The sequence below is a fragment of the Stutzerimonas sp. R40042 genome, from assembly GCF_026642215.1.
GTDB lineage: Bacteria > Pseudomonadota > Gammaproteobacteria > Pseudomonadales > Pseudomonadaceae > Stutzerimonas > Stutzerimonas frequens.
Genome location: NZ_CP113258.1, coordinates 2,555,178 through 2,660,000, shown reverse-complemented (window position 1 = coordinate 2,660,000; position 104,823 = coordinate 2,555,178). Strand labels below are relative to the sequence as shown.

The window sequence follows — 104,823 nt, the reverse complement described above, 5'->3', positions numbered from 1 at the left end:
ACCTGCGGCTGGATCACCTCCTTAATCGAAGACACCGGCTTCGTCATAAGCTCCCACACGAATTGCTTGATTCACTTGCGAAAGGCGATTGGGTTTAGACCCGAGAGTAACGATTGGGTCTGTAGCTCAGTTGGTTAGAGCGCACCCCTGATAAGGGTGAGGTCGGCAGTTCGAATCTGCCCAGACCCACCAATCGAAGGGGCCATAGCTCAGCTGGGAGAGCGCCTGCTTTGCACGCAGGAGGTCAGCGGTTCGATCCCGCTTGGCTCCACCATTAACTCTAGTCGCCGAAAGCTCAGAAATGAGTGTTTACCAGGACGGTTGTTGATCGCCTGGGTTGAGCATTGATTTCTGGACTTTGCGCCAGAACTGTTCTTTAAAAATTTGGGTATGTGATAGAAGTAGACCGATGTGTTGCTTTCACTGGCAGCATGTCGCGTCAAGGTAAAATTTGCGTGTTCTCTATGCAAATTTTCGGCGAATGTCGTCTTCACGTTATAGACAGTAACCAGATTGCTTGGGGTTATATGGTCAAGTGAAGAAGCGCATACGGTGGATGCCTTGGCAGTCAGAGGCGATGAAAGACGTGGTAGCCTGCGAAAAGCTTCGGGGAGTCGGCAAACAGACTTTGATCCGGAGATCTCTGAATGGGGGAACCCAGCCATCATAAGATGGTTATCACACACTGAATACATAGGTGTGTGAGGCGAACCAGGGGAACTGAAACATCTAAGTACCCTGAGGAAAAGAAATCAACCGAGATTCCCTTAGTAGTGGCGAGCGAACGGGGACTAGCCCTTAAGCTTCTTTGATTTTAGCGGAACGCTCTGGAAAGTGCGGCCATAGTGGGTGATAGCCCTGTACGCGAAAGGATCTTAGAAGTGAAATCGAGTAGGACGGAGCACGAGAAACTTTGTCTGAACATGGGGGGACCATCCTCCAAGGCTAAATACTACTGACTGACCGATAGTGAACCAGTACCGTGAGGGAAAGGCGAAAAGAACCCCGGAGAGGGGAGTGAAATAGAACCTGAAACCGTATGCGTACAAGCAGTGGGAGCCTACTTTGTTAGGTGACTGCGTACCTTTTGTATAATGGGTCAGCGACTTATTTTCAGTGGCGAGCTTAACCGAATAGGGGAGGCGTAGCGAAAGCGAGTCTTAATAGGGCGTCTAGTCGCTGGGAATAGACCCGAAACCGGGCGATCTATCCATGGGCAGGTTGAAGGTTAGGTAACACTGACTGGAGGACCGAACCGACTACCGTTGAAAAGTTAGCGGATGACCTGTGGATCGGAGTGAAAGGCTAATCAAGCTCGGAGATAGCTGGTTCTCCTCGAAAGCTATTTAGGTAGCGCCTCGTGTATCACTGCTGGGGGTAGAGCACTGTTTCGGCTAGGGGGTCATCCCGACTTACCAAACCGATGCAAACTCCGAATACCAGCAAGTGTCAGCACGGGAGACACACGGCGGGTGCTAACGTCCGTCGTGAAAAGGGAAACAACCCAGACCGTCAGCTAAGGTCCCAAAATCCTGGTTAAGTGGGAAACGATGTGGGAAGGCTTAGACAGCTAGGAGGTTGGCTTAGAAGCAGCCATCCTTTAAAGAAAGCGTAATAGCTCACTAGTCGAGTCGGCCTGCGCGGAAGATGTAACGGGGCTCAAACCAGGTACCGAAGCTACGGGTTCATCGCAAGATGAGCGGTAGAGGAGCGTTCTGTAAGCCTGTGAAGGTGAGTTGAGAAGCTCGCTGGAGGTATCAGAAGTGCGAATGCTGACATGAGTAACGACAATGCGAGTGAAAAACTCGCACGCCGAAAGACCAAGGGTTCCTGCGCAACGTTAATCGACGCAGGGTGAGTCGGTCCCTAAGGCGAGGCTGAAGAGCGTAGTCGATGGGAAACGGGTTAATATTCCCGTACTTCTAGTTACTGCGATGGGGGGACGGAGAAGGCTAGGCCAGCAAGGCGTTGGTTGTCCTTGTTTAAGGTGGTAGGCAGAGATCTTAGGTAAATCCGGGATCTTAATGCCGAGAGCTGATGACGAGCTTTCTTTTAGAAAGCGAAGTGGTTGATGCCATGCTTCCAGGAAAAGCCTCTAAGCTTCAGGTAACTAGGAACCGTACCCCAAACCGACACAGGTGGTTGGGTAGAGAATACCAAGGCGCTTGAGAGAACTCGGGTGAAGGAACTAGGCAAAATGGCACCGTAACTTCGGGAGAAGGTGCGCCGGTGAGGGTGAATGACTTGCTCAGTAAGCCCATGCCGGTCGAAGATACCAGGCCGCTGCGACTGTTTATTAAAAACACAGCACTCTGCAAACACGAAAGTGGACGTATAGGGTGTGACGCCTGCCCGGTGCCGGAAGGTTAATTGATGGGGTTAGCGCAAGCGAAGCTCTTGATCGAAGCCCCGGTAAACGGCGGCCGTAACTATAACGGTCCTAAGGTAGCGAAATTCCTTGTCGGGTAAGTTCCGACCTGCACGAATGGCGTAACGATGGCGGCGCTGTCTCCACCCGAGACTCAGTGAAATTGAAATCGCTGTGAAGATGCAGTGTATCCGCGGCTAGACGGAAAGACCCCGTGAACCTTTACTATAGCTTTGCACTGGACTTTGAGCTTGCTTGTGTAGGATAGGTGGGAGGCTTTGAAGCGTGGACGCCAGTTCGCGTGGAGCCATCCTTGAAATACCACCCTGGCAACCTTGAGGTTCTAACTCTGGTCCGTTATCCGGATCGAGGACAGTGTATGGTGGGTAGTTTGACTGGGGCGGTCTCCTCCTAAAGAGTAACGGAGGAGTACGAAGGTGCGCTCAGACCGGTCGGAAATCGGTCGCAGAGTATAAAGGCAAAAGCGCGCTTGACTGCGAGACAGACACGTCGAGCAGGTACGAAAGTAGGTCTTAGTGATCCGGTGGTTCTGTATGGAAGGGCCATCGCTCAACGGATAAAAGGTACTCCGGGGATAACAGGCTGATACCGCCCAAGAGTTCATATCGACGGCGGTGTTTGGCACCTCGATGTCGGCTCATCACATCCTGGGGCTGAAGCCGGTCCCAAGGGTATGGCTGTTCGCCATTTAAAGTGGTACGCGAGCTGGGTTTAGAACGTCGTGAGACAGTTCGGTCCCTATCTGCCGTGGACGTTTGAGATTTGAGAGGGGCTGCTCCTAGTACGAGAGGACCGGAGTGGACGAACCTCTGGTGTTCCGGTTGTCACGCCAGTGGCATTGCCGGGTAGCTATGTTCGGAAGAGATAACCGCTGAAAGCATCTAAGCGGGAAACTTGCCTCAAGATGAGATCTCACTGGAGCCTTGAGCTCCCTGAAGGGCCGTCGAAGACTACGACGTTGATAGGTTGGGTGTGTAAGCGCTGTGAGGCGTTGAGCTAACCAATACTAATTGCCCGTGAGGCTTGACCATATAACACCCAAACAATTTGGCTGTTAGACGGTAAGTCGACATATAGACCGAAAATCTGCACGAACACGCAATACCGATTCGATCACATACCCAATTCGCTGCAGCGGCTCAACCCCGAGGCAGCAACCGAATTGCTTGACGACCATAGAGCGTTGGAACCACCTGATCCCATCCCGAACTCAGCAGTGAAACGACGCATCGCCGATGGTAGTGTGGGGTCTCCCCATGTGAGAGTAGGTCATCGTCAAGCTCCTATCCCAAACCCCCGACCCGCATACGCGGGCCGGGGGTTTGCTTTTGCGCCTGGGAAAAATGCGCGCGGGGCCACTGGTTTGTTGAGGCCGATAAGTTACTGCAGCTACTCCTTTGGCTGTGATTGCCCTGCGTAGCAACCTCTGTGCATGAATCACGCGGGCAAAACGCGTAAAATTGCGCGCTTCGTCGCGATCAGATCACGAGTGCATACAGTGGAAATATTCAAAGAATTCACATTCGAGTCGGCGCACCGTTTGCCGCACGTACCGCAAGGACACAAATGCGGGCGGCTGCATGGCCACTCCTTCCGTGTTGCCTTGTATATAAGTGGGCCAGTGGATCCACATACTGGTTGGATTCGGGATTTCGGTGAGCTGAAATCCATCTTCAAACCGCTTTACGAGCGTTTGGATCACAACTATCTGAACGACATTCCCGGTCTGGAAAACCCCACCAGCGAGAACCTGGCGAAATGGATCTGGAACGAGCTGAAGCCGCTGCTTCCAGAGCTTTCCCGCGTCCGCATTCACGAGACCTGCACAAGCGGTTGTGAATACCGTGGTGAGTGATCATCGCGTTGGGTTTTATCTGCTCAGTAAAAAGCTGGTACCGCTAACGCCGAGCCAGTGATAGGGAACGGCTACTGACAACTCAGATTACGCTCATTCGTCTTGAATGTGCCGTTCCGATTTTGACAGTTCCGCGCAGTTGCTGCAGAGTGCGGCGCTTTTCTACGCGACTTGGTCGTTTATACGGAGATTTGAAATGAACGCAGTTGTTGCGGCGGTCGGCATCATGCTGGTCTTGAGCCTTTGCCGCGTGCACGTGGTCGTTGCTCTTATTGCCGGGGCCATGGCCGGTGGGTTGATTGGCGGGTTGGGTATCGAAGGCAGCCTCGCCGCTTTCAACAAGGGCCTGGGTGGTGGAGCGACAGTGGCGTTGTCATATGCTCTGCTTGGTGCGTTCGCCGTAGCCATCGGCAAGAGCGGTCTGGCCCACGCGCTTGCCGACAAGGCTCTGGCTTTGGTCGGAAAGCAAGGCGGCCAGGGCACCGGTGCGGTGAAGTGGATGATGATCGCACTTCTGCTGGCGGTAGCTATTTCGTCCCAGAACATCCTGCCGATTCATATTGCGTTTATTCCTTTGCTGGTTCCGCCGCTACTTTACGTACTGTCGAAGATGAAGATCGACCGGCGCCTGATTGCCTGTGTGCTCGCGTTCGGGCTGATCACTCCTTACATGTTTCTTCCGGTTGGGTTCGGCAACATCTTCCTCAATGAGATTCTGCTGGCCAACGTTGCCAAAAGCGGTGTGGATGTAACCGGAATCAAGGTCACCCAGGCGATGCTAATCCCAGCTTTGGGCATGTTGTCGGGGCTGGCGATCGCCTTCTATAGCTACCGCAAGCCGCGTGAGTATGACCTTGCTCGCATCGAGCAGGTGGAGCCCAGTTCGGTACGTTACAGCCCTCTGACCTTGGTGGTGGCAGGCATTGCCGTTGCTGCGGCGTTCGTTATTCAGCTGTGGCTGGACTCGATGATTCTCGGCGCACTCGCAGGGTTCGTGATCTTTTCGGTTTCCGGTGTGGTGCGCTGGCGGGAAGCGGATGACCTGTTTACCGACGGCATGAAAATGATGGCCATGATCGGCTTCATCATGATTGCTGCTGCCGGTTTCGCTGAAGTCATGCGTGAAACGGGGGAGGTGAAGCTGCTGGTGGATGCATCCACTCAGTGGATCGGCGATAGCAAGGCCATTGGCGCTTTGTTGATGCTGCTGGTCGGCTTGCTGGTGACGATCGGTATCGGTTCGTCGTTTTCTACCGTGCCGATCATTGCTGCCATCTTCGTGCCGCTTGGTGTCGAGCTGGGATTCAGTCCACTGGCGATCGTGAGTCTCGTTGGCACAGCAGGCGCGTTGGGTGATGGCGGTTCTCCGGCATCCGACTCCACACTAGGGCCCACGGCCGGGTTGAATGCCGACGGCCAGCACAACCACATCTGGGACACCGTCGTACCGACATTCCTGCATTACAACCTGCCGCTGCTCGCATTCGGCTGGCTGGCTGCGATGACACTGTAGCGATAAAGCAAGTGGGCCGCCGTCAGGACAACGACGGCCCTATCCCTGATCATCTGTCCGGCCCGCACTCGCGCGCTCGCTCGTTGACTAAACAGTACGAAACGCAGCGACAGGGTCAATAATGGTCAACTCGACGCTCGAGCATAAAGTCTTCCTCGTCCTGCTGGTGGTGGTTTCCCTTGCATTCGGCTGGATCCTACTGCCGTTCTACGGGGCAGTCTTCTGGGCGGTCATTCTCGCCATCCTCTTCGCGCCTCTGCAGCGCTACCTTTACCGGCGATTCAGGCAGCGCCGTAACCTGGCGGCGCTGTTTACCTTGCTGGTTTGTCTGCTGGTTGCCGTACTGCCGGTCATCTTGATTACGGGCATGCTGGTCCAGGAGGGCGCGACGCTCTACAAGCAGATCGAGAGCGGCGAGTTGGACATCGGCCGTCTGGTATCGGGCCTGAGAGAGCTGTTACCACCATCGGTGCAAATGCAGCTGCAGCGTTTTGGTTTCGGTGACCTAGACTCCATGCGCGAGCGGCTGGCGTCGGGCGCACTCGAGGGCAGTCAGTTTCTCGCAACCAAGGCATTCAGCTTCGGCCAGGGAACATTCCAGTTCCTAGTGAGCTTTTTCGTCATGTTATATCTGCTGTTCTTTTTTATCCGGGACGGCAGAGAACTGGTTGCGCGGATCAGGCAGGCCATTCCGCTCAGCGAGGCGCACAAGCGACGGCTTTTCAACAAGTTCACTCGGGTGGTGCGGGCAACGGTCAAGGGCAATATCGTCGTGGCCGTAACTCAAGGTGCTCTGGGCGGCATCATATTCGCCGTGCTCGGCATCTCCGGCGCGTTGCTCTGGGGCGTACTAATGGCGTTTCTATCTTTGCTGCCTGCAGTAGGCGCTGCGTTGATCTGGACGCCCGTAGCGATCTATTTCCTGATGAGCGGTGCCATCCTGCAAGGAGTGATACTCACCCTCTACGGTGTTCTGGTGATTGGCTTGGTAGACAACATCCTTCGTCCTATCCTGGTTGGCAAGGATACGAAGATGCCAGATTATGTCGTGCTGATTTCAACCCTTGGAGGCTTGGCGTTGTTTGGCCTGAACGGCTTCGTTATCGGCCCGCTTGTCGCCGCGCTGTTCATATCGACCTGGGGATTGTTCACTGCGCCGGATGAAACTAGCGCCGAGCGGGCGTGAAAGCGAAGGGGCGGGCTCGCAGCCCACCCCTCCATTGCTACATCAGGCGTTTCCCATCTTCGCGACTGATGATGACCGTGGCTGACCTTGGCCTGCGGCCCGTTCCATCCGGCCAGCTGCTGGTGAAATTTGTCGATGTGGAGCCTTCACCAGGATGTTGTATGTTCACGAATAGTGTTCTGAAGTCCGGCGTTGCCGTTATTCCTGTCACTTCAGCGCCCAAGGGGCCGACGAGAAAGCGTCTTGTCTCACCATTCCTTGGATCCGAAACCAACATCTGATTATTGCCAAAAGGCCCTGTGCGCAGCTGACTGCCGCTCATATCGGTCTGGATCCACAAGCGGCCCTCATCATCGAACCACAGGCCATCCGGGCTGGCCATGATGTTGCTGCCGTCGAGGGCGCGGCCTGTAGGGGAACGGCTATCGCTTTCCGGACCGGCGAGCAGATAGAGGTCCCAGTTGAATCGAGTGCCGGCGAAATCCCGACTGGCTTCGCGCCAACGGATGATATGGCCGTAAGCATTAGGCGTCCGTGGGTTGGACGGAATGGCCTGCTCGCGACTGCTGTTGTTGGTCAGGGTGAAATAGACATCGCCGGTATCTGGGTGGACCGCGCCCCATTCTGGCCGGTCCATCTTGGTCGCGCCGACAATGTCGGCAGCCAGCCGCGTATTGACCAGTACTTCTCCCTGGTCGGCGAATCGGATTCCGGCCGCTTCGCAAGCGCGTTGGAAGTCCGGGTTGTCATAGTCCAGTGCCAGCCAGTCGCCGCTGCCATCGGGGTTGAAGCGCGCAACATAAAGAGTGCCGTCGTCCAGCAGGCGACCATCGCTACGCTGCGGCCGATAACGATCTCGGCTGACGTACTTGTAGATGTACTCGTTCTGCGAGTCATCTCCGGAATAGCAGACAACGGGACGGCCAGGCTTTACTGGGGCGAACACCAGGCCTTCGTGAGCGAAGCGGCCTAAGGCGGTGTGCTTGACGGGAGTAGAGGTAGGATCGAATGGGTCGATTTCCACAATCCAGCCGAAGGTGTTCGGCTCGTTTCGATAATCACCACTGGCGTCTGCTGCGGTCCGCGTTGCGTTGAAGCGCTCGAACTCGTCGCCCGCGACCGTCTCCCATCCGTAGCGGCCACTACCACGCACGCCGTAGCGGCTGAGCTCACGTGGAAGCTCGGAATCAGCACTGGCGAAGTAACCGGCCCAGTTTTCTTCGCAGGTCAGATAGGTGCCCCAAGGTGTGTGGCCATTGGAGCAGTTGTTGAGCGTGCCACGGGTTGAAGTCCCACTCGGGCTGTAGCGGGTTCGCATCAAGGCATGGCCTCGTGCGGGTCCTTCGATGCGCATCGGCGTCGCACCGGTAATACGTCGATTGCGTGAGCTGGGCAGCACGGACCACTCGCCCCGGGGGCCACGACGAATCTCGACTACCGAGACGCCGTGAGCGTTGATCTCCTTGCGAACCTCGTCGACATTGGCGCGCTTGTCATCCACGACGGTCGGACCGTTAGGGTGGAGCAGGGGCGCATCGATGTACTCGTGATTGAGGACCAGCAAGCCGTGGTCGCTCTGCCGACCGCCCAGCCTCGCATTCATGGGGAAGAAGTGCATTCCGTCGTGGTGCATGCCGACCTGTTGGGCCTGATCTTCCGCACTGTTGCTGGCGTCTTCCAGCCAGGCTGGGTAGCGCCCGGTAATCGGGGTACCCCAGGGAATGAAGGTGGTCGCGGTATAGCCAGCGGGTACAGTGATGGTGTCGGCTCGGGTAACAGCGACTGGTGCAAAGGGCAGGCGGGTACGACGTCTGAACGGAACATCCTTGATGCCACGGGCCATCGGCTCTGCCGCTTGCGCGAGGCCGGGAAGGGATGCGCCGAGAAAGGCCAGGGCACCCATGGCTGCGCCGCCCGCGAGGACTTTGCGTCGGCCGAGGGAAATCACATCCTGGATATGCGGATTCGTCGAATGGTTACTGGGCAACTCGTCCCCGTTGCCGAACAGAATGTCGTTGTTCTCAGTAATCACGGCGCAGCTCCATAACGATTGTTGTCGGAGCCATGACGCTAAGGTTCGTATGCGACAAGAGAATGACAGTGGGGCGCGGGACGACGAAGCGTAACCGTACACCACTCAACCAGTCGCAAAAAAAAGCCCCGGCGAATGCCAGGGCTTCTTCACACCTGCAGCCCGTGAAGCTGCGAACCGGTTCTTAGTGGAACTGGTTCATGGTGTTGTCTTTACCGCTCGCCTTCAGAGCAGCTTCGCCAGCGAAGTACTCCTTGTGGTTGTCGCCGATGTCGGAGCCAGCCATGTTCTGGTGCTTGACGCAGGCGATACCCTGACGCAGTTCCTGACGCTGCACGCCCTTCACGTAGGCCAGCATGCCTTCTTCGGCGAAGTAGCCCTTGGCCAGGTTGTCGGTCGACAGAGCAGCAGTGTGGTAGGTCGGCAGGGTGATCAGGTGGTGGAAGATGCCGGCGTGAGCGGAACCGTCCTTCTGGAAGGTACGGATCTTCTCATCAGCGATCTGAGCCAGTTCGGTCTCGTCGTACTCGACGCTCATCAGCTTGGTGCGATCATAGGCGGACACGTCCTTGCCTTCGGCAACCATGGCATCGAATACCTGCTGACGGAAGTTCAGGGTCCAGTTGAACGACGGGCTGTTGTTGTAAACCAGCTTGGCGTTCGGGATGACTTCGCGGATGCGGTCAACCATGGCCTTGATCTGGCCAACGTGCGGCTTCTCGGTTTCGATCCACAGCAGGTCAGCGCCGTTCTGCAGGGAGGTGATGCAGTCCAGGACGCAACGGTCTTCGCCAGTGCCCTTGCGGAACTGGAACAGGTTGGACGGCAGACGCTTCGGACGCAGCAGCTTGCCTTCACGCTTGATGACGACGTCGCCGTTGCCCAGTTCGGCTTCGGAGATCTCTTCGCAATCCAGGAAGGAGTTGTACAGGTCGCCCAGGTCGCCCGGCTCTTTGGTCACGGCGATCTGCTTGGTCAGACCGGCGCCCAGGGAGTCGGTACGAGCAACGATCACGCCGTTGTCGATGCCCAGCTCGAGGAAGGCGTAACGAACGGCAGCGATCTTGGCGAGGAAGTCGGCGTGCGGAACGGTCACTTTACCGTCCTGGTGGCCGCACTGCTTCTCGTCAGAAACCTGGTTCTCGATCTGGATGCAGCAAGCGCCTGCTTCGATCATGCGCTTGGCCAGCAGATAGGTGGCTTCCGGGTTACCGAAGCCAGCGTCGATGTCTGCGATGATCGGGACGATGTGAGTTTCGTAGTTGTCGATCTGGCTCTGGATCTCGGCAGCCTTGGCGGAATCGCCGGCCTCACGAGCAGCATCCAGAGCGGTGAACAGCAGGTCCAGCTCACGGCTGTCAGCCTGACGCAGGAAGGTGTACAGCTCTTCGATCAGGTCGGAAACGGCAGTCTTCTCGTGCATCGACTGGTCCGGCAGCGGGCCGAACTCGGAGCGCAGAGCAGCGACCATCCAGCCGGACAGGTAGAGGTAGCGCTTGTTGGTGGTCTTCAGGTGCTTCTTGATGGAGATCAGCTTCTGCTGACCGATGAAGCCGTGCCAGCAGCCGAGGGATTGCGTGTAAACGGACGAGTCGGCGTCGTACTCGGCCATGTCCTTGCGCATGATGTCGGCGGTGTACTGAGCGATTTCCAGACCGGTCTTGAAGCGGTTCTGGGCGCGCATGCGAGCGACGGACTCAGGGTTGATGGCGGCCCAGCTGCTGCCGTATTGCTCTTTCAGGGCGGCAACTGCCTTGATGTCGTCTTGATATGCGGACATGTTCAATCCTTCAAAAATAAGTGTGGTTGAGCACCGACTTTTTCCCACCGAACCTACGTGCTATCGCTGATCAGTGCGGGCAACACGCGGCAGAGCGTCGAAATATCGACCGGGACGAGGATTGAACCAAGGAGAAGGGGGGATACGACCGCCGGGCTGGCTGGTTCCGGTTGCTGCGCCCACAGCCGGCGTGGCTGCCGTGTGCGCTACAACAACGAGAAGCTGGTCAGACTGGCTGATGCGTCAATCGCTACCCCGTCCCTCGGGACGACTCGTTCCAGTCGCAACCTCGTCAGTCCGCCTTGTGGGCAGTACAGTCACGGAACGGCTCGGCTGGTTGGCTGGAGCACGCCCCGGAGACCCTTGCCAGGGCCCCTGGTTAGCGGGAGCGGGCCAATAATGCGCCGCTGTTTTTTCATCGTCAATGGTTTTGTAGTGTTTTTTTTAGACCACTACATCTTTCTGCGCGTCAGCAGTGGTTCAGTCGAGAACATCTACTTTCAGGCGCATCGAAAGGTTCTGGCTGCCCTGGGTGGAATAGCGACGCAGCGTGCCGCGCTGATCAGAACTTGCGCTTTCATCGACACCGCCCACGGTGATCCATTCGCCGACACGCCCACTGACGCGGGTATCGGCATTCTGCACTTCGACGACGCCACTGCGGCCCTGAGCGAGTCGGTCGCGGCTGCTGCTGATACTGATCTGCACGCGATCGCCATGCACCGTGGCGGTGGCGTAGAAGCCACGCAGAACGTCACGATACTGGGTTTGCTGATAGATCTGGCCATAGCCATCGGTGCCCTGAGTCGTCAACGGAACACTCTGGCCAACCTGAATGAGCGCGGGATAGCCCTCGCTGGCCTGGATCTGCTGAATGCCACCGTCCCGGCTGTTGGTACTGCGACGAATGATGCGAACCTGGTCCCTGCCTCCGATCTCGCCGCGGCCCGTTTCGAACTCCACGTCGCCGGCGCGTACCGAGCCGTCTACCCGATATCCTCCCGTCGCGCTGCTAGCCGAGTCTTGGGTATCGACGCTGATCAACAGGCGTTTGGGGGCTACATCCAGCTGATCGACCACTTGCCGCAGCTCGCGAATCAGCGCGTCCGGTGCGTTGACGATCAGCTGGTTGCCATATGCCGTGACACGGCCCTGGCCGCCCAGTACCGATTCGGCTACCGGGAGCACTTCCTCGCCCATGCGGTTGTTGAGCTGGATGACTTCGGTTGCCGCCTGTAGCGGTAGGCAGATGCTGAGCGCGACGGCCAGCAGCGTGATACGAGGACTCATAACAGGAAGCTCCGCAAGTTTGCGTCCGATTGCCCATGATCCCATGCCTTGTCGAACTCTGCCTGGCGTATGCGCACGCGAGCAGGGTCACGATACAGGGCGTAGCCAGCATACTGGTCGGCCTTGGGGCGCTCCAGCAGCCCGCAGTCGTCGGCGAGGAGATAGGTGCCGTTCGGCTCGGGGTAGTCCGGATGCAGCTTGCGAATATGGACATTGCTGGTCAACCGGCGCGCGAGTTGAAGAAGGCGATGCCCTTCCTTCACGGCGCGAGTTGGGTCGGCGACCAGGATACGCAGCTGGTTGCGAGGGTGTGCGAGCAGAAGGCGAGTGCAGGCCTGCTGAATGCTGCTGTGATGATAGAGCCAGGGCTCCAGGTCAGTGCTGTAGATGCACAGGGCGCGGGTCGCCTGCTGCAGCATGGCCAAGGCGTGCTGGCGTACTTCAGTCGGCTTGTCGAATCGTTGCAGCTCGACATCCCGTCCAAGGCGGAAGGGAGCCGCGACCCAGGCTTCGGGCTCGGGCAGATCAGGAGGCGGATTGTGTACGGCGAAGCGCCCCGGGGAGTGAAAGTCGATAGCCGGCAGTTCGGCCTGTTCGGTTCGCTCCTTGGGGGCATCGTCGTTCATTTCGTCTCACTGGCTCCGGCGGAGCATCTCAACATGAGGGATGCCGGCTTCAAGAAATTCGTCGCTGACAACCTTGAAGCCAAGCCGCTCGTAAAACGCGGTGGCATGGACCTGAGCGGTCAGAGTCTGTTCGGTCAGGCCACGGCGCTCGGCTTCGGCAATGACCGCTCGCATCAGCGCGTCGCCGACGTTCATGCCGCGCCAGTCGCGCAACACCGCCACGCGGCCAATCTGCCCGTCGGCCAGGAGCCGAGCGGTGCCGATCGGATAGTCGCCCTCGAGTGCAAGGAAGTGCACCGCTTCGGCATCATCGGCGTCCCACTCCTGCTCGGGCGGTACGGCCTGCTCGGCAATGAATACGGCTTCGCGGATGCGCCGCAGTTCGGCGTTGTCCTGTTGCCAGTCGGCGATCCGTACCTGAACGCTATTCATCAGCAAACTCCAGACTTCCTTGTTTCACCAGTTCGCACAGCAGCGCCCGGCCATCCTCGTCGCTCAGCCATCGACCGACGTTTTCGACATGCAGCGCGTCGGCCGAGCAGATCAGTTTCAACAGTTCGTTCAGCTTAGAGGGAAGCAGGCGGCTCTGGCCACTGGCGAACAGTAGCAGGCCGATATCAACCTCGCTCCAGGCCAGCCGGGCCGCGGGGTTGCGAACCAGTATCGCGCCGTCCTCCAGCGCCGACAGCAATTCGTCCTCGCTCAGTTCCGGGCCCTCGACACGCTCCGGATAACGCGGCTCGGTCATGAATTGGCCGAACCAGGTAAGCAGGAGGCGTTCGTCGCTCATGTGCTCGGCAAGCAATGCCTTCAAACGGTCCAGTGCATCGCTCTGGATCTGGAAGGGGTCATCGCTGGGTTGTAGATCGGCATCACTGTAGCGTTCTTCGTCTGGCAGGAATTGCGCGAGAAAGTCGGTGAAATGGGTCAGGACTTCCGCGGCGCTGGGTGCGCGAAAACCGACCGAGTACGTCATGCAGGCATCCTCGGCGGTGCCAAAGTGAGCGAGGCGAGGCGGCAGGTAGAGCATGTCGCCCGGCTCCAGCACCCATTCTTCGGTGCCCTGGAAGTCGGCGAGAATGCGCAGGTCGCCGTGGGCCAGCATCGGGCTTTCGCTGTCGCACATCTGCCCGATGCGCCAGCGGCGCTGTCCATGGGCCTGCAGCAGGAACACATCGTAGTTGTCGAAGTGCGGTCCGACGCCGCCACCCGGAGCGGCATAGCTGATCATCACATCGTCGATGCGCCAGTTGGGCAGAAAGCGGAAATGCTCGATCAGCTCGGCGACGTCCGGCACGAGCTGGTCGACCGCCTGCACCAACAAGGTCCAGTCACGCTCCGGCAGTTGCTGGTAAGTGTCCTCGCTGAACGGACCGCGGCGCAGCTCCCAGGGGCTTTCGCCGTGCTCGATGACCAGGCGGGACTCGACGTCTTCCTCGAGCGAGAGACCAGCCAGTTCGTCGGGCGAGATGGGGCTCTGAAAACCCGGGATGGCCTGGCGGATCAGCAGCGGCTTCTTCTGCCAGTAATCGCGCAGGAATTCCCGGGCACTGATGCCGCCCAGAATTTGAAGTGGAATATCAGAAGTCATGCGTAACACCTTGCTCTATATGGCAGAGCTGAAAATAAAAACGCCCGGCACAGCCGGGCGTGCAGGCATAGGGTCGATCAGATGCGCTTGGCCTGAGCGGCAGCGTTGCCGATGTAGCTTGCGGGCGTCAGCTTACGCAGCTCCGCCTTGGCTTCGGCCGGAATGTCGAGGCCGTCAATGAAGGCCTGCAGCGCGTCGGGCGTAATGCCTTTGCCGCGGGTCAGATCCTTCAGCTTTTCGTAGGCATTCTCCACGGCATAACGACGCATGACGGTCTGTACCGGCTCGGCCAGCACTTCCCAGCAGGCATCGAGGTCTTCGGCGATGCGGGCAGCGTTGAGCTCCAGCTTGCCGATGCCTTTGAGGCTCGCCTCGTAGGCGATGACGCTGTGGGCGAAGCCGACGCCCAGATTGCGCAGGACGGTGGAGTCGGTCAGATCGCGCTGCCAGCGGGAAATCGGCAGCTTGTTGGCCAGGTGCTGGAACAGTGCGTTGGCGATGCCGAGGTTGCCTTCGGAGTTCTCGAAGTCGATCGGGTTGACCTTGTGCGGCATGGTCGAGGAGCCGATTTCGCCAGCGACGGTTTTCTGCTTGAAGTAACCGAGGGAGATGTAGCCCCAGATGTCGCGATCGAAGTCGATGAGGATGGTGTTGAAGCGTGCGATGGCGTCGAACAACTCGGCGATGTAGTCGTGCGGCTCGATCTGCGTGGTGTAGGGGTTCCACGACAGGCCCAGATCACCCTCGATGAATTCACGGGCATTGGCTTCCCAGTCGACGTCTGGGTAGGCGGACAGGTGGGCGTTGTAGTTGCCCACGGCGCCGTTGATCTTGCCGAGCAGCGGCACGGCGGCGACCTGAGCGATCTGGCGCTCCAGGCGATAGACCACGTTGGCCAGTTCCTTGCCAAGGGTGGTAGGGGAGGCCGGCTGACCGTGGGTGCGCGACAGCATCGGCACTTCGGCGAACTGGACGGCCAGGCCGCGGATGGCGTCGGCGAGCTGGCGCATCAGCGGCAGCAGAACGGTGTCACGGCCTTCGCGCAGCATCAGCGCGTGGGACAGGTTGTTGATGTCTTCGCTGGTGCAGGCGAAGTGGATGAATTCGTTGACCTTGGCCAGTTCAGGCAGCTGCTTGGCCTGCTCCTTGAGCAGGTACTCCACGGCTTTGACGTCATGGTTGGTGGTGCGCTCGAATTCCTTGACGCGCTCGGCATGCTCCAGCTGGAAGTCCTCGGCAAGCTGATTCAACAGCGCATTGGCTTCGGCGGAGAAGGGCGCGACTTCCGGAATGCCCGGGTGGGCTGCCAGGCGCTGTAGCCAGCGGACTTCGACCTGGACACGGCAACGAATCAGGCCGAATTCGCTGAAGATCGGGCGCAGGGCGCTGGTTTTGCCGGCGTAGCGGCCATCGACGGGGGAAACCGCCGTGAGCGAGGAAAGCTGCATAGAGGGCATTCTCGGACAGTCGGGCAACGAAAAGAGGGCGCAGATTATACACGAATGTACCGGCCGGACCCGGTACATTCGCTGCGCTATCGGTCTTCGGTCTGGGTCGGGCGCAGTTTTGGATAGAGCGTGGCGAGCAACTTGCGTCGGCTGAAGATCAGCTGCCAGCGGTGCCCGCCAAGCTGGCGCCAGAGGCGGGCGGAGCGAATGCCGGCGAGCAGCAGCGCGCGAATCTTGGCGGCATTGTCGGTCTGCTGGAGGTGGCGCATGTCGCCTTGGACCTGGATGCGCTGACGGAAGGTGCTCAGCGTGTCCTGATAGAGTCCGCCGAACGAGGCAACGACATTCTCGTGGGTGATGCCGAAGTGCTCGACCTGCTGTTGAATCTGATCCAGCCGGCTTCCGATGACCTGCAGCATGTCGTCGCGCTTGTCCAGCTGCCGCTCAAGGCCGATCATCGCCAGGGCATAGCGCAACGGCTCGCGCTGCAGGCTGCTGCTGTCGCGCTCCAGCGCGCCGACCAGTGCGCGGTAGCCGTCACGCAGGTTAAGGTCGTCGCCGCCATAGATTTCCAGCGTGGACTGCGGGTTGCGCGCCAGCAGACTGCCGAGCATGCAGCCGAGCGCGGCATTCGGCACCTGGCCGGTTCGGGCAATGCGGTCGACCAGCGTGGCGGCTTCGAATACCGCCCCAAGCGCGATCAGCTGTTCATCCAGATTACTCATGGGCGGCCCTCGAACCAGGGTTCTGCCCTTTCGATGACGCCGCCGCCGAGACAGACTTCGCCATCGTAGAACACCACCGACTGGCCAGGCGTGACGGCGCGTTGCGGCGCTTCGAACACTGCGCGATAGCCATCGGGCGTCCGTTCCAGCGTGCAAGCCTGGTCGCTCTGGCGATAACGAACCTTGGCGGTCAGCTTGAGCGGGGCGCTGAGGTCCACGGGATTCACCCAGTAGATATCGGAAGCCAGCAGCGCGCGGGAGAACAGCCACGGGTGGTCATTTCCCTGGCCGACGATCAGCACGTTGCGCTGCAGATCCTTGCTCAGCACATACCAAGGCTCGTCGGAGGCATCTTTGAGGCCGCCGATGCCGAGCCCCTGGCGCTGGCCGATGGTGTGATACATCAGGCCGTGGTGACGGCCGATCACCTCGCCGTCGACCGTTTCGATGTTTCCCGGTTGGGCCGGCAGGTACTGCTTGAGGAAATCACTGAATCGCCGTTCGCCAATGAAGCAGATGCCGGTGGAATCCTTCTTCTTTGCCGTGGCCAGGCCATGCTTCTCTGCAATCGCGCGGACCTCGGGCTTCTCCAGCTCGCCGACGGGAAACAGCGTCTTGGCCAGTTGCTCGCCTCCGACGGCGTGCAGGAAGTAGCTTTGGTCCTTGTTGGGGTCGAGGCCCTTGAGCAGTTCGCTGCGGCCATCGCGGTCGCGACGCCGCACGTAATGGCCAGTGGCGATGAGGTCGGCACCGAGCATCAGGGCGTAATCGAGGAACGCCTTGAACTTGATTTCCCGGTTGCAGAGGATGTCCGGGTTCGGCGTGCGCCCGGCCTTGTATTCGGCGAGGAAGTGCTCGAACACGTTGTCCCAGTACTCGGCAGCAAAGTTGGCGGTGTGCAGCTTGATGCCGATGCGGTCGCACACGGCCTGGGCATCGGCCAGGTCTTCCTTGGCGGTGCAGTACTCCGTGCCGTCGTCCTCTTCCCAGTTCTTCATGAACAGGCCTTCGACCTGATAGCCCTGTTCGAGCAGCAGGAGAGCGGAAACGGACGAGTCGACGCCGCCGGACATGCCAACGATAACGCGGGTGTTTTCCGGGGCGGAGAGGGTCGCAACAGACATAGAAGTACGCCAGGGTTTTGCAAAGGGGCGAATTCTATCAGCTGACGCTGGCGTGACGAAGGTGTGATCAGTTGCGAATGACGTCAAGCGGGTGCAGCGGTCCGGCCAGATAGTCATCGATGCAGCGCGGAACCAGCTCGCTGCGCCAGCGCTCGGGCTGCTGGGCCAGCTCCTCGCGGCTCAACCAGCGGGCTGCGACGATGCCATCGTCGAGTGATCGTTGCGCATCGTGACGCAGGGCCTTGGCGGCAAAGCACACGCGCTGATAGGTGACGCCGTTGCTCGGAGCGGTATACAGGTAGATGCCGATCAGGCCGGTGAGCTCGACCTCCCAGCCCGTTTCCTCCAGCGTTTCCCGAATAGCGGCCTCGCGCAGATTCTCGTTGGCCTCCAGGTGGCCGGCGGGTTGGTTGAGCACCAGGCGGCCTGCCTTGAGCTCCTCCACCAAGAGGAAACGGCCCTGGTCTTCGATTACGGTCGCGACGGTGATGTGGGGTTGCCAATCCATGGAGATGCCTTGTGCAAATGAAGCGATCATAGCAGCAGCTAGACCGCTGAAAGCACGAACCCCGGCGCAAGGCCGGGGTTCGTATTGACGCTCAGGTGTCGACTCAGGCGTTCAGCGCGGCCAGGGCAGCGTTGAAGGTGGCGCTGGGGCGCATCACCTTGCTGGTCAGCTCCGGATTGGAGCGATAGTAGCCGCCGATGTCGACCGGCTTGCCCTGTACGGCTGCCAGTTCGGCGACGATGGCCGCTTCCTGCTCGGTCAGGGTCTTGGCCAGCGGAGTGAAGTGAGCCTTCAGTTCGGCATCTTCGTCCTGCGCGGCCAGGGCCTGCGCCCAGTACAGTGCCAGGTAGAAGTGGCTGCCGCGGTTGTCGATCTGGCCGACCTTGCGTGCCGGAGACTTGTTGTTGTCCAGTAGCTTGCCGGTCGCCTGGTCTAGGGTCTTACCGAGGATTTTCGCCTTGCTGTTGCCGGTCTTGATGCCGGTCTCCTCCAGCGAAACCGCCAGAGCGAGGAATTCACCCAGCGAATCCCAGCGCAGATAGTTTTCTTCCACCAGCTGCTGGACGTGTTTCGGTGCGGAGCCACCAGCGCCGGTCTCGTACATGCCGCCGCCGGCCATCAGCGGAACGATGGACAGCATCTTGGCCGAGGTGCCCAGTTCCATGATCGGGAACAGGTCGGTCAGGTAGTCGCGCAGCACGTTGCCGGTGACGGAAATGGTGTCCTTGCCGCGGATCATGCGCTCCATGCTCAGGCGAATGGCCTCGTTGTAGCCCATGATGCGAATGTCCAGGCCGCTCAGGTCGTGCTCCTGCAGATAGGTCTCGACCTTTTTCTGCAGCTGCATGTCGTGGGCACGCTCCGGGTCCAGCCAGAACACGGCCGGGGTGTTGGACTGGCGGGCGCGGGTAACGGCCAGCTTGACCCAGTCACGGATCGGCGCGTCCTTGGTCTGGCAGGCGCGCCAGATGTCGCCTTTCTCGACTTCGTGCTGCATCAGCACGGTGCCATCGGCCAGTACGACGCGCATGGTGCCGTCGGCGTGCATTTCGAAGGTCTTGTCGTGCGAGCCGTATTCTTCAGCCTTCTGCGCCATCAGACCGACGTTCGGCACGCTACCCATGGTGACCGGGTCGAAGGCGCCGTTGGTTTTGCAGAAGTTGATCATTTCCTGGTAGATGCGGGCGTAGGTGCTCTCCGGCATCACCGCCTTGGTGTCCTTCTGCTTGCCGTCCTTGCCCCACATCTGGCCGGAGTTGCGAATCATCGCCGGCATGGAGGCGTCGACGATGACGTCGCTCGGGATGTGCAGGTTGGTGATGCCCTTGACCGAGTCGACCATCGCCATTTCCGGCCGGTGGCTGTAGACCTCATGGATGTCGTGCAGGATTTCTTCCTGCTGCGAAGCCGGCAGGGACTTGATCTTGTCGTAGACGCTGCTGATGCCGTTGTTCGGGTTGACGCCCAGTTCCTTGAACAGGTCGCCGTACTTGTCGAACACATCCTTGTAGTAGACGCTCACGGCATGGCCGAAGACGATCGGGTGAGAGATCTTCATCATGGTCGCCTTGACGTGCAGCGACCACATCACGCCGGTTTCCTTGCAGTCCTGCAGGGTGTCTTCGAAGAAGGCGCGCAGCTTGTTGCAGCTCATGAACATGCCGTCGAGCACTTCGCCTGCCTGCAGGGCGAGCTGCTTCTTGACCTCGACCTTGCCGTCCTTGCCGACGAACTCGATGCGCACGTCACCGGCTTTTTCCATGGTGATCGACTGTTCGCTGGAGAAGAAGTCGCCGCCGCGCATGTAGTCGGCGTGCGACTGCGACGCCTTGCTCCACTTGCCCATCGAATGCGGGTGCTTGCGGGCATAGGCTTTGACGGCGGCCGGAGCGCGGCGGTCGGAGTTGCCTTCGCGCAGCACCGGGTTCACGGCGCTACCGAGCACCTTGCTGTAACGTGCGCGTGCATCTTTCTCGGCGTCGGTTTGCGGGTCTTCAGGGAAGTTGGGAATGTTGTAACCCAGGGCCTGCAGTTCGGCGATGGCTGCCTTGAGCTGCGGAACGGAGGCGCTGATGTTGGGAAGCTTGATGATGTTGGCGTCGGGCTGATTGGTCAGCTCGGCAAGCTTGGCCAGATCGTCTTCGACTTTCTTGTCGGCATCCAGCTGATCGGCAAAGCCCGCAAGGATGCGCCCTGCAAGAGAGATGTCGCGTGTTTCGACGGAGATGTCAGCGGAGGCTGCGAAGGCTTCTACAATGGGAAGAAGCGAATAGGTGGCCAGGGCTGGAGCTTCGTCGGTGAAGGTATAGATGATCTTCGAAGGGGTGGACATTTAGCGTTAACTCTCTTCTTGCTGGGCGTGCACAGAATCCCGAGTGCGCCGGGTAGGCGCCCTAGCTCTCCATCTAGTCGAGCCAGAAGGGGATTCGCCGCGGTGATGATGGATGCACCAATAGAGTGTCGAGCATTTGAACCGCCGAGCCGCGGTGGCAGCGTCAGGGTTCAAGGGGCGGGTCTGGTACAGGCTCGTCCCTTATGACTTGTGAGTCATCGCGGCAGTATACCATCGAGCCCCCCTCTGGCAGAACGGCATTGCACATACGACGAACGAACATGTAGTTTCAGGCAATTCGAGTGGGGTACCCTCGAACGACGATCGATGTCTAACCACGAAGACGGAGTCCAGCATGGGATACCAAAAGATCCAGGTGCCAGCCAGCGGTGACAAAATCACCGTCAACGCCGATAACACCCTGAGCGTTCCTGACAATCCGATCATTCCTTATATAGAAGGGGACGGTATCGGCGTCGACATCAGTCCGGTGATGATCAAGGTCGTGGACGCAGCCGTGCAAAAGGCTTACGGCGGCAAGCGCAAGATCGCCTGGATGGAAATCTATGCTGGCGAGAAAGCCACTCAGGTCTATGACCAGGACACCTGGCTGCCAAAAGAGACCCTGGAGGTGGTGCGCGATTACGTGGTTTCCATCAAAGGGCCGCTGACCACTCCGGTCGGAGGTGGCATCCGCTCGCTGAACGTTGCGCTGCGCCAGGAACTCGACCTTTATGTCTGTCAGCGTCCGGTTCGCTGGTTCACTGGCGTGCCGAGTCCTGTGAAGAATCCCGGCGACGTGGACATGGTGATTTTCCGCGAGAACTCCGAAGACATCTATGCGGGTGTTGAATGGAAAGCCGGCTCCCCCGAGGCGGAGAAGGTCATCAAGTTTCTTACCGAAGAAATGGGCGTCAAGAAGATCCGCTTCACCGAGAACTGCGGCATCGGCATCAAGCCCGTCTCGCTGGAAGGTACCAAGCGTCTGGTTCGCAAGGCGCTGCAGTATGCCGTGGACAATGACCGTAGCTCGGTCACTTTCGTCCACAAGGGCAACATCATGAAATTCACCGAGGGTGCGTTCAAGGAGTGGGGCTACGAGGTCGCTCGCGACGAGTTCGGCGCCGAACTGCTCGATGGCGGGCCCTGGATGCAGTTCAAGAACCCCAACACCGGCAAGAACATTGTGGTCAAGGACGCCATCGCCGACGCCATGCTGCAGCAGATCCTGCTGCGTCCTGCGGAGTACGACGTCATCGCCACGCTCAACCTGAACGGTGACTATCTGTCCGACGCCCTGGCTGCGGAGGTTGGTGGTATCGGCATCGCTCCGGGCGCCAACCTGTCCGACACGGTGGCAATGTTCGAGGCAACCCATGGCACGGCGCCCAAGTATGCCGGTCAGGACAAGGTCAATCCTGGTTCGTTGATCCTTTCAGCGGAAATGATGCTGCGCCACATGGGATGGGTTGAAGCTGCCGACTTGATCATCAAGGGCACTGAAGGTGCCATTGCTGCCAAGACCGTCACTTATGACTTCGAGCGGCTGATGGATGGCGCGCAGCTGATGTCCTGCTCGCAGTTCGGCGATGCAATGATCAGCCACATGTAAGCGAGTGCAGGCAAAAAAGGCCGATCGACTGATCGGCCTTTTCATTTGCCCCGGAAGACGTCAGGCGTCGACCGTGGAGGCACCCTGGGCAGCAGCAGGAGTCGTCGCTTCGGACATGGCCTGCTGGGGCCGAATGTCGGTTGCGTGGAGGCCTTTCGGACCCTGCAGGATATTGAACATGACCGCTTGCCCAGCTTTCAGCGTTCTGTAGCCGTCCATCTGGATGGCCGAGTAGTGGGCGAACAGGTCCTCATCGCCGCCGTCTGCTACGATGAAGCCGTAGCCTTTGGCGTTGTTGAACCACTTGACCTTACCGCTTAGCATGCTGTTATCCCTCTGCAAAGGAGTCCATTACTGGAGTAACATCCATTTCATTCCGCGCTTATGCAGCCCGAGGCCTCATGTTGCGCAACCCGTTTGCCGTTGTAGGCACTTACTGTTTGTATCACCGTTTTGCCGATAGTCAAGGCGACTCGTCAGCTGGCTGCGAAGCTGTCCATATTTATCTGGCCCCCGCGCCACGACCTAGAACCGTTATGCGCATGCATGCATTTGCTCAGATTCGACTAACATTCAATCAGGATCGCCCCTTGGGGGACGAAGACGACGCCTCTGGCCTGGCGGTTCAAGAGGCCAAGCCGGAACTCAAGGCACCACCGATGTATAAAGTTGTCATGTTCAATGACGACTACACACCGATGGATTTCGTCGTCGAGGTACTGGAAGGCATTTTCAATCACGGCAGGGAGCAGGCGACCAAGATCATGCTCGCCGTTCATACCGAGGGGCAGGCTGTCTGTGGGATATATACCCGCGACGTGGCCGAAACCAAAGCGATGCAAGTGAATCAATATGCAAGGGAATGCCAGCACCCGCTGCTTTGTGAGATCGAGAAGGACGGTTAACTCCGACTGCTGGGGATGAGGTGAAAGCTATGTTGAACCGTGAACTCGAAGTCACTCTGAATCTGGCTTTCAAAGAGGCACGTACCAAGCGTCATGAGTTCATGACGGTTGAACACCTCCTGTTGGCCCTACTGGACAATGAAGCGGCTGCTACCGTACTGCGCGCCTGTGGTGCGAGCCTGGATAAGCTCCGGCACGACCTGCAGGAATTCATTGACTCCACCACACCACTCATTCCACAGCACGATGAAGAGCGCGAAACCCAGCCAACCTTGGGTTTTCAGCGCGTTCTGCAGCGTGCCGTATTCCATGTTCAGAGCTCCGGCAAGCGTGAAGTGACCGGTGCCAATGTCCTGGTCGCCATCTTCAGCGAACAGGAAAGCCAGGCGGTCTTTCTGCTCAAGCAGCAGAACGTGGCGCGTATCGATGTCGTCAATTACATCGCCCACGGCATTTCCAAGGTTCCGGGAAATTCCGGTAGCCCCGAGAACGATGCCGACATGCAAGACGAGGATGGTGGCGAGACGGGTACTTCCAGCAATCCGCTGGATGCCTACGCCAGCAACCTGAACGAGCTGGCACGCCAGGGACGGATCGATCCGCTGGTCGGGCGCGAGCATGAGGTCGAGCGGGTCGCCCAGATCCTGGCGCGTCGGCGCAAGAACAATCCTTTGCTGGTCGGCGAGGCTGGCGTCGGCAAGACGGCCATTGCCGAGGGGCTGGCGAAGCGGATCGTAGATAACCAGGTACCCGATCTGCTGGGTGACAGCGTCGTGTATTCGCTGGATCTTGGTGCACTGCTGGCTGGCACCAAATACCGCGGCGATTTCGAGAAGCGCTTCAAGGCGCTGCTCGGGGAGCTGCGCAAGCGGCCTCATGCCATCCTGTTCATCGATGAGATCCACACGATCATCGGCGCCGGTGCGGCATCTGGTGGTGTGATGGATGCGTCCAATCTACTCAAGCCGCTGCTGTCTTCCGGCGAGATCCGCTGCATCGGTTCCACTACGTTCCAAGAGTTTCGCGGCATCTTCGAGAAGGATCGCGCCTTGGCGCGCCGTTTCCAGAAGGTCGACGTCACCGAGCCTTCGGTCGAAGATACCATCGGTATCCTGCGTGGGCTCAAAGGGCGTTTCGAGCAGCATCACAAGATCGAATACAGTGACGAGGCGTTGCGTGCGGCGGCGGAGCTGGCTTCGCGCTATATCAACGATCGCCATATGCCGGACAAGGCCATCGATGTAATCGACGAAGCTGGTGCCTATCAGCGTCTGCAGCCGGAAGGGCAACGAGTCAAATGCATCGACGTCGAGCAGGTTGAAGACATCGTAGCGAAGATCGCGCGGATTCCCCCGAAGCACGTCAGCAGCTCCGACAAAGAATTGCTGCGTAATCTTGAGCGCGACCTGAAGCTCACGGTGTTCGGGCAGGACGATGCGATCGACTCGCTGGCGACTGCCATCAAGCTGTCTCGTGCTGGACTGAAGGCACCGGACAAGCCGGTGGGTTCCTTCCTCTTCGCCGGCCCGACCGGGGTGGGCAAGACCGAAGCGGCACGCCAGTTGGCTCGTGCCTTGGGGGTCGAGCTGATTCGCTTCGACATGTCCGAGTACATGGAGCGCCATACGGTATCGCGCCTGATCGGTGCACCTCCGGGATATGTCGGATTTGATCAGGGCGGTCTGTTGACCGAGGCGATCACCAAGCAGCCACATTGCGTGCTGCTGCTGGATGAGATCGAGAAAGCCCATCCGGAAGTCTTCAATTTGCTGCTGCAGGTGATGGACCACGGCACGCTCACCGACAACAACGGGCGCAAAGCCGATTTCCGTAACGTGATCATCATCATGACCACCAATGCTGGGGCGGAAACCGCGGCGCGGGCGTCCATTGGCTTCACCCTGCAGGATCACGCGTCCGATGCCATGGAAGTCATCAAGAAGAGCTTCACGCCAGAGTTCCGCAACCGTCTGGACACCATCATCCAGTTCGGTCGCCTGAGCCATGACGTCATCAAGAGCATCGTCGACAAGTTCCTGATCGAACTGCAGGCGCAGCTTGAGGATAAGCACGTGACGCTGGAGGTGTCGGATGCCGCCCGTGGCTGGCTGGCGGAGCACGGCTATGATGCACAGATGGGCGCCCGGCCGATGGCCAGGCTGATTCAGGACAAGATCAAGCGGCCGCTGGCCGAAGAAATCCTGTTCGGAGAGCTGGCCGAACACGGCGGTGTGGTGCATATCGATATTCGTGACGGCGAGCCGTTCTTCGAATTCGAAACCACTGCAGAGCTGGCCTGACGGCCATTGAGACGAACGCCCGGCCGCTGTCGGGCGTTTTCGTTTGTGCGGATTGCTGGCGGTGCGCAATGGCTGGCACAAACAAAAAAGCCCGGTAAGACCGGGCGTTTTTTCTCGCGGCTCGCTTAGCGGGCGCGGTAAGTGATGCGACCCTTGCTCAGATCGTAAGGGGTCAGCTCCACGCGAACCTTGTCACCGGTAAGAATCCGGATGTAGTTCTTGCGCATCTTTCCGGAGATGTGCGCAGTAACGACGTGCCCGTTTTCCAACTCCACGCGAAACATGGTGTTGGGCAGGGTGTCGACGACAGTACCTTCCATTTCGAAGCTGTCTTCTTTCGACATTCAGTAAAGTCCTCGGTATTCAGGTAATTGGCCCGTAGATGCACGGGCAAAAGCGGCAAGCATTGTGCCCGAAATGGGTCGATGAGCCAAGGACTTCAGCTGAGCGTTACCCAGCGCTGGTTGACCAAGAGTTCGATGGGCCGATATTCGGTCTTGTAGTTCATCTTCCGGCAGTTCTTGATCCAATAACCGAGATAGACGGCCTTCAGGCCAAGGCGCGCGGCTTCGCCCATCTGCCAAAGAATCGCGTAGCGCCCTAGGCTGCGGCGCTCTTCGTCCGGATCGTAGAAGGTGTAAACAGCAGACAAGCCATTGGGCAGGACGTCGGTAACGGCGACGGCCAGCAGCCTGCCGTCGAGCCGGAATTCATAGAAGCGCGAGAATGGCAGGTCGCGCACGAGGAAGGTGTTGAACTGCTCACGGCTGGGTGGATACATGTCGCCATCGGCGTGGCGTTTCTCGATGTAGTTGGCGTAGAGCGCGTACAGTTCTTCGCTGAATGCCGGGCGTACGCCGCGGACCTGCAGGTCGGCGTTGCGCTTGAGGATTCGCTTCTGTTGGCGACTGAGTTCCGGTGCGCTTACCGGGATGCGTGCCGGAATACAGGCCGAGCAGCGCTGGCAGTGGGGGCGATAGAGATGATCCCCGCTGCGGCGAAAGCCCATCTCTGAAAGCTCCGCATACACCTGCACGTCCATCGGTTGGCTTGGATCGAGGAACAAGGTGGTGGCCTGTTCATCGGGCAGGTAGCTGCAAGCGTGAGGCTGGGTGGCGTAGAACTTGAGGCGAGCCAGTGAAGTCATGGTCAACTCTCAGAAATCATGAACCCAGTGTAGGCCAGCTTGCCGAGGTCGACTAGGCGCGCCAGTCGGCTGCGCTGGGGCGATCCAGATGCGCGGCGAGTGCCTCGGCGAATGCCGCGCGTGGGATGCTGCGAGCGCCAAAGCTCTCCAGATGACGGGTCGGCATCTGGCAGTCGATCAGCGCAAAGCCCCATTCGCGCAGCCGTTCCACCAAGGTGACGAAGCCGACCTTGGAGGCATCGGTGGCGCGGCTGAACATCGACTCGCCGAAAAATAGCTCACCCATCGCCAGGCCGTAGAGTCCGCCGACGAGTTGCCCTTGCTGCCAGACTTCCACCGAGTGCGCGACGCCCATCTCGTGCAGCCTGATATAGGCGTCTTGCATCGGTGTCGTGATCCAGGTGCCGTCGGCGTAGCTGCGCGGGCCGGCGCATCCCTGGATGACCTCGGTAAAGGCCTTGTCGAAGGTCACCTGATAGTCGCCGTGGCGCATGCGCTTGCGCAGGCTGCGCGAAACATGCAGCTCGTCAGGAAAGAGCACCGTGCGCGGATCGGGCGACCACCACAGCAGCGGTTGGCCTTCCTGATACCAAGGGAAACAGCCGTGGCGGTAGGCAGCCAGGAGTCGCTCGGGCTGTAAGTCGCCGCCAGCAGCAAGCAGGCCGTTGGGTTCGCGCAGAGCCGTTTCGAGGGGAGGAAAGCTGAAGTCGTCGCGCTTTAGCCAGGTCAGCATGTCGGCACGCAGGGCAGGGGAGGGCGGGCCGAAGCCCGCTTGGGATCAGTTGTCCAGGTACTTCTCGGCATCCAGTGCCGCCATGCAGCCGGCGCCTGCCGAGGTGATGGCCTGGCGATAGACGTGGTCGGCCACATCGCCTGCGGCGAACACTCCGGGAATGCTGGTGCAGGTGGCATCGCCTTCACCGCCGCCGCGGATCTTCAGGTAGCCATCTTTCATCTCCAGCTGGCCCTGGAACAGGTCGGTGTTCGGCTTGTGACCGATGGCGATGAATACGCCGGCCAGGTCCAGCGTGTTCTCTTCACCGGTAAGGGTGCTCTTCAGGCGAACGCCGGTCACGCCACTGGCGTCGCCGAGGACTTCCTCGAGGGTGTGGTTCCAGTGCAGGCGAATGTTGCCGTTGGTCGCCTTGTCCATGATCTTGTCCTGCAGGATCTTCTCCGAACGGAGCTTGTCGCGGCGGTGGATCAGGTGGACTTCCTTGGCGATGTTGGACAGGTAAAGTGCCTCCTCGACCGCGGTATTGCCGCCACCGATCACCGCGACCACCTGGTTGCGGTAGAAGAAGCCGTCACAGGTGGCGCAGGCGGATACGCCGCGACCGGCGAACGCTTCTTCGGAGGGCAGGCCGAGATACTGCGCCGAAGCGCCCGTGGCGATGATCAGCGCATCGCAGGTATAGACTCCGCTGTCGCCGCGCAGGGTGAACGGTCGCTGCTGCAACTCGGCGGTATGGATGTGATCGAAGACGATCTCGGTGTCGAAGCGCTCGGCGTGTTTCTGCATGCGCACCATCAGATCCGGGCCGGTCAGGCCTTCGACGTCGCCAGGCCAGTTGTCGACCTCGGTGGTGGTGGTCAGCTGGCCGCCGGGCTGGATGCCGGTGATCATCAGCGGCTTCAGGTTGGCGCGGGCAGCGTATACCGCAGCGGTATAACCGGCCGGGCCGGAGCCGAGGATGATCAGACGCGAATGCTTGACTTCACTCATAAAAAGCCCTCATAAGCCTTTGTTGCAAATAGAGAAGCGTGCTCCAGTCGAGCCGCGCCGGGAAATCGGGCGTTTATGCTACACCGAAGCATCGGCAAAAGCCCAAGCCGCCGCGGAACCCGCATGCCATCGAATCGACAAACCCGTACAATGCCGGGGTTCTGGCTGACTACGGTTCATCGCGCCGCAGGCGCAGGAAAGAAAGCGTTTTGAAGAATTCCTCATCTACCGCGCCGGCAACCGTCTGGCGACAACAATTGCACTATCGCCTCAAGGAAGGCGCGTTGATAGCGCTCGGTGCGCTCTGCGTCTACCTGTGGATGGCGTTATTGACCTACGATCCGGGCGATCCGGGCTGGACCCACACGAGCAACGTCGATCAGGTGCGCAACGCCGCGGGGCGCGCGGGCGCCTGGTTCGCCGATGTGCTGTTCATGGCGCTGGGTTACTTCGCATACCTCTTCCCGCTGCTGCTGGGCGTCAAGACCTGGCAGGTATTCCGTGCGCGTCACCAGCCCTGGGTGTGGAATGGCTGGCTGTTCTCCTGGCGGCTGATCGGCCTGGTGTTCCTGGTGCTGTCCGGTTCGGCGCTGGCCTATATCCATTTCCAGGGCGGCGAAGCCTTGCCGGCATCCGCGGGCGGTGCGCTGGGCGAGAGCCTTGGCCAGCTGGCGGTGCAGACGCTCAACGTGCAGGGCAGCACCCTCGCGTTGCTGGCGTTCTTTCTGTTCGGGCTGACGGTCTTTACCGACCTGTCCTGGTTCAAGGTGATGGATATCACCGGCAAGATCACGCTCGACCTGCTGGAACTGATCCAGAGCTTTTTCAGCCGCTGGTGGAATGCCCGCGCCGAACGCAAGCAGCTGGTTGCGCAGCTGCGCGAGGCGGACGATGTGGTAAGCGAGGTGGCCGCGCCAATGGTGCGCGATCGCCGCGAGCAGGCCAAGGTCAAGGAGCGCATCATCGAGCGCGACGAGGCACTGGCCAAGCACATGAGCGAGCTGGGGAAGCGCCAGGCTCCTGTGATCACCCCGCCCGCACCGGCAAAGCCGGCAGAGCCGAGCAAGCGCGTGCTCAAGGAGAAGCAGGCGCCGTTGTTCGTCGATACCGCGGTCGAAGGCAGCCTGCCGCCGATTTCCATCCTCGACGTCGCGGAAAAGCAGCAGAAGCAGTATTCGCCCGAGTCCCTCGAGGCCATGTCGCGGCTGCTGGAGATCAAGCTCAAGGAGTTCGGCGTCGAGGTGGTGGTCGAGTCGGTTCACCCAGGCCCGGTGATCACCCGTTTCGAGATTCAGCCTGCGGCCGGCGTCAAGGTCAGCCGCATCTCCAATCTGGCCAAGGACCTGGCGCGTTCGATGGCCATGGTCAGCGTGCGCGTGGTCGAGGTCATTCCGGGCAAGACCACCGTGGGTATCGAGATTCCCAACGAGGATCGGCAGATCGTCCGTTTCTCCGAGGTGCTGTCGTCGGCGCCTTATGACGACGCCAAGTCGCCGGTCACCCTGGCGCTCGGCCACGATATCGGCGGCAAACCGGTCATCGCCGACCTGGCGAAGATGCCGCACCTGCTGGTGGCCGGTACCACCGGTTCCGGTAAGTCGGTGGGGGTCAACGCGATGATCCTGTCGATCCTGTTCAAGTCGACGCCGGAAGAGGCGCGGCTGATCATGATCGACCCGAAGATGCTCGAACTGTCGATCTACGAAGGCATTCCGCACCTGCTCTGCCCGGTGGTCACCGACATGAAGGAGGCGGCCAATGCACTGCGCTGGAGCGTCGCCGAGATGGAACGGCGCTACAAGCTGATGGCGGCCATGGGCGTGCGCAACCTGGCGGGCTTCAACCGCAAGATCAAGGAGGCGGAAGAGGCCGGCACGCCGCTGCACGACCCGCTGTACAAGCGCGAGTCGATGGACGACGAGCCGCCGTATCTGAAGAGCCTGCCGACCATCGTGGTGGTCGTCGACGAATTCGCCGACATGATGATGATCGTCGGCAAGAAGGTCGAAGAACTGATCGCCCGTATCGCGCAGAAGGCACGTGCGGCGGGCATCCATCTGATCCTTGCCACCCAGCGACCGTCGGTGGACGTGATCACCGGTCTGATCAAGGCCAACATTCCGACCCGCATGGCGTTCCAGGTGTCGAGCAAGATCGACTCGCGCACCATCCTCGACCAGGGCGGCGCCGAGCAGCTGCTCGGTCACGGTGACATGCTCTACCTGCCGCCGGGCACCGGCCTGCCGATCCGCGTGCATGGTGCGTTCGTCTCCGATGACGAGGTGCATCGTGTGGTCGAAGCCTGGAAGGCTCGCGGAGCGCCCGACTACATCGAGGACATCCTCGCCGGCGTGGAAGAGGCTGGTAGCGGCTTCGAGGGCGGTGGTGGCGAAGGCAGCGGCGAAGGTAGCGAAGAAGACCCCTTGTACGACGAGGCCGTTCGCTTCGTTACCGAAAGCCGCCGCGCGTCGATCTCCGCCGTGCAGCGCAAGCTGAAGATCGGCTACAACCGCGCCGCACGCATGATCGAGGCCATGGAAATGGCCGGCGTGGTGACATCCATGAATACCAACGGCTCGCGCGAGGTCATCGCGCCGGCACCCATGCGCGATTGAATCGCTTCGAGGGCTACATGCAATTGATCCGTTTGCTGTGTGCATCTGTCCTGATGGTCGCTCTGGTACCGGCCCACGCCGACCAGGCGGCTTCTACCAAACGCCTGACCGGCCTGCTCAACCAGGCCGAAACCCTGACTGGCCGCTTCTCGCAGCTCTCGCTCGACGGCAGCGGCACCCAGCTGCAGGAGACCTCCGGGGAGCTGGCGCTCAAGCGTCCCGGCCAGTTCCGCTGGCACACCGATGCGCCGATGGAGCAGTTGTTGGTGTCCAACGGCAAGAAGGTGTGGCTGTATGACCCGGATCTCGAGCAGGTCACCATCCAGGAGCTCGACCAGCGCCTGACACACACACCGGCTTTGCTGCTGTCCGGCGACGTCTCCACCATCAGCGAGAACTTCGAGGTCTCGCACAAGGAGGCCGGGGACGTGGTGGACTTCACCCTCAAGCCCAAGGCCAAGGACACCCTGTTCGACAACCTGCGGCTGTCCTTCCGCGGTGGCGTGATCAATGACATGCAGCTGATCGACAGTGTCGGTCAGCGCACCAATATCCTCTTCATGGGGGTGAAGATGAATCAGCCGCTCAAGGCCGACCTGTTCACCTTCGAGATTCCCGAGGGTGCCGACGTCATTTCCGAGTGAGCCTAATCTGACATTCGTATCAGGCGGCCTGCGCAGCGGCGGGCCGCTGCAATCGAGGTAACCGTCCGCAATGGACCTGTTCAGCCGCGAACCTGTCGCCCAGCCACTTGCCGCGCGTCTGCGCGCAGCCAGCCTCGACGAATACGTCGGGCAGGAGCACCTGCTCGCGCGCGGCAAGCCGTTGCGCGAGGCGCTGGAGCAGGGCGCGTTGCACTCCATGGTGTTCTGGGGGCCGCCCGGTGTTGGCAAGACCACTCTGGCGCGGCTCCTGGCCAAGGTCTCCGATGCCCATTTCGAAACGGTTTCCGCCGTGCTTGCCGGGGTCAAGGAGATTCGCCAGGCGGTGGAGATCGCCAAGCAGCAAGCGGCGCAGTACGGCCGGCGGACCATTCTGTTCGTCGACGAAGTGCATCGCTTCAACAAGTCCCAGCAGGACGCCTTCCTGCCTTACGTCGAAGACGGCACGCTGATCTTTATCGGCGCCACCACCGAAAACCCCTCTTTCGAACTCAACAATGCCTTGCTCTCGCGGGCTCGCGTTTATGTGCTGAAAAGCCTGGACGAAGCGGCCTTGCGCAAGCTGGTGGCGCGCGCGCTGACCGACCCCAAGGGCCTGGGCGAGCTCCATCTCACGCTGCCGGAGGACAGCTTCCAGATGCTGCTGGCGGCAGCCGATGGTGACGGTCGTCGGTTGCTCAATCTGCTGGAGAACGCATCGGACCTGGCCGAAGAGGGCGGTAGCATCAGCACCGACCTGCTGCAGGATCTGCTGGGCGACAGTCGCCGTCGTTTCGACAAGGGCGGCGAGGCCTTCTACGACCAGATATCGGCGCTGCACAAGTCCGTGCGCGGCTCCAATCCGGACGCGGCGCTGTACTGGTTCGCGCGCATGCTCGATGGCGGCTGCGACCCGCTGTACATCGCCCGACGTGTCGTGCGCATGGCCAGCGAGGAAATCGGTAATGCCGACCCCCGCGCGCTGCCGTTGTGCCTGAACGCCTGGGACGTGCAGGAGCGCCTGGGCAGTCCGGAAGGGGAGCTGGCCGTGGCGCAGGCGATCGTCTATCTCGCCTGCGCGCCGAAGAGCAACGCCGTCTATACCGCGTTCAAGGCGGCCATGCGCGACGCGGCGGAAAATGGCTCGCAGGAAGTGCCGCTGCATCTGCGTAACGCGCCGACCAAGCTGATGAAAGAACTCGGCTACGGCAACGAATATCGCTACGCCCACGACGAACCGGATGCCTACGCGGCAGGCGAGGATTACTTTCCCGAGTCCATGGAACCGCGCCGCTACTATCACCCCGTACCACGCGGCCTGGAAAGCAAGATCCGCGACAAGCTCGAACACCTTGCCCGGCTCGACCGCGAAAGCCCCATCCAACGGAGAAAGGAATGATCCGCATGGCCTTCGCTGTCGCCTGTGGCGGCGTGATCGGGACCCTGTTGCGCTTTGCCCTGGCGACCTGGGTCAGCGCGCAATGGCCGCGGCATTTCTATCTGGCCACGTTGGCCGTGAACCTGCTGGGCTGTCTGCTGATCGGCTATCTCTATGCAACCTTTCTCGCCCGGCCGGATATCTCGCCGGAGCTGCGTGGCGCACTGATCATAGGCTTTCTTGGCGCACTGACGACCTTCTCCAGCTTCTCATTGGACGCCCTGCGGCTGCTGGAAAGCGGTCAGCCGGCGACTGCCTTCGCCTATGTCGGCGGCAGCGTGTTCGGTGGCCTGCTCGCGGCCTGGGCCGGTCTGGCGCTCGCCAGGTTATGAACCGGCGCGCGTTCACAGTAAACTTCGCTCCCTCTTCGCCTTTCATCCAAGCTTTCACAGACGAGACCCACCATGCTTGATTCGAAACTGGTACGCACTCAGCTACAGGACGTGGCGGCCCGCCTGGCCACCCGTGGCTACCAGCTGGACGTGGCGCGCATCGAAGCGCTGGAAGCTCAGCGCAAGACCGTGCAGACCCGCACCGAACAACTCCAGGCCGAGCGCAACGCGCGCTCCAAATCCATCGGCCAGGCCAAGCAGCGCGGTGAGGACATCGCGCCGTTGCTCGCCGACGTGGATCGCATGGGCTCGGAACTCGAATCCGGCAAGCAGGAGCTGGACCGCATCCAGACCGAACTCGACCAGCTGATGCTGAGCATTCCCAACCTGCCGCACGAGTCGGTGCCGGTCGGTGCGGATGAGGACGAGAACGTCGAGGTTCGCCGCTGGGGTACGCCGAAGACCTTCGACTTCGCCGTTCAGGATCACGTCGCCCTGGGCGAGCAGCATGGCTGGCTGGACTTCGAAACCGCGGCCAAGCTGTCCGGAGCCCGCTTCGCCCTGATGCGCGGTCCGATCGCCCGCCTGCATCGCGCGCTGGCGCAGTTCATGATCGACCTGCACACCCGAGAGCATGGCTACGAAGAGGCCTACACGCCGTATCTGGTACAGGCCCCGGCGCTGCAGGGCACCGGTCAGCTGCCGAAGTTCGAGGAAGATCTGTTCAAGATCAGCCGCGAAGGCGAGGCGGACTTCTACCTGATCCCGACCGCCGAGGTGTCGCTGACCAACATCGTGGCCGGCGAGATTCTCGATGCCAAAGAGCTGCCGCTGAAGTTCGTCGCCCACACGCCCTGTTTCCGCAGCGAGGCCGGCGCCTCCGGGCGCGATACCCGCGGCATGATCCGTCAGCACCAGTTCGACAAGGTCGAGATGGTGCAGATCGTCGAGCCGTCGAAGTCCTTCGAGGCGCTGGAAGAGCTGACCGGTAACGCCGAAAAGGTGCTGCAACTGCTGGAACTGCCTTACCGCGTGTTGTCGCTGTGCACCGGCGACATGGGCTTCGGCGCGACCAAGACCTATGACCTGGAAGTCTGGGTGCCGAGCCAGGACAAGTACCGCGAGATTTCTTCCTGCTCCAACTGCGGTGATTTCCAGGCGCGGCGCATGCAGGCGCGTTATCGCAATCCGGAAACCGGCAAGCCGGAGCTCGTGCACACCCTCAATGGTTCGGGCCTGGCGGTCGGTCGTACCCTGGTCGCCGTACTGGAGAACTACCAGCAGGCCGACGGAAGCGTTGTGGTACCCGACGTGCTGAAACCATACATGGGTGGTATCGAAGTCATCGGCTGAGGCTGCGGCGCTGCGTCATCGCGGTTCGGCATCAGGCCGGATTCTTGATATTCGACAAGGGGCATCGCGGCCGTAATGGCTGTGATGCCCTTACCACCAACGACCCTCCAGGATTCGCCCATGGAATACCTCCCGCTGTTCCACAACCTCAAAGGCCGCACGGTACTGATTGTCGGGGGTGGCGAGATTGCGCTGCGCAAGGCGCGGCTGCTGAGCGAAGCCGGAGCACGGCTGCGGGTGGTGGCGCCGAGCATCGAGCCGCAACTGGCCGAACTGGTAGAGGCGGGTGATGGCGAATGCTTCGATCGTGGCTATGACCCGCAAGACCTGCAAGGTTGTGTGCTGGCCATCGCCGCCACCGATGACGAGCCGCTGAATGCCGCGGTTTCGCAGCACGCCAACGCGCTGGGTATGCCGGTCAACGTGGTCGACTCGCCGCAACTGTGCAGCGTGATCTTTCCGGCGATCGTTGACCGCTCGCCGCTGGTGATTGCGGTTTCCAGTGGTGGCGATGCACCGGTGCTGGCGCGGTTGATCCGCGCGCGCATCGAGACCTGGATTCCCGCGGCCTACGGCCAGTTGGCCGGTCTCGCCAAGCAGTTCCGCGCTCAGGTCAAAGCCAAGTTTGCCAACGTTCAGCAGCGGCGGGTGTTCTGGGAGGAAACCTTTCAGGGACCGATCGCCGAGCAGGCGTTGGCTGGGTGCAGCGCCGAAGCCGAGCGCCTGCTGGCGGAGAAGCTTGCCGGTGCAGCGCCGCGCGCGCTGGGCGAGGTTTATTTGGTAGGCGCTGGCCCGGGCGACCCTGACCTGCTGACCTTCCGCGCCCTGCGCCTGATGCAGCAGGCTGATGTCGTGCTCTACGATCGCCTGGTGGCGCCAGCGATCATCGACCTGTGCCGGCGCGATGCAGACCGTATCTACGTTGGCAAGCAGCGCTCGGAGCATGCAGTGCCGCAGGAGCAGATCAACCAGAAGCTGGTGACCCTGGCCAAGGAAGGCAAGCGCGTTCTACGGCTCAAGGGCGGTGATCCGTTCATCTTTGGCCGCGGTGGTGAGGAGATCGAGGAACTGGCAGCCCATGGTGTGCCGTTCCAGGTCGTGCCGGGTATTACTGCCGCCAGCGGCTGTGCCGCTTATGCCGGCATTCCGCTCACCCACCGCGATCATGCGCAATCGGTGCGTTTCGTCACCGGTCATCTGAAAGACGGCAGCTGCGATCTGCCTTGGGCGGAACTCGCCGCGCCGGCACAGACGCTGGTGTTCTACATGGGCCTGGTGGGCCTGCCGGTGATTTGCCAGCAACTGATAGCCCATGGACGTTCGGCGGATACGCCGGCGGCGCTGGTGCAGCAGGGCACTACCACCAATCAACGTGTATTCACCGGGACGCTGGAAACCCTCGCCCAGCGTATCGCCCAGGAGCAGGTGCAGGCACCGACCCTGCTGATCGTCGGTGAAGTGGTCCAGCTACGCGAGAAACTGGCCTGGTTCGAGGGCGCCCAGGCGAGCGCCTAGCAAGAGGTCGATGCTGTCTGCGCCGTTTCAGCGGCGCAGATAGGCGGTGAAATCGATGTCCCCGGCAGAAAGGATCGCCTGTACACGGTTGTGCACGTTGAGCTTGCGCAGAATCGCCGATACGTGGGCCTTCACCGTGGTCTCGGCGATGTCGAGGTTGTAGGCGATCTGCTTGTTGGATTCACCCTTGGTCATGCGCTCGAGCACAAGCAGCTGCTTGCGCGTCAGCGCCTGCAACAGTTCCGGCGGGATCGATGGCTCGTTGTGATGGGAGTGGCGGCTGCTCGGCTTCTGGCTGCGGATGATGTCCGAAGGCAGGTAGACGTTGCCGTTGAGGATCTGCTCGATAGCGTCGGTCATCTGCGCCCGCGGCGAGGATTTGGTGATGAAGCCGACCGCGCCATAGGTAATGGCCTGCAGCACGATTTGCTTGTCCTGCTCCGCCGAAACGATCACCACCGGAATCGTTGGCGCCTCGTTGCGCAGGTTGATCAGGCCGTTGAGGCCGTGCATCCCAGGCATGTTCAGGTCCAGCAGCACCAGATCGAGATCGTCGTGCTCCAGCGTCAAGGCAAGGGCGCTGTCGAGGTCGGCAGTTTCGAGAATTTCGCTGTCGGGGAAGCCGTCGCGAATGACGTTATGGATGGCTTCACGGAACAGCGGATGGTCGTCCGCAATCAGGATCTTGTACAAGGCCGGTCACCTCTTTGTTGTGATTATGGTGGGGGCATGCTGGTCAGGTGATGCTACTCGTCGTCAGGCAGCGGTTCCGGAGTAGCAGGGTGCAAGGGCAGGCCCGCCTGTTCCCAACCGTCCACCCCATCTCGATACCAGTACAGTCGTGTGTAGCCCAGCCCATGGGCGCGCTTGGTGGCGTTCCAACCGAGCCAGCAGTCCGAGCGGCAGTAGAAGACCAGTGGCCGCTGCATGTTGCCCTGGCTGACGCGGGCAAGATTGTCGCTGAAGTAGCTTGCCCATTCGGGTTGCAGATTGCCATCGCCGGTGTTCGCCAGCCAGATGCTGCCGGGCAGGTTTGCATGGGGTTCGCTGTCGATGAACCGGCCGGCGAGCCACTGGCTCCGATAGACGTCTACCAGCACAAGGTCCGGCTCTTTTGCGATCAGCGTCTGCAGAGCCGCGGTGTCCAGGGTCTGCGCACCTTCCGCGGACGCAGGTGTCGGGCTGCGGTACTGCGTCTGGCGATAGCCGTCAGGCGAGAACAGCGCGAGCTGTTCTTCGGCCGCGGCAACCGTGGGTATACAGAACCCAGGCAGCGCGGCAATCAGCAGGGGCAGCAGCGACCTGAACATAATCCGTATTCCATGGCGTTTCGATAGCTCGATTACAGAGCAATGGGCCTGTCTTTTAAATCCTACGATGGAGGGGAAAACCGGTACCAAAGTAGTAGATCGCTCAGGCTGAGCGGCGCAAGGCTGCGTGCTGTGGGTTGAAGCTGAGCACCGCCAGAAGGCTGAACAGCAGGGTCAGCCCGATGCAGACCATCAACGCGGTTGGTGCCAGGCGCAGATAAAGCGCATGACGAACCAGCTCAACGGCGTGGGTGAAGGGGTTCAGGGCACAGATCCAGTACAACCACTCGCTCGCCTCGCGCATCTTCCACAGCGGGTAGAGCGCCGAGGAGAGAAAGAACATCGGAAAAATCACGAAATTCATCACCCCGGCAAAATTCTCCAGCTGCCGAATGCCGTTGGATAGCAGCAAGCCCAGGGCGCTGAGCAGCAGCGCCACCAGCAGCAGTGCGGGCAGGGCGACGATCAGTCCCAGCGGTGGAGGCTGTACGCCGTAGAACCAGGCGATGGCGAGAAAGGCATAGACCTGCAGCAAGGAGATCAACGCCGTAGCGACGAGTTTGCTGGCCAGCAGAAAGCTGCGCGGCAGCGGGCTGGTCAGCAGTACGCGCATGCTGCCCATCTCGCGGTCGTAGACCATCGACAGTGAGCCCTGCATGCCGTTGAACAGCAGGATCATGCAGGCCAGCCCCGGCACGATGTAGGTTTCGTAGGTGATGTAGGTGTCGTACGGCTCGATGATGGCGATGCCGAGCGCCGCGCGAAAGCCTGCGGCAAACACCACCAGCCAGAGTAGCGGCCGCACCAGGGCGCTGAAGAAGCGCGAACGCTGCTGCACGAAGCGCAGCCATTCACGCAGAACGATACCGCGCAGGCATTCCCAGTAGATGATCATGAGCTCCTCCGCCCGGACTCGAGGGACGCGCGCGCGCTGCCAGCCTCTGGGTTGGAAGCAGGCGCCACCGTCTCGTGTGGGGGCTCGATTGCACGCGGCGTACCGTCTAGCACCGCAGGCCGGTGGCCGAGGCTGCTACCGGCCCCGTGGGTATCGTTGCCGGTCAGGCGTGCAAAGCTCGCCGCCAGGTCTTCACCGTCGGTGGCCAGCTCCGCGGCACGGCCCTGAGCCACCAGACGGCCGCGATTGAGCACCAGCAGATCGTCATCGGCCTGGACCTCATCGAGCAGGTGAGTGGTCCAGAGCACGCTCATGCCCTCGTCACGGCAGAGCGCTCGCACATGCTGGTTGAGCGCTTGGCGGCTGGCGGGGTCGAGGCCGGCGCTGGCTTCATCGAGCAACAGCAGCTCGGGCCGGTGCAGCAGAGCACGGGCGATTTCCACTCGGCGCCGGTGACCACCGTTGAGTTCGCGGACCTTGCTGCGGCGCCGCTCGCCGAGCTGCTGGCGCTGGAGTTCCATCTCGATGCGTTCGTTCGCCACGGCACGTGGCATACCATGCAGCGCCGCGTGGTAGCGCAGGTTCTGTTCGACCGTGAGGTCCAGATCCAGCGTGCTCTGCTGGAACACCACGCCCAGGCGCGCAAGGGCCTTGCGCGGCGTGTCGCGCAGATCGAAGCCGGCGATACGAATCTGCCCCTGCTGCAGGTCGTACAGCCGGGTCAGCAGTGCGATCAGCGTCGACTTACCCGCTCCGTTCGGCCCGAGCAAGGCCGTGAAACGCCCCTGCGCTGCGGTAAAGCTCACTCCGTCCAGCGCGCGCCGCTCACCGTAGGCGAACGCGATGTCGCCCACCTCCAGCGCGTTCATGGGGCGACCACCACGCCCCAGGGATAGCGGCCGACCTTGATTGACTTGGTCACCTTGAGCTTGTCCACGTCGATCACCGAAACGTCGCCGCTGACGCCGTTGGTGGTCAGCAGCAGGCTTTCGTCAGGATTGAACGCCATGTGCCAGACGCGGCGGCCCACCAGCAGGTAGTCGAGCACCTCGTAGGTCTTCGCATCCACTACGGCGATGTGATTGGCCGGGCCGAGCGCGACGAAGGCGTACTTGCCGTCGGAGGTGAGCTTGACGCCCACCGGCTGGACCTTGTCCGGGTGCACGCCCTTGATCTTGAAGGTCAGCGTCTTGAGGATCTCGCGTTTATCCACGTCCACCACGCTGACCGTGCCGCCGATCTCGGCCGAGGCCCAGAGCAGCTTGCTGTCCTTGGTGAACTCCACGTGGCGAGGGCGCTGGTCGACCAGGGTGTTGTCGACCAGTTCGTTGGTGCTGGTATCGATCCAGTGCAGCATGTTGGTGGTTTCGCTGGTGTTGACCGCCCACTTGCCGTCCGGGCTCACCCCCATGCCCTCGGGCTCGACGCCGACATCGATCTGCGCCAGCACTTCTTCCTTGTTGACATCGACCACGGTTACCAGCGCGTCGTCCTCGTTGGAGATGTACAGCCACTTGTTGTTCGGGTGCAGGGCGAACTGCTCGGGATCGGCGCCCGACGGCAGCTGCTTGATGATCTGCCGCGTGGCCAGGTCCATCACCTGCACGGTGTCCGAGTCGCTGGCGCAGATGTACAGCAGCTTGTTGTCATGGGAGAGCGTGAGGCCGCGCGGGCGCATGCCGACTTCCAGCGTCTCGACGGTTTCCATCGTGTCCAGGTTGATCACGCTGATGCTGTCGTCTTTTTCGTTGGAGACGTAGGCGGTGGCGGCGACAGCCGAGCCTGCGGCAAGGCTGAGAGCAATGGCGATGGCGGAGGCAAGGGCAGTTCTGGGCATGGTTGGATTCTCTTGTCGTTATTGTGTGATGGGGGCAGTGGCGTCGCTGCTGTCCAGCTGACGCAGATAGTCTTCGGCTTCTTCCTGGCCGCCGGCGGCTGCGCGCTGGAGCCAGTGGCGTGCGGCGACCTGATCGGCTTCGACGCCACGACCCTCGGCCAGCGCGACGCCCCAGTGGTAGCGAGCCAGGCTGACGTAGCTGGCGTCGTCCGGTTGTTCCGCGCCTTGCTTCAGTAGCTCGGCGGATTTGCGCAGGTCCGGCTCCATGCCGCTGCCGCTCTCGTACATCTGTGCCAGCGAGATCATCGAGTAGACGTCGTTCCAGCGCGCCACGCAGTCTTCGAAGATCGCCTTGGCTGCATCGAAATTACCGGTCTTCGCCGTCACGTAACCGTAGAGACATTTGATGCGCTTGGGGCTGTCGACATAGGCTTCATAGCCCAGTTCGTCGGCGCTGACGGGCACGGTGGCAAGGCCAAGCAGCGCGGCTGCAGCGAGACGAATCACGGGCGCGCCTCGTTCAGGCGGCAGCTGCTTTCCGGTGCGTCGAAGCCAAGGGTGTCCAGTTCGCTGGTGGGATGCAGAAAGCCGTCTTGCGGCGAGTTCGATACCAGTGCCCGCGGATGTACCAGCGGGATCGGCTGGCGCAGCTGGCCATTCCAGGGGCGGAAGCTCAGCTTGCGACCCTTGAAACCATCCAGCGGCAGCTCACCGCTGAGCGACAACTGACGGATCGCTGCAGCGTCCGCACTGCGCAAGCGGGTGACCGCCGCTGCGAGGCTGCGCACGGCCATCCAGGCGGCGAAATCGCGGTCGTTCATCCAGCGCTTGGCATGCGCCTCGAAGCGTTTCTGCAACTGCGCCGCGCCGTAGGTTTCCACCGTCTTGTGCCAGCCGGTGGCGGTCAGGCCCTGGGTGCCGGCCACCGGGCGCGGCAACCAGGTGTGATACGGCACGTACTCACCGAAGTCGCCACGCTCGTCCGCCACCAGCACCACATCGTATTCGGCGCCCTGAGTAAACAGCGGCATCTCGGCCTGGGCACTGCGGCGCTGGTCGTTATCGAAACTCCAGGGCTTCTCCTCCACGATGCGGTGACCGAAGCGTTTGGCCGCACGACGCAAAGCCTCGGCATAGGCCTGATCTTCAGCCGTAGGGCCGACGATCAGCATCCAGCGATTCCAGCGGCGCGCCGCGAGAAACTGGCCGAGCGCATCGGCTAGCATGCTGCGGCTCGGCAGGGTGTGCAGGACATTCACCAGGCAACGCTGGCTGCGCAGTGCATCGTCGGCACTGCCGGCGTTGATCAGCAGCGCTTCCGGCATGGCGTCCGACAGCTGGCGCAGGGACTCGCCCGGCGCGTTGACCACGAACAGGCGCAGGCCGTCGGCGTACTGCTTGCCGGCCTGTTCCAGGAGTTCTTCCGGCGTTTCGCTGGTGGCCGCTTCGAGCACATAGCTGTGCTTGAGAAAACGCCCCGTGCTGTTGCTGTCGGTGATGGCCAGCTCGGCGCCGCGCAGGCCGGCGTCTTCAGGCTCGGGAATGACGTTGGAGAGCACAGGGCCGGTGTCTGGGCGATAACCGAGATAACCGATGCGTATCGCCAGCTCCTGGCTGGGTGCCGCTGTAGCGAACTGCGTGCAGCAGGTGAGGGCGATCAGGAAACCGGCTCGTCGTAATGCGTGGCTCATGGGCAGCTCCTGTGACGTTGCAGGCAGCATAGGAACCATGGCAGAGCGGGGGAATATGCAGAAAGTACCGCTCGGGCGGTACCAAGGTAGTAGGTAAGCGAACGACGGCTACCCCTAGCATGAGTCCGTCCGATAACAATAACGAGGCCATCCCTATGCCCACATATAAAGCTCTGCTGCTCAACCTGCTGTTCGTTGGCAGCCTGGTCGGGTTCGATCACAGCCACGCCGCTGGCGATCTAACCCGTCGTACCCAGGTCTTGCCGGATCTGAAGTTCGGTTCCGAGCAGAGCGATTACGCCGTGTCGCAGAAGGAATATCAGCTGGAGACCGGCGTCGCCTATCAGCTCAAGGTCAGCTCCGATGGCCAGAAGGAGTGTGCGTTCCAAGCGCCCGAATTCGCCAAGTCGATCTTCTTGCGCAAGGTCGAGGCCGGTGGGGTGGAGATCAAGGCGATCACGCTGGTCGAGCTGGAGTTCGAGGATGCCGGCGAGGCGGAAATCTTCTTCCTGCCCGTCAAGCCGGGCAGCTACCCGTTCTACTGCAAGGGGCTTGAGAACAAGGGCATGGAAGGCCGGTTCGTGGTCAAGTGAAGCGGACTGGCGCTCGGCGCTGATCTGCGGGAGTTGCCGATATGTCCGCACTCTGGCGAATCAATCTGCTGGTCACGCTGCTCTTCACGCTGATCACCATGGTCTGTCTGGCGGTGTTGCTGCGCCAGGCCGCCCACGATGTAAAGCGTGAGCTCGATGCCGCGGCGGCGGTGGTTGGCTATCTCGGCGAGATGGCCGAGCGTGATCCCGACTCCCTGCGCCCCGGGCTGACCGATAGCCTGCGCCACGTTCGTGTGCGCTGGCTGGATGCCACGGAGTCGGTGCCCGCCGGTGTGGAGCCAATGCTCGACGACTGGCTCGGGGCCTGGTTGTACCCCGCCGAGCTGTCGTCGCCCAGCGTCCTTCAGCTGTCCAATGGCCAGCGGCTGCACATCAGTGTCGATCCGCATGATGAAGTCGAAGAGGTCAGGGATTCGCTGCTGCAGCTGCTGGTGCTGTTCGGCCTGGCGCTGCTGCTCTGTCTGCTGGCGATCCGCTGGGCCGTGCGCCCGGGCATGCGTGTGCTCGGCGAACTGCTTGGCGCGCTTGTGCGTATCGCTGATGGCCGCCTCGATACCCGTCTGCCATCGCATCGCTTCGCCGAGTCGCGCAAGCTCGCCGAGCGCTTCAATCACATGGCCGCTGCACTCGAAGATGCGCGGGCCGACAACGAGCAGCTGACCCAGGCGCTGCTGGCGCTGCAGGAACGTGAGCGCACCCGGCTGGCGCAGGCGCTGCATGACGACCTTGGCCAGTATCTGGCTGGCATTCGCGCGCGGGCCTGCCTGCTGCGCGTCCAGGCGGAGCAGCCCGACGCCGTTCGCGAAACCGCGGCGCACCTCGAGCAACACAGCCTCGATCTGCAGAACGGCTTTCGCACGCTAGTGCGAGACCTGTATCCGGTGATGCTCGATCACCTGAACCTGGAAGACGCCATCGAGCAACTCGCCGAGCAGTGGCAGAGCACCCAGGGCATCGAGTGCGAGCTCCGGCTGCGCGGACCGATTCCAGTGCTGTCGATGGAGGCGAAGGTGCATCTCTATCGCATGGTGCAGGAAGCGCTGACCAACGTGGCGCGGCATGCGCGTGCGACTCGGGTCTGTCTGCATCTGTGTGGTGGTCACAACGGGCTGCGCCTGCTGCTGCGGGACGATGGCCATGGGCTGCCGCCAGAACGGCCGGGCGTCGGTCTGCGTTCGATGGTCGAGCACGCGCGCTGTCTGGGTGCCCGGCTGCGTATGCGCCACCGCGCCGGCAAGGGTTGGGCGCTCTATCTCAAGTTGCCTTTGCAAGGAGCCACGTCATGAAGATTCTGCTGGTGGATGACCACGCGGTGGTGCGTCAGGGTTACGCGAGCCTGCTCAAGGCACTGCTTCCCGAAGTGACAGTGAGTGAAGCTGCCAGCGGTGAGCAGGCGCTGGAACAGGTGCAGGAATCGATTCCCAGCCTGGTCGTGCTCGACCTCGGCCTGCCGGGCATCAGCGGTCTGGAAACCTGTCGGCGTCTGCGTCAGCGGTTGCCGCTTTTGCCGGTGCTGGTGTTCAGCATGCACGACGAGCTGGCACTGGTCCGGCAGGCACTGGATGCTGGCGCCTCCGGCTATCTGACCAAGCGCTGCGCGCCGGACGTGCTGGTGGAGGCGGTGCGCAAGGTGCTTGCGGGGCAGACCTTCATCGAGCAGCCGCTGGCCACCGAGCTGGCGTGCCAGCGGCCGTCGCAGTCGCCAATCAAGGGGCGACTGGCCGAGATGACGCCGCGCGAGATGGAAATCTTCATCATGCTCGCGCGTGGCATCGGCAATCGGGAGATCGCCGAGCGGTTGTGCATCAGTAGCAAGACCGTTTCGAACCATATGGCCCTGCTGAAAAGCAAGCTGGAGGTCAGCTCCCAGGCTGAACTCGTGCACCTGGCCATCGATCAGGGTTTGCTCCGCGTCGGTGACCGCATGCTGTGCGAGGCCTGATAGGCCTCTTTCCTTCTCTCCTGCTTCGATGCAGCGCGACATGACTGTGTGCTGAGTCCAAAGCACCTCTCCAATTTTTTCCAGAACAGCAGCTGCGCGCCTGTACCAGGCGAGCGGGGCGCCCGTACCTTGCGAAAGTCGCGGGCCGAGTTAGTGCGCTGGTCGTAAGACCAATCTCCACGCGGCCGGGAATTTTTCCCGCCAGAGCCGGGAATTCTTCCCTGTCGGCACCGCGCCACGGCTCTCGATAATCGCGTCTGGCAGGTTGCCAGCATGCGGTTGCCCGCGGTTCTCGCCGCGTTGCGAATGCCGGTGGCCTGGCCAGACCGATTGGCCAACAAGAACAAGGACCACCCATGCCGTATCAGCTCTGTTGCAGCGCGATGCCCCGACATACGCTGCTGTCCCTCGCCATCGCCGCGCTGTTGCCGGCGTCCGTTCATGCCGAGCAGACGCTCGATCTCGGCAGCCAGGAAGTGGTCGGTACCACGCCGCTGCCGGGCATCGAGCTGCCAAAGGATCAGGTGCCGTCCAACATCCAGTCGCTCGATGACGAGGACCTGCGGCGGCTCGGCGGCCAGTCGCTGGCCGAGAAACTGCAGCGCGGATTGCCGAGCGTCAACATCAACGAGATCCAGGGCAATCCGTACCAGGCGGACCTCAACTATCGTGGCTTCACCGCCTCGCCGCTGCTCGGTACGCCGCAGGGGCTTTCGGTTTTTCTCGACGGCGTGCGGGTCAACGAAGCGTTTGGCGATGTGGTGCACTGGGACCTGATCCCGAACACCGCCGTTGCCAACATGGCCCTGGTGCCGGGCTCGAACCCGCTGTACGGCCTGAACACCCTGGGCGGCGCGCTGGCGCTGCAGACAAAACGTGGTGATACCCATCCAGGTGGCTCGGCGGAAATCTACGGCGGCTCGTTCGGACGCCAGAGCGGTGCCATTGAACAGGGCGGCAGCCATGAGGAATTCTCCTGGTACCTGGCCGCCGAGGGCATGGACGAGGACGGCTGGCGTGACCATTCGCCATCCGAGGTCCGCCAGCTGTTCGGCAAGTTCGCCTGGACCACCGACACCACCGATCTGGCACTGACGCTGGCGCACGCCGACAACGACCTGATCGGCAACGGCCTGATCCCGGAGAGCATGTACGACCAGCGGCGCGAGGCGATCTTCACCCATCCCGACCAGACCGAGAACCGCAGCCACCTGATGGCCTTGTCCGCGAGCCACTGGCTGAACGACAACGATCGGCTGTCCGGCACGGTCTATCTGCGCCGCACACGTACCGCAACGCTCAATGGCGACGGCAACGATGAGTACGAGGATGAATACGAGGCGTGGGAAGACGGCGGCTTTATCGGCGAAGGGCCGGAGAGCGGTGTGTTGAACCGTACCCGCACCGCGCAACGAGCCTTTGGTCTGGCGCTGCAGTGGGCGCGGCACGTCGGCGCGCATCAGTTCGCCTTCGGACTGTCCCATGACAACACCCGCGCCAGCTTCCACCAGAGCGAGCAGGGCGGCGAGCTGACCGACGCGCGCGGCATCACCGCCAGCGAAGAGGAGGAGCAGGCCAACAGCTTGCTGGGGCGCACCCGTACTTCCAGCCTCTATGCCACCGACACCTGGGCGCTGACCGACGCGCTGCAGCTGACCGGCTCGCTGCGCTACAACCGCACGCGCGTGGTCAACACCGATCGCATGGGCGATGCGTTGAATGGCGACTTCACCTATCGCAAGCTCAATCCCGCGCTGGGTTTTGCCTGGCAGCTGCAACCGGCGGTCACCGTCTACGGCGGCTTCTCCCAGGGCAATCGCGCGCCGACGCCAATCGAACTGGGCTGCGCCGATCCGGCGAACCCGTGCAGCCTGCCAAACGCCATGGCGGCCGATCCCTTCCTCGAGCAGGTGGTCACCCGCACGCTGGAACTCGGTGTACGTGGCGAACTGGCGGGCGGCACCCGGTGGAACCTCGGGGCCTTTCGCAGCGTGAACCATGATGACCTGCTGTTCGTCGGCACCGGCGGCAGCATGGGCTACTTCACCAACTTCGGTCGCACCCGCCGCCAGGGCATCGAACTGGGGCTGGCCGGCACGCAAGGGCCGCTCGACTGGCGAGTGGACTACACCTATCTGCATGCGACCTTCCGCTCCGCGGCCTGCATCCTCGCCGAGAACAACAGCACCGAAGGCGAGGGCGGCTGCCCGGACGATGAGATTCGCGTGTCCAGCGGCGACTATCTGCCAGGCCTGCCGAAGCACAACCTCAAGCTGGGGCTGAACTGGAATCTCAACGAGCGGCTGCGAGTCGGCACCAGTGTCCTGGCGTACTCGTCGCAGTACGTGCGCGGCAACGAGAACAACCGTCATCAGCCCAACGACGAGGTAGAGGGCAGCGGCAAGCTGCCAGGTTACGCGGTGGTCAACCTCACTGCCGATTACCGCTTCGCTCGTGACTGGACGCTGTTCGGCCGGGTCGACAACCTGTTCGACAAGCGTTACGCCACCGGCGGTGTGCTGGCCGAGAATCCTTTTGTTGGCGCCGGCAACGCCTTCGAATCGGACCCGGACGAATGGCGTCACGAGCAGTTCATTGCCCCTGGCGCGCCGCGGGCGGGTTGGGTGGGCGTGCGTTATCGCTGGGATGCGCTATAACCGACCAGTCGCAGCAGCATCGAACATGCCGGGCCTTTGTGCCCGGCATGTTCGCATTCGGTATCACTGCAGTGTTCGGCTTGCCCGGTTCAAGGTATCTGACGCGAAATCGTCACGGCCGATTGCGTATCCTGGCGAGCTTGGCCGACTGGTTGGCGGCAGCACAGGAGCACGGATGAAGCGCGTCCATCACCACACCCTCGTCTCGCAACGTAGCGCTGGCGGGTGCCGCTGAGCATGCCGTCACGCCTGCGCATCGTTCTCGCTCTCGGCAGCGCACAGACCCTCGCCTGGGGCTCGACCTACTACCTGCCGGCCATTCTCGCCGAGCCGATGGCGAGCGAATTGGGCATCTCCACCGGCAATGTATTCGCTGCATTTTCCCTGGCACTGATCGTCACCGCCGTCCTCGGACCGCTGTCGGGCAAGCGCATCGACCATCACGGCGGGCGTGATGTGCTGGCGCTTTCCAGCGTCGTTTTTGCCCTCGGCCTGGCCATGCTCGGTTTGGCCAACGGACCACTGATGCTCTGGCTCGGCTGGTTGGTGATCGGCATCGGCATGGCGGTCGGCCTTTACGAGTCGGCCTTCTCCACGCTTGCCGGCATCTACGGTCGCGATGCGCGCGGCGCGATCACCGGCATCACGTTGCTCGCCGGCTTCGCCAGTACGGTGTGCTGGCCGATCAGCGGTTGGTTGAATGCCGAGTTCGGCTGGCGCGCCACCTGCCTCACATGGGCCGGAGCGCATCTGCTGCTCGGGTTGCCATTGAACCGGCTGCTGATTCCGGTTGGCGTACAGCCGGCTCCGTCCACGGCAGAGCAATCGCAGACAGACGGGCGTTCGGGTGCGGGATTGACCATGGCGTTGCTGGCCTTCGTCTTCGCCGCCACCTGGTTCACCAGCACGGCGATGGCGGCGCACCTTCCACGTCTGCTGCAGGAGTCCGGACTGTCACCGGCCGCGGCCATCGTGATCGCGGCGCTGGTCGGGCCGGCCCAGGTCGGGGCGCGCTGCCTGGAGTTCGTCCTGCTGCAGCGCTTCCATCCCCTGATCTCGGCCCGCCTCGCCGCCATTGCCCATCCCATCGGTGCGGCTGGCGTGATGCTGGCGGGTGCGCCTGCGACCACCGCATTCGTGCTTCTGCATGGCGGCGGCAACGGCATTCTGACCATTGCCAAAGGCACCTTGCCGCTGGCGATATTCGGTCCCCATGGCTATGGCCTGCGCCAGGGTCTGCTGATGGTGCCGGCACGCTTCGCCCAGGCGTTTTCGCCGCTGGTGTTCGCGCTGCTGATCGACGACTTCGGTACGCGGGCGCTGTGGCTGTCGGCGGGGCTGGGGGTGCTGGCGTATGCCGCGCTGACGTTCCTGCAACGCCGGACGCACGGGCTGGCCTGACTCCGTCGAGCGCCGCCGAAGCCTTGTCAGCGCGGTAGCGCCGCGAGCAGCATTGCCTGCTGCTCTGCACTCAGACCGAGGAACACGCGTAGCGCGGCGTAGGCATCGTTGGCCGCGTAGGCCTGCTGTGCCTCGGTCAGCGCGGGGTTCGCCCAGTTCGAGGTGGCCACGCTGCGAGATTTGTCGATCCGAGCGTCGAGCACCGCGGCCACCGCACCACGCAGGCCGACCTGACCCTTCTTGCCCTGATAGCGAAGCACCGAGCCCAGGTCCAGCAGGCTGGCCGGGCGGATGCCCAGCTTGCCGTGCAGCCTGGAGCGGTCCGACTTCAGCCCGAAACCGATCTTCGCCAGCGCGGGCGCTTGCAGGATTGCGCTGGCCGCTTCGATGCAGCCGGGCACGCTGATCCTGAACAGGTAGGCCTTTGCCGGGGTGGCGAACTGGATCAGGTGCGGACCGCTGGAGACTTCGCCCACCTTGAAGGTCGGTTTGGATTCGGTATCGAAACCGACGCAGGCAAAGCCCATGATCTCGTCCACTGCCGCGCGAAACTCGTCCGCCGCCGCGGGGGTGTCGATGTTCGCCGAGGTCAGCCCGACGAAGCGCGGCAGCCCGTCGATGTTCGGATGCTGGCGGATATGAATGATCAGCTTCTGCGTCAAGCTTGCGTCCTCCGCACGCTGGTGATCGAGTCAGCCTGAGGCAGCGGTGCCGGTTCGGCTGTAGCGCGCCCATCCTTCATGTGCCGATCTGCTGTGGAAAGGCTCGCCATCAGTTTTTCAACTGGCTGGCGAACTGCCCGACCGCGCTGACCACGCGCTGCGCGCCGTCCTGGATTTCGACGATCACCGCGCCGGCCTGGTTGGCGAATTCCAATCCGTGCTCGGCCTGGTCGCGGCTCGCGCTCATGCTCTGTACGGCAGCTTGCGCCAGGTCCTGGTTTTTCTGCACGACACCGACGATTTCCTCGGCAGCCTTGCTGGTGCGGGCCGCCAGCTGGCGAACCTCATCAGCAACCACGGCGAAGCCGCGACCCTGATCGCCGGCCCGTGCGGCTTCGATGGCGGCGTTGAGGGCCAGCAGGTTGGTCTGATCGGCAATACCGCTGATAGTCTTGAGGATCGCGCCGATCAGCTGCGACTGCTTGTCCAGCGCCTCGATACCGTCGGAGGCTTCCTGCATCTGCTGGGCGATGCGATGCATCACTTCGACCGTCTGCTGGACCACTTGCGCGCCGCGCTGGGCGCTGAGGTCGGTGTGCTGGGAGGTGTCGTAGGCGATCGTTGCGGCTTCGGCCACGGCCATCTCACGGTTGACCTGGTCGGTGATGACGGTGGCGAACTTGATCACCTTGTACAGCTTGCCGTAGGCATCGAGCACCGGGTTGTAGGACGCCTCGAGCCAGACGGTCTGACCGTGGGCATCGATACGCTTGAAGCGTTCGGCGATGTACTCGCCTCGGTTGAGGCTAGCCCAGAATTCGCGATAGGCCGGCGACTCGCTTTCCTCCCGTTCACAGAACATGCGGTGGTGCTTGCCCTTGATCTGCTTGAGGCGGTAGCCCATGCCGTCGAGAAAGCGCTGGTTGGCGGTGATGACATGCCCGCCGAGGTCGAACTCGATCACCGCGGTGGAGCGCAGCAGCGCGTTGACCACGCTCTCGTGTTCGCGCGAGGTTTCGATGGTACGGGTCAGGTTGGTGGCGCACAGGGTGTAGTGGTGCAATGTGTCATCCGAGCCCTTGATCGGCTGCCAGATCGAACGCAGCCTGGCTTCCTTGCCGTCGGCCCGCAGCAGTCGGTAGGCACCGCTGAGATGCTCGGCACGCTGCATGGCGGTCTTGAGGCGGGCGTAGTTCGGTTCGGTACGGAATTGCTGGCTGAAGAAGTCGTCGACGGAGCGGCCGATGAGATCGTCGCGGCGATAACCCATTTCGCTGAGGAACAGCTCGTTGGCGTGCTGAATGCGTCCTTGCGGGTCCAGTTCCAGGACCATCATCTCCCTGTACAACGAGTTCTTGATCTGCTGATTGATTGCGGCTTCCTCGCGCAATTCAGCCAGTTCTCGTTTCAGGTTCTTGTTGAACATTTCTTGGCATCCAGTGAAGGGCAAGACCGCCCAGTCACCTGATCGGCGCAGGAGTCCTTTTCCTGAGGTCGAAGGCCAATGGTTTGTTCTATACCGGAGATTGAACTGGCCTATCGCCGGCGCCTTCATTTTTCCCAATCGACTGGGCAGTCCTTGCAGCCTTCCATGTTGGTGCCCTGGAAGGTCGCGTAATGCCGACGCGCGCCGGTCAGAACGGCGTTGCCCAGGTTGGCGTCGTTGAGCTTAGCTTCCTGCAGGTTGGCATCGGTGAGATCGGCGCCCAGGAGGTCGGCCTTGCTCAGCCAGGCCATTTCCAGGTCGGCGGCGTGCAGCGTGCTGTCGTGCATCCGGGCGCCGCTCATGCGGGCGAACTCGAGGTAGGCACCGGTGAGGTCAGCCCCCTTGAACTTAGCGGCCTGGGCAAACAGGCCCCAGCCCTGGATGGCGATCAGACGGGCATCGGTGAAATTGGCCAGGCGCAGGTTGGCCTGTTGCAGGCTGGCGCGGTTAAGCGTGGCACCAGTGAGGTCGGCTTTTTCCAGATTGGCCAGGTCGAGGTTGGCGTGGCGCAGGTTGGCGCCGGCCAGGTTGGCACCGGCGAGGTTGATGCGGCGCAGGTCCTGATTGCTGAGGTCGGCGCCACGCAGGTCGGCGTTGGCACACTGGCTCTCGGGCTGGAGTACGCAGCCGTTGATCGTCAGGGGAGCGTCGTCTGCGGCGATGGCGGACGCGCTGGCCAACAGGATCAGTGGCAGAAGCAAGCGGTTAGCGGTGTTCATGGGAAGTCACCTGGGGCAGGGCGGGGGAGAAAAAGCGGTCGCGCGGCGTCCCTGGGCCTGTCGACGAGAGCGCCAACCCGCAGCCGGCCAGGCCAGGCGCGCCGCGCGAACCGCTGTATCTTCAGAACATGAGGCGTGCCCGCGCGATGGCGGGCACGGCTCGACTCATCGCTTGGCGGTCTTCTTCTCCCATTCCGGCAGTTTGAATACCCAGAACGAACCACCCTGGGCGACCGGCTTGGTCAGTACGGCCATGTCGCCGCCCCACAGCGGCACGGCACCGCCGTAACCGACCGTCACGCCGATGTACTGCTCGCCGTCCTGTTCCCAGGTGATCGGCGGGGAAATCACGCCGCTGCCGGTCTGGAACTTCCACAGCTCGTCGCCGGTTTTCGCGTTGAAGGCCTTGAAGTAGCCGTCGCTGGTGCCGGTGAAGACGAGATTGCCCTTGGTCGCCAGCACGCCAGCCCACAGCGGGAGTTTTTCCTTGTGTTCCCAGGCTACCTTGCCGGTGGTCGGGTCCATGGCGCGCAGGATGCCGACGTGGTCGTCGTACATGCGCTTGATGCGGAAGCCCTGGCCGAGATAGGCCGAGCCTTTCTTGTAGCTGACTTCCTCGGTCCAGTAGTCCTCCTTCCAGTGGTTGGCCGGTACGTAGAACAGGCCGGTGTCCTGGCTGTAGGCCATGGGGTTCCAGTTCTTGCCGCCGAGGAAGGGTGGGGATACTTCGACCGACTTGCCGTGCTTCTCGCCCGGCTCCGGTTTGGGTGGGCGCTGGCCCTCGTTCTCCACCGGCCGACCGGTTTTCAGGTCGATATGGCTGGCCCAGGTGATGCCATCGACGAAGGGAAAGGCGTTCTGCAGCTTGCCGTCCTTGCGGTCGACGACATAGAAGAAACCATTGCGGTCGGCGTGGGCCGTGGCCTTGACGGTCTTGCCATTCTTGTCCTTGTAGTCGAACAGCACCAGCTCGTTGTTGCCGGAGAAGTCCCAGGCATCGTTCGGGGTGTGCTGGTAGAACCACTTCACCTCGCCGGTGCTCGGATCGACGCCGACCTGCCCGGAGGTGTAGAGGCTGTCGTAGTCCTTCGGGTCGCCGCCATCGCTGGTGCGCTCCCAGCCGTTCCACGGGGCGGGGTTGCCCGCACCGACGATGATGGTGTTGGTTTCCGGATCGAAGCTCGCACTCTGCCATGGCGCGCCGCCGCCCTGACTCCAGGCTTCCTTCTTGCCGGTCGGGTGGTTGGGATCGTCCGGCCAGGACGGCGCCTTGATGTCGCCGGTCGGCGTGCTGTCCTTGCCGTTCAGACGGCCCATGTGGCCCTCGACGAAGGGGCGCATCCAGACTTCTTCGCCGGTATCCGGGTCGCGGGCGAACAACTTGCCGACGACGCCGAACTCGTCACCGGAGCTGCCGTGTACCAGCAGCACCTTGCCGGTCTTGGCATCTTTGACCAGTGTCGGTGCGCCGGTCATGGTGTAGCCAGCGCCGTGATCGCCGAACTTCTTGTTCCAGACGACCTTGCCGGTGTCCTTGTTCAGGGCCACGACACGGGCGTCGAGGGTGCCGAAGTAGATCTTGTCGCCATAGATGGCCGCGCCGCGGTTGACCACGTCGCAGCACGGGCGGATGTCGTCGGGCAGGCGATGGGAGTAGCTCCACAGGCGCTTGCCGGTCTTGGCATCGAGGGCGAAGACGCGCGAGTAGGAGCCGGTCACGTAGATCACGCCGTCATGGACGATGGCCTGGGATTCCTGGCCGCGCTGCTTCTCGTCGCCGAAGGAGAACGACCAAGCCGGGGTCAGCTTGAATACGTTGCTCTCGTTGACCTGCGCCAGGGGGCTCCAGCGCTGTGCATTGGTGCCCATGCCGTACTGCAGGACGTTCTCGGTGGACAGATGATCCTTGGCGATGTCTTCCCAGCTGACCGGCTTGGCCTGGGCGGCAGCGGCCAGCGCCAGGCTGCCAGCCAGTGTCAGGCATTGCACAGCGAGGGCGAGCGGACGGGGTGTGCCGGGGTGCGATCTTGTTGTCATGGTTGCGATTCCCTTGGTCGATTCGAACGAGGCCGCCGCATCCGGCTGGCCTGGCGATTCGATTATTGGGAGCGCGCCACGGGTGCGGACACGGAAAACGTCCCGCGAATGCCGGGAATACTTCCCAAGCCCCACTGATTTGGCCTTGCTACCAGTGGAGTGCCGAAGGTGGTAGTAAAACCTAGTACCAAGGGAGGAGATGCAGGCACCCAAAGCAGGATTCTGCCAATCCGTCCTCGCCGCCAACATGACCACCATGCGCTCCGATGGGGCTGCCTTGCACAGGTTCTCGAATAGAGGGTGGTAGTCATGAATAACAAGATCTTTTTGCGCTCACTGCTGGCAGCGGGTGTTCTCGGTATGTCCGGCCTGGTTCTGGCGCATGGTGACGTGACGCCGCAGGCCGTCAACACCAAGGGCCTGCCGGATCTCGGTGAAGAATGGCTGGACGAGAACCCCTATCGTGCGCCCAGCGAGCACCACGACCTGGCCGTGGAAATCGGTTCTTCCGCCTACAACCAGAACTGCGCACGTTGCCACGGTCTGGAAGCCATTTCTGGCGGTATCGCGCCCGATCTGCGTGAGCTTGAAGCCAGCTACGACGGCGACGAGTGGTACAAGGAGCGCGTGATCAATGGCGCGGTCCGTGACGGTGCCGTGTATATGCCGCGTATGGCCGACACCCTCAGCCAGGAAGCGCTGTGGGCGATTCGCACCTATATTGAAAGCGAAGCGGCCAAGCAGTGATGAACGCCGTCCGGCTGGTTCTGTCGCTGTGGCTGGCTCTGTGCTGCGCACTGGCGCAGGCGGACGTGGTCAAGGTACGCGCCTTCGATGACATCATCGAATCCGGCGTGCTCAAGGTGGCGATGTACGAGAACTTCCCGCCGTACAGCTACCAGCAGGATGGCCAGCCACGCGGTGTCGATGTGGAACTGGCGCGCAAGCTCGCCGAAGGGCTGGGCCTGAAGCTGGAAGTGCTGTGGGTGACGCCGGACGAAACCCTCGACGACGACCTGCGCAACTTCATCTGGAAGGGCCACTACCTGCGGCCTGGCGTGCTGGCTGACGTGATGCTGCGTGTGCCGTACGACCGCGAGTTCGCCTACAAGCGCAACGAGCTGGGTGAAATGATCAACGAGCTGGTGGTGATGTTCGCGCCCTATCAGCGCGAGCGCTGGCAGACCGCGTATGACGATCGCCGGATCGACGAGGTGTCGAGCGTGGCGGTGTTTCAATACCACCCGATTGGCGTCGAAGTGGACAGCGTGCCCTCGTTCTACCTGTCTTCGGTCTTCGAGGGCCGGCTGGCGAAGCACACTCATCATTACCCGAGCATCCGCGAGGCATTCGCTGCGCTTCAGGACGGCGAGGTGGACGCGGCCATGGCCATGCGCGCAGAGATCGAGTGGCTGCTCGACCAGGCCGACGACGAGCACCTGAAGCTCGCCGAGAACGCTTACCCGAACATGGGCAAGCAGGTATGGGATCTCGGCATGGCGGTACATGAATCCAACCGCCAACTGGCCTACGCGCTGGAAGGGGTGTTGGAGCCGCTGATTCTTGAAGGCGAGCTGGAAAAACTCTACGCCAGCTACGGCTTGAGCTACGAGTTGCCCGGGTTGTACCAGGATGTGGAGAGCGACGTGGCCGGGCGCTGACCGGCTGCGCCATGCCGATCCCGCTGCGGATCGCCGTTCGAGGAGTCGACATGAGCGTCCGAATCTTGCTGCTAATGATGGTCCTTCACGCCTCGGGCGCCCTGGCGGCCGAGGCCGATCCACTGCAGTCGGTGATGTGGGAATACCACCACAAGGGCTTGCTCAACAGCGAGCCCTACGTGTTCGACGAGCACGTAAAGGTCCAGGTGCCGCCATTCGCCGAGGACTCGCGACAGGTGCCGGTGCATATCGATGCCAGAGCCCTCGGTGACGAGGTGGTGCGCATCGAGGCCTGGGCCGACCTCAATCCCATCCCACGGATTTTCACCTTCACGCCTGGCGAGCAGGTCGTGCCGCTGGTCGCCATTCGCATACGTGTGGAACAGGCGACACCGATCCGCGCGGCGGTGCTGACCCGTGACGGTGTCTGGCACATCGGCTCGGCCAAGGTCGATGCTGCCGGTGGCGGCTGTACGGCGCCGAGCGTGGTACGTGCCCAGCCAGGCTGGGAAGACCGCCTCGGTGAGGTCATCGGTGGGCGCTTCGCCCGCGGCGATTTCAGTCGTTTGCGCCTGCAGGTCTCCCATCCGATGGATAACGGCCTGGTCGGCGGCATTCCCGAGTTCTTTCTCAACCAGGCCGAGCTGCGCGATGCCGACGGTCAGGTCCTGGCGGAGCTGGAACTGTATCCGGCGGTCGCCGAAAACCCGAGTCTGAGCCTGGAAGTGAAGGGCGCGCAGGACACTCGCCTGTGGCTGCGTGACAACAACGGCAACGAGTTCGAAGCCGCGCTCTGAACTGACCAGCCCGCGTTTTCTCCGAGAGCCAGCAACCAAGCCAAGGAGGCTTCATGCGCCTGTTGCTCCTGATGTTCGCGTTCTGTCTGACCCTGCCCGCACATGCCGAGCTGCGTTACACCCTGCAGCCGCGGCAGATCGCCGATGACGTGTGGCTGCTGGAAGGCTCGACGGACAACTTCGACAAGGCCAACGGCGGCAATATCGTCAACACCGGCTTCATCGTCACCGAGGCCGGTGTGGTGGTGATCGACAGCGGCCCGTCGCGGCGTTACGGCGAGGCGATGCGCGCGGCCATCGCAAGCGTGACCGATCGTCCGGTCATCAAGCTGTTGCTGACGCATCATCATCCCGACCACGTCCTCGGCAACCAGGCATTTACCAATGTGCCCATCGCCGCGCTCGCCGGTACGACCGAGCTGTTGCGCGAGCAGGGCAACGCCATGGCCGAGAACATGTACCGCCTGGTTGGTGACTGGATGCGCGGTACCGAGGTGGTGTTGCCGACCGAGACTCTGGCACCCGGCACGCTGGATATCGGCGGACGTGCCCTGCGTCTGCTCGCTCTGCGCGGTCACACCGGTGCCGATCTGGCCATTCTCGACGAACGCAGCGGCGTGCTCTTCGCCGGTGACATCCTGTTCTACCAGCGCGCGCTGACCACGCCGAACAGTCCTGGCCTGGATGTCTGGCTGGAAGATCTGGATACGCTCGAGGCGTTGCCCTGGAAGCGCCTGGTCGCTGGCCACGGCCCGGTGGCCGATGATGCCGCGCCGTTCCTGCAGATGCGCGACTACCTCGGCTGGCTGGACGGCTTGCTGCGAGAAGCCGCCAATGGCGGGGCGGACATGAATGAGGTGATCCAGAGCCCGATTCCCGAGCGCTTCTCCGGCATCAGCCTGACCCGCTATGAGCTGATCCGCAGCGTCAGTCATCTGTATCCGCGTTACGAGGCGATGGCGCTGCAGCGCGTCGACGAGTGAAGGCGCGCCCGCGGCGCGCCGGTTGATGTTCCACTCCAGTCGCTGCCTTCAATCACTGCAGCTGTAGCTGATCGCCACGCTCCTGCTGCCAGTCGTCCAGGCTGGGTGCGGCTTCCTCGCCATCCATGCGGTGGATGATGGTGAAATAGTCCTGCTTGAAGCGATCCTGCATGATCTCGCTGCGATCGCGAACCTTTACCGCGTAAATGCTCTGGACGTTCTGGTGGTCGAAGTCGCGCCAGTACTGCTCGTCCTTCAACAGGCTATAGCGATGGTTCTCCAGCTCGGCGATGACGGCTTCGCTATCCAGTCGGCCAGCCCGCCCCACGGCATCGGCCCACTGCCGGACGATGCCGTAGGCTGACGCTGCGGTGCTGCCGGGGTAGGCCTGATGCAGCGCGATGTAGCGCTCGACGAACGCCTGGCCGGTTTCGCTTTTCTCTCGCTGCGGTACCCGCCAGGTCCAGGCTTCGGTGCCGATCACGTTTTCCATCACCAGCGGTCCGGCCTGCTCGACGATGCTCTGGGTGAGGTTGGGCGCGATGATCTGCATGCGCTTGCCCAGTTCCAGGGTGTGCGCCAGGCGCATGGTCTGCACCAGATCCTGGCCGAGCAGGACGATCACCAGCACATCCGCGTCGCTGGCGGCAGCCTTCTGCAGTGCGCTCAGGTAGTCGTCGCGACGGGCACCTCGTGCGGCGATCTTCGAGTAGCCATGGCGTGCGCGGTCGCGGCTCTTGGTCGCTTCACGCAGGGCCTGCTCCATGCTGTGGCCCCAGGCATCGTCGAGGCTGATGTAGTGGTAGCGGCGATTGGGCATGTGCCAGCTCAGGTATTCACCGAGTACCCGGGCGCTCATCCAGGCACTGTTGGACTCGCGGAATAGGTGGCGATGGCCGTCCCGCCCGGTGATCTCGTTGGCGTAGCCGAGGGTGGGGAAGTACAGCAGTCCAAGTTCGCGGGCGCGCTGGCCGGCGCTCAGCGCCTCTTCGCTGTTAGCGCCGCCGAAGATCATCGCTGCGCCCTGTTTGGCGAAACGGTCGACATTGGCACGCGCCTTTTCCGCGCGAGCCGCCGAATTCAGGCTGACCAGCTCCAGACGCCGGCCCAGCAAGCCGCCATCCTGGTTGATCTGGTCGACGGCGAGCAGGGCGCCACGGCGCAGCTCCAGACCTTCTGACTTGTAGTTGCCGGTGCTCGGGTAGTTGAGACCCAGGCGGATCGGTTCGGACGCGTGGGCGCTTTGCAAGGTGAAGACGATGAGGGCGATGACCAATTTCGGGCGAAGCATGGCTCTTATCCTTCTGAGCGAGGGGCGTCCGTTGTAGGGCGTGGGGTGGGCTCAGCGGAATAGTCTTTTCCGGCCATATGGGTGCGACTTTCGGTGCCGCCCGGCATTGACGGCGGGCCGAATCGCGCGTCTTTCGTGGCCTGCGGAGGCGTATTGCTACCAAGGGAGGAGGAAAATCGGTACTGCGGGCAATTGTTGGCGAGGCGGTGCAAACCAAGAATCACCCACAGACCGGGAAAATTTCCCGGCATAACAATGAACCCGCAGAGGTAGCCGCAATGAAGCACACCGGTCTTCGCAAGCCCTTCGCCGTGACGGCGCTATGCGCCGCGGTGGCGATGTCCAGCCTGCACGCCTGGGCCGTAACCGACCAGGAAATCCTCAACGACGCCAAATCCACCGATCAGATCGTCACCAACGGTCTGGGTTTGCAGGGCCAGCGCTATAGCACGCTGGACACGTTGAACACCAATAACATCAATCAGTTGCGACCGGTTTGGGGCTTCTCTCTCGGCGGTGAAAAGCAGCGCGGTCAGGAAGCGCAGCCGCTGATCAAGGACGGCGTGATGTACATCACCGGTTCCTACTCGCGCGTGTACGCACTGGATGCCCGGACCGGCAAGGAACTGTGGCAGTACGACGCCCGCCTGCCCGACGGCATCATGCCGTGCTGTGACGTGATCAACCGCGGTGTGGCGCTGTATGGCGACCTGGTGATCTTCGGCACGCTGGACGCCAAGCTGGTCGCCCTGAACAAGGACACCGGCAAGGTGGTCTGGAAGAAGACCGTCGCCGACTACAAGGCTGGCTACTCGCTGACCGCCGCACCGTTGGTGGTGAACGGCAAGCTGATCACCGGCGTTTCCGGTGGTGAATTCGGCGTGGTCGGCAAGATCGAGGCCTACGACGCGAAGAACGGCGAGCTGCTGTGGACCCGTCCGACCGTGGAAGGCCACATGGGTTACGTCTGGAAGGACGGCAAGAAGGTCGAGGCCGGCATCTCCGGTGGCGAAGCGGGCAAGACCTGGCCGGGCGACCTGTGGAAGACCGGCGGTGCAGCTCCGTGGCTGGGCGGCTACTACGATCCGGACACCGACTCGCTGCTGTTCGGTACCGGTAACCCGGCGCCGTGGAACTCGCACCTGCGCCCTGGCGACAACCTGTATTCGTCCTCGCGTCTGGCTCTGGACCCGAACGACGGCTCGATCAAATGGCACTTCCAGTCCACCCCGCATGACGGTTGGGACTTCGACGGCGTCAACGAGCTGATCTCCTTCGACTACAAGGAAGGCGGCAAGACCATCAAGGCTGCCGGCACTGCCGACCGCAACGGCTTCTTCTATGTGCTTGACCGCACCAACGGCAAGTTCATCCGTGGCTTCCCGTTCGTCGACAAGATCACCTGGGCCAAGGGTCTGGACAAGAACGGCCGTCCGCTCTACGACGAAACCCACCGTCCGGGCAATCCTGCCGACGCGGACAAGGGCAAGTCGGTGTTCGTCGCACCGTCCTTCCTGGGTGGCAAGAACTGGATGCCCATGGCCTACAGCCAGGACACCGGCCTGTTCTACGTGCCGTCCAACGAGTGGGGCATGGACATCTGGAACGAGGGCGTAGCCTACAAGAAGGGCGCGGCCTACCTGGGTGCCGGCTTCACCATCAAGCCGTTGAACGAGGACTTCATCGGTGTGCTGCGCGCCATCGATCCGAAGACCGGCAAGGAAGTGTGGCGCTACAACAACTACGCTCCGCTGTGGGGCGGCGTGCTGGCCACCAAGGGTAACCTGGTGTTCACCGGCAACCCCGAGGGCTACCTGATGGCCTTCGACGCCAAGACCGGCAAGAAGGTCTACGAGTTCAACACCGGCTCGGGCGTAATCGGTTCTCCGGTCACCTGGGAAATGGATGGCGAGCAGTACGTCTCCGTTCTCTCCGGTTGGGGTGGTGCGGTACCGCTGTGGGGCGGCGAGGTCGCCAAGCGCGTGAAGGACTTCAACCAGGGCGGTATGGTCTGGACCTTCAAGCTGCCGAAGGATCTGGTCGCCAAGCGCTGATCAGCCTGCGTTACGCAAACCCGGCGGTCGTCGGGTTTGCCAGAACAGAACCCCGGTCGCCATGGCCGGGGTTTTGTCGTTCTGGCGTCAGGCAAAGGCAGTTCATGCCTGGCGATAGGCGCTGGGCGTGACGCCCACCTCACGGCGGAACACCTGGGAGAAGTGGCTCGGGCTCGAATAGCCCACTTCCAGCCCGATATCGATGACGCTGCGCTGCGTTTCGATCAGCAGCCGACGCGCCCGCGCCATGCGCAGGCCGATGAAGTACTGCGACGGCGAAAGCCCGGTTGCGCGCTTGAACATCCGGCTGAAGTGGTACTCGCTCAGTTCAGCGGTCCGGGCCAGCTGCGCAAGGCTGAAATCGTCGCCCAACTGCGCATCCATCGCCTCGATGACCCGGCGCAGCTTGTAAGCCGGCAAGGCGTTGCTGCGACGGACGACGTCTTGCCGATCCCGATAGTGACGCACGAGATGCACGGCAAGTGCCTGGGCCAGGCCGCGAACGTATAGCAGGCTGGGCTGGCGCTCTTCGATCAGCTCGTGGCTGAGCTTCTCCATCAACCAGCGAACCGTGTCGTCCTGAGCGCCGGAGACATCCCGCAAGGCAACCGCTGTGCTCTGCGGCCCGAGCAGTTCCCGAGCGGCCTGGTCGATGAGCGGCAGGCCGAGATACAGATGCATCACCTCGAAGCGCTCACCTTCCAGCGTCTGCCAGCGCATCTCGTAGGGCTCGTGGGTATCGGTCAGGAAGAAGTCGCCGGCCCTGACGGTGGCCGCGCTCCATTGCCCGGCCAGTGCACGTTCCTCGACCCGTGCCGCACCGGCCAGTACCAGCACCAGCAGCGGCTCCAACACTGCCGGTACCTGTATCGGCTCGACGATCGTGTGATGGCTGAACAGCTGCACCACCACGTCCTGCATCGGCGGCTGCTGTGTGCTCACTCGCGCTTCACCAGGCAGGTAATGGCTCATCGACTGCGGGCTGGTTTGCCCCGCATGGGGCCGTGGCGGGGCTTGTGATGGCCGCGGCATGGTGTGCTCCTGGCAGACATTCGAAAGCGCTCAGCGCCGAAAGGTTAGCGCAGGACCCTGCGCGCCGGCAGATCACTGCTGCGCGCAAAACCGCAACAGCCAGCGCAAGCGTGCGAAAGCCCGGCCTCCTGCGATAGGAGACAGTTAACCCATCGCGCCTCGTGGCGCAGCCCCTAAAGAGAGGAGAGCACCATGACTGATTCGAATCACATCGTCGTTCAGGAAGTTGCAGGCAAGGTCGCGCTGGTCACCGGCGCCGCCAGCGGCATCGGCAGGGCGATTGCCTTGTTGCTGCACGATCGGGGCGCCAAGGTCATCGCCGAAGACATCAACCCGGCTGTCGAGAAACTCGCTCGACCAGGTTTGGTGCCGCTGCTGGCGGACATTACCAAGGATGGCGCAGCCGAACGTGCGGCCGGCCTGGCCATCGAGCATTTCGGCCGGCTGGATATCCTGGTCAACAACGCCGGCATCATCATCAACAAGCGAGTGGTGGACATGAGTCGCGAGGATTGGGAGCGCATCCAGGCGGTCAATGCCACGGCGGCGTTCCTGCATTGTCGCGAAGCGGTCAAGGCGATGATGCCCAACCGCTCAGGGGTGATCGTCAACATCGCTTCCTACGCGTCCTATTTCGCCTTCCCGACCATCGCCGCGTACACGGCCTCGAAAGGCGCGCTGGCGCAGCTGACCCGCACCCTGGCGCTGGAGGCGATCGAGCATGGCATCCGGGTCAACGCCATCGGTGTTGGCGATGTGGTGACCAACATTCTCAACGACGTGGTCGAGGACGGCCCGGGCTTTCTTGCCCAGCATGGCGAAGCCGCACCCATCGGGCGCGCTGCGCAACCGGAGGAGATCGCCGAGATCGTCGCCTTTCTCGCCTCGGAGCGGGCCAGCTTCATGGTGGGCTCGGTTGTCATGGCGGATGGCGGCATGACGGTGACGGCCGGCTGAGGCCGTCGCGCAGAAACACGAACCCCGCCGACAGGCGGGGTTCGGTGCTTACGTAGACGGACGCGGGATCAGTCTTCCAGCGAGCCCATCGCGGTGGTGTTGAAGCCGCCGTCGACGTAGAGGATCTCACCGCTGATGCCGGACGCCAGGTCCGAGCAGAGGAAGGCACCGGCGTTGCCGACTTCATCGATGGTGACGTTGCGGCGCAGCGGGGTCTGCTTCTCGTTGGCAGCGAGCATCTTGCGGAAGCTGGCGATGCCGGAGGCGGCGAGGGTACGGATCGGACCGGCGGAGATGCAGTTGACGCGGGTGCCTTCCGGGCCGAGGCTGCCGGCCAGGTAGCGAACACCGGCTTCCAGACTGGCCTTGGCCATGCCCATGACGTTGTAGTTCGGCATGGTGCGCTCGGCGCCCAGGTAGGAGAGGGTGAGCAGGCTGCCGTTGCGGCCCTTCATCATCTCGCGGCCGGCCTTGGCCAGGGCGACGAAGCTGTAGGCGCTGATGTCGTGGGCGATCTTGAAGCCTTCACGGGTGGTGACTTCGGTGAAGTCGCCGTTCAGCTGGTCACCGGGAGCGAAGCCGACCGAGTGCACGATGCAATCCAGGCCGTCCCACTTCTTGCCCAGTTCCTCGAACACGCGGGCGATGTCTTCGTCATTGGCGACGTCGCAGGGGAAGCACAGCTCCGGGCCCGAGCCCCAGCCGGCGGCGAATTCTTCGACGCGGCCCTTGAGCTTGTCGTTCTGGTAGGTGAAAGCCAGTTCTGCACCTTCGCGATGCATGGCGGCGGCGATGCCCGAGGCAATCGACAGTTTGCTGGCAACGCCGACGATCAGTACGCGCTTACCGGTGAGAAAACCCATGTGCTTGTCCCTCTTCTGGTTGTTCGGCAGCGCCGGGCGCCATGAAGGCGGATTCCAGCAGCTGCTGTGTATACGGATGTTGCGGCGCCGCGAATATCTCGGCAGCCGTACCCTGTTCCACCACCTGGCCCTGCTTGACCACCATCATCTGGTGGCTGAGTGCCCTGACCACCGCCAGGTCATGGCTGATGAACAGGTAGGTCAGGTTGTACTTGGCCTGCAACGAGCGCAGAAGCTCCACCACCTGGCGCTGGACCGTGCGATCGAGAGCCGAGGTCGGCTCGTCGAGCAGTATCAGCGCCGGTTTCAACACCAGAGCCCGGGCAATGGCAATGCGTTGCCGTTGTCCGCCGGAAAACTCGTGGGGATAGCGATGCCGGGTTTCCGGATCGAGACCAACCTCCACGAGCGCGTCAATGATTGCCTGTTCCTGCTCCTGCGCATTGCCCATGTGGTGAATGCGCAGCCCTTCGCCGATGATCTGCCCGACCGACATCCGCGGGCTCAGGCTCCCATACGGGTCCTGGAAGACCACCTGCATCTGCCGGCGCAACGGCCGCACGGCGCCCTGTGACATGCCCTGCAGCTGCTGGCCCTGGAAGCGGATCTCGCCGCGACTGGCCAACAGACGAAGGATAGCCAAGCCCAGGGTCGACTTGCCTGAGCCGCTCTCGCCAACGATCCCCAGCGTCTGCCCCTTGGGCAGGCTGAAGTTCACACCATCGACCGCCTTGACGTGATCGACGGTGCGCCGCAGCAAGCCTTTCTTGATCGGGAACCAGACTCGCAGGTCCTCGACCTCCAGCAGCGGTGCCGCCTGCTCGACCGCCACCGGGCCACCGCTGGGCTCGGCTGCGAGCAGTTCCTGGGTGTACGGATGCTTGGGTGAACGGAACAGTTCTTCACACAACGCCTGTTCGACGACACGACCCCGCTGCATGACACATACACGATGGGCGACCCGCCGAACCAGGTTGAGATCGTGGCTGATCAGCAGCAGAGCCATGCCCAGCCGCGCCTGCAGTTCCTTGAGCAATTCAAGGATTTTCAGCTGCACGGTGACGTCCAGCGCCGTGGTCGGCTCGTCGGCGATCAGCAGTTCCGGCTCGTTGGCCAGCGCCATGGCGATCATCACGCGCTGGCGCTGGCCGCCGGACAGTTCGTGCGGATAGGCGCGGATGCGCTTGCGCGGTTCCGGAATGCCCACTAGCTCGAGCAATTCCAGGGTGCGGGCGGTGGCGGCCTTGCCCCGCAGGCCCTTGTGGATCTCCAGCACCTCGTTGATTTGCTTGCCCACGGTATGCAGCGGGTTGAGCGAAGTCATGGGTTCCTGGAAGACCATGGCGATACGGTTGCCACGGATCTTGCGCATGGCCTTCTCGTCGGCCTTGATCAGGTTCTGTCCGTGGAAATGAATCTGCCCCTGCGGGTGGCGGGCCAGCGGGTAGGGCAGCAGGCGCAGGATGGAATGGGCGGTGACCGACTTGCCCGAGCCGCTTTCGCCCACCAGGGCCAGGGTTTCGCCCTTGTGGATGTCGAAGGAGACGCCTTCCACGACGCGCTGGACCTGATCACCGGTGACGAACTCGACGGCCAGATCGCGGACCTCGACCAGGCTCTCGCCAATCGAAACTTCGGACATCTTATTTCCTTGGGTCGAAGGCATCGCGCGCCGCCTCCCCGATAAACACCAGCAGGGTCAGCATGATCGCCAGCACCATGAAGGCGCTGATCCCGAGCCAGGGGGCCTGCAGATTGGCCTTGCCCTGGGCGACCAGCTCGCCCAGCGACGGCGAGCCCGCCGGCAGGCCGAAGCCGAGGAAGTCCAGCGCGGTGAGGGTGCCGATGGCGCCGGTCAGAATGAATGGCATGAAGGTCATGGTCGAGACCATGGCGTTGGGCAGGATGTGGCGGAACATGATCGCGCCGTTCTGCATGCCCAGTGCACGGGCCGCGCGTACATACTCGAGGTTGCGCCCACGGAGGAACTCGGCACGTACCACGTCCACCAGGCTCATCCAGGAAAACAGCAGCATGATGCCCAGCAGCCACCAGAAGTTCGGCTGCACGAAGCTGGCGAGAATGATCAGCAGGTAGAGCACCGGCAGGCCCGACCAGATCTCCAGCAGGCGCTGCCCGACCAGATCGACCCAGCCGCCATAAAAGCCCTGCAGGGCGCCGGCGATCACACCGATCACCGAGCTGATCAGGGTCAGGGTGAGGGCGAACAGCACCGAGATGCGGAAACCGTAGATCACCCGGGCGAGCACATCGCGGCCCTGATCATCGGTGCCCAGCCAGTTCTCCAGCGAAGGCGGCGCGGGCGCCGGCACCTGCAGTTCGTAGTTGATGCTCGAATAGTTGAAGGGAATGACCGGCCAGATCATCCAGCCATCCTTCTCGGCGATCAGTTCCTGGATGTACGGGCTTTTGTAGTTTGCCTGCAGCGGAAACTCGCCACCGAAGGCCGTTTCCGGATAACGCTTGAACACCGGGAAGAACCATTCGCCGTCGTAGCGCACCACGATCGGCTTGTCGTTGGCGATGATCTCCGCGCCCAGGCTGAGCACGAACAGCGCAAGGAAGATCCACAGTGACCACCAGCCACGCTTGTGCGCCTTGAACAGGGCCAGCCGGCGCTGATTGAGGGGGGACAACTGCATTCAGGCCTCCCTGCTTTCGAAATCGATGCGCGGGTCGACCAGGGTGTAAGTCAGGTCGCCAATCAGCTTCACCACCAGGCCGAGCAGAGTGAAGAGGAAGAGGGTACCGAACACCACCGGATAGTCGCGGTTGATCGCCGCCTCGAAGCTGAGCAGGCCGAGTCCGTCGAGAGAGAAGATCACCTCGATCAGCAGCGAGCCGGTGAAGAACATACCAATGAAGGCGGCCGGAAAGCCGGCGATGATGATCAGCATGGCGTTGCGGAACACGTGGCCGTAGAGCACGCGATTCTTGCTCAAGCCCTTCGCTCGTGCCGTGATCACGTACTGCTTGTTGATCTCGTCGAGGAAGCTGTTCTTGGTCAGCAGCGTCAGGGTGGCGAAGTTGCCGATCACCAGAGCGGTAACGGGCAGGGCGAGGTGCCAGAAGTAGTCGATGATCTTGCCGCCCAGAGTCAGGTCGTCGAAGTTGCCCGAGGTCAGGCCGCGCAGGGGAAACCAGTTCCAGTAGCTGCCGCCAGCGAACAGCACGATAAGCAGGATGGCGAAGAGAAACGCCGGGATGGCGTAGCCGACGATGATCGCCGAGCTGGTCCAGACGTCGAACTTGCTGCCGTGACGGGTGGCCTTGGCGATCCCCAGCGGGATCGAGGCCAGGTACATGATCAGCGTGCTCCACAGGCCCAGCGAGATGGATACCGGCATCTTCTCGATGATCAGGTCGGTGACCTTGGCGTCGCGAAAGAAGCTCTCGCCGAAGTCCAGCCGCAGGTAATTGCTGAGCATGATCCAGAAGCGCTCGGCCGGCGGCTTGTCGAAGCCGTAGAGTCGCTCGATCTCGGCGATCAGCTCGGGGTCCAGGCCCTGCGCGCCGCGATAGCTGGTGCCACCCACCGCAACCTCCGAACCGCCACCGGCGATACGGCTGGTGGCGCCCTCGAAGCCCTCCAGCTTGGCGATCGCCTGTTCCACTGGGCCACCGGGCGCGGCCTGGATGATGATGAAGTTGATCAGCAGGATGCCGAACAACGTGGGGATGATCAGCAGCAATCGGCGAACAATGTAAGCCAGCATGCTTAGCGCTCCGCCTCGCCGTTATCGGCTGGCGTGCTCGCACCAGCTTCCGCGGCTTTCTTCGCTTCCACCGGATCGGCGACTGGAGCCTTCGCCTCCGGCTTGCGCCACCAGGTCATCAGGCCGATGTCCTGTTTGGGCGTTACCTGCGGATGAGCCAGGTGGTTCCAGTAGGCGACGCGCCAGGTCTTGATGTGCCAATTAGGCACCACGTAGTGACCCCAGAGCAGCACGCGATCCAGCGCACGGGTATGGGCGACCAGTTCCTTGCGCGAGTCGGCGCCGATCAGCCCCTCGACCAGCATGTCGATGGCCGGTTCCTTCAGGCCGATGAAGTTGCGGCTGCCGGGATTGTCCGCACTCGCCGAATGCCAGAATTCACGCTGTTCGTTGCCGGGCGAGTTGGACTGACCGAAGCCACTGACGATCATGTCGTAGTCGCGCGAGCGCAGCCGGTTGATGTACTGCGAGACGTCGACTCGACGGATCTCCAACTCGATGCCCAGGTCGGCCAGGTTGCGCTTGTAGGGCAGTAGCACGCGCTCGAACTCGGCCTGTACCAGCAGGAACTCCAGCTTCACCGGCTTGCCCTGGGCGTCCAGCATCTTGTCGTTCTCGACTTTCCAGCCTGCTTCCGTCAGCAGCCGATAGGCCTGGCGCTGTTGTTCGCGAATCACGCCGTTGCCCTGGGTTTGTGACAGTTCGAAGGCCTTGTCGAATACCTCGTCCGGAACCTTGCCGCGAAGGGGCTCGAGAATCTTCAGTTCGTCTTCGCTCGGCAATCCGGAGGAGGCCAGTTCGGAGTTGTCGAAATAGCTGCGGGTCCGGGTGTAGGCGCCGTTGAACAGCTGGCGATTGGTCCATTCGTAGTCGAACAGCAACCCAAGCGCCTCACGCACGCGACGGTCCTGCAGCAGCGGGCGGCGGATATTGAAGATGAAACCCTGCATGCCGGTTGGGTTGTAGTTGCGGATCTCCTCCTTGACGATGCGTCCATCCCGGACTGCATCGATGTCGTAGGCGGTGGCCCAGTTCTTCGCGCTGGTTTCGAACCAGTAGTCGAAATGCCCGGCCTTGAAGGCCTGCAGTGCTACGGTGTTGTCCCGGTAGTAATCGAAGTTGATGTGATCGAAGTTGTAGAAACCGCGATTCACGGGTAGATCCTTGCCCCAATAGTCCTCGACGCGTTCATAGCGGATCGAGCGACCGGCCTGGACTTTCTCGACGCGGTACGGGCCGCTACCCAGAGGCGGCTCGAGGCTGCCCGAAGTGAAGTCTTTGCCTTCCCACCAGTGCTTCGGAAGGACTGGCAGCTGCCCGAGAATCATCGGCAGCTCGCGATTGCCGGCATGCTTGAAATCGAAGCGCACCCGTCTCTCACTTTCCGCCGTCACTTTTTCCACATCGGCGTAATAGGCACGGTATTGCGGAGCACCCTGGCTCATCAGCGTCTCGAAGGTGAAGACGACGTCTTCTGCCTTGACTGGCTCGCCATCATGAAAGCGTGCCTGCGGGCGAAGGTGGAAGCGCACCCAGTCGTTGTTCGGGCCTTTCTCGATCTTTTCCGCCAGCAGACCATAGACGGTGAACGGCTCGTCCAGGCTGTTGGTGGTCAGGGTGTCGTAGATCAGACCGATGTCGTCGGCCGCGACACCCTTGTTGATGAAGGGGTTGAGCGAGTCGAAGCTGCCGAAACCGGCCTGACGCAGCGTGCCGCCCTTGGGCGCGTCGGGATTGACGTACTCGAAATACTGAAAGTCGGCCGGGTACTTGGGCTTCTCGCCATACAGCGTCAGGGCATGGCGGGGAGCGGCCTCGGTCAGGGCGGCGGCCATGCAGAGCAGACTCAGCAGGCCGGCGCGAAACAGCGAATGGCTCACGCGATTGTTCATTTGCTCTTCTCCAGGCTCTTCAGCCACCAGGCGCGCAAGCCCAGCGTATAGGGCGGCGTGGTGACATGGGCGAACCGATTGCGGTACGCCAGGCGGTGGTTACTGATGAACCAGTTCGGAATGGTGTAGTGGTTCCACAGCAGTACGCGGTCGATTGCGCGGGCGGCCGACACCTGTTCGTCGCGGGTCTGTGCGGCGAGCAGCTTGCCGATCAGATCATCGATGATCGGGTTGGCGATTCCCGCATAGTTGCGGCCGCCTTTGACGCCGACCTGGCTGGAATGGAAATAAAGGTACTGCTCGATGCCCGGACTGAGGCTTTGGGCCAGCGTCATCAGGATCATGTCGTAGTCGTAATGGTCGAGTCGTTGCTTGTACTGCGCACTGTCCACGGTGCGCAGGTTGGCCTGAACGCCAATGCGCGCCAGGTTCTCGACGTAGGGCTGGAGGATCCGTTCCAGCCGTGGATTGACCAGCAGTATCTCGAAGCTCAGCGGTTGCCCGGCACTGTTCAGCAGTCCGGCATCGGATAGCTTCCAGCCTGCTTCGGCAAGCAGCCCCAGGGCGCGACGCAGGGTTTCCCTCGGGATGCCACGACCATCGGTTTCTGGTAGCTCGAATGGTTCGGTGAACAGCTCACCAGGGAGCTGCTTGCGGTAGGGCGAAAGTAGCAGCCATTCTCCGCCTTCGGGCTTGCCGGTGGCGCTGAAGTCACTGTTGGGGTAGTAGCTTTCGCTGCGGCGGTATGCGCCGTAAAACAGCGCACGGTTGGTCCATTCGAAATCGAACATCAGACCGAGCGCCTCGCGAACGCGGCTATCGGCAAAAGTCGAACGCCGGCCGTTCATGAACAATGCCTGGGTCTGAGTCGGGATCTGGTGTGGGATCTCTGCGCGAATGATGTCGCCACGCATTACTGCCGGGAACTGGTAACCGTTGGCCCAGTTCTTCGCCTGATGCTCGATGAAGAAGTCGAACTCACCGACCTTGAACGCTTCGAACGCCACCACGTTGTCGCGGTAGAACTCGACATCGATGCGATTGAAGTTGTACTTGCCCCGATTGACCGGGAGCTTGGCGCCCCACCAGTTGCGCACGCGCTCGAACACTACCTGCCGCCCGGGTTGCACCTGGGTGATGCGGTAGGGGCCGCTGCCCAGCGGGGGATCGAAGGTGGTGGCCTTGAAGTCGCGATTCTTCCAGTAATGCTGCGGCAGGACCGGCAGTTCACCGAGGCGCATGATCAGCAGCGGATTGTCTGGCTGCTCGAAGACGAAGCGGATGCGGTGCCGGTTGAGAATGTCGACGCGCTTCACCCCTTGCAGATTGGTGCGGTAGCGTGGATGACCGTCCTTGAGCAGCAGCCGGTAGGAGAATGCCACGTCATAGGCGGTGATCGGCTTGCCATCATGGAAGCGAGCTTCCTTGCGCAAGTTGAAAACGACCCAGCTATTGTTGTCGCTGTACTCCACCGATTCGGCGATCAGCCCGTAGCTGGACGCGGGCTCGTCGCCCGAAGGGTCGTAGACGCCGGTACCGACCATCAGCGGTTCGTTCAGCTCGCTGAAGCCGTACTGCAGGAATCCAGGGGTCGCACTTGGGCTGGTGCCCTTGAATGTATAGGGGTTGAGCGTATCGAACGTACCCGACGCCATCAGCTTGATCCTGCCGCCCTTGGGCGCGCGCGGATTCACCCAGTCGAAGTGGGTGAAATTGGCTGGGTACTTAAGAGTGCCGAACTGCGCATAACCATGGCTTTCGCTGATGGTGGCGAGGGCGGGAAAGCTCAAGGCCAGGCAGGTCAATAACAGTAGCAGGGGTCGCATCAGACGGGGGATCCGATCCTTGGCGCTTAAGGGCTTCTCGGGCCGGTACAGTAACAGCTTGTATGCGCTGGAAAAAGGCCGGCCACCTCGGGCAAACTGCCACTCATTTCCCGTACTGGCATTGTGGAGTGTGACCTCTTGGATGTACGTGCCCAGGGTCTGCAGGCGTGGATCGATCGCCTGAACCAATCCGAACTGCCGGCGCTGGCATCGGTGGTCAAGGATATCCAGCGGCTGGCCGAGCACCAGCACGCTTCGGTCCAGCAGCTTGCCGACGTTCTGCTGCGCGATGCGTCGCTGACTTCCAAGGTGCTCCGGGTCGGCAATAGCAGCTACTACAACCCCTCTCAGGAAACCATCAAGACCATCTCGCGGGCGATCGTGATGATCGGCTTCGACAACGTCCGACTGATCAGCCTGTCGGTGACGCTGATCGATAGCCTGCTGGAGAAGGCTCCGCGGGAGCAACTGCTCGAGCTGCTGGCCCGCTCCTTTCATGCGGCCGTGCAGGCGCGCAATATCGCCGGCTATGTCCTTTCGCGGCATGAGGAAGAGGTGTTCATCGCGGCGTTGCTCTATCACGTCGGTGAGCTAGCGTTTTGGGGCTGCGGCGGCGAGCAGGCCGACGAGCTCGCCGTTCAGCTGAAACAGCCAGGCATCAAGCCTGAGGAAGTGGTACAGGCCACTCTCGGCACCAGCTTCCGTCAGCTCACGCTGGGGCTGGTGAAAAGCTGGAATCTGGGCGAGCTGACCAGCCTGGCTCACAGTCAGGCCGTAAGCAATGACCCGGCTGCGCGTGCGGTGGCGTTGGGGGTGAGGATCAGCGAAGCCGCACTGGATGGCTGGGAATGCGAAAAGATGCAGGCTCTGACCAGCGCGGTGGCGGAGTTCACAGGCGTGACTGAGGCCGATGCATTGCAGCAGATCCTCGCCAGCGCCGACGAAGCGGTCACGGTTGCGACCACCTTTGGCGCCAGTCGGTTGGGCCGGCTGATCCCCAGCACCGATCCGGAGCAGATCAGGCTGCAGCAGGCAGAGCGCCAGGCCGCCTTGCTGCAGCCGGACCTGCTGTTGATGCAACAGTCGCTGCAGGATCTTGGGCTGATGGCGTCGGGCGGCGATGCCAGCCTGATTCTGGAGACGCTGCTCAAGGGGCTGCATCGAGGCGTTGGATTGGAGCGGGTAATGGTGGCGGTCCTGACCGACCAGCAGACGCGTTTCAAGGTGCGTTGTGCCGTTGGAGAGGGGGCCGAAGCCTGGCTTCAGAACTTTGCGCTGCCGGTCGACCAACCCGAGCAGCCGCATATCTTCAGCTATGCGTTGCGACATCGGCAGTCGCTGTGGATGGGTGTGCCGGCAAGCTACAACCTGGCGGACCTGGTGACGCAGCCGCTGCGGCAATGGCTCGGCAACGGCATGTTCTTCATTGCGCCGCTGATGGCGGGAGCGCGGGAGATCGGTGTGCTGTACGGCGATTGTCGCTTGTCCGGGCGTGCGCTCAAGCATGAGCAGTTCATCGCCTTTCAGCGTTTCACCCAGCTGACCGGCCGTTGTCTGGAAGCCCTGAGCAAGCGTTCAGCGGGTTGACGGTCGGGGGCTCACCTTGGGAGGTAGAGGGTGAGCAGCTGGCCCGGACGGAGCACTTCGGTGCTTTTCGGGTTCCAGGTCTTGAGATTGGTCAGCTGCACATTGAAACGCTTGGCAATCTGATACAGCGAATCCCCCTTACGGACCTTGTAGTACGTCGGGGCGTCAGCATTGTTCTTGCTCTTGGCGGCAGGCGCAGGCCCCTGCAGGAAGAGCGCCTGGCCTACTTTCAGCTGGCTGCCGGACAGATTGTTCCAGCGCTGCAGGTCGCGTACCGATACGCGCTGCGCCTTGGCGATATCCCAGAGGTTGTCACCGGATCTGACCCGGTAGCTGCGGGGTGTGGTGTCTGGCTGACGCGCTACCGCGTGCAGTAATTCTCGCGATGCACCGGCGTCGCTGCTGGCGGGAATGCTCAGCACCTGGCCGATACGCAGGGAGTCGCTGTTCAGGCGGTTGATGTCGCGGATGACATTGACGGTCAGGTGGTGCCGGTTGGCGATCGCCCCCAGGGTATCGCCTGGGCGGACGGTGTACTGCTTCCAGTCGACCAGTTCCTGCGGCTTCATCAATGCCAGGTTGGCTGCCAGCATCTCGGCCTTCTCCAGCGGCACCAGCAGTTGCTGCGGGCCGTCCAGCGTGATGCGGCGGGTGAAGGCGGGGTTCAGCTGGTACAGCTCGTCTTCGTCAAGGTCGGCCAGCTTGGCTACCCGTGCCAGGTCCATGCGCTGCTTGAGGGCGATGACCTCGAAGTAAGGTTCATTGGCGATCGGGTTGAGGTTGATGCCATAGGCCTCAGGCGCTTCGATCAGTTGCGACAACGCCAGCAGCTTCGGTACATAGTCGCGAGTTTCGCGTGGCAGGGGCAGGTTCCAATAGTCGGTTGGCAAGCCCAGTTTCTGATTGCGTTCGATGGCGCGGCTGACCGTACCTTCGCCAGCGTTGTATGCGGCCAGGGCGAGCAGCCAATCACCGTTGAACAGACCATGCAAATAGCTCAGGTAGCGCAACGCGGCATTCGTCGAGGCGGTAATGTCCCTGCGGCCGTCGTACCAGCTGGTCTGGCGCAAATTGAAATGACGGCCGGTGGAAGGAATGAACTGCCAGAGCCCGACCGCATGGGCTGGAGAGTAGGCGAACGGATCGTACGAGCTTTCGATGATTGGCAGCAGTGCCAGCTCCAGAGGCATGTCGCGCTCTTCCAGGCGCTCGACGATGTAGTGGATATAGGGGCTGCCGCGTTCGCTGGCGATCTCGATGGAGCGGGGGCGGCTGGCGAAGAGCAGGCGCTGCTGCTCGATGCGCGGGTTGCTGTCCAGATGCTCCTGCAGTTTGTAGCCTTCGCGGATGCGCGCCCAGAGGTCCTCGTGTTCGACGATGGTGCTGGTATCGCTCAGCCAGATGGGCTCCTGTACCGCCGGTCCGCTCGCACGCCTCGACTGATCGAACGCATCATCATCGCGTGCGGAGTTGCTTTGACAGCCGGCTAGGGCTACGCAGACGGCGAGGGCCAACGCACGACCAGAGGCTGCCAAGGCGTCCGTTTCGTGGCGTTTCTTGGGAGCTGGCGGCATTGGCTGGAATCTTCCCCGGAAACAAAATTCGGGGGATTCTAGGAATGCGTCCTGATGGGGTCAAGCTGACACGCCCCGTTTCGGGAACTTGTCGACCTTGTCAGAAACGATCCTTCCACGCGCGCAAAGCGGCGAAAACCGCGACTTCGCCGTCCAGCTGGCTGCCGCTGTGCTGGATCGCCGCCTGCCGTACCGTCTCGATATCGCTGCGCAGAAACGGATTGGTCCGGCGCTCGATGTCCAATCGGCTGGGCAGGCTGAAGCAACCGGCTTCGCGCAGCTGGGTCACCTCGCTGATGCGCCTGGCGATATCCGCATTGTTCGGCTCTACCGCCTGGGCGAAACGCAGATTGCTCAGCGTGTACTCATGCGTGCAATAGATCAGCGTGTGATCGGGGGCGCTGGCCAGTCGCTTCAGCGACTCGAACATCTGCTCGGGCGTACCTTCGAACAGCCGGCCGCAACCGGCTGCGAACAGCGTATCGCCACTGAGCAGCCAGGGCTGTTCTGGATCGGCATGAAAGTAGGCAATGTGTCCAAGCGTATGTCCGGGGACGGCAATGACCTCCAGGCGCTTGCCGAGCACCTCGATGTGCTGGCCGTCACTTAGCGATTCGTCACGTGCCGGGAGCTTCTCGGCGGCCGGTCCGTGAACACGTGCGCCGGTGTGTGCCTTGAGTCGTTCGACGCCGCCGACATGGTCGTGGTGGTGGTGGGTCACCAGAATGTCGCTCAGCTGCCAGCCGGGATGGGCCGACAGCCAGTCCAGCACGGGCGCGGCGTCACCAGGGTCGACCGCTACGCAGCGCCGGCTGGCGTCGTCCTGGAGCAACCAGATGTAGTTGTCGGTGAAGGCGGGCAGGGCTTCGATCTTGAACATGGATGGGTCGCCAAGCGGATCACAAAGGCGCATCCTAGGACCTGTTCCCGCCGAGTCGCAAGCCGCGCCGGAAACGGGGGCGGGCTCTGGCAGTCCCAAGGAAATCTTGACCCTGATCGAACCCAGCGCCCTGCGAGCCCGCGGGCAAACGGAGCCGAGCGATGAACGAGCGACCGTCCACTCAAGCCAGCGACCATTGGCTGTCGATGATCAACCAGGCGTCCGACTGGTTTGCCGGCCCCCTGGGCCAGCAGTTGCTAGTGCAGGAAAAGCAGGTCCTGACCGACGAGCTGGCCCGTTGTTTCGGCAGCTATCTGGTGCACAACGGCCCATTTGCCGGCGAACCGGTGCAGCCGCAAAACATCAAACGTAGCGTTCGCCTCGGTGCACCGTTGCCGGGTGTGGAAATCCACTGCGAGGAACAGGCCTGGCCGCTCGGCGAGCATGCCGCCGACGTGGTGGTCTTGCAGCACGCGCTGGATTTCAGCCTTTCGCCACACGGCCTGTTGCGTGAAGCAGCGCGTGGCGTGCGTCCCGGTGGGCACCTGTTGATCGTCGGCATCAATCCCTGGAGCGCCTGGGGGCTGCGCCATCTGGTGTCGCGCGAAGGCTTTCGCCAGGCCCGCTGTATTCGCCCGTCGCGGGTTGGTGACTGGTTGAACTTGCTGGGGTTCGCGCTGGAGAAACGCCGCTTCGGATGCTATTGTCCGCCGCTTTCCTCGAGCGACTGGCAGGCGCGATTGTCGCGTCTGGAAACCGTTGGGCAACAGCTGCAGGCGCCAACCGGCGGCTTCTATCTGCTGGTAGCGCGTAAGTTGATGATAGGCCTGCGGCCATTGCGCCAGGAACGTCGCGAGCGGATGGGCAAGTTGCTGCCGATGCCGGTAGCCAAGATCAGTCGCCGCGATGCCGAGCACCATCGGCTGCCGTAATGCCTGTCGCCGCCAAAACGAGTAAGCAATCCACATGAGCGACGATTGGGTCGAGATTTATACCGACGGTGCCTGCAAGGGTAATCCTGGGCCCGGTGGCTGGGGCGCGCTGCTTATCTACAAGGGCGTCAAACGGGAACTCTGGGGCGGTGAGCCGGATACCACCAACAATCGCATGGAGCTCATGGCCGCCATTCGCGCGCTCGCCGAGCTGAAGCGTCCGTGCAAGGTGCGGCTGGTGACGGATTCGCAATACGTCATGCAGGGCATCAACGACTGGATGCCCAACTGGAAGAAGCGCGGCTGGAAGACGGCGAGCAAGCAGCCGGTGAAGAATGCCGACCTCTGGCAGCAGCTCGACGAGCAGGTCAGTCGTCATGAAGTGAGCTGGCAGTGGGTTCGCGGGCATACCGGGGACCCAGGTAACGAGCAGGCCGACCTGCTGGCCAACCGCGGCGTGGTTCAGGCCAAACGACAACCCATTGTGTAAGTGAGCGAAATGACATGCGCAGCGTAGTACTCGACACCGAAACCACCGGTATGCCGGTTGCCGATGGGCACCGGATCATCGAGATCGGTTGTGTCGAGGTCATCGGCCGCCGTCTGACCGGGCGTCACTACCATGTCTATCTGCAGCCCGATCGCGAGGTGGACGAGGGGGCGATCGCGGTTCACGGCATTACCAACGAATTCCTCACCGACAAGCCGCGTTTTCGTGACATCGCTGACGAGTTCTTCGAGTTCATCAAGGACGCGCAGCTGGTCATCCATAACGCGGCGTTCGACCTTGGCTTCATCAATAACGAGTTCGCCCTGCTTGGTCAGCAGGATCGCGCCGAGATCACCGACCACTGCACGGTGCTCGATACGCTGCTGATGGCGCGCGAGCGGCATCCTGGCCAGCGCAACAGCCTCGACGCCCTGTGCAAGCGCTACGGCGTGGACAACTCGGGGCGCGATCTGCACGGCGCACTGCTTGATGCCGAGATCCTCGCCGACGTCTGGCTGACCATGACGGGCGGGCAGACCAATCTGTCCCTGGCTGGCGATGGCGAAAGTGCCGATGGTGGCCGGCCGCAGCCCACTCCGATCCGTCGCCTGCCGGCTGATCGGCCGCGCACACCCGTGCTGCGGGCCAGCGATGAGGAGATCGCTGCACACCTGGCGCGCATGGCGGCGATCGAAAAGGCCGCGGGCGCCACGCCGCTTTGGACGCAACTGGACGGCTGATCGCCTTCCCGCTCGGTTTCAATGCGCTGTTCCTTTGCTGCGGACACTTCTACCCTGTAGGAAGACCGTCCGCAGAGAGTGCGCATGTATAAAGACCTGAAATTCCCCATCCTTATCGTCCATCGCGATATCAAGGCCGACACCGTTGCCGGCGAACGCGTCAGGGGCATCGCCTCGGAACTGGAGCGCGACGGCTTCAACATCCTGCCCACCGCCAGTTCCAGCGAGGGGCGCATCGTGGCATCGACTCATCACGGGTTGGCCTGCATCCTGGTGGCGGCCGAGGGGGCCGGAGACAATCAGCGCCTGCTGCATGACGTCGTTGAGCTGATTCGTGTCGCCCGGCGCCGCGCGCCGCGCTTGCCGATCTTCGCGTTGGGCGAGCAAGTGACGATCGAAAATGCGCCCGCCGAGGCCATGGCCGATCTCAACGAGCTGCGCGGACTGCTCTACCTCTATGAAGACACCGTGCCGTTTCTGGCTCGGCAGGTCGCCCGGGCGGCGCGCAACTATCTCGAGGATCTGTTGCCGCCATTCTTCCGCGCGTTGGTGCAGCACACCGGCGAGTCCAACTACTCCTGGCACACACCTGGCCATGGCGGCGGGGTGGCCTATCGCAAGAGCCCGGTCGGTCAGGCGTTCCATCAGTTCTTCGGCGAGAACACGCTGCGCTCGGATCTCTCCGTGTCGGTGCCGGAACTCGGCTCGCTGCTGGATCACACCGGGCCGCTGGCCGCCGCGGAGGCGCGTGCCGCGCGTAATTTCGGCGCGGACCATACGTTTTTCGTGATCAACGGCACCTCGACGGCGAACAAGATCGTCTGGCATTCGATGGTGGCGCGTGACGACCTGGTCCTGGTCGATCGCAACTGTCACAAGTCGATCCTCCACGCGATCATCATGACCGGAGCGATACCGCTGTACATGAGCCCCACGCGTAACGAGCTGGGCATCATCGGGCCAATCCCGCTGGAAGAATTCACCCGTGAGTCGATCCAGGCGAAGATCGCCGCAAACCCATTGGCGCGCGGCCGGCCGCCGAAGGTCAAGCTGGCGGTGGTGACCAACTCCACCTACGACGGCCTGTGCTACAACGCCAACCTGATCAAGCGCACCCTGGCCGACAACGTCGAGGTGCTGCATTTCGACGAGGCCTGGTACGCCTATGCGGCATTCCATGAGTTCTACGATGGCCGTTACGGCATGGATACCCGCGAGCAGGGGCCGCTGGTCTTCACCACCCATTCGACGCACAAGCTGCTGGCCGCCTTCAGCCAGGCCTCGATGATTCACGTGCTCGACAGCCAGACCCGGCAGCTGGACCGTGATCGCTTCAACGAAGCCTTCATGATGCACATCTCCACCTCGCCGCAGTACGGCATCCTGGCCTCGCTCGACGTGGCTTCGGCAATGATGGAAGGGCCGGCGGGTCGCTCGCTGATTCAGGAAACCTTCGACGAAGCCCTGAGCTTCCGTCGTGCGTTGGCCAATCTACGCCAGCACATCGATCCGGACTGGTGGTTCAGTATCTGGCAGCCGCCGCGGGCCGACGGCGCCGATGAACTGGTAACGCGGGACTGGCTGCTGGAGCCGACCGCCGACTGGCACGGTTTCGGCGATGTCGCCAATGATTACGTGCTGCTCGACCCGATCAAGGTCACCCTGGTGACGCCGGGTCTCACGGCATCCGGCTCGCTGGGCGAGAGCGGAATACCGGCTGCGGTGGTCAGCAAATTCCTCTGGGAGCGTGGTCTGGTCGTCGAAAAGACCGGCCTGTACTCGATGCTCGTGCTGTTCTCCATGGGCATCACCAAGGGTAAATGGAGCACGTTGCTGACTGAGCTGCTCGAATTCAAGCGGCATTACGACGCCAATGTCCCCCTGGTTGATGCATTACCTTCGATCGCTCGTAGTGGAGGGGCAACTTACGCCGGGATGGGGTTGCGGGATCTCTGCGATGCGTTGCATGGCTGCTATCGCGAGAACGCGACTGCGCGGGCCATGCGGCGGATGTACACGGCACTGCCGGAGCCGGCGATGACGCCGGCGCAGGCCTACGATGCACTGGTTCGTGGCGAAGTCGAGGCGGTACCGGTCGATGAGTTGGAAGGGCGCGTCGCGGCGGTGATGCTGGTGCCGTATCCGCCGGGGATCCCGCTGATCATGCCGGGCGAGCGCTTCACCGGCGAGACTCGCTCGATTCTCGATTACCTTGTCTTCGCCCGCGATTTCGCTGAGCGCTTTCCTGGGTTCGATGCGGATGTCCATGGCTTGCAGCACGAAGTGGGGGCCAGCGGCAGCGAGTACACTGTCGACTGCATTCGCCGGGAATGAGCGGTCGTCGAGCGGGCCGTCTAGTACGGTACGAACAGGTCGCTCAACGGCGTGGTCTGTATCACATCGTCTGCAACCACATTCACTCGTCGTGACGCCAGTTGTTATAGTTGCCCACCGTCGTGCGGCTTGCCTCCGACACGATGCCCCTGCGCCCTTGCTGTCGAGGATGATAGCGTGACCGAATACAAAGCCTTCCGTGTAGAGTTGGCGGACAAGATCGCCCGGGTCGAGATCAACCGGCCCGAGAAGATCAATGCGATGGATGCCGCCTTCTGGACGGAAATCATCGATATCTTCAACTGGGTCGATGCCACCGACGAGGTGCGCGTCGTGGTCCTCAGCGGGGCCGGCGACCATTTCTCGTCAGGTATCGACCTGCAGCTGCTGGCCTCGGTCGGCAGCCAGCTGGGCCGTGATGTCGGGCGCAACGCCGAGCAGCTGCGCCGCAAGATCCTGTCCTTGCAGGCCTCGTTCAACGCCGTCGACCACTGTCGAAAGCCTGTCATCGCGGCGATCCAGGGCTACTGCCTGGGTGGCGCCATCGACCTCATCTCCGCCTGCGACATGCGCTACAGCACGGTAGGGGCGAAATTCTCGATCAAGGAGATCGACATGGGTATGGCCGCCGATGTCGGAACCTTGCAGCGCCTGCCTCGCATCATCGGCGATGGCATGATGCGCGAGCTGGCTTTTACCGGTCGCACGATCGACGGGTGAAGAGGCGCGCAGCATTGGCCTGGTCAATCGCACCTATGCCGACCAGCAGGCTCTGATGGATGGCGTGCTTGAGCTGGCCCGCGACATCGCCAGCAAATCGCCGGTCGCCATCCGCGGTACCAAGGAAATGATCCGCTACATGCGCGATCATCGCGTCGACGATGGTCTCGAATACATCGCCACCTGGAACGCGGCGATGCTGCAGTCGTCCGACATCAAGGTGGCCATTGCCGCTCACATGAGCAAACAGAAGCCGGACTTTGCCGACTGATGCGCCATCATACGTTTGCGCGGGAGGCGCACTAGGCATGGTTACTGGAGCAACTTCTCTCGGTCTGGTCCGTGACGAGCTTTTCGCCACCATGGAGGAGGCCGAGCAGAGCCTCGAGCATTTCATCATCGATCGCAACAACGGCGGCTTGTTGCAACAGGCGGTCGAGAATCTCAAGCAGGTACGCGGCACGCTCAACTTGATCGAGCTGACCGGCGCCGAACTCCTCGCACAGGAAATCCTGCAACTGGCTACCGACATTCCCGTCGGCGCGGGCGAAGACCGTGACGTTCAGCTCGCTGCGCTGAGCAACGCGCTCTATGTACTGCGCCGCTACCTGGAGAGTGTCGATGCCAGCCGTCAGGAGATTCCTGAGCTGTTGCTCCCGGCGATCAATGCGTTGCGTCAGGCCTGCACCCAGCCTCCGTTGCCGGAGAGCTTCTTCTTCAGCGTTCGGCTCGACCATGCGCGACCCGCGACAGAGGTGTCGCCGCGGCCGGGCGGCGCACCGGCGGCCGAAGCGCGGCGACTACGTCAGATGTATCAGGTCGGCCTGCTCGGCTTCATTCGCGAAGAGAACCTGCCTGCCAGCCTGAAGCTCATGGGCCGCGCGTTGTCGCGCCTCGATCACCTTTTCATCGAAACGCCGGCCAGTCGGCTGTGCTGGATCGGCAGTGCGGCCCTGGAGTCTCAGCTGGATGGCCAGCTGTTGCCACGCAAGTCGCGCAAGCAGCTATTCTCCAGGCTCGATCGTGAGCTTAAGCAGGTACTCGGCAATCCTGCGTACGAGGCGCCACGTAGCCTGCTGAAGGAGCTGTTGTACGTCGTAGCGTTGGCCGACAGCAAAGGACCGCTCGCCAGCCAGGTGCGCCAAATCTTCTCGCTGAGCCCGCTGCCCTTTACCGACCATCTGCTCGAGGATGAGTCACAGCGCCTCGCAGGTCCCGGGCAGGCTGTCATGCGCTCGTTGTCCTCGGCGATCCGCGAAGAATTGGCGAGCCTTAAAGATCTGCTGGATCTGATCGAGCGGGGCACCGCCCAGGCAGAGGCCTATTCAAACCTGCACAACCTGTTGGGCAAGCTGGCCAAGACCCTGGGCATGGTTGGTCTGTCCTCGGCAGCGAGCACGCTGCAGGCGCAACTTGGCGACGTGTCCGGCTGGAGCCTGGAACGCACGCCTGACCCCGAAGTGATCCAGCGTCTGGCCGATGCGGTGCTTTACGTCGAGAGCATGGTCGCCAGCCTGGAGCGCGGGGACCGGCGGGAGAACAAGCCTCAGGTCGCCCGGCCGGGCATGGAGGCGGAAGCGTTCGCCAACCACCAGCTGACCGAAGCCTGCATCGTGGTGATCGACGAGGCGACCGCAGGGCTGGCGCTGGCCAAGCGTGCCATCACCGCCTACCTCGAGTCGAACGGGGAAAAGCTGCATTTGGCCAACGTGCCGTTCAGTCTGCAGGCCGTCCGAGGCGGCTTGCGCTTCCTCGAACAGGAACGTGCCGCCGAGCTGATCGGTGCCTGTGCCGATTTCATCCAGAAACACATGCTCGAGTCGAACCAGATGCCACCCGAACAGCTGCTCGAGACCCTCGCCGACGCCCTGACCAGCCTCGAGTACTACCTTGAGGGTGGTGCCGTCCTGCGGCGCGATGATTCGCGCCTCAGTGTGCTCGATCTGGCCAGCGAGAGCGTACGCGCGCTGGGCATGCCGGTCGCCGCCTGATGAGTCTGCGCTGGCAGGCGGCGCTGCTCGATCCCTCGCTGGCGGGGGGCTGGGCGGTGGTGCATTGCCGGCAACAGTTTCTGGTCGACGACAGTGGCGTGCTGTTTCCACGGGACTGGCTCAAGCGTCTGGAGCTGCCGCTGCTGAGCGAGCAGGGGCTCGGGCATTTCGATGGCGAGCCGGTCTTTCTCTTCGAACTGGACTTTCCCGCTGAAGTGCCTGGTGCGCGTTGGCAGGGGCTGCGTCAATTCATGCAGCAGGCCGACCAGGACCTGTTTCGCCTGCTCGGCTACGCCACGCAGATCGGCACCTGGGTCAGCCAGCATCGCTTCTGCGGCAGTTGCGGGTCGCGCATGCAGGCGCGAGCCGGTGAGCGCGCCATGTACTGTCCAGCCTGTGGCGTTCAGCACTACCCACGGCTTTCGCCCAGCATGATCGTTCTGGTTACCCGTGGGGACGAGCTGCTGCTGGCGCGTTCACCGCGCTTCGCAGCCGGCGTCTACAGTACGCTGGCCGGCTACGTGGAGCCGGGTGAGTCGGTCGAGCAGTGTGTGGCGCGTGAAGTGCGGGAAGAGGTTGGGGTGGAAATTCACTCGCCGCAGTACATTGCCAGCCAGGGCTGGCCGTTTCCCCATTCCCTCATGCTTGGGTTCCATGCGGAATATGCCGGCGGCGAGATCGTCCCGCAGCCCGAAGAAATCGAGGATGCACGCTGGTTTCATATCGACAACCTGCCGGCGTTGCCCGCGCGCCAGTCAATCGCGCGCTATCTGATCGAGCTGTACCTGGCGCGTCGGCTAGGCCGCCCCGAACCAGTGCTGCCAGGCTAGGCGCAAGCTCATCGCCAGTACCACGAGGATGAACACCGGGCGGATGAAGCGAGAGCCGCCGCCGATGGCCGTGCGTGCGCCGAAGTAGGCGCCTGCCATCAGCGCCAGCCCCATACCGATCCCCAGAACCCAGGCGACATGGCCGCCCACGACGAAAACGGCCAATGCCACGGCGTTGCTGACGAAGTTCATCGTTCGCGCCAGCCCACTGGCCCGCAACAGGTCGAGGGGATAGAGCAGCATGCTGCTGACGGTCCAAAAAGCGCCCGTGCCGGGCCCAGCGACGCCATCGTAGAAGCCGAGCGAGAGGCTCTGCGGCCACTGCCGTCGACGACCGATTTCCGCAGCATCGCCGGCAGCCTTCGCCGGCACTTTGCTGAACAGCAGGTAGATGCCGCAGGCGGACACCACCAGCGGCAGCAGCTGATTGAGCCAGCTTGCCGGCATGTATTGCGCGAGCAATGCACCGAGCGTTGCGCCAACGGCGGTGCCGAGCAGCGCTCGTCGCCAGAGACCCGGCTCGAAAAGCCGGCGTCGGTAGAAGGTGTAGCTCGCGGTCGCCGAACCAAAGGTGGCGCACAGTTTGTTGGTCCCCAGCACCAGGTGCGGTGGCAGACCTGCCGTCAGCAATGCAGGAATCGTCAGCAGTCCACCGCCGCCGGCAATGGCGTCGATGAACCCAGCGGTGAAGGCGACTGCGAAAAGTAACAACAATGTAGTTGGATCGAGCGCGAGCTCAAGTGCGAAGGGCATACAGGTCTCGCCGGGCAAAGGGACAGCGGAGAATAATGCCGCGGTCGCGACCGCGGAAGTGGCGACAACTTGAACTATCAGAAGATCGACCAAGAACAGTACCGCCGCGTGACTCCCATCCCATGCCGGCTCTGGCTGCCCGGGCGGCGGCCGCGGATAATATCGCACCCAATGAAAAGGATGCTTGGTTATGCAATATCTTGGGCTTGCGATCGTGGTTGCCGTGCTGGCAGTGATCGTGTTGCTGGTGGCGCTGCGCTTGTTGCTGGGGGGGCAGTGGCTGATGGGTTGGTTGAGAGGCACCTGCGGCTTCCTGACTCTCGCCCTTGCCGGTCTGATTGGCCTGATCGGCTACGACATCAGTACCTATGCGGCGCTTCCGGATGCGCGGGCGCTGGCGACCCTGCGCTTTCAGGCCGTAGGGCCGCAGCGTTATGAGGTCAGCCTGGAACAGGAAAAGACAACCCGAACGTACGTGCTTGAGGGCGATCTTTGGCAACTCGACCTGCATGTGCTTCGCTGGAAAAGTCTCGCTGAGCTTATCGGGCTGGAGTCGGGCTACCGCCTGGAAAGACTCTCCGGACGTTACCTGGCGGTGGAACAGCAGAACCTGGCGCGTCATGCGCAGGTTGAGCTGAGTGAGAAGCTGCTGGGGGTGGATATCTGGCAGTCGCTGCAGCTGGAACGGCGCAACTTGCATTTCCTCGAGCCGCAAGTGTTAAGCGTCGATTACATGCCGATCGCCGATGGCGCCAGCTATGCGGTGGAGCTTGCACCGACCGGCCTGCTGGCCAGGCCGTTGAACGCAGCGGCGACCGAAGCGTTGAAGAACTGGTAAGCGTGCGGATAACAAAAGGGAGCCATTCCGGCTCCCTTTTTCATTTGGCTGGTCGGATCAGGCCAGATAGCCGCCATCGACATTGAGCGACACGCCGGTGGTGTAGCTCGATGCCTCGCTGGCCAGGTAGAGCACAGCGCCGGCCATCTCGCTCGGCTGGGCAACGCGGCTCAGCGGAATGTGCTGCAGGGCCATCTGCAGGATCGAGTCGTTCTTGACCAGCGCCGAAGCGAACTTGGTGTCGGTCAGGCCGGGCAGCAAGGCGTTGCAGCGAATGCCGAACTGCGCGCACTCCTTCGCGAACGCCTTGGTCATGTTGATCACGGCACCCTTGGTGATCGAGTAGATTCCCTGGAAGTTGCCTGGCGAAACACCATTGATGGACGCGACGTTGATGATGCTGCCGCCGCCGTGCTCGCGCATCAGCTTGCCGGCCTCGATGGACATGTAGAAATAGCCGCGAATGTTCACGTCGACGGTCTTCTGGAAGGCCGATACGTCAGTGTCCAGCACATGGCAGAACTGCGGGTTGGTGGCGGCGTTGTTGACCAGGATGTCGAGGCGGCCGAACTGCTCGCGGATCTGCGCGAACACGGCCTGAATCTGCTCCAGCTCGCCAATGTGGCAGGCCACCGGGGTGGCCTTTCCGCCAGCCGCGACGATGGCATCGGCGACCGCCTGGCAGCCTTCGATCTTGCGGCTGGAGACGATTACGTGGGCGCCTTGCTGGGCGAGCAGTTTGGCGATCGCCTCGCCGATACCGCGGCTGGCGCCGGAAACGAAGGCGATCTTGCCGTCTAGGTCGAACAGGGTGGTCTTGGACATGGTCGTTCCTCTTTCTTGTTCGTTTCTGTGGCAGGCCACAGACGGATTGGGTGGGGTCAGAGCTTCGATTGCCCGATCACTTGCAGCGCCTTTTGCTCGAGAAGCTTGTTCATGTGGATGAACTGGGCAAAACGCTTGTCCTGGGTCTGGCCGTGATGGAAGCGGTAATAGATCTGTTGGACGATTCCGGCCAGGCGGAACAGGCCGTAGGTGTAGTAGAAGTCGATGCAGGGGATCTCGATGCCGGCGCGCTGGGCGTAGTAATCGACGAAGCCCTGGCGGGTGTGCATGCCGGGCAGGTGACTCGGCTGGCGGCGCATTGCCTGCATCGGCTGGGGATCGTCGGCTTCGATCCAGTAGGCCAGGGTGTTGCCCAGATCCATCAGCGGATCGCCGATGGTGGTCATTTCCCAGTCCAGCACGCCGATGATCTCCATCGGGTTGTCCGGATTGAGAATGACGTTGTCGAAGCGGTAGTCGTTGTGAATGATCCCCGGTTTTGGGTGGTCGGCCGGCATCTTGTCCTTCAGCCAGGCCTTGACCGCTTCCCAGGCTGGCGCGTCAGGGGTCATGGCGCGCTCGTAGCGTTCGCTCCAGCCTTCGATCTGGCGCTTCACGTAGCCTTCCGGCTTGCCCAGATCGCCGAGCCCGCAGGCCTGGTAGTCGACGTTGTGCAGCTCGACGAACTTGTCGATGAAGCTCTCGCACAGGGCACGGGTCTGGGATTCGTCGAAGTTCAGCTCAGGTGGCAGTTCCGAACGCAGGATGATGCCGTTGACGCGCTCCATCACGTAGAACTCGGCGCCGATCACCGATTCATCGGTGCAGTAGACATATGCCTTGGGACAGTAGGGGAACCCAGCGTTGAGCTGATTGAGAATGCGGTACTCGCGGCCCATATCATGAGCGGACTTGGCCTTGTGGCCGAACGGTGGGCGGCGCAGCACCAGATCCAGGCCGGGGTATTGCAGCAGGTAGGTCAGGTTCGACGCGCCGCCGGGGAACTGGGAAATCTGCGGTGTTCCGTCCAGTCCCGGGATATGTGCCTTGAGGTACTGGTCGATGACATCGGCGGGCAATTCCTCACCCGTGCGGACAGGGGTGCTTTGATCTGTAAGCGCCATTGTTATCCCTTCTGCTTATGTTTGGTGCCCAAGATGATTCAACAATCTAATGCTCGCGGTGCCTGATACCAAGCGCGGCTGGCCGTTATTGGCCGGCGTGTTGCCTGTCAATCAAGCTGCCTGATCCGCCATTCACGGCTACGTTGGACATAAAAAAACCGAAGTCGGGACTTCGGTTTTTGGTGTCTCTTGACCGCCGCCTGAGATTCAGGCCGGGAAAAGCTCGCTGAGCTTCAGGGCCAGCATCATGTCGCCTTCGGCGCGCAGCTTGCCGCCCATGAAGGCCTGCATGCCGTCGGTCTCGCCGCTGACGATGCCCTGCATGGTTTCGCTGTCCATGATCAGGGTGACGTTGGCATCGCTGGACTCGCCCTGCTGCAGATCACAGGTGCCATCCTTGACGACCAGGTAGTAGTTCTCGGCATCGGTGATATTGAACTGGAACACCAGATCCAGGCCGGCGGCGGCGCTGGGGTTGAACTTCGACTGCATGCCTTTGAAGGTTTCGGCGACGTTGCTCATGAGGGTTTCCTTTTTGCTCGTTATGGTTACACGCAGCTTTGGGCCGCTTGGGGCTGGGCTCATCTATGGGTGATGAGCTCCGGATTCTTTAGAAGTTGCAGATGCGCATGACTGTTGAATGACGCGAGCGCGACGTCACGCTCACGAAACTTCAGCAGGCTGAGCGACGTGTTGACGATCTGCCAGTTCATCTCAAAGGCCTTGATCGGCGGTACGCCTATGATCAGCTGCAGCAGCGCGGTAATGGTTCCACCGGAGGTGAAGATGGCGATGCGATCGCGCTTGTCGGCCCGCTCGAGCACCCGCTCCAGGCCACCACTTACGCGATCGAGGAAATGCTGCCAGCTTTCCAGTTCGTCTTTCTCGTGCTCGCCGGAGATCCAGCGATGGACCACATAGGTGAAAAGTCTCTGGAAGTCGGCACGATGATCGGCGGCGTTGCGCAGGATATGCATGGCGTTGGGCTCGACCTTCAGCAGGTCGGGCAGGTGGGCGCGGATCACCGCGTCGGCATGAAATTCGTTGAACGCCGCATCGATTTCGACATCGGGTTGCGGACCGAGTCGGGCCAGGGTCGCTTTGGCGGTGTCCTGCTGGCGATCGAGCTCGCCACTGAGGCAGCGATCGAAGCTGACGCCGAGTTGCGCCAGGTAATCGCCCAGCGCTTCGGACTGGCGATAACCCAGGGGGGAGAGCACGTCATAGTTTTCTGCGCCGAAAGACGCCTGACCATGTCTGATCAGGTAGATACTGCCCATGCTGCTGCTCCGGCCGGCACTGTTTTTTCGCGAGGGTAGGGACATCGTTCCGGAGTGTCAACGATAATTCGAACGTTTGTTTGAATCCCGCCGACTGGCTCAGTCAAGGGGCCATCGGTATGCTGGCGGCTCGGCGTCAAGAGCTGCGGCGAACGCCTGAAACTCATCGAGGGGGATACGTGGAATTTCTTGTCGACTACGCCAGCTTCCTGGCCAAGACCGTCACGCTGGTGGTGGCTATCGTGATCGTGCTCATCGCGCTCGCTTCCATGCGACGCGGACGCAGCAAACAGGGTGGTGGGCATCTGGAGGTGCACAAGCTCAACGAATTCTATAAATCCATGCGCGAGCGCCTGGAGCAGGCGGTGCTGGAAAAGGACGAGTTCAAGGCGTTGCGCAAGCGTGAGGCGAAGGCGGCCAAGCAGACGAAGAAGTCGGAGACGCCCGCACGGGTGTTCGTGCTCGACTTCGATGGCGACATCCGTGCGTCGGCGGTCGACAACCTGCGTCATGAGATCACCGCGCTGCTGACCATGGCGACGCCTCAGGATGAGGTGGTACTGCGCCTGGAAAGCGGTGGCGGTATGGTCCACGGTTACGGTCTGGCCGCCTCGCAGCTGGTGCGCATCCGCGATGCCGGTGTGCCGCTGACGGTTTGCGTCGACAAGGTCGCGGCCAGCGGTGGTTACATGATGGCCTGCATCGGCAACCGTATCCTCACGGCGCCGTTCGCGATCCTTGGCTCCATCGGCGTGGTAGCGCAGCTGCCCAATGTGCACCGCTTGCTGAAGAAGCACGACGTGGACTTCGAGGTGCTCACCGCTGGCGAATACAAGCGCACCCTCACCGTATTCGGCGAGAACACCGACAAGGGCCGGGAAAAATTCCAGGAAGACCTGGAAACCACGCACGAGCTGTTCAAGAACTTCGTTGCCCGCTATCGCCAGAACCTGTCGATCGACGATGTCGCGACGGGTGAGGTCTGGCTGGGCATTGCAGCGCTGGGCAAGCATCTGGCGGATGAGCTCAAGACCAGCGATCAGTATCTTGCCGAGCGCGCGCAGGAGGCTGAACTCTTCCAGCTGCATTACGTACAGAAGAAGAGCCTGCCGGAGCGTTTCGGCATGGCGGCCAGCACGATCATGGAGCACGGCTTGCTGAAAGGCTGGAGCCGGCTGAACGAACAACGTTTTTGGCAATGACAAGGGGAACCGCGATGAGCAGCTTCAAGGCACTACAAGTCAGCGAGAGCGAAGGTGGGCGCTTCGAATCGAAGATTGTCGAGCGAGCCACCGACGACCTACCAGCCGGTGAGGTGCTCATCCGGGTGCGTTACTCATCGCTGAACTTCAAGGACGCGCTTTCCGCCAGCGGCAATCGTGGCGTGACCCGCTCTTACCCACACACCCCGGGAATCGATGCCGCCGGTGTCGTGGCCTCGTCCAGCGTGGCCGAATTCGCCGAGGGCGATGAAGTGATCGTCACTGGCTATGACCTGGGCATGAATACCGCCGGCGGCTTCGGCCAGTACATCCGGGTTCCGGCCGCTTGGGTCATCAAGCGCCCGCAGGGTTTGTCGCTGCGTGACGCGATGATACTCGGCACAGCCGGTCTGACGGCGGCGCTGTGTGTCGACAAGCTGGAACAGGCTGGTCTCGAGCCAGGAGACGCGCCGGTGCTGGTGACCGGTGCGACCGGCGGTGTCGGTAGCATTGCGGTGGCGTTGCTGGCCAGCCTCGGCTACAAGGTGGCTGCCGTGACCGGCAAGGCCGACCAGGCCGATTTCCTGACTCGCCTCGGGGCCACGCAGATCGTCGAGCGTGCTGCGCTGCAGGCTGGCGTGGAGAAAGCCTTGCTGAAGGAGCAGTGGAATGGTGCGGTGGATACCGTGGGCGGCGACATCCTGTTCAACGTGGTCAAGTCACTGCAGCGTGGTGCCAGCGTGGCCTGCTGTGGCCTTACTGCCGGCACGCATTTCCAGGCCAGCGTACTGCCGTTCATCCTTCGCGGCGTGAACCTGCTGGGCGTCGATTCGGTGGAGATTCCGCTGGTGGTCAAGGCCTCCATGTGGGACAAGCTGTCGTTGCAATGGAAGCTGGCCAATCTCGATGAGCTGGCCCATGAGATCAATCTGGAGCAACTGCCGGAGGCCATCGAGCGCATCCTGGCGGGCGGTCAGGTCGGGCGCGTGCTGGTGCGTCTGGATTGAGGGGTGACGAAGCCTCGCCTGGTCAATCGGTACGATAGTGGCAATGAATTTCCTCGGGCGCTGTGTTTGGTCGAATCTATCGCCACTCCAGACCGCAATCGAGGAAATCGTTCATGAAGAAGCTGGCCGAAAAGATCAAACAGATCGCTTCCGGAAAAAAGACCGCTGCAGTGCCGGTACCGGTCGAACATCCGAATTTCTGGATGTACCAGTGACGCCAACGAAAAGCCCGCCAATAGGCGGGCTTTTCACTTGCTGGCGTTGCCGTCAGATCTGACGGCGACGGAACAGCGGGCGCTCGTCGTCGGCCGCGGCCTGATAGGTCACCGAGAAGTCCTTGAGACCTTCCAGGGCATCGACGGGATCGCGATCGGCGCGGATGGCGAAAGCGTCGAAGCCACAGCGGCGCATGTAGAACAGCTGGTCGCGCAGCACATCGCCGATGGCGCGGATCTCACCCTTGTAACCGTAGCGCTCACGCAGCAGGCGCGCGCTGGAGTAGTGACGACCATCGGTGAAGCTCGGGAAGTTCAGCGCGATGACCTGGAAGTACTGCAGGTCGTCAGCGATATCCTCCACCTGCTCATGGGCATCGAGCCACACACCCAGGCCACCGTCACGGGCTTTGAGCGCATGGGCATGATCGAGCCACAGGTGCAGCGGCACGATCAGATCGTCGCTGTTGCACAGGTCGTCCAGGGTCTGCTCCTTGGGGAGCAGGTGCCAGGTTTCGTCGACCAGCTGGTCGTTCTTAATGATTCGCTGCATAGACGCGCTCCTTGAAGGGATCAATGCCGATGCGGCGGAAAGTATCGATGAACTGCTCATCTTCGGTACGCTGCTCCACGTAGACGGTGATGATCTTCTCGATGACGTCAGGCATCGCATCCTGGGCGAAGGATGGGCCGAGGATCTGGCCGAGGCTGGCGTCGCGGCCGGAGCTGCCGCCCAGCGAGACCTGGTAGAACTCGGCGCCTTTCTTGTCCACGCCGAGGATGCCGATGTGGCCGATATGGTGATGGCCACAGGCGTTCATGCAACCGGAGATATTCAGGTCGATGTTGCCCAGGTCGAACAGGTAATCGAGGTTGTCGAAGCGACGCTGGATGGCTTCGGCGATCGGGATCGACTTGGCGTTGGCCAGCGAGCAGAAATCGCCCCCCGGGCAGCAGATGATGTCGGTCAGCAGGCCGATGTTCGGCGTGGCCAGGCCCAGTTCGCGCAATTCGTGCCACAGCTCGAACAGCCTGGCCTGTTCGACGTCGGCCAGGATCATGTTCTGCTCGTGGGAGTTGCGCACCTCGCCAAAGCTGTAGCGATCGGCCAGATCGGCGATGGCGTCGAGCTGCTTGTCGGTGACATCGCCCGGCGCAACGCCGGTTGTCTTCAGCGACATGGTGACTGCTGCATAGCCGGGCTTCTTATGCGCGACCACGTTGCGCTGGCGCCAGCGAGCGAAACCGGGATGTTCGGCGTCCAGCTGGGCGAGGGCGGCGTCCTGATCCTGCAGAGCCTGGTACTGCGGATCGACGAAGAACTTGCTGACACGCTGAACTTCAGCTTCGGTCAGCGTCGTCGGACCGTCCTTCAGGTGCGCCCACTCGGCATCCACGCGCTCGGCGAACACTTCAGGCGTGAGCGCCTTGACCAGGATCTTGATGCGCGCCTTGAACTTGTTGTCGCGGCGGCCGTATCGGTTGTAGACCCGCAGGATCGCATCGAGGTAGCTCAGCAGGTGCTGCCACGGCAGGAATTCATTGATGAAACTGCCGACGATCGGAGTGCGACCGAGGCCGCCACCGACCGAAACGCGGAAGCCCAGCTCGCCTACGTCATTCTTTACTGCTTCCAGTCCGATATCGTGCACTTCGATCGCGGCGCGATCGCTCACGGCGCCGTTGACGGCGATCTTGAACTTGCGCGGCAGGAAGGCGAATTCGGGATGGAAGGTGGACCACTGACGGATGATCTCGCACCACGGCCGTGGATCGATCAGTTCGTCGCGGGCCACGCCAGCGAACTGGTCGGTGGTGGTATTGCGGATGCAGTTGCCGCTGGTCTGGATGGCGTGCATCTGCACGGTGGCCAGCTCGGCGAGAATCTCGGGTACGTCTTCCAGTTCAGGCCAATTGAACTGCACGTTGGTCCGGGTGCTGATATGGGCATAACCCTTGTCGTAGCAACGTGCGATCTCGGCCAGCTTGCGCACCTGCGTCGAGGAAAGCAGACCGTACGGCACGGCGATGCGCAGCATCGGCGCATAGCGCTGGATGTACAGGCCGTTCTGCAGGCGCAATGGGCGGAACTCCTCATCAGCGAGTTCGCCAGCCAGGAAGCGGCGGGTCTGGTCGCGGAACTGCCGGACCCGATCCTCGATGATGTGTTGGTCGTACTGATCGTAAACGTACATAAATGTCCTGTTTTCAGGCTGCAACAGCTTTCGCGCGCACGGCCGCGCACCCATTTAGGGAGGGCGGCACGATACCAGCTAGTTGTTATGCGCAAAAGTGATGTTTGGGAATATGTTTAGAACTAAACCAAGCGAAATGAACTTACGGCCGACGCACCTTGAGCAACCCCGATCGCTGGTCTTAACTGCGTGAAGAGAGGCTGCCGATCAAAGCTGTTAGAGGAGAAGTCACGTGAGAAATGACCAGCGCGACAGTGTAGTGGACGCCGCGGCTATATTTGCCTTGATCATGCTCGCCGTGGGTACGGCGATATTCTGGGTCAGTCACCAGTAGCCGTGGCCTACAGGCCCGCGAGGTAAAGTACGAGCTTCACCACGCCCAGGACGATCAGTACGAACAGTACGGTGAATCCGACGCCTAGGATGATGAAATGACTCGGCTTGCCGTGGCGGAAGTCTCTTGCCCGATTCTTGCCGCTCTGCACGCCTAATGCCGCAGCCAGCACGCTGCCGAGCATTTGCCGCAGTGTCAGGTTCTTTTCCTGCTCATCGTTCATGGCTGCCTCGGTTCAGGGTTTTCCGAAGTCTAGTCGAGCGATTCGAGGTTGGCGGAGCGTAAGCAAATATCGATGAGGATCGCTGACCGCGCGGGATCGGCGAATAGAACAGGGCCGACAGAACTGGCAGCCGGCCCTTTTGCTGGTTATTCGGCCTTGACTGAGATGGTTTTCGCAGCGTCGCTGGTGCCGGGTTGCTTGGGCAGTGAAACGCGCAATACACCTTTGCCGAACTTGGCATCGATCTTCTCGCGGTCAACCCCGTCCGGTAGGGCGAAACTGCGCTGGAAACTGCCGTAGGAGCGCTCGGACAGGTGATAGCCGTCCTTGTCCTCCTTGTGTTCCTGGCGCTTCTCTCCCTTGATCACCAGGCTGTTGCCGACCAGCTTCACCTCGACGTCCTTTTCGTCCAGGCCGGGCAGCTCGGCGGTGATCTCGAACGAGTTTTCCTTCTCGACCACGTCCACCGCCGGCATCCGGCTGGGTCCGCCCTGCCAGAGAGGTGCCGTTTCCAGGCCGTGGCGACTGAAGGGCAGATGCCAGGGGCGATCGAACTCATCGAAGAGCCGGTCGACCTGTCGACGCAGGGTGTCGAAGGGGCGCCATGGGTCTTGCGGTGCCGTCGGCACCTTCTTTTCATCCGTACTGACTGCAGGTTTGTTCGAAGCGTCGTTCATTTCACAAACTCCTGTAGAAGCTCGGGAAGGTCAGAGCGCATCTAGTTTTCTGCCAAAGCACGGATCGCGGTTTGACTCCGATCAACCCCGATCCACTCTGCGGACGCCATTCAGCGTTGCGCCCTGGCAATCGCCAAGGCGCCGGAGGTCAGAGGCTTTCCTTGAACCAGTCCCAGAGTCCGAGGGAGAAATCGGGGAACAGATTGATGCCCAGCGCGGATTTGAGCAGGTAGAGGATTACCAGCCCGACCAAGGCGGAAAACAGCAGGAAGAGAGTCGCCAGCGCTGCCTTGGCCATCAGCGAAAGGTTCTGCTGTGGCCGTGTCAGGTTGCGCTTGTTGCGCCCGGCGACAATCGCGAAATAGTAGTGGTTGCGCCATAGCCGCACCGTGCCGCGCAGGTCGACCCGGTGCTTGACCCAGGAGCGCGCGCCAAACACACCGCGCAATGCCGCGAGCTGCTCTTCATTGAACGAATCACGCAGGTGCGCAGGGAGGCGCTGCTTGAGCCCGCGAACGAATGGGTCCTGATCCAGCGGAGTGTCGGCGTAGGGCTTGGGATAGGGCGAGCGCGGCTCGTCCGATTCGGGTGAGGTCATGGAGGTGTAGTCGCTCCGGTAATGCGCGTCAGAGCGCGGCGAGAAGGCTATGCAGATGGTCGAAGTCCGGTCGCTGCTCGATGTTGTCGTTCAGGCAGTGTCGTTGCAGATCCAGCAGGACATGCTGACGTGGATCGGTGTCCGGGCAGCGTTGCAGCAATTCTTCCAGCAGGCAACCGAAAGCGCGGGCTTCGATGCGCTTGAGGCGCCGTCCGGCTGCCCTGTCCGGCTCGAAGAAGGAGGCCGCACCGAAATCGCTGAGCAGGCAGGCGCCACTCGGGTCGACCAGCAGGTTGTGGGCATAGAGGTCGCCGTGCAGGATGCCGCGGCGGTGCAGGTGAGCGACGGCGGACGCGACGCCGCTGGCGATGCGCAGGACCTGTTCGAGGGTGAAGCGCTGCTCGGCGCCATAGCAGTCGCGCGTGCAGCTGGCCAGCGAGGGCGGGTTGGCCAGGGGCTGGAAGGCGGGAGCGACGAGATCCATCAGCAGGCCGGGTGTCCGTTCGGCGTGGTCGGCAAGTGGGCCGGCGACGTCGATCAGATTGGCATGGCTGCCGGCCGCCACGCAGGCAGCCATCTCGCTATGGGGCAGGCCGTCGCTGGTGACGTGGCCCTTGAACAGCTTCGCCGCCATCGGGCGCGACGCTTGGCCGGGCACCTGCCATTGCGCGCGATGGATGACGCCGGAGGCACCCTGGCCCAGCTGTTCATGCAGCACGACTTGCGCCCGAGCAATCGCTGGTAGTGAGTGACGTGCGAGGCTCGCGGCCTCGCTGGCATCGCTGAAGGGGTTGCCGGCGAAGGCCAGCCAGCTCAGGCTCGGCAATGTCAGCAGCCAGTCGGGCAGCACCTGCAGCCGGTTGGCGGCGATGCGCAACAACTCCAGGGTGGTGCACTCAGCAAGGGTCGGCGGCAACCTGGTCAATTGGTTGCCGGCGAGCATCAGCTTCTGCAAGCGCTGACAGTTGCCGATCTCTTCGGGCAGGGCTTGCAGCTGGTTGTCGGTAAGGATCAGCCAGCGCAGGTCCGGCGGCAAGGAATCGGCAGGCAGATGACGAATACGGTTGGCCTTGAAGCCGACCATTTCCAGCTGTGGGCAATCGCCGAGGCACTCCGGCACCTCGGTGAACGGGTTGTCCGAGCAGAACAGGATACGCAGCTTGCGCAGACGGGATAGGTCGGCTGGCAGGCTGTCGAGCTGGTTGCCCGAGAGGTTCAGCACTTCCAGCGTGTCGGCGAGGCCGAAGATCGCGTCGGGAAAGACGTCAAGGCCGGCGGAAAGATCAAGGCGGCTGATGCCGGCCAGTTCGCCACGTTCGAGTTGTTCCAGGGTATGCATGCGGTGTTGCGCGTTCCTTGCTGAGATGAACACCTAAACGGCGTCTGCTACAGCCCTCCGACAGCCGTTGGCGAGGTGGGTTCAGGCCCGATCAGCGCGGCCGCCTGCGGCCGAGCACCTGCTCGGCGCGGGCGCGCAGCTGGCCGCAGCCGCCGTCGATATCCTGACCGGCCGAGTTGCGCACCTTGGTCAGCACGCCGCGGCTGTGCAGATAGCGCACGATCTGCACGATGCGCTCACCTTCAGGCCGCTGGTACGCGTCGTCTTCCAGGCTGTTATAGGGGATCAGGTTCATCACCGCATATTTGCCCTTGAGCAGGCGCAAGATGCCGTCCATCTCTTCCTGGTGGTCGTTGATGCCCTTGAGCAACGTCCACTGATACTGGATCGGGAAGCCAGTCGCGCGGGCATAGGTCTCGCCAAGCTCAACCAGTTCGTCCGGGGCGATCTGCGGTGCGCGCGGCAGCAGCGCCTGGCGCAAGGCACCGTCGGTACTGTGCAGCGATAGCGCCAGGGCCGGCTTGACCCGTTGCTGTGGCAGGCGCTCGAACACGCGCAGGTCGCCGACGGTGGAAAACACCAGGTTCTTGTGGCCGATGCCACCCTCGGTGCCGAGCAGGTCGATTGCCTCGAGCACGTTGTCGAGGTTGTGCGCCGGCTCGCCCATGCCCATGAACACCACCTTCTTTACCGGGCGGAAGCGGCGGGCGAGGGCGACCTGCGCAACGATCTCGGCACTACCCAGCTGGCGCAGCAGGCCGCTCTTGCCGGTCATGCAGAACACGCAGCCCACTGCGCAGCCGACCTGGCTGGACACGCACAGCCCGTCGCGCGGTAGCAGCACGCTTTCCACCATCTGCCCATCGCCAAGCTCCACCAGCAGTCTTGCCGAACCATCGGCGGCCGGGTGCTCGGAGCGCAGGCGGGCCAGTGCATCGATTTCCAGGCTCAGCGCCGGCAGACCTTCGCGCACGCTCAGCGGCAGGAAGTCCTCGGCCTGCTGTTGGCGCCGCCCGACATCGAGCGGCAGGCCCTTGAGCCAGGCGCGGGTCATCCGCCCGATATGACGGGGCTTGGCGCCGATATCGGCGAGGCGTTGCTGGAAGTCGGGGATGCGCATAGGGCGCGCATTCTAGCCGGGCTCACGCCGCGAAGCGACGGCAGAACGGCACGATACCGAGCAGCAGGACGGCGAGCAGCGCGAAGGCCATGCCCAGCGAGCTGAAATGGGCGACCATGCCCATCATCGCCGGGCCGGCGAGCACGCCGGCAAAGCCGATGGTAGTGGCGACGGTGACGGCCAGCTGCACCGGCATGCCGTCCTGCCGGCTCAACGAGGAGATCAGTACGGGCGATACGTTGGCGCACCCCAGGCCGCACAGCCCATAGCCGACCAATGCCAGCGCCCAGTGCTCGGCGGTCAAGCTCAGACCGATGCCGAATGCCGCCAGCATGCCGCCGAAGGCGATGACCCGCGCCGTGCCTAGGCTGTTCACCAGCGGAGCGCCAGCGAAACGGGCGATGGTGACCATCAGCGCGAAGGCCGCATAGCCGAGCCCGCCTCTGGCGACTTCCAGGCCTTTCTCGCCGGTCAGGTAGAGCGCACTCCAGTCCAGCACCGCACCTTCAGCCAGGTAGACGACGAAACACATCAGGCCGACCAGCATCACCAGTCCGGTCGGGCGGACGAATGCGAGGCCGCCACCGGGCGCCCGATTCGGCAGGTAGCCGCGTGCAATGCCCAGGTTCGCCGCCACGATCACGCCGATCATCATGAAACTACCGACCTCCGGTGCCAGACCCAGGCTCAGTAGGCCGGTCAGCACCAGCGCACCACTGATGGCGCCGAGGCTGTACATGCCGTGAAAATTGGACATCAGCCGGCGCCCGACAGCGGTTTCCACCAGCACCGCCTGGATGTTCATGATCACATCGATGACGCCCAGGCTGCCGCCGAAGCAGAACAGTGCCAGGCCCAACCACCCGATCGACTCGGTCAGCGCCATGCCGGCCAACGCCAGGGCCAGCAACGCGACGCTGCACAGCTGCACCGGGCGAATGCCCCAGCGGGCCACCAGGACGCCGGAAATGGGCATCCAGGTCAGCGAGCCGATCCCGATGCACAGCAGCAACAGACCGAACACCGCATCGGTCATCTCGATGCGTTCACGGACATAGGGCACCAGCGGCGCCCAGACGGAAAGGCCGAACCCGGCCATGAAGAAACCGCAACGGGTCGCGTTGCGCACGATGGGAGCGTCGATCTGAACGGTGTTACGAACCGCGAACATGGGCGGCGGACCTCGATAAGCAGGAAATGGATGTGCAGGTGGAGGCGCGACTGGGCGCCATCACCACACGGCCAGCAATCCGGTATCGAAGAGAAACAGCAGCCGACTTCCTGCGGGCAGGCTGACAGAGCAGGGACGTGACGTGCTGTACATGGCAGGAAGCAGACTTTCGGACAGGTCGGCAGAGCATACACAACCCGGTCCGTAGGACAACCCGCTCGCGGCGAGCGCGGTCAACCTCAGCGCATTAGGCCCAGGGCGATACCGATACGAGCGTCGATGTCGCCCGTCCACATGTCGATGGCCACGCCAAGCAGGATGTCCTGGGTCAGCCACTTGGGCTTCATGCCTTTCGCGGACCGGGATCGTCAGCAGGCCGGTTCCAGCGGTATGCATGCTATCGTTCTGCGCTTTGCCGCAAACCGTGTCGGAGCAGTCGATGAAGTTCATACACCAGCGCGAGCACCTTGAAGAAGGTGACATCGTCGTTATCCAGTGTTCGCAGACCTGCAATATTCGTCTGATGAACGACGCGAACTTTCGCAGCTTCAAGAATGGCGGCCGGCACACTTACCACGGCGGTGCGTTCGACCGTTTTCCAGCGAAGATCGTCGCGCCAAGCTCGGGTTTCTGGAACATCACCCTGGACACCGTCACTCGGCGCCCGATCAGCGTGACGCGCAAACCGAACCTCACCTATTCCATTAAGGTCATTCGACGGTCGGCGTCGCGTTCATAGACGCCGCGCCAGCCCGAAACCATCCCGCCGGAGCGAAGATTTGAGTCATCGCTATCAAGAGCCCAGCCATGCGCCCACCATCAGCCGAGACGATCCGCGCGCAGGCGCGACGACACGCGGCCATGAGCGCAAGCGTGTCACCCAGGCCCATCTCGGCATGCTGCTCTGGGCGCTGTTCGTCGGGCTTTCCTTTCCCGCGGTCGGGCTGCTCAGTGACGGGCTGCCCCCGCTGCTGCTGACGGCGATGCGCTTCGGCATCGCCGCGCTGGTACTCGCGCCGCTGGCGTGGCGCCAGAGCGACGGGCGCCCGGGCTGGCGAACCCTCTTGCTCTACGCGGCCATGGGGCTCTGCCTGGCGGGCTTCTTCGGCACCATGTTCTGGGCGGCGCATAGGGTCAGTGCACTGTCCATGGCGACCCTGTTCGTCAGCGTGCCGCTGCTGGCGTACTGCCTCGGCCGGGGGCTGGGCGTCGAACAGCGCGCGGGCAGGCTGCTCGCCATCCTCGCGCTCGGGGCGAGCGGGGCTCTGGGGCTGGCCTGGGCCGAGAACGGCGGCGACTTCTCCGGGATGCAGCTGGGCTTCGGCGAGCTGGGTTTCTTCTTCGGCTGCGTCGCCTCGGCGCTCTATCCGGTGCTCAGCAAATGGGGGCTGGCCAACGGATCGTTGCCGACCCAGGCGGGCCTGCGCACTTTCTGGAGCCTGGTGGCGGGCGCTGTGCTGATCGGCCTGATGGGGGCGATATGGGAGCGCCCGGCGGCGCTGCTGCACATGAATCTGCTGGACCTGCTGCTGGTGACCTACCTGGGCGTGTTCTCCAGCGCGATGACCTTCTTCCTGCAGCAGCGCGCCACCAGCGCACTGACCCCCGGGGCGGTAACGGCCTACAGCTACCTGGTGCCCTTCGTCTCGATGCTGTTGCTGTTCTTCGATCAGCCCGCGCGCATGGGTTGGCACTGGCTGCCGGGCAGCCTGCTGGTCATCCTCGCCATCGGCCTGCTGCTGCGCCGGGACGGGCAGCCAAGCCGCTGAGGCGGTCAGCCATCCAGCAGCGCTCGTGTCCAGGCAATTGCCTGACGTTCGCGCTCGGCCCAGTCGCCAGCGATTTCAACGAACGGCTGCCGATGCTGCCGAAGCCAGTCACGGCAATGCTCATAGAAGCGCTGCCTGTCGTCTAGATCCGGCTGGCAGCGCTGGCCGTCCGCATGCCACTCGGCGCCTGTGGGCGAGAGCAACAGGTGCTGGTGGTATTCGCGCGCCTGCAGTTCGGCTTCCAGCCAATCGGGGCAGTCGCCGAACAGCGTGCGGCTCCAGAGCATGTTGCTCAGCAGATGGGTGTCGAGGATCAGCAGATGCGGTGCGGCGGCCCGTGCGGCGTCTTCCCGGGCCAGTTGGCCGCGGGCAATGGCCGGGATGTCGGCCAGCGTCGTGTCGCGTTGCGTCCGCTCGATGTAGTGACGCACGTACTCGTCGACCAATAGACCGCCAAAGCGGCGTCGCAAGCGATCGGCCAGCCAGCTCTTGCCGGTGGATTCCGGTCCGGTGAGCACGACGACCTTCATCGGGCGGCCACCAGGGTCGCACGCCATTCACGCAGCCCCATCACCGCCAGCGCGGTGAACAGCGCGTAGAGCCCGGCCGTCAACCAGTAGCCCTGGAAGCTGAAGAAGCCGACAAACAAGGCATCGACCACGATCCACAGCGGCCAGCACTGCAGGCGCTTGAGTGCCATCCACAGCTGCGCGAGCAGGCTGAAGGCGGTCAGGCTGGCATCGATCCAGGGAAACGCCGCCTCGGTGAAGCGAGCCATTGCGCTGCCGAGCAGCAGGCTGCCTAGCACCGCCATGCCGATGCCGACCAGCACTTCCGGCCCGCTGGCCAGGCTCACGCGCCGGCCGTGTCCATCGGCGCCGCGGGTCCAGGCCCACCAGCCATACAGCTGCATCGCCGCGAAGACGCCGTGCAACAGCACCTGGGAGTACAGCCTGGCATCGAAGAAAAACCACGCATACAGCGACACCATGCCCAGCCCGATCGGCCAGCACCAGGGATTCTGCCGCACGGTCAGCCATACGGCGATCACGCCGAGCAGCGAGGCGACCAGTTCGAGAAGTGACATGGCGAGGTGACCGGTTATGAAACGAATGGGTGGCGGTAAGGCTGGCAGCAGCGCGGCCGTTTGCGGCCGCGGACGGGAGGCGGCGTTTACTCGGCCTCGTCCTCAGCGCCGATGGCGGCGAGGCATTGCAGGCGGTGCGGACCTTCCAGCAGCCAGCTTTCGCCGTCGGCGTCGCGCTGGGCTTCCATGATCTGGTTGTAGCTGAACTGCCATTGGCGGCGGGTGCGGCCATCGACTAGGTCGATGGTCAGCAAGGTGGCCTCGCTGGAGAACGGCTGGTCGGCTTCGGCGGCTGCGTCGGCCTGATCCAGCACGGCTTCGTCAAGCGCGAACTGCCACGCGTGCAGGTCGTCGATGATCAGCATGTCGGCGTTTTCGAGTTCGTCGATCAGCCAGGGTGTTTCGGATGACATGGCGCACTTGCTCCGTGGAACGGGCGGGCGTCGGGAGACGCCCGCGTCGAGATCAGTTGTCGTAGCCCAGGTTCGGCATCAGCCAGCGCTCGCTGATGGCCAGCTCCTGACCCTTGCGCTGGCTATAGCTCTCGACCTGATCCTTGTCGATCTTGCCGACCGCAAAGTACTGCGCCTCGGGATGGGCGAAGTACCAGCCGCTGACCGCCGCGGTGGGCAGCATGGCGTAGTGCTCGGTGAGGGTGACCTGGCTGATGCCGTCGGCATCCAGCAGCTGGAACAGCGTGCCCTTCTCGGTGTGGTCCGGGCATGCCGGGTAACCGGGGGCAGGGCGGATGCCCTTGTACTGCTCGCGGATCAGCTCCTCGTTGCTCAGCTGTTCATCCGGCGCGTAGCCCCAGTAGTGCTTGCGCACCTGCTCGTGCAGCCATTCGGCACAGGCCTCGGCGAGGCGGTCGGCCAATGCCTTGACCATGATCGAGTTGTAGTCGTCGCCCTTGTCCTGATAGGCCTTGGCCAGTTCCTCGGCACCGATGCCAGCGGTGCAGATGAAACCGCCTACATAGTCGGTGATGCCGGTGCTCTTCGGTGCCACGAAGTCAGCCAGCGACAGGTTCGGCTTGGCGTCCGGCTTGATGGTCTGCTGGCGCAGGTGGTGCAGGGTGGCCAGCTTCTCGCCGTTGTCACCGTACACTTCCAGGTCATCGTCCTGGACCTGATTGGCTGGCCAGAAGCCGAACACCGCACGTGCGCGGATCAGCTTGTCGTCGACCAGCTTTTTCAGCATGGCCTGGGCATCGTTGAACAGCGAGGTGGCCGCTTCGCCAACCACCTCGTCCTCGAGGATGCGCGGGTATTTGCCGGCCAGATCCCAGGCGATGAAGAAAGGCGTCCAGTCGATGTAGTCGACCAGAGTGCGCAGATCGATGTCTTCCAGCACCTGGCGGCCGGTGAAGCTCGGCTTGACCGGGGCGTAGCCGCTCCAGTCGAACTGCGGTTTGTTGGCGACAGCGTCGAGGTAGCTCAGGCGTTCGGTGCGCGCACTGCGGTTGGCGGTGCGCTCGCGGATCATCGCGTACTCTTCGCGGGTCTTGTCGACGAAGGCCGGCTTGAGTTCCTTGGACAGCAGGGTGGTGGCCACGCCAACTGCACGCGAGGCATCGGTGACATAGACCACCGCATCGTTGCTGTACTGCGGGTCGATCTTCACCGCGGTGTGCGCCTTGGAGGTGGTGGCGCCGCCGATCATCAGCGGCAGGCTGAAGCCCTGGCGCTGCATTTCCTTGGCCACATGAACCATTTCGTCCAGCGACGGGGTGATCAGCCCGGAAAGGCCGATGATGTCGCACTTCTCGGCGATGGCGGTCTGCAGGATCTTTTCCGCCGGCACCATCACGCCCATGTCCACCACGTCGTAGCCGTTGCAGCCGAGTACCACGCCGACGATGTTCTTGCCGATGTCGTGCACGTCGCCCTTGACGGTCGCCATGAGGATCTTGCCCTTGGCTTCCGGCTTGTCGCCCTTTTCCGCCTCGATGAACGGGATCAGGTGGGCCACGGCCTGCTTCATCACGCGGGCAGACTTGACCACCTGGGGCAGGAACATCTTGCCGGCGCCGAACAGATCGCCCACCACGTTCATACCGGCCATCAGCGGGCCTTCGATCACCTCGATGGGGCGTGCGCACTGCTGGCGGCACTCCTCGGTGTCCTCCACGATGAAGGCGGTGATGCCCTTGACCAGCGCGTGCTCGAGGCGCTTGTCCACCGGCAGATTGCGCCATTCCTCGGTCTCGGCTTCCTTGACCGAGCCATCGCCCTTGTACTTGTCGGCGATCTCCAGCAGCGCCTCGGTGCCGCCGGCGCTGCGGTTGAGCACCACGTCCTCGACCGCGTCGCGCAGCTCCTTCGGAATCTCGTCATAGATCTCCAGCTGACCGGCGTTGACGATGCCCATGGTCAGGCCCGCCTTGATCGCATGGAACAGGAACACCGAGTGGATCGCTTCGCGCACCGGGTTGTTGCCGCGGAAGGAGAACGACACGTTGGACACGCCGCCGGAGGTCAGCGCGTAGGGCAGGTGGTCGCGTATGTAGGCGCAAGCCTCGATGAAGTCGACCGCGTAGTTGTTGTGCTCTTCGATGCCGGTGGCGATGGCGAAGATGTTCGGGTCGAAGATGATGTCTTCCGGCGGGAAGCCCACCTCGTTGACCAGGATGTCGTAGCTGCGCTGGCAGATTTCGCGCTTGCGAGCGGCGGTATCGGCCTGGCCGGCTTCGTCGAAGGCCATCACCACCACCGCGGCGCCGTAGCGCTTGCACAGGTGTGCGTGGTGCTTGAACTGCTCGACGCCTTCCTTCATGGAAATGGAGTTGACGATGCCCTTGCCCTGGATGCACTTGAGGCCCGCCTCGATCACTTCCCACTTGGAGGAGTCGATCATGATCGGCACTCGGGAGATGTCCGGCTCGCCGGCGATCAGGTTGAGGAAGGTGACCATGGCCGCCTTCGAATCCAGCATGCCCTCGTCCATGTTGATGTCGATCACCTGGGCGCCGGCTTCCACCTGCTGCAGGGCCACTTCCAGCGCTTCGGTGTAGTTCTCCTCGCGGATCAGGCGGGCGAATTTGGCCGAACCGGTGATGTTGGTGCGCTCGCCGACGTTGACGAACAGCGAGCTGCGGTCGATGGTGAAGGGCTCCAGGCCGGACAGGCGGCAGGCCTTGGGAATGTCCGGAATCCTGCGCGGCGGGTACTTGCTGACAGCCTCGGCGATCGCCTGGATGTGCGCCGGTGTGGTACCGCAGCAGCCGCCGATGATGTTGAGAAAGCCCGACGCGGCGAACTCCTCGACCACCGCGGCCATTTTTGCCGGGCTTTCGTCGTACTCACCGAAGGCGTTGGGCAGGCCGGCGTTGGGGTGGGCGGACACATGGGTGTCGGCCTTGGTCGCCAGCTCCTCTAGATAGGGGCGCAGGTCCTTGGCGCCCAGGGCGCAGTTCAGGCCTACGGAGATCGGCTTGGCATGGCGTACCGAGTTCCAGAACGCCTCGGTGGTCTGGCCGGACAGCGTGCGGCCGGAAGCGTCGGTGATGGTGCCGGAGATCATGATCGGCAGCTCGACGCCATCTTCCTCGAACACCTGCTGCACGGCGAAGATCGCCGCCTTGGCGTTCAGCGTGTCGAAGATCGTTTCGATCAGAATCAGGTCAGCGCCGCCCTCGATCAGGCCACGGGTGGCTTCGGTGTAGTTCTCCACCAGCAGGTCGAAGGTGACGTTGCGGTAGCCGGGGTTGTTGACGTCCGGGGAGATGGAGCAGGTGCGGCTGGTCGGGCCGAGCACGCCGGCGACGAAACGCGGGCGATCCGGCGTCTCGGCGGTCTTGGCATCGGCCACTTCCCGGGCCAGGCGCGCGCCTTCCACGTTCAGCTCGTAGACCAGTTCTTCCATGCCGTAGTCGGCCTGGGAGACCCGGGTGGCATTGAAGGTGTTGGTTTCCAGAATGTCGGCGCCGGCATCGAGATAGGCTTTCTCGATGGCCTGGATGACGTCGGGGCGGGAGAGCAGCAACAGGTCGTTGTTGCCCTTCACGTCGCTCGGCCAGTCAGCGAAACGCTCGCCGCGGTAGTCGGACTCTTCCAGCTTGTAGCTCTGGATCATGGTGCCCATGCCGCCGTCGAGGATCAGGATGCGCTCCTTGAGTGCTTGCTGGAGGGCCTGAAGTCGAGCGATGCGAGTGGACATGGGAACTACCTGAAAAACGGAAACGAAAAGAGCGCGAATGATAGCAAAGCTGCATGCTTTTTTAGCTTCTGCACTTTTTCATGAAGATTATTCAAGATGATCGGGCAAGCGGCGCTCATTCCACATGCCTAGAATGCAGGCTCACTTCCAGGCGCTCGTTTCATGTCCCTTCGTTTCTGGCTCGGTTGTCTGTTCCTGCTCACCGGCAGCGTTGCACAGGCCGAAGCCCTCTCGTATCAGCGTGATATCCAGCCGATCTTCACCGCCAAGTGCGTGGCCTGCCATGCCTGCTATGACTCACCGTGCCAGCTCAATCTGGGCAGCGGCGAGGGTGTCGAGCGTGGTGCGAACAAACTGCCGGTCTATAACGGTGTGCGTTCCAAGGCGCAGGCGCCGACCCGTCTGTTTCTCGACGCCGAGGGAACAGACGCCTGGCGGCGCAAGGGGTTTCATGGGGTGCTCGATGGCCAGGAAAGTCAGGCTGCGCTGATGGCGCGCATGCT

General features: G+C 62.3%; 90 protein-coding genes, 2 tRNA genes, 3 rRNA genes and 1 pseudogene (2 of these 96 running past the window's edge). 42 read left to right on the top strand and 54 right to left on the bottom strand.

Annotated elements, in window-relative coordinates; all coding sequences use genetic code 11:
* The 8 genes from OUY36_RS12480 to OUY36_RS12445 form a co-directional block, all read left to right on the top strand.
* A 16S ribosomal RNA gene (locus tag OUY36_RS12480) occupies nucleotides 1–24 on the top strand; it begins 1,513 nt to the left of the window's first position.
* Nucleotides 25–115: 91 nt separating this feature from the next.
* Nucleotides 116–192 (top strand) — tRNA-Ile (locus OUY36_RS12475).
* Between the two features lie 6 nt (nucleotides 193–198).
* Nucleotides 199–274, top strand: a tRNA-Ala gene (locus OUY36_RS12470).
* 255 nt (nucleotides 275–529) lie between these two features.
* Nucleotides 530–3,420, top strand: a 23S ribosomal RNA gene (locus OUY36_RS12465).
* 134 nt (nucleotides 3,421–3,554) lie between these two features.
* Nucleotides 3,555–3,670, top strand: a 5S ribosomal RNA gene (rrf, locus tag OUY36_RS12460).
* Together the 16S, 23S and 5S rRNA genes with 2 tRNA genes alongside form the textbook arrangement of a ribosomal RNA operon.
* Nucleotides 3,671–3,887: 217 nt before the next feature.
* On the top strand, nucleotides 3,888–4,244 hold the full coding sequence (gene queD / locus OUY36_RS12455; protein WP_026006452.1) for a 6-carboxytetrahydropterin synthase QueD: 357 nt from the start codon (nucleotides 3,888–3,890) through the stop codon (nucleotides 4,242–4,244).
* A gap of 196 nt (nucleotides 4,245–4,440) precedes the next feature.
* Nucleotides 4,441–5,757 (top strand): Na+/H+ antiporter family protein, encoded by a 1,317-nt coding sequence (locus tag OUY36_RS12450; protein WP_110776777.1) that lies wholly within the window; start codon nucleotides 4,441–4,443, stop codon nucleotides 5,755–5,757.
* A gap of 121 nt (nucleotides 5,758–5,878) precedes the next feature.
* Nucleotides 5,879–6,943, top strand: a complete 1,065-nt coding sequence (locus OUY36_RS12445; protein WP_267934496.1) for an AI-2E family transporter — start codon at nucleotides 5,879–5,881, stop codon at nucleotides 6,941–6,943.
* A 37-nt stretch (nucleotides 6,944–6,980) separates the two neighbouring features.
* Here OUY36_RS12445 and OUY36_RS12440 read toward each other — a convergent pair whose 3' ends face one another.
* The 11 genes from OUY36_RS12440 to OUY36_RS12390 form a co-directional block, all read right to left on the bottom strand.
* Nucleotides 6,981–8,975 (bottom strand): PhoX family protein, encoded by a 1,995-nt coding sequence (locus OUY36_RS12440; RefSeq protein ID WP_267934495.1) that lies wholly within the window; start codon nucleotides 8,973–8,975, stop codon nucleotides 6,981–6,983.
* 184 nt (nucleotides 8,976–9,159) lie between these two features.
* Nucleotides 9,160–10,755 carry an isocitrate lyase gene (locus OUY36_RS12435; protein ID WP_063541741.1) on the bottom strand — a complete coding sequence of 532 codons (1,596 nt, stop codon included), beginning with the start codon at nucleotides 10,753–10,755 and terminating at the stop codon, nucleotides 9,160–9,162.
* A 480-nt stretch (nucleotides 10,756–11,235) separates the two neighbouring features.
* Nucleotides 11,236–12,045 carry a secretin N-terminal domain-containing protein gene (locus OUY36_RS12430; RefSeq protein ID WP_267934494.1) on the bottom strand — a complete coding sequence of 270 codons (810 nt, stop codon included), beginning with the start codon at nucleotides 12,043–12,045 and terminating at the stop codon, nucleotides 11,236–11,238.
* Nucleotides 12,042–12,671, bottom strand: a complete 630-nt coding sequence (locus OUY36_RS12425) for a DUF7931 domain-containing protein (RefSeq protein ID WP_011913434.1) — start codon at nucleotides 12,669–12,671, stop codon at nucleotides 12,042–12,044. Before OUY36_RS12425 ends, OUY36_RS12430 begins: the two co-directional genes overlap by 4 nt.
* A gap of 6 nt (nucleotides 12,672–12,677) precedes the next feature.
* A complete protein-coding gene (locus OUY36_RS12420) occupies nucleotides 12,678–13,103 on the bottom strand; it encodes a GNAT family N-acetyltransferase (protein ID WP_020307399.1) in 426 nt (141 codons plus the stop codon).
* On the bottom strand, nucleotides 13,096–14,262 hold the full coding sequence (locus tag OUY36_RS12415) for a ribosomal protein uL16 3-hydroxylase (protein ID WP_267934493.1): 1,167 nt from the start codon (nucleotides 14,260–14,262) through the stop codon (nucleotides 13,096–13,098). The genes OUY36_RS12420 and OUY36_RS12415 overlap by 8 nt, the downstream gene beginning before the upstream one ends.
* A 77-nt stretch (nucleotides 14,263–14,339) precedes the next feature.
* On the bottom strand, nucleotides 14,340–15,710 hold the full coding sequence (gene purB, locus OUY36_RS12410) for an adenylosuccinate lyase (RefSeq protein WP_267934492.1): 1,371 nt from the start codon (nucleotides 15,708–15,710) through the stop codon (nucleotides 14,340–14,342).
* Nucleotides 15,711–15,796: 86 nt separating this feature from the next.
* Entirely contained in the window at nucleotides 15,797–16,435 is a 639-nt protein-coding gene (hflD, locus tag OUY36_RS12405; RefSeq protein WP_267934491.1) for a high frequency lysogenization protein HflD, read from the bottom strand.
* Entirely contained in the window at nucleotides 16,432–17,559 is a 1,128-nt protein-coding gene (mnmA, locus tag OUY36_RS12400; RefSeq protein WP_267934489.1) for a tRNA 2-thiouridine(34) synthase MnmA, read from the bottom strand. Before mnmA ends, hflD begins: the two co-directional genes overlap by 4 nt.
* Before the next feature lie 67 nt (nucleotides 17,560–17,626).
* Complete coding sequence (locus OUY36_RS12395; RefSeq protein WP_063541725.1) at nucleotides 17,627–18,067, bottom strand: NUDIX hydrolase; 441 nt, start codon at nucleotides 18,065–18,067, stop codon at nucleotides 17,627–17,629.
* A 103-nt stretch (nucleotides 18,068–18,170) separates the two neighbouring features.
* On the bottom strand, nucleotides 18,171–20,399 hold the full coding sequence (locus OUY36_RS12390; protein WP_152481333.1) for an NADP-dependent isocitrate dehydrogenase: 2,229 nt from the start codon (nucleotides 20,397–20,399) through the stop codon (nucleotides 18,171–18,173).
* Between the two features lie 355 nt (nucleotides 20,400–20,754).
* Between OUY36_RS12390 and icd the strand changes: the two genes are divergently transcribed.
* On the top strand, nucleotides 20,755–22,011 hold the full coding sequence (gene icd / locus OUY36_RS12385; RefSeq protein WP_200593575.1) for an NADP-dependent isocitrate dehydrogenase: 1,257 nt from the start codon (nucleotides 20,755–20,757) through the stop codon (nucleotides 22,009–22,011).
* A 60-nt stretch (nucleotides 22,012–22,071) separates the two neighbouring features.
* Here icd and cspD read toward each other — a convergent pair whose 3' ends face one another.
* On the bottom strand, nucleotides 22,072–22,335 hold the full coding sequence (cspD, locus tag OUY36_RS12380; protein WP_063541720.1) for a cold shock domain-containing protein CspD: 264 nt from the start codon (nucleotides 22,333–22,335) through the stop codon (nucleotides 22,072–22,074).
* 218 nt (nucleotides 22,336–22,553) lie between these two features.
* On the opposite strand from cspD, the gene clpS reads away from it, so the two are divergent.
* Together clpS and clpA are read left to right on the top strand one after the other, a co-directional pair.
* On the top strand, nucleotides 22,554–22,916 hold the full coding sequence (gene clpS / locus OUY36_RS12375) for an ATP-dependent Clp protease adapter ClpS (RefSeq protein ID WP_063541749.1): 363 nt from the start codon (nucleotides 22,554–22,556) through the stop codon (nucleotides 22,914–22,916).
* Nucleotides 22,917–22,945: 29 nt separating this feature from the next.
* Entirely contained in the window at nucleotides 22,946–25,216 is a 2,271-nt protein-coding gene (clpA, locus tag OUY36_RS12370; RefSeq protein ID WP_267934487.1) for an ATP-dependent Clp protease ATP-binding subunit ClpA, read from the top strand.
* A 125-nt stretch (nucleotides 25,217–25,341) separates the two neighbouring features.
* Here the strand turns inward: clpA and infA are convergent, their stop codons facing one another.
* The 4 genes from infA to trxB form a co-directional block, all read right to left on the bottom strand.
* Nucleotides 25,342–25,560, bottom strand: a complete 219-nt coding sequence (gene infA / locus OUY36_RS12365) for a translation initiation factor IF-1 (protein WP_002553999.1) — start codon at nucleotides 25,558–25,560, stop codon at nucleotides 25,342–25,344.
* Between the two features lie 95 nt (nucleotides 25,561–25,655).
* Nucleotides 25,656–26,363, bottom strand: coding sequence for an arginyltransferase (locus tag OUY36_RS12360; protein WP_063541716.1), 708 nt, complete (start codon nucleotides 26,361–26,363; stop codon nucleotides 25,656–25,658).
* A gap of 52 nt (nucleotides 26,364–26,415) precedes the next feature.
* Nucleotides 26,416–27,096 carry a leucyl/phenylalanyl-tRNA--protein transferase gene (gene aat, locus OUY36_RS12355; RefSeq protein WP_200593577.1) on the bottom strand — a complete coding sequence of 227 codons (681 nt, stop codon included), beginning with the start codon at nucleotides 27,094–27,096 and terminating at the stop codon, nucleotides 26,416–26,418.
* A gap of 45 nt (nucleotides 27,097–27,141) precedes the next feature.
* Entirely contained in the window at nucleotides 27,142–28,089 is a 948-nt protein-coding gene (gene trxB / locus OUY36_RS12350; protein ID WP_013982938.1) for a thioredoxin-disulfide reductase, read from the bottom strand.
* 209 nt (nucleotides 28,090–28,298) lie between these two features.
* On the opposite strand from trxB, the gene ftsK reads away from it, so the two are divergent.
* The 6 genes from ftsK to cysG all read left to right on the top strand — a co-directional run bounded on the left by ftsK (nucleotide 28,299) and on the right by cysG (nucleotide 35,983).
* Complete coding sequence (gene ftsK / locus OUY36_RS12345) at nucleotides 28,299–30,704, top strand: DNA translocase FtsK (RefSeq protein WP_267934485.1); 2,406 nt, start codon at nucleotides 28,299–28,301, stop codon at nucleotides 30,702–30,704.
* A 17-nt stretch (nucleotides 30,705–30,721) separates the two neighbouring features.
* Complete coding sequence (lolA, locus tag OUY36_RS12340) at nucleotides 30,722–31,348, top strand: outer membrane lipoprotein chaperone LolA (RefSeq protein ID WP_102841436.1); 627 nt, start codon at nucleotides 30,722–30,724, stop codon at nucleotides 31,346–31,348.
* A gap of 70 nt (nucleotides 31,349–31,418) precedes the next feature.
* Nucleotides 31,419–32,744 (top strand): replication-associated recombination protein A, encoded by a 1,326-nt coding sequence (locus OUY36_RS12335; RefSeq protein WP_125869160.1) that lies wholly within the window; start codon nucleotides 31,419–31,421, stop codon nucleotides 32,742–32,744.
* Entirely contained in the window at nucleotides 32,741–33,115 is a 375-nt protein-coding gene (gene crcB, locus OUY36_RS12330) for a fluoride efflux transporter CrcB (RefSeq protein ID WP_253752499.1), read from the top strand. The genes OUY36_RS12335 and crcB overlap by 4 nt, the downstream gene beginning before the upstream one ends.
* A 72-nt stretch (nucleotides 33,116–33,187) precedes the next feature.
* Nucleotides 33,188–34,468: a serine--tRNA ligase gene (gene serS, locus OUY36_RS12325; protein ID WP_230724816.1), complete on the top strand. Its 1,281-nt coding sequence runs from the start codon at nucleotides 33,188–33,190 to the stop codon at nucleotides 34,466–34,468.
* 120 nt (nucleotides 34,469–34,588) lie between these two features.
* On the top strand, nucleotides 34,589–35,983 hold the full coding sequence (gene cysG, locus OUY36_RS12320; protein WP_125869162.1) for a siroheme synthase CysG: 1,395 nt from the start codon (nucleotides 34,589–34,591) through the stop codon (nucleotides 35,981–35,983).
* Nucleotides 35,984–36,010: 27 nt separating this feature from the next.
* Here the strand turns inward: cysG and OUY36_RS12315 are convergent, their stop codons facing one another.
* The 7 genes from OUY36_RS12315 to OUY36_RS12285 all read right to left on the bottom strand — a co-directional run bounded on the left by OUY36_RS12315 (nucleotide 36,011) and on the right by OUY36_RS12285 (nucleotide 41,716).
* Nucleotides 36,011–36,676, bottom strand: a complete 666-nt coding sequence (locus tag OUY36_RS12315; protein ID WP_003298847.1) for a response regulator transcription factor — start codon at nucleotides 36,674–36,676, stop codon at nucleotides 36,011–36,013.
* Between the two features lie 53 nt (nucleotides 36,677–36,729).
* Nucleotides 36,730–37,293, bottom strand: a complete 564-nt coding sequence (locus OUY36_RS12310; RefSeq protein ID WP_200593587.1) for a PQQ-dependent catabolism-associated CXXCW motif protein — start codon at nucleotides 37,291–37,293, stop codon at nucleotides 36,730–36,732.
* A gap of 103 nt (nucleotides 37,294–37,396) precedes the next feature.
* Complete coding sequence (locus OUY36_RS12305; RefSeq protein WP_152481329.1) at nucleotides 37,397–38,188, bottom strand: ABC transporter permease; 792 nt, start codon at nucleotides 38,186–38,188, stop codon at nucleotides 37,397–37,399.
* On the bottom strand, nucleotides 38,185–39,057 hold the full coding sequence (locus tag OUY36_RS12300; RefSeq protein ID WP_267934482.1) for an ABC transporter ATP-binding protein: 873 nt from the start codon (nucleotides 39,055–39,057) through the stop codon (nucleotides 38,185–38,187). The genes OUY36_RS12305 and OUY36_RS12300 overlap by 4 nt, the downstream gene beginning before the upstream one ends.
* Entirely contained in the window at nucleotides 39,054–40,025 is a 972-nt protein-coding gene (locus OUY36_RS12295; RefSeq protein WP_200593591.1) for a YVTN family beta-propeller repeat protein, read from the bottom strand. The genes OUY36_RS12300 and OUY36_RS12295 overlap by 4 nt, the downstream gene beginning before the upstream one ends.
* 18 nt (nucleotides 40,026–40,043) lie before the next feature.
* Nucleotides 40,044–40,532 (bottom strand): tetratricopeptide repeat protein, encoded by a 489-nt coding sequence (locus OUY36_RS12290; RefSeq protein WP_267934481.1) that lies wholly within the window; start codon nucleotides 40,530–40,532, stop codon nucleotides 40,044–40,046.
* Nucleotides 40,529–41,716, bottom strand: coding sequence for an ABC transporter substrate-binding protein (locus OUY36_RS12285; RefSeq protein ID WP_267934480.1), 1,188 nt, complete (start codon nucleotides 41,714–41,716; stop codon nucleotides 40,529–40,531). The genes OUY36_RS12290 and OUY36_RS12285 overlap by 4 nt, the downstream gene beginning before the upstream one ends.
* Nucleotides 41,717–41,871: 155 nt before the next feature.
* On the opposite strand from OUY36_RS12285, the gene OUY36_RS12280 reads away from it, so the two are divergent.
* The 5 genes from OUY36_RS12280 (at nucleotide 41,872) to OUY36_RS12260 (ending at nucleotide 48,330) form a co-directional block, all read left to right on the top strand.
* Nucleotides 41,872–42,309: a copper-binding protein gene (locus OUY36_RS12280; RefSeq protein WP_267934479.1), complete on the top strand. Its 438-nt coding sequence runs from the start codon at nucleotides 41,872–41,874 to the stop codon at nucleotides 42,307–42,309.
* A gap of 41 nt (nucleotides 42,310–42,350) precedes the next feature.
* Complete coding sequence (locus OUY36_RS12275) at nucleotides 42,351–43,616, top strand: sensor histidine kinase (RefSeq protein ID WP_267934478.1); 1,266 nt, start codon at nucleotides 42,351–42,353, stop codon at nucleotides 43,614–43,616.
* Complete coding sequence (locus OUY36_RS12270) at nucleotides 43,613–44,272, top strand: response regulator transcription factor (protein ID WP_003298864.1); 660 nt, start codon at nucleotides 43,613–43,615, stop codon at nucleotides 44,270–44,272. The genes OUY36_RS12275 and OUY36_RS12270 overlap by 4 nt, the downstream gene beginning before the upstream one ends.
* A 356-nt stretch (nucleotides 44,273–44,628) precedes the next feature.
* Complete coding sequence (locus tag OUY36_RS12265; RefSeq protein ID WP_267934477.1) at nucleotides 44,629–46,929, top strand: TonB-dependent receptor; 2,301 nt, start codon at nucleotides 44,629–44,631, stop codon at nucleotides 46,927–46,929.
* 237 nt (nucleotides 46,930–47,166) lie between these two features.
* Nucleotides 47,167–48,330 (top strand): MFS transporter, encoded by a 1,164-nt coding sequence (locus OUY36_RS12260; RefSeq protein WP_230724805.1) that lies wholly within the window; start codon nucleotides 47,167–47,169, stop codon nucleotides 48,328–48,330.
* A gap of 26 nt (nucleotides 48,331–48,356) precedes the next feature.
* Here the strand turns inward: OUY36_RS12260 and OUY36_RS12255 are convergent, their stop codons facing one another.
* From OUY36_RS12255 to exaA, 4 genes are all read right to left on the bottom strand, one after another.
* A complete protein-coding gene (locus tag OUY36_RS12255) occupies nucleotides 48,357–48,992 on the bottom strand; it encodes a 3'-5' exonuclease (protein ID WP_110776818.1) in 636 nt (211 codons plus the stop codon).
* A 109-nt stretch (nucleotides 48,993–49,101) separates the two neighbouring features.
* The gene (locus OUY36_RS12250) at nucleotides 49,102–50,418 is read right to left on the bottom strand and encodes a methyl-accepting chemotaxis protein (protein WP_267934476.1); all 1,317 of its coding nucleotides are present in this window, start codon (nucleotides 50,416–50,418) and stop codon (nucleotides 49,102–49,104) included.
* A gap of 125 nt (nucleotides 50,419–50,543) precedes the next feature.
* The gene (locus OUY36_RS12245; RefSeq protein WP_267934475.1) at nucleotides 50,544–51,197 is read right to left on the bottom strand and encodes a pentapeptide repeat-containing protein; all 654 of its coding nucleotides are present in this window, start codon (nucleotides 51,195–51,197) and stop codon (nucleotides 50,544–50,546) included.
* Nucleotides 51,198–51,362: 165 nt separating this feature from the next.
* On the bottom strand, nucleotides 51,363–53,234 hold the full coding sequence (gene exaA / locus OUY36_RS12240; RefSeq protein WP_267934474.1) for a quinoprotein ethanol dehydrogenase: 1,872 nt from the start codon (nucleotides 53,232–53,234) through the stop codon (nucleotides 51,363–51,365).
* A gap of 309 nt (nucleotides 53,235–53,543) precedes the next feature.
* On the opposite strand from exaA, the gene pedF reads away from it, so the two are divergent.
* Genes pedF through OUY36_RS12220 form a run of 4 tightly spaced genes read left to right on the top strand, consistent with a single transcriptional unit; the run spans nucleotide 53,544 to nucleotide 56,675 of the window.
* A complete protein-coding gene (pedF, locus tag OUY36_RS12235) occupies nucleotides 53,544–53,981 on the top strand; it encodes a cytochrome c-550 PedF (RefSeq protein WP_046618948.1) in 438 nt (145 codons plus the stop codon).
* Nucleotides 53,981–54,895: a substrate-binding periplasmic protein gene (locus OUY36_RS12230; RefSeq protein ID WP_267938167.1), complete on the top strand. Its 915-nt coding sequence runs from the start codon at nucleotides 53,981–53,983 to the stop codon at nucleotides 54,893–54,895. Before pedF ends, OUY36_RS12230 begins: the two co-directional genes overlap by 1 nt.
* Nucleotides 54,896–54,945: 50 nt before the next feature.
* Nucleotides 54,946–55,692: a quinoprotein dehydrogenase-associated SoxYZ-like carrier gene (locus tag OUY36_RS12225; protein ID WP_267934473.1), complete on the top strand. Its 747-nt coding sequence runs from the start codon at nucleotides 54,946–54,948 to the stop codon at nucleotides 55,690–55,692.
* A gap of 53 nt (nucleotides 55,693–55,745) precedes the next feature.
* Nucleotides 55,746–56,675 (top strand): quinoprotein relay system zinc metallohydrolase 1, encoded by a 930-nt coding sequence (locus OUY36_RS12220; protein ID WP_267934472.1) that lies wholly within the window; start codon nucleotides 55,746–55,748, stop codon nucleotides 56,673–56,675.
* Between the two features lie 52 nt (nucleotides 56,676–56,727).
* Here the strand turns inward: OUY36_RS12220 and OUY36_RS12215 are convergent, their stop codons facing one another.
* The gene (locus tag OUY36_RS12215; protein ID WP_267934471.1) at nucleotides 56,728–57,966 is read right to left on the bottom strand and encodes a substrate-binding protein; all 1,239 of its coding nucleotides are present in this window, start codon (nucleotides 57,964–57,966) and stop codon (nucleotides 56,728–56,730) included.
* 278 nt (nucleotides 57,967–58,244) lie between these two features.
* On the opposite strand from OUY36_RS12215, the gene OUY36_RS12210 reads away from it, so the two are divergent.
* Nucleotides 58,245–60,020 (top strand): PQQ-dependent methanol/ethanol family dehydrogenase, encoded by a 1,776-nt coding sequence (locus OUY36_RS12210; protein ID WP_102840997.1) that lies wholly within the window; start codon nucleotides 58,245–58,247, stop codon nucleotides 60,018–60,020.
* Nucleotides 60,021–60,122: 102 nt separating this feature from the next.
* Here the strand turns inward: OUY36_RS12210 and OUY36_RS12205 are convergent, their stop codons facing one another.
* Nucleotides 60,123–60,992, bottom strand: coding sequence for a helix-turn-helix domain-containing protein (locus OUY36_RS12205; protein WP_267938166.1), 870 nt, complete (start codon nucleotides 60,990–60,992; stop codon nucleotides 60,123–60,125).
* Nucleotides 60,993–61,244: 252 nt separating this feature from the next.
* On the opposite strand from OUY36_RS12205, the gene OUY36_RS12200 reads away from it, so the two are divergent.
* Nucleotides 61,245–62,009, top strand: coding sequence for an SDR family NAD(P)-dependent oxidoreductase (locus tag OUY36_RS12200; protein ID WP_267934470.1), 765 nt, complete (start codon nucleotides 61,245–61,247; stop codon nucleotides 62,007–62,009).
* A 68-nt stretch (nucleotides 62,010–62,077) separates the two neighbouring features.
* On the opposite strand, the gene fabI is transcribed toward OUY36_RS12200, so the two are convergent.
* From fabI to OUY36_RS12170, 6 genes are read right to left on the bottom strand one after another with little or no spacing between them, the layout of a single operon-like run.
* Entirely contained in the window at nucleotides 62,078–62,872 is a 795-nt protein-coding gene (fabI, locus tag OUY36_RS12195; protein WP_102840999.1) for an enoyl-ACP reductase FabI, read from the bottom strand.
* Nucleotides 62,853–64,514 carry an ABC transporter ATP-binding protein gene (locus OUY36_RS12190; protein ID WP_267934468.1) on the bottom strand — a complete coding sequence of 554 codons (1,662 nt, stop codon included), beginning with the start codon at nucleotides 64,512–64,514 and terminating at the stop codon, nucleotides 62,853–62,855. Before OUY36_RS12190 ends, fabI begins: the two co-directional genes overlap by 20 nt.
* A gap of 1 nt (nucleotide 64,515) precedes the next feature.
* A complete protein-coding gene (locus tag OUY36_RS12185) occupies nucleotides 64,516–65,535 on the bottom strand; it encodes an ABC transporter permease (RefSeq protein ID WP_267934467.1) in 1,020 nt (339 codons plus the stop codon).
* Nucleotides 65,536–66,609, bottom strand: a complete 1,074-nt coding sequence (locus OUY36_RS12180) for a microcin C ABC transporter permease YejB (RefSeq protein WP_063540630.1) — start codon at nucleotides 66,607–66,609, stop codon at nucleotides 65,536–65,538.
* Nucleotides 66,610–66,611: 2 nt separating this feature from the next.
* Nucleotides 66,612–68,501 (bottom strand): extracellular solute-binding protein, encoded by a 1,890-nt coding sequence (locus tag OUY36_RS12175; RefSeq protein ID WP_267934465.1) that lies wholly within the window; start codon nucleotides 68,499–68,501, stop codon nucleotides 66,612–66,614.
* Nucleotides 68,498–70,327, bottom strand: a complete 1,830-nt coding sequence (locus OUY36_RS12170) for an extracellular solute-binding protein (RefSeq protein ID WP_063540628.1) — start codon at nucleotides 70,325–70,327, stop codon at nucleotides 68,498–68,500. Before OUY36_RS12170 ends, OUY36_RS12175 begins: the two co-directional genes overlap by 4 nt.
* A gap of 138 nt (nucleotides 70,328–70,465) precedes the next feature.
* On the opposite strand from OUY36_RS12170, the gene OUY36_RS12165 reads away from it, so the two are divergent.
* Nucleotides 70,466–71,914: an HDOD domain-containing protein gene (locus tag OUY36_RS12165; RefSeq protein ID WP_267934464.1), complete on the top strand. Its 1,449-nt coding sequence runs from the start codon at nucleotides 70,466–70,468 to the stop codon at nucleotides 71,912–71,914.
* Nucleotides 71,915–71,925: 11 nt separating this feature from the next.
* Here the strand turns inward: OUY36_RS12165 and OUY36_RS12160 are convergent, their stop codons facing one another.
* A complete protein-coding gene (locus OUY36_RS12160) occupies nucleotides 71,926–73,488 on the bottom strand; it encodes a lytic transglycosylase domain-containing protein (protein WP_267934463.1) in 1,563 nt (520 codons plus the stop codon).
* 100 nt (nucleotides 73,489–73,588) lie between these two features.
* Nucleotides 73,589–74,368 carry a hydroxyacylglutathione hydrolase gene (gene gloB / locus OUY36_RS12155; protein WP_156245797.1) on the bottom strand — a complete coding sequence of 260 codons (780 nt, stop codon included), beginning with the start codon at nucleotides 74,366–74,368 and terminating at the stop codon, nucleotides 73,589–73,591.
* A gap of 161 nt (nucleotides 74,369–74,529) precedes the next feature.
* On the opposite strand from gloB, the gene OUY36_RS12150 reads away from it, so the two are divergent.
* The 7 genes and pseudogenes from OUY36_RS12150 to nudC all read left to right on the top strand — a co-directional run bounded on the left by OUY36_RS12150 (nucleotide 74,530) and on the right by nudC (nucleotide 82,405).
* The gene (locus OUY36_RS12150) at nucleotides 74,530–75,300 is read left to right on the top strand and encodes a class I SAM-dependent methyltransferase (RefSeq protein ID WP_063540625.1); all 771 of its coding nucleotides are present in this window, start codon (nucleotides 74,530–74,532) and stop codon (nucleotides 75,298–75,300) included.
* A gap of 34 nt (nucleotides 75,301–75,334) precedes the next feature.
* The gene (gene rnhA / locus OUY36_RS12145; protein ID WP_267934462.1) at nucleotides 75,335–75,790 is read left to right on the top strand and encodes a ribonuclease HI; all 456 of its coding nucleotides are present in this window, start codon (nucleotides 75,335–75,337) and stop codon (nucleotides 75,788–75,790) included.
* A 14-nt stretch (nucleotides 75,791–75,804) separates the two neighbouring features.
* Nucleotides 75,805–76,530 carry a DNA polymerase III subunit epsilon gene (gene dnaQ, locus OUY36_RS12140; RefSeq protein ID WP_110776844.1) on the top strand — a complete coding sequence of 242 codons (726 nt, stop codon included), beginning with the start codon at nucleotides 75,805–75,807 and terminating at the stop codon, nucleotides 76,528–76,530.
* Nucleotides 76,531–76,614: 84 nt separating this feature from the next.
* Nucleotides 76,615–78,864 (top strand): Orn/Lys/Arg decarboxylase N-terminal domain-containing protein, encoded by a 2,250-nt coding sequence (locus OUY36_RS12135; protein WP_267934461.1) that lies wholly within the window; start codon nucleotides 76,615–76,617, stop codon nucleotides 78,862–78,864.
* Between the two features lie 177 nt (nucleotides 78,865–79,041).
* A pseudogene (locus OUY36_RS12130) lies at nucleotides 79,042–79,855 on the top strand (crotonase/enoyl-CoA hydratase family protein).
* Nucleotides 79,856–79,892: 37 nt separating this feature from the next.
* Nucleotides 79,893–81,575 (top strand): hypothetical protein, encoded by a 1,683-nt coding sequence (locus tag OUY36_RS12125; RefSeq protein WP_063540620.1) that lies wholly within the window; start codon nucleotides 79,893–79,895, stop codon nucleotides 81,573–81,575.
* Complete coding sequence (gene nudC, locus OUY36_RS12120) at nucleotides 81,575–82,405, top strand: NAD(+) diphosphatase (protein WP_125869190.1); 831 nt, start codon at nucleotides 81,575–81,577, stop codon at nucleotides 82,403–82,405. Before OUY36_RS12125 ends, nudC begins: the two co-directional genes overlap by 1 nt.
* On the opposite strand, the gene OUY36_RS12115 is transcribed toward nudC, so the two are convergent.
* Nucleotides 82,373–83,158 (bottom strand): TSUP family transporter, encoded by a 786-nt coding sequence (locus tag OUY36_RS12115; RefSeq protein ID WP_156245832.1) that lies wholly within the window; start codon nucleotides 83,156–83,158, stop codon nucleotides 82,373–82,375. The genes nudC and OUY36_RS12115 overlap by 33 nt on opposite strands.
* A gap of 190 nt (nucleotides 83,159–83,348) precedes the next feature.
* Here OUY36_RS12115 and OUY36_RS12110 point away from each other — a divergent pair, with 190 nt between their 5' ends.
* Nucleotides 83,349–83,996: a hypothetical protein gene (locus OUY36_RS12110; RefSeq protein WP_156245792.1), complete on the top strand. Its 648-nt coding sequence runs from the start codon at nucleotides 83,349–83,351 to the stop codon at nucleotides 83,994–83,996.
* Nucleotides 83,997–84,053: 57 nt separating this feature from the next.
* Here the strand turns inward: OUY36_RS12110 and OUY36_RS12105 are convergent, their stop codons facing one another.
* The 4 genes from OUY36_RS12105 to OUY36_RS12090 all read right to left on the bottom strand — a co-directional run bounded on the left by OUY36_RS12105 (nucleotide 84,054) and on the right by OUY36_RS12090 (nucleotide 87,225).
* Nucleotides 84,054–84,821 (bottom strand): SDR family oxidoreductase, encoded by a 768-nt coding sequence (locus OUY36_RS12105; protein ID WP_011913370.1) that lies wholly within the window; start codon nucleotides 84,819–84,821, stop codon nucleotides 84,054–84,056.
* 56 nt (nucleotides 84,822–84,877) lie between these two features.
* A complete protein-coding gene (locus OUY36_RS12100) occupies nucleotides 84,878–85,945 on the bottom strand; it encodes a phosphotransferase family protein (RefSeq protein WP_110776857.1) in 1,068 nt (355 codons plus the stop codon).
* Between the two features lie 207 nt (nucleotides 85,946–86,152).
* A complete protein-coding gene (locus OUY36_RS12095; RefSeq protein WP_003296758.1) occupies nucleotides 86,153–86,467 on the bottom strand; it encodes an SCP2 sterol-binding domain-containing protein in 315 nt (104 codons plus the stop codon).
* Between the two features lie 59 nt (nucleotides 86,468–86,526).
* A complete protein-coding gene (locus tag OUY36_RS12090) occupies nucleotides 86,527–87,225 on the bottom strand; it encodes a histidine phosphatase family protein (protein ID WP_156245791.1) in 699 nt (232 codons plus the stop codon).
* 179 nt (nucleotides 87,226–87,404) lie between these two features.
* Between OUY36_RS12090 and sohB the strand changes: the two genes are divergently transcribed.
* On the top strand, nucleotides 87,405–88,427 hold the full coding sequence (gene sohB, locus OUY36_RS12085; protein ID WP_125869195.1) for a protease SohB: 1,023 nt from the start codon (nucleotides 87,405–87,407) through the stop codon (nucleotides 88,425–88,427).
* A 14-nt stretch (nucleotides 88,428–88,441) separates the two neighbouring features.
* Nucleotides 88,442–89,434, top strand: coding sequence for a YhdH/YhfP family quinone oxidoreductase (locus tag OUY36_RS12080; protein WP_063540612.1), 993 nt, complete (start codon nucleotides 88,442–88,444; stop codon nucleotides 89,432–89,434).
* Between the two features lie 267 nt (nucleotides 89,435–89,701).
* Here OUY36_RS12080 and OUY36_RS12075 read toward each other — a convergent pair whose 3' ends face one another.
* The 8 genes from OUY36_RS12075 to OUY36_RS12040 form a co-directional block, all read right to left on the bottom strand.
* Nucleotides 89,702–90,202 carry a DUF934 domain-containing protein gene (locus tag OUY36_RS12075; RefSeq protein ID WP_063540611.1) on the bottom strand — a complete coding sequence of 167 codons (501 nt, stop codon included), beginning with the start codon at nucleotides 90,200–90,202 and terminating at the stop codon, nucleotides 89,702–89,704.
* Complete coding sequence (locus tag OUY36_RS12070; RefSeq protein WP_267934459.1) at nucleotides 90,186–91,844, bottom strand: nitrite/sulfite reductase; 1,659 nt, start codon at nucleotides 91,842–91,844, stop codon at nucleotides 90,186–90,188. Before OUY36_RS12070 ends, OUY36_RS12075 begins: the two co-directional genes overlap by 17 nt.
* Nucleotides 91,845–92,185: 341 nt before the next feature.
* A complete protein-coding gene (locus OUY36_RS12065) occupies nucleotides 92,186–92,401 on the bottom strand; it encodes a DUF2970 domain-containing protein (RefSeq protein WP_063540609.1) in 216 nt (71 codons plus the stop codon).
* Nucleotides 92,402–92,547: 146 nt separating this feature from the next.
* Complete coding sequence (locus OUY36_RS12060; RefSeq protein ID WP_267934458.1) at nucleotides 92,548–93,078, bottom strand: Hsp20/alpha crystallin family protein; 531 nt, start codon at nucleotides 93,076–93,078, stop codon at nucleotides 92,548–92,550.
* Between the two features lie 148 nt (nucleotides 93,079–93,226).
* Complete coding sequence (locus OUY36_RS12055; protein ID WP_063540608.1) at nucleotides 93,227–93,676, bottom strand: hypothetical protein; 450 nt, start codon at nucleotides 93,674–93,676, stop codon at nucleotides 93,227–93,229.
* Between the two features lie 28 nt (nucleotides 93,677–93,704).
* Complete coding sequence (locus tag OUY36_RS12050) at nucleotides 93,705–95,015, bottom strand: leucine-rich repeat-containing protein kinase family protein (protein ID WP_267934457.1); 1,311 nt, start codon at nucleotides 95,013–95,015, stop codon at nucleotides 93,705–93,707.
* Between the two features lie 91 nt (nucleotides 95,016–95,106).
* Nucleotides 95,107–96,135, bottom strand: a complete 1,029-nt coding sequence (locus tag OUY36_RS12045; protein ID WP_267934456.1) for an RNA methyltransferase — start codon at nucleotides 96,133–96,135, stop codon at nucleotides 95,107–95,109.
* Between the two features lie 22 nt (nucleotides 96,136–96,157).
* Nucleotides 96,158–97,306 carry an MFS transporter gene (locus tag OUY36_RS12040; protein ID WP_267934454.1) on the bottom strand — a complete coding sequence of 383 codons (1,149 nt, stop codon included), beginning with the start codon at nucleotides 97,304–97,306 and terminating at the stop codon, nucleotides 96,158–96,160.
* Between the two features lie 394 nt (nucleotides 97,307–97,700).
* Here OUY36_RS12040 and OUY36_RS12035 point away from each other — a divergent pair, with 394 nt between their 5' ends.
* A complete protein-coding gene (locus tag OUY36_RS12035) occupies nucleotides 97,701–98,045 on the top strand; it encodes a DUF1883 domain-containing protein (protein ID WP_169917797.1) in 345 nt (114 codons plus the stop codon).
* Nucleotides 98,046–98,085: 40 nt separating this feature from the next.
* Complete coding sequence (locus OUY36_RS12030) at nucleotides 98,086–99,075, top strand: DMT family transporter (protein WP_126477992.1); 990 nt, start codon at nucleotides 98,086–98,088, stop codon at nucleotides 99,073–99,075.
* Nucleotides 99,076–99,080: 5 nt separating this feature from the next.
* Here OUY36_RS12030 and OUY36_RS12025 read toward each other — a convergent pair whose 3' ends face one another.
* From OUY36_RS12025 to metH, 4 genes are all read right to left on the bottom strand, one after another.
* Complete coding sequence (locus OUY36_RS12025) at nucleotides 99,081–99,605, bottom strand: AAA family ATPase (protein ID WP_014596776.1); 525 nt, start codon at nucleotides 99,603–99,605, stop codon at nucleotides 99,081–99,083.
* On the bottom strand, nucleotides 99,602–100,162 hold the full coding sequence (pnuC, locus tag OUY36_RS12020; protein WP_267934453.1) for a nicotinamide riboside transporter PnuC: 561 nt from the start codon (nucleotides 100,160–100,162) through the stop codon (nucleotides 99,602–99,604). Before pnuC ends, OUY36_RS12025 begins: the two co-directional genes overlap by 4 nt.
* Before the next feature lie 86 nt (nucleotides 100,163–100,248).
* Nucleotides 100,249–100,575: a DUF5629 family protein gene (locus OUY36_RS12015; RefSeq protein WP_267934452.1), complete on the bottom strand. Its 327-nt coding sequence runs from the start codon at nucleotides 100,573–100,575 to the stop codon at nucleotides 100,249–100,251.
* A 52-nt stretch (nucleotides 100,576–100,627) separates the two neighbouring features.
* Nucleotides 100,628–104,320, bottom strand: a complete 3,693-nt coding sequence (gene metH, locus OUY36_RS12010) for a methionine synthase (RefSeq protein WP_267934451.1) — start codon at nucleotides 104,318–104,320, stop codon at nucleotides 100,628–100,630.
* A gap of 162 nt (nucleotides 104,321–104,482) precedes the next feature.
* Between metH and OUY36_RS12005 the strand changes: the two genes are divergently transcribed.
* Nucleotides 104,483–104,823, top strand: the start of a protein-coding gene (locus OUY36_RS12005) for a fatty acid cis/trans isomerase (protein ID WP_063540599.1). Its footprint extends 1,936 nt past the window's final position; only the first 341 of its 2,277 coding nucleotides appear in the window; the start codon lies at nucleotides 104,483–104,485; its stop codon lies beyond the right edge, outside the window.

Bases quoted from the DNA above. Each gene is read 5' to 3' on its own strand.
- OUY36_RS12450 (WP_110776777.1), top strand. From the start codon at position 4,441: ATGAACGCAGTTGTTGCGGCGGTCGGCATCATGCTGGTCTTGAGCCTT.
- OUY36_RS12445 (WP_267934496.1), top strand. From the start codon at position 5,879: ATGGTCAACTCGACGCTCGAGCATAAAGTCTTCCTCGTCCTGCTGGTG.
- OUY36_RS12435 (WP_063541741.1), bottom strand. From the start codon at position 10,755: ATGTCCGCATATCAAGACGACATCAAGGCAGTTGCCGCCCTGAAAGAG.
- OUY36_RS12430 (WP_267934494.1), bottom strand. From the start codon at position 12,045: ATGAGTCCTCGTATCACGCTGCTGGCCGTCGCGCTCAGCATCTGCCTA.
- OUY36_RS12425 (WP_011913434.1), bottom strand. From the start codon at position 12,671: ATGAACGACGATGCCCCCAAGGAGCGAACCGAACAGGCCGAACTGCCG.
- OUY36_RS12420 (WP_020307399.1), bottom strand. From the start codon at position 13,103: ATGAATAGCGTTCAGGTACGGATCGCCGACTGGCAACAGGACAACGCC.
- OUY36_RS12415 (WP_267934493.1), bottom strand. From the start codon at position 14,262: ATGACTTCTGATATTCCACTTCAAATTCTGGGCGGCATCAGTGCCCGG.
- purB (WP_267934492.1), bottom strand. From the start codon at position 15,710: ATGCAGCTTTCCTCGCTCACGGCGGTTTCCCCCGTCGATGGCCGCTAC.
- hflD (WP_267934491.1), bottom strand. From the start codon at position 16,435: ATGAGTAATCTGGATGAACAGCTGATCGCGCTTGGGGCGGTATTCGAA.
- mnmA (WP_267934489.1), bottom strand. From the start codon at position 17,559: ATGTCTGTTGCGACCCTCTCCGCCCCGGAAAACACCCGCGTTATCGTT.
- OUY36_RS12395 (WP_063541725.1), bottom strand. From the start codon at position 18,067: ATGGATTGGCAACCCCACATCACCGTCGCGACCGTAATCGAAGACCAG.
- OUY36_RS12390 (WP_152481333.1), bottom strand. From the start codon at position 20,399: ATGTCCACCCCTTCGAAGATCATCTATACCTTCACCGACGAAGCTCCA.
- icd (WP_200593575.1), top strand. From the start codon at position 20,755: ATGGGATACCAAAAGATCCAGGTGCCAGCCAGCGGTGACAAAATCACC.
- cspD (WP_063541720.1), bottom strand. From the start codon at position 22,335: ATGCTAAGCGGTAAGGTCAAGTGGTTCAACAACGCCAAAGGCTACGGC.
- clpS (WP_063541749.1), top strand. From the start codon at position 22,554: ATGCATGCATTTGCTCAGATTCGACTAACATTCAATCAGGATCGCCCC.
- clpA (WP_267934487.1), top strand. From the start codon at position 22,946: ATGTTGAACCGTGAACTCGAAGTCACTCTGAATCTGGCTTTCAAAGAG.
- infA (WP_002553999.1), bottom strand. From the start codon at position 25,560: ATGTCGAAAGAAGACAGCTTCGAAATGGAAGGTACTGTCGTCGACACC.
- OUY36_RS12360 (WP_063541716.1), bottom strand. From the start codon at position 26,363: ATGACTTCACTGGCTCGCCTCAAGTTCTACGCCACCCAGCCTCACGCT.
- aat (WP_200593577.1), bottom strand. From the start codon at position 27,096: ATGCTGACCTGGCTAAAGCGCGACGACTTCAGCTTTCCTCCCCTCGAA.
- trxB (WP_013982938.1), bottom strand. From the start codon at position 28,089: ATGAGTGAAGTCAAGCATTCGCGTCTGATCATCCTCGGCTCCGGCCCG.
- lolA (WP_102841436.1), top strand. From the start codon at position 30,722: ATGCAATTGATCCGTTTGCTGTGTGCATCTGTCCTGATGGTCGCTCTG.
- OUY36_RS12335 (WP_125869160.1), top strand. From the start codon at position 31,419: ATGGACCTGTTCAGCCGCGAACCTGTCGCCCAGCCACTTGCCGCGCGT.
- crcB (WP_253752499.1), top strand. From the start codon at position 32,741: ATGATCCGCATGGCCTTCGCTGTCGCCTGTGGCGGCGTGATCGGGACC.
- serS (WP_230724816.1), top strand. From the start codon at position 33,188: ATGCTTGATTCGAAACTGGTACGCACTCAGCTACAGGACGTGGCGGCC.
- cysG (WP_125869162.1), top strand. From the start codon at position 34,589: ATGGAATACCTCCCGCTGTTCCACAACCTCAAAGGCCGCACGGTACTG.
- OUY36_RS12310 (WP_200593587.1), bottom strand. From the start codon at position 37,293: ATGTTCAGGTCGCTGCTGCCCCTGCTGATTGCCGCGCTGCCTGGGTTC.
- OUY36_RS12305 (WP_152481329.1), bottom strand. From the start codon at position 38,188: ATGATCATCTACTGGGAATGCCTGCGCGGTATCGTTCTGCGTGAATGG.
- OUY36_RS12300 (WP_267934482.1), bottom strand. From the start codon at position 39,057: ATGAACGCGCTGGAGGTGGGCGACATCGCGTTCGCCTACGGTGAGCGG.
- OUY36_RS12295 (WP_200593591.1), bottom strand. From the start codon at position 40,025: ATGCCCAGAACTGCCCTTGCCTCCGCCATCGCCATTGCTCTCAGCCTT.
- OUY36_RS12285 (WP_267934480.1), bottom strand. From the start codon at position 41,716: ATGAGCCACGCATTACGACGAGCCGGTTTCCTGATCGCCCTCACCTGC.
- OUY36_RS12280 (WP_267934479.1), top strand. From the start codon at position 41,872: ATGCCCACATATAAAGCTCTGCTGCTCAACCTGCTGTTCGTTGGCAGC.
- OUY36_RS12275 (WP_267934478.1), top strand. From the start codon at position 42,351: ATGTCCGCACTCTGGCGAATCAATCTGCTGGTCACGCTGCTCTTCACG.
- OUY36_RS12270 (WP_003298864.1), top strand. From the start codon at position 43,613: ATGAAGATTCTGCTGGTGGATGACCACGCGGTGGTGCGTCAGGGTTAC.
- OUY36_RS12265 (WP_267934477.1), top strand. From the start codon at position 44,629: ATGCCGTATCAGCTCTGTTGCAGCGCGATGCCCCGACATACGCTGCTG.
- OUY36_RS12260 (WP_230724805.1), top strand. From the start codon at position 47,167: ATGCCGTCACGCCTGCGCATCGTTCTCGCTCTCGGCAGCGCACAGACC.
- OUY36_RS12250 (WP_267934476.1), bottom strand. From the start codon at position 50,418: ATGTTCAACAAGAACCTGAAACGAGAACTGGCTGAATTGCGCGAGGAA.
- OUY36_RS12245 (WP_267934475.1), bottom strand. From the start codon at position 51,197: ATGAACACCGCTAACCGCTTGCTTCTGCCACTGATCCTGTTGGCCAGC.
- exaA (WP_267934474.1), bottom strand. From the start codon at position 53,234: ATGACAACAAGATCGCACCCCGGCACACCCCGTCCGCTCGCCCTCGCT.
- pedF (WP_046618948.1), top strand. From the start codon at position 53,544: ATGAATAACAAGATCTTTTTGCGCTCACTGCTGGCAGCGGGTGTTCTC.
- OUY36_RS12230 (WP_267938167.1), top strand. From the start codon at position 53,981: ATGAACGCCGTCCGGCTGGTTCTGTCGCTGTGGCTGGCTCTGTGCTGC.
- OUY36_RS12225 (WP_267934473.1), top strand. From the start codon at position 54,946: ATGAGCGTCCGAATCTTGCTGCTAATGATGGTCCTTCACGCCTCGGGC.
- OUY36_RS12220 (WP_267934472.1), top strand. From the start codon at position 55,746: ATGCGCCTGTTGCTCCTGATGTTCGCGTTCTGTCTGACCCTGCCCGCA.
- OUY36_RS12215 (WP_267934471.1), bottom strand. From the start codon at position 57,966: ATGCTTCGCCCGAAATTGGTCATCGCCCTCATCGTCTTCACCTTGCAA.
- OUY36_RS12210 (WP_102840997.1), top strand. From the start codon at position 58,245: ATGAAGCACACCGGTCTTCGCAAGCCCTTCGCCGTGACGGCGCTATGC.
- OUY36_RS12205 (WP_267938166.1), bottom strand. From the start codon at position 60,992: ATGAGCCATTACCTGCCTGGTGAAGCGCGAGTGAGCACACAGCAGCCG.
- OUY36_RS12200 (WP_267934470.1), top strand. From the start codon at position 61,245: ATGACTGATTCGAATCACATCGTCGTTCAGGAAGTTGCAGGCAAGGTC.
- fabI (WP_102840999.1), bottom strand. From the start codon at position 62,872: ATGGGTTTTCTCACCGGTAAGCGCGTACTGATCGTCGGCGTTGCCAGC.
- OUY36_RS12190 (WP_267934468.1), bottom strand. From the start codon at position 64,514: ATGTCCGAAGTTTCGATTGGCGAGAGCCTGGTCGAGGTCCGCGATCTG.
- OUY36_RS12185 (WP_267934467.1), bottom strand. From the start codon at position 65,535: ATGCAGTTGTCCCCCCTCAATCAGCGCCGGCTGGCCCTGTTCAAGGCG.
- OUY36_RS12180 (WP_063540630.1), bottom strand. From the start codon at position 66,609: ATGCTGGCTTACATTGTTCGCCGATTGCTGCTGATCATCCCCACGTTG.
- OUY36_RS12175 (WP_267934465.1), bottom strand. From the start codon at position 68,501: ATGAACAATCGCGTGAGCCATTCGCTGTTTCGCGCCGGCCTGCTGAGT.
- OUY36_RS12170 (WP_063540628.1), bottom strand. From the start codon at position 70,327: ATGCGACCCCTGCTACTGTTATTGACCTGCCTGGCCTTGAGCTTTCCC.
- OUY36_RS12160 (WP_267934463.1), bottom strand. From the start codon at position 73,488: ATGCCGCCAGCTCCCAAGAAACGCCACGAAACGGACGCCTTGGCAGCC.
- gloB (WP_156245797.1), bottom strand. From the start codon at position 74,368: ATGTTCAAGATCGAAGCCCTGCCCGCCTTCACCGACAACTACATCTGG.
- OUY36_RS12150 (WP_063540625.1), top strand. From the start codon at position 74,530: ATGAACGAGCGACCGTCCACTCAAGCCAGCGACCATTGGCTGTCGATG.
- rnhA (WP_267934462.1), top strand. From the start codon at position 75,335: ATGAGCGACGATTGGGTCGAGATTTATACCGACGGTGCCTGCAAGGGT.
- dnaQ (WP_110776844.1), top strand. From the start codon at position 75,805: ATGCGCAGCGTAGTACTCGACACCGAAACCACCGGTATGCCGGTTGCC.
- OUY36_RS12135 (WP_267934461.1), top strand. From the start codon at position 76,615: ATGTATAAAGACCTGAAATTCCCCATCCTTATCGTCCATCGCGATATC.
- OUY36_RS12125 (WP_063540620.1), top strand. From the start codon at position 79,893: ATGGTTACTGGAGCAACTTCTCTCGGTCTGGTCCGTGACGAGCTTTTC.
- nudC (WP_125869190.1), top strand. From the start codon at position 81,575: ATGAGTCTGCGCTGGCAGGCGGCGCTGCTCGATCCCTCGCTGGCGGGG.
- OUY36_RS12115 (WP_156245832.1), bottom strand. From the start codon at position 83,158: ATGCCCTTCGCACTTGAGCTCGCGCTCGATCCAACTACATTGTTGTTA.
- OUY36_RS12110 (WP_156245792.1), top strand. From the start codon at position 83,349: ATGCAATATCTTGGGCTTGCGATCGTGGTTGCCGTGCTGGCAGTGATC.
- OUY36_RS12105 (WP_011913370.1), bottom strand. From the start codon at position 84,821: ATGTCCAAGACCACCCTGTTCGACCTAGACGGCAAGATCGCCTTCGTT.
- OUY36_RS12100 (WP_110776857.1), bottom strand. From the start codon at position 85,945: ATGGCGCTTACAGATCAAAGCACCCCTGTCCGCACGGGTGAGGAATTG.
- OUY36_RS12095 (WP_003296758.1), bottom strand. From the start codon at position 86,467: ATGAGCAACGTCGCCGAAACCTTCAAAGGCATGCAGTCGAAGTTCAAC.
- OUY36_RS12090 (WP_156245791.1), bottom strand. From the start codon at position 87,225: ATGGGCAGTATCTACCTGATCAGACATGGTCAGGCGTCTTTCGGCGCA.
- OUY36_RS12080 (WP_063540612.1), top strand. From the start codon at position 88,442: ATGAGCAGCTTCAAGGCACTACAAGTCAGCGAGAGCGAAGGTGGGCGC.
- OUY36_RS12075 (WP_063540611.1), bottom strand. From the start codon at position 90,202: ATGCAGCGAATCATTAAGAACGACCAGCTGGTCGACGAAACCTGGCAC.
- OUY36_RS12070 (WP_267934459.1), bottom strand. From the start codon at position 91,844: ATGTACGTTTACGATCAGTACGACCAACACATCATCGAGGATCGGGTC.
- OUY36_RS12065 (WP_063540609.1), bottom strand. From the start codon at position 92,401: ATGAACGATGAGCAGGAAAAGAACCTGACACTGCGGCAAATGCTCGGC.
- OUY36_RS12060 (WP_267934458.1), bottom strand. From the start codon at position 93,078: ATGAACGACGCTTCGAACAAACCTGCAGTCAGTACGGATGAAAAGAAG.
- OUY36_RS12055 (WP_063540608.1), bottom strand. From the start codon at position 93,676: ATGACCTCACCCGAATCGGACGAGCCGCGCTCGCCCTATCCCAAGCCC.
- OUY36_RS12050 (WP_267934457.1), bottom strand. From the start codon at position 95,015: ATGCATACCCTGGAACAACTCGAACGTGGCGAACTGGCCGGCATCAGC.
- OUY36_RS12045 (WP_267934456.1), bottom strand. From the start codon at position 96,135: ATGCGCATCCCCGACTTCCAGCAACGCCTCGCCGATATCGGCGCCAAG.
- OUY36_RS12040 (WP_267934454.1), bottom strand. From the start codon at position 97,306: ATGTTCGCGGTTCGTAACACCGTTCAGATCGACGCTCCCATCGTGCGC.
- OUY36_RS12035 (WP_169917797.1), top strand. From the start codon at position 97,701: ATGCTATCGTTCTGCGCTTTGCCGCAAACCGTGTCGGAGCAGTCGATG.
- OUY36_RS12025 (WP_014596776.1), bottom strand. From the start codon at position 99,605: ATGAAGGTCGTCGTGCTCACCGGACCGGAATCCACCGGCAAGAGCTGG.
- pnuC (WP_267934453.1), bottom strand. From the start codon at position 100,162: ATGTCACTTCTCGAACTGGTCGCCTCGCTGCTCGGCGTGATCGCCGTA.
- OUY36_RS12015 (WP_267934452.1), bottom strand. From the start codon at position 100,575: ATGTCATCCGAAACACCCTGGCTGATCGACGAACTCGAAAACGCCGAC.
- metH (WP_267934451.1), bottom strand. From the start codon at position 104,320: ATGTCCACTCGCATCGCTCGACTTCAGGCCCTCCAGCAAGCACTCAAG.